At 72.4% G+C, this 94,223-nt stretch carries 94 protein-coding genes and 1 tRNA gene; 55 read left to right on the forward strand and 40 right to left on the reverse strand.

Translation table 11 applies throughout. From position 1 onward, the window contains the following. Nucleotides 1-126: 126 nt before the first annotated feature. The gene (locus tag ACFVYI_RS25735) at nt 127-687 is read right to left on the reverse strand and encodes a DoxX family protein (protein ID WP_387889574.1); all 561 of its coding nucleotides are present in this window, start codon (nt 685-687) and stop codon (nt 127-129) included. Nucleotides 688-875: 188 nt separating this feature from the next. On the opposite strand from ACFVYI_RS25735, the gene ACFVYI_RS25740 reads away from it, so the two are divergent. Next, nucleotides 876-1,511: a MarC family protein gene (locus ACFVYI_RS25740; RefSeq protein WP_387889575.1), complete on the forward strand. Its 636-nt coding sequence runs from the start codon at nt 876-878 to the stop codon at nt 1,509-1,511. A 129-nt stretch (nt 1,512-1,640) separates the two neighbouring features. On the opposite strand, the gene ACFVYI_RS25745 is transcribed toward ACFVYI_RS25740, so the two are convergent. Next, entirely contained in the window at nt 1,641-2,075 is a 435-nt protein-coding gene (locus ACFVYI_RS25745) for an Lrp/AsnC family transcriptional regulator (protein ID WP_360628690.1), read from the reverse strand. Nucleotides 2,076-2,310: 235 nt separating this feature from the next. On the opposite strand from ACFVYI_RS25745, the gene ACFVYI_RS25750 reads away from it, so the two are divergent. The 4 genes from ACFVYI_RS25750 (at nt 2,311) to ACFVYI_RS25765 (ending at nt 5,861) form a co-directional block, all read left to right on the forward strand. After that, nucleotides 2,311-3,141 (forward strand): tryptophan 2,3-dioxygenase, encoded by an 831-nt coding sequence (locus tag ACFVYI_RS25750; RefSeq protein ID WP_387889578.1) that lies wholly within the window; start codon nt 2,311-2,313, stop codon nt 3,139-3,141. A 26-nt stretch (nt 3,142-3,167) separates the two neighbouring features. Next, nucleotides 3,168-4,394, forward strand: coding sequence for a kynureninase (kynU, locus tag ACFVYI_RS25755; protein WP_387889581.1), 1,227 nt, complete (start codon nt 3,168-3,170; stop codon nt 4,392-4,394). A gap of 70 nt (nt 4,395-4,464) precedes the next feature. Beyond that, nucleotides 4,465-5,100: a TetR family transcriptional regulator gene (locus ACFVYI_RS25760; protein WP_387889583.1), complete on the forward strand. Its 636-nt coding sequence runs from the start codon at nt 4,465-4,467 to the stop codon at nt 5,098-5,100. Beyond that, nucleotides 5,097-5,861 (forward strand): glucose 1-dehydrogenase, encoded by a 765-nt coding sequence (locus ACFVYI_RS25765; RefSeq protein ID WP_387889586.1) that lies wholly within the window; start codon nt 5,097-5,099, stop codon nt 5,859-5,861. The genes ACFVYI_RS25760 and ACFVYI_RS25765 overlap by 4 nt, the downstream gene beginning before the upstream one ends. A 137-nt stretch (nt 5,862-5,998) precedes the next feature. On the opposite strand, the gene ACFVYI_RS25770 is transcribed toward ACFVYI_RS25765, so the two are convergent. Then, complete coding sequence (locus ACFVYI_RS25770) at nt 5,999-6,943, reverse strand: hypothetical protein (protein WP_387889589.1); 945 nt, start codon at nt 6,941-6,943, stop codon at nt 5,999-6,001. A gap of 63 nt (nt 6,944-7,006) precedes the next feature. Here ACFVYI_RS25770 and ACFVYI_RS25775 point away from each other — a divergent pair, with 63 nt between their 5' ends. Beyond that, nucleotides 7,007-7,645 carry a TetR family transcriptional regulator gene (locus ACFVYI_RS25775; RefSeq protein WP_387889592.1) on the forward strand — a complete coding sequence of 213 codons (639 nt, stop codon included), beginning with the start codon at nt 7,007-7,009 and terminating at the stop codon, nt 7,643-7,645. Between the two features lie 138 nt (nt 7,646-7,783). Here the strand turns inward: ACFVYI_RS25775 and ACFVYI_RS25780 are convergent, their stop codons facing one another. Further along, nucleotides 7,784-9,301 carry a choice-of-anchor A family protein gene (locus tag ACFVYI_RS25780; protein WP_387889595.1) on the reverse strand — a complete coding sequence of 506 codons (1,518 nt, stop codon included), beginning with the start codon at nt 9,299-9,301 and terminating at the stop codon, nt 7,784-7,786. A gap of 202 nt (nt 9,302-9,503) precedes the next feature. On the opposite strand from ACFVYI_RS25780, the gene ACFVYI_RS25785 reads away from it, so the two are divergent. From ACFVYI_RS25785 to ACFVYI_RS25795, 3 genes are all read left to right on the forward strand, one after another. Then, entirely contained in the window at nt 9,504-10,214 is a 711-nt protein-coding gene (locus ACFVYI_RS25785; protein WP_387889597.1) for a 4'-phosphopantetheinyl transferase family protein, read from the forward strand. Nucleotides 10,215-10,473: 259 nt separating this feature from the next. After that, nucleotides 10,474-10,956 carry a DUF2269 family protein gene (locus ACFVYI_RS25790; protein WP_387889599.1) on the forward strand — a complete coding sequence of 161 codons (483 nt, stop codon included), beginning with the start codon at nt 10,474-10,476 and terminating at the stop codon, nt 10,954-10,956. 31 nt (nt 10,957-10,987) lie between these two features. Further along, nucleotides 10,988-11,815, forward strand: coding sequence for a helix-turn-helix domain-containing protein (locus ACFVYI_RS25795; RefSeq protein WP_387889602.1), 828 nt, complete (start codon nt 10,988-10,990; stop codon nt 11,813-11,815). Nucleotides 11,816-11,889: 74 nt separating this feature from the next. Here ACFVYI_RS25795 and ACFVYI_RS25800 read toward each other — a convergent pair whose 3' ends face one another. Together ACFVYI_RS25800 and ACFVYI_RS25805 are read right to left on the reverse strand one after the other, a co-directional pair. Then, nucleotides 11,890-12,327 (reverse strand): hypothetical protein, encoded by a 438-nt coding sequence (locus tag ACFVYI_RS25800; protein ID WP_387889605.1) that lies wholly within the window; start codon nt 12,325-12,327, stop codon nt 11,890-11,892. A gap of 207 nt (nt 12,328-12,534) precedes the next feature. Next, nucleotides 12,535-13,593, reverse strand: coding sequence for an Lrp/AsnC family transcriptional regulator (locus tag ACFVYI_RS25805; protein WP_387889607.1), 1,059 nt, complete (start codon nt 13,591-13,593; stop codon nt 12,535-12,537). 117 nt (nt 13,594-13,710) lie between these two features. On the opposite strand from ACFVYI_RS25805, the gene ACFVYI_RS25810 reads away from it, so the two are divergent. Beyond that, entirely contained in the window at nt 13,711-14,520 is an 810-nt protein-coding gene (locus ACFVYI_RS25810; RefSeq protein ID WP_387889609.1) for an inositol monophosphatase family protein, read from the forward strand. On the opposite strand, the gene ACFVYI_RS25815 is transcribed toward ACFVYI_RS25810, so the two are convergent. The 6 genes from ACFVYI_RS25815 to ACFVYI_RS25840 form a co-directional block, all read right to left on the reverse strand. After that, a complete protein-coding gene (locus ACFVYI_RS25815) occupies nt 14,521-15,411 on the reverse strand; it encodes an amidohydrolase family protein (protein WP_387889611.1) in 891 nt (296 codons plus the stop codon). It lies immediately after the preceding gene. Continuing rightward, the gene (locus tag ACFVYI_RS25820; RefSeq protein ID WP_387889614.1) at nt 15,408-17,153 is read right to left on the reverse strand and encodes an acyl-CoA dehydrogenase family protein; all 1,746 of its coding nucleotides are present in this window, start codon (nt 17,151-17,153) and stop codon (nt 15,408-15,410) included. The genes ACFVYI_RS25815 and ACFVYI_RS25820 overlap by 4 nt, the downstream gene beginning before the upstream one ends. Beyond that, nucleotides 17,137-17,766, reverse strand: coding sequence for a TetR/AcrR family transcriptional regulator (locus tag ACFVYI_RS25825; RefSeq protein ID WP_387889616.1), 630 nt, complete (start codon nt 17,764-17,766; stop codon nt 17,137-17,139). The genes ACFVYI_RS25820 and ACFVYI_RS25825 overlap by 17 nt, the downstream gene beginning before the upstream one ends. A gap of 265 nt (nt 17,767-18,031) precedes the next feature. Continuing rightward, entirely contained in the window at nt 18,032-19,504 is a 1,473-nt protein-coding gene (locus tag ACFVYI_RS25830) for a S28 family serine protease (RefSeq protein WP_387889619.1), read from the reverse strand. 139 nt (nt 19,505-19,643) lie between these two features. Beyond that, the gene (locus tag ACFVYI_RS25835) at nt 19,644-20,540 is read right to left on the reverse strand and encodes a serine protease (protein WP_387889621.1); all 897 of its coding nucleotides are present in this window, start codon (nt 20,538-20,540) and stop codon (nt 19,644-19,646) included. A 304-nt stretch (nt 20,541-20,844) separates the two neighbouring features. Then, complete coding sequence (locus ACFVYI_RS25840) at nt 20,845-21,474, reverse strand: TetR family transcriptional regulator (RefSeq protein ID WP_387889624.1); 630 nt, start codon at nt 21,472-21,474, stop codon at nt 20,845-20,847. 112 nt (nt 21,475-21,586) lie between these two features. Between ACFVYI_RS25840 and ACFVYI_RS25845 the strand changes: the two genes are divergently transcribed. From ACFVYI_RS25845 to ACFVYI_RS25855, 3 genes are all read left to right on the forward strand, one after another. Then, nucleotides 21,587-21,742, forward strand: a complete 156-nt coding sequence (locus ACFVYI_RS25845) for a hypothetical protein (protein ID WP_387889627.1) — start codon at nt 21,587-21,589, stop codon at nt 21,740-21,742. A gap of 64 nt (nt 21,743-21,806) precedes the next feature. Beyond that, complete coding sequence (locus ACFVYI_RS25850) at nt 21,807-22,082, forward strand: DUF4190 domain-containing protein (protein WP_387889629.1); 276 nt, start codon at nt 21,807-21,809, stop codon at nt 22,080-22,082. A gap of 194 nt (nt 22,083-22,276) precedes the next feature. Then, entirely contained in the window at nt 22,277-23,164 is an 888-nt protein-coding gene (locus ACFVYI_RS25855) for a metallophosphoesterase family protein (RefSeq protein ID WP_387889631.1), read from the forward strand. 219 nt (nt 23,165-23,383) lie between these two features. Here ACFVYI_RS25855 and ACFVYI_RS25860 read toward each other — a convergent pair whose 3' ends face one another. The 8 genes from ACFVYI_RS25860 to ACFVYI_RS25895 form a co-directional block, all read right to left on the reverse strand. Next, complete coding sequence (locus tag ACFVYI_RS25860) at nt 23,384-25,963, reverse strand: ABC transporter permease (protein ID WP_387889633.1); 2,580 nt, start codon at nt 25,961-25,963, stop codon at nt 23,384-23,386. After that, nucleotides 25,960-26,715, reverse strand: a complete 756-nt coding sequence (locus tag ACFVYI_RS25865; protein ID WP_387889635.1) for an ABC transporter ATP-binding protein — start codon at nt 26,713-26,715, stop codon at nt 25,960-25,962. The genes ACFVYI_RS25860 and ACFVYI_RS25865 overlap by 4 nt, the downstream gene beginning before the upstream one ends. Continuing rightward, nucleotides 26,712-26,984, reverse strand: coding sequence for an SHOCT domain-containing protein (locus ACFVYI_RS25870; protein ID WP_387889638.1), 273 nt, complete (start codon nt 26,982-26,984; stop codon nt 26,712-26,714). The genes ACFVYI_RS25865 and ACFVYI_RS25870 overlap by 4 nt, the downstream gene beginning before the upstream one ends. A 267-nt stretch (nt 26,985-27,251) precedes the next feature. Then, the gene (locus ACFVYI_RS25875; protein WP_387889640.1) at nt 27,252-27,929 is read right to left on the reverse strand and encodes a response regulator; all 678 of its coding nucleotides are present in this window, start codon (nt 27,927-27,929) and stop codon (nt 27,252-27,254) included. Continuing rightward, complete coding sequence (locus ACFVYI_RS25880) at nt 27,926-29,224, reverse strand: sensor histidine kinase (RefSeq protein ID WP_387889643.1); 1,299 nt, start codon at nt 29,222-29,224, stop codon at nt 27,926-27,928. Before ACFVYI_RS25880 ends, ACFVYI_RS25875 begins: the two co-directional genes overlap by 4 nt. A 194-nt stretch (nt 29,225-29,418) precedes the next feature. Next, the gene (locus ACFVYI_RS25885) at nt 29,419-31,947 is read right to left on the reverse strand and encodes an ATP-dependent Clp protease ATP-binding subunit (RefSeq protein WP_387889764.1); all 2,529 of its coding nucleotides are present in this window, start codon (nt 31,945-31,947) and stop codon (nt 29,419-29,421) included. Between the two features lie 140 nt (nt 31,948-32,087). Continuing rightward, nucleotides 32,088-32,837, reverse strand: coding sequence for a VIT family protein (locus tag ACFVYI_RS25890; protein ID WP_387889646.1), 750 nt, complete (start codon nt 32,835-32,837; stop codon nt 32,088-32,090). An 89-nt stretch (nt 32,838-32,926) separates the two neighbouring features. Beyond that, nucleotides 32,927-33,451 carry a MarR family winged helix-turn-helix transcriptional regulator gene (locus ACFVYI_RS25895; protein WP_387889649.1) on the reverse strand — a complete coding sequence of 175 codons (525 nt, stop codon included), beginning with the start codon at nt 33,449-33,451 and terminating at the stop codon, nt 32,927-32,929. A gap of 49 nt (nt 33,452-33,500) precedes the next feature. On the opposite strand from ACFVYI_RS25895, the gene ACFVYI_RS25900 reads away from it, so the two are divergent. Together ACFVYI_RS25900 and ACFVYI_RS25905 are read left to right on the forward strand one after the other, a co-directional pair. Further along, nucleotides 33,501-34,217, forward strand: a complete 717-nt coding sequence (locus ACFVYI_RS25900; RefSeq protein ID WP_387889652.1) for an SDR family NAD(P)-dependent oxidoreductase — start codon at nt 33,501-33,503, stop codon at nt 34,215-34,217. A gap of 220 nt (nt 34,218-34,437) precedes the next feature. Then, nucleotides 34,438-35,382, forward strand: coding sequence for a nuclease-related domain-containing protein (locus ACFVYI_RS25905; protein WP_387889655.1), 945 nt, complete (start codon nt 34,438-34,440; stop codon nt 35,380-35,382). A gap of 295 nt (nt 35,383-35,677) precedes the next feature. On the opposite strand, the gene ACFVYI_RS25910 is transcribed toward ACFVYI_RS25905, so the two are convergent. Continuing rightward, nucleotides 35,678-36,562 carry a DUF5677 domain-containing protein gene (locus ACFVYI_RS25910; RefSeq protein WP_387889658.1) on the reverse strand — a complete coding sequence of 295 codons (885 nt, stop codon included), beginning with the start codon at nt 36,560-36,562 and terminating at the stop codon, nt 35,678-35,680. 525 nt (nt 36,563-37,087) lie between these two features. On the opposite strand from ACFVYI_RS25910, the gene ACFVYI_RS25915 reads away from it, so the two are divergent. Beyond that, nucleotides 37,088-37,660: a hypothetical protein gene (locus ACFVYI_RS25915; RefSeq protein ID WP_387889660.1), complete on the forward strand. Its 573-nt coding sequence runs from the start codon at nt 37,088-37,090 to the stop codon at nt 37,658-37,660. Nucleotides 37,661-37,719: 59 nt separating this feature from the next. Here ACFVYI_RS25915 and ACFVYI_RS25920 read toward each other — a convergent pair whose 3' ends face one another. Together ACFVYI_RS25920 and ACFVYI_RS25925 are read right to left on the reverse strand one after the other, a co-directional pair. Then, complete coding sequence (locus tag ACFVYI_RS25920; protein WP_387889663.1) at nt 37,720-38,478, reverse strand: glycosyltransferase; 759 nt, start codon at nt 38,476-38,478, stop codon at nt 37,720-37,722. 2 nt (nt 38,479-38,480) lie between these two features. Then, on the reverse strand, nt 38,481-39,269 hold the full coding sequence (locus ACFVYI_RS25925) for a GntR family transcriptional regulator (RefSeq protein WP_387889767.1): 789 nt from the start codon (nt 39,267-39,269) through the stop codon (nt 38,481-38,483). Nucleotides 39,270-39,488: 219 nt separating this feature from the next. On the opposite strand from ACFVYI_RS25925, the gene ACFVYI_RS25930 reads away from it, so the two are divergent. The 17 genes from ACFVYI_RS25930 (at nt 39,489) to ACFVYI_RS26010 (ending at nt 49,269) form a co-directional block, all read left to right on the forward strand. Next, nucleotides 39,489-39,845, forward strand: a complete 357-nt coding sequence (locus ACFVYI_RS25930; RefSeq protein ID WP_352289669.1) for a hypothetical protein — start codon at nt 39,489-39,491, stop codon at nt 39,843-39,845. 5 nt (nt 39,846-39,850) lie between these two features. Further along, nucleotides 39,851-41,257 carry an FtsK/SpoIIIE domain-containing protein gene (locus tag ACFVYI_RS25935; RefSeq protein WP_387889666.1) on the forward strand — a complete coding sequence of 469 codons (1,407 nt, stop codon included), beginning with the start codon at nt 39,851-39,853 and terminating at the stop codon, nt 41,255-41,257. Between the two features lie 78 nt (nt 41,258-41,335). Continuing rightward, the gene (locus ACFVYI_RS25940; RefSeq protein ID WP_387889668.1) at nt 41,336-41,545 is read left to right on the forward strand and encodes a hypothetical protein; all 210 of its coding nucleotides are present in this window, start codon (nt 41,336-41,338) and stop codon (nt 41,543-41,545) included. Between the two features lie 5 nt (nt 41,546-41,550). Further along, a complete protein-coding gene (locus ACFVYI_RS25945; protein WP_387889671.1) occupies nt 41,551-41,733 on the forward strand; it encodes a hypothetical protein in 183 nt (60 codons plus the stop codon). Beyond that, nucleotides 41,730-41,894 carry a hypothetical protein gene (locus tag ACFVYI_RS25950; RefSeq protein WP_387889674.1) on the forward strand — a complete coding sequence of 55 codons (165 nt, stop codon included), beginning with the start codon at nt 41,730-41,732 and terminating at the stop codon, nt 41,892-41,894. Before ACFVYI_RS25945 ends, ACFVYI_RS25950 begins: the two co-directional genes overlap by 4 nt. A 76-nt stretch (nt 41,895-41,970) precedes the next feature. After that, on the forward strand, nt 41,971-42,675 hold the full coding sequence (locus ACFVYI_RS25955) for a DUF2637 domain-containing protein (RefSeq protein ID WP_387889676.1): 705 nt from the start codon (nt 41,971-41,973) through the stop codon (nt 42,673-42,675). A gap of 12 nt (nt 42,676-42,687) precedes the next feature. Further along, nucleotides 42,688-42,885 (forward strand): hypothetical protein, encoded by a 198-nt coding sequence (locus tag ACFVYI_RS25960; RefSeq protein ID WP_375981432.1) that lies wholly within the window; start codon nt 42,688-42,690, stop codon nt 42,883-42,885. A 23-nt stretch (nt 42,886-42,908) separates the two neighbouring features. Beyond that, nucleotides 42,909-43,442, forward strand: coding sequence for a hypothetical protein (locus tag ACFVYI_RS25965; RefSeq protein ID WP_387889678.1), 534 nt, complete (start codon nt 42,909-42,911; stop codon nt 43,440-43,442). A gap of 85 nt (nt 43,443-43,527) precedes the next feature. Then, on the forward strand, nt 43,528-44,076 hold the full coding sequence (locus ACFVYI_RS25970; protein ID WP_387889679.1) for a GGDEF domain-containing protein: 549 nt from the start codon (nt 43,528-43,530) through the stop codon (nt 44,074-44,076). A gap of 101 nt (nt 44,077-44,177) precedes the next feature. Further along, entirely contained in the window at nt 44,178-44,363 is a 186-nt protein-coding gene (locus tag ACFVYI_RS25975; protein WP_387889681.1) for a hypothetical protein, read from the forward strand. A 1-nt stretch (nt 44,364) separates the two neighbouring features. Continuing rightward, nucleotides 44,365-44,532 (forward strand): hypothetical protein, encoded by a 168-nt coding sequence (locus ACFVYI_RS25980; protein WP_387889683.1) that lies wholly within the window; start codon nt 44,365-44,367, stop codon nt 44,530-44,532. Nucleotides 44,533-44,559: 27 nt separating this feature from the next. Next, nucleotides 44,560-44,838 (forward strand): hypothetical protein, encoded by a 279-nt coding sequence (locus tag ACFVYI_RS25985; RefSeq protein WP_387889686.1) that lies wholly within the window; start codon nt 44,560-44,562, stop codon nt 44,836-44,838. Nucleotides 44,839-44,927: 89 nt separating this feature from the next. Then, a complete protein-coding gene (locus ACFVYI_RS25990; RefSeq protein WP_387889688.1) occupies nt 44,928-46,268 on the forward strand; it encodes a replication initiator in 1,341 nt (446 codons plus the stop codon). Next, nucleotides 46,261-46,473 carry a helix-turn-helix domain-containing protein gene (locus ACFVYI_RS25995; RefSeq protein ID WP_387889691.1) on the forward strand — a complete coding sequence of 71 codons (213 nt, stop codon included), beginning with the start codon at nt 46,261-46,263 and terminating at the stop codon, nt 46,471-46,473. The genes ACFVYI_RS25990 and ACFVYI_RS25995 overlap by 8 nt, the downstream gene beginning before the upstream one ends. After that, a complete protein-coding gene (locus ACFVYI_RS26000; protein WP_387889693.1) occupies nt 46,473-47,639 on the forward strand; it encodes a tyrosine-type recombinase/integrase in 1,167 nt (388 codons plus the stop codon). The genes ACFVYI_RS25995 and ACFVYI_RS26000 overlap by 1 nt, the downstream gene beginning before the upstream one ends. 264 nt (nt 47,640-47,903) lie before the next feature. Next, the gene (locus tag ACFVYI_RS26005) at nt 47,904-48,710 is read left to right on the forward strand and encodes a glycosyltransferase (protein WP_387889696.1); all 807 of its coding nucleotides are present in this window, start codon (nt 47,904-47,906) and stop codon (nt 48,708-48,710) included. After that, complete coding sequence (locus ACFVYI_RS26010) at nt 48,694-49,269, forward strand: hypothetical protein (protein ID WP_387889697.1); 576 nt, start codon at nt 48,694-48,696, stop codon at nt 49,267-49,269. Before ACFVYI_RS26005 ends, ACFVYI_RS26010 begins: the two co-directional genes overlap by 17 nt. Before the next feature lie 198 nt (nt 49,270-49,467). Here ACFVYI_RS26010 and ACFVYI_RS26015 read toward each other — a convergent pair. Further along, nucleotides 49,468-49,542: transfer RNA gene (locus ACFVYI_RS26015), tRNA-Val, on the reverse strand. Nucleotides 49,543-49,754: 212 nt separating this feature from the next. On the opposite strand from ACFVYI_RS26015, the gene ACFVYI_RS26020 reads away from it, so the two are divergent. Beyond that, nucleotides 49,755-51,074, forward strand: a complete 1,320-nt coding sequence (locus ACFVYI_RS26020; protein ID WP_387889700.1) for a hypothetical protein — start codon at nt 49,755-49,757, stop codon at nt 51,072-51,074. A gap of 117 nt (nt 51,075-51,191) precedes the next feature. Continuing rightward, the gene (locus ACFVYI_RS26025; RefSeq protein ID WP_387889702.1) at nt 51,192-51,413 is read left to right on the forward strand and encodes a zinc ribbon domain-containing protein; all 222 of its coding nucleotides are present in this window, start codon (nt 51,192-51,194) and stop codon (nt 51,411-51,413) included. Nucleotides 51,414-51,443: 30 nt separating this feature from the next. On the opposite strand, the gene ACFVYI_RS26030 is transcribed toward ACFVYI_RS26025, so the two are convergent. The 3 genes from ACFVYI_RS26030 to ACFVYI_RS26040 form a co-directional block, all read right to left on the reverse strand. Next, nucleotides 51,444-52,313, reverse strand: a complete 870-nt coding sequence (locus ACFVYI_RS26030) for an HAD family hydrolase (protein WP_387889704.1) — start codon at nt 52,311-52,313, stop codon at nt 51,444-51,446. 5 nt (nt 52,314-52,318) lie between these two features. Then, entirely contained in the window at nt 52,319-54,874 is a 2,556-nt protein-coding gene (locus ACFVYI_RS26035; protein WP_387889707.1) for a phosphoribosyltransferase, read from the reverse strand. 143 nt (nt 54,875-55,017) lie between these two features. Next, nucleotides 55,018-56,355 (reverse strand): HpcH/HpaI aldolase/citrate lyase family protein, encoded by a 1,338-nt coding sequence (locus ACFVYI_RS26040; RefSeq protein ID WP_387889709.1) that lies wholly within the window; start codon nt 56,353-56,355, stop codon nt 55,018-55,020. 483 nt (nt 56,356-56,838) lie between these two features. Here ACFVYI_RS26040 and ACFVYI_RS26045 point away from each other — a divergent pair, with 483 nt between their 5' ends. Further along, nucleotides 56,839-57,990: a TerD family protein gene (locus ACFVYI_RS26045; RefSeq protein ID WP_387889710.1), complete on the forward strand. Its 1,152-nt coding sequence runs from the start codon at nt 56,839-56,841 to the stop codon at nt 57,988-57,990. Nucleotides 57,991-58,060: 70 nt separating this feature from the next. Here the strand turns inward: ACFVYI_RS26045 and ACFVYI_RS26050 are convergent, their stop codons facing one another. Continuing rightward, nucleotides 58,061-58,801, reverse strand: coding sequence for a Tellurium resistance (locus tag ACFVYI_RS26050; RefSeq protein WP_387889712.1), 741 nt, complete (start codon nt 58,799-58,801; stop codon nt 58,061-58,063). Between the two features lie 413 nt (nt 58,802-59,214). On the opposite strand from ACFVYI_RS26050, the gene ACFVYI_RS26055 reads away from it, so the two are divergent. Further along, nucleotides 59,215-60,360: a DUF2637 domain-containing protein gene (locus ACFVYI_RS26055; RefSeq protein WP_387889714.1), complete on the forward strand. Its 1,146-nt coding sequence runs from the start codon at nt 59,215-59,217 to the stop codon at nt 60,358-60,360. 203 nt (nt 60,361-60,563) lie between these two features. Here ACFVYI_RS26055 and ACFVYI_RS26060 read toward each other — a convergent pair whose 3' ends face one another. The 5 genes from ACFVYI_RS26060 to ACFVYI_RS26080 form a co-directional block, all read right to left on the reverse strand. Continuing rightward, nucleotides 60,564-61,667, reverse strand: a complete 1,104-nt coding sequence (locus tag ACFVYI_RS26060; RefSeq protein ID WP_387889716.1) for a DUF475 domain-containing protein — start codon at nt 61,665-61,667, stop codon at nt 60,564-60,566. Between the two features lie 69 nt (nt 61,668-61,736). Beyond that, nucleotides 61,737-62,312: a TerD family protein gene (locus tag ACFVYI_RS26065; RefSeq protein WP_380571056.1), complete on the reverse strand. Its 576-nt coding sequence runs from the start codon at nt 62,310-62,312 to the stop codon at nt 61,737-61,739. 213 nt (nt 62,313-62,525) lie between these two features. After that, the gene (locus tag ACFVYI_RS26070; protein WP_387889718.1) at nt 62,526-63,101 is read right to left on the reverse strand and encodes a TerD family protein; all 576 of its coding nucleotides are present in this window, start codon (nt 63,099-63,101) and stop codon (nt 62,526-62,528) included. Nucleotides 63,102-63,339: 238 nt separating this feature from the next. Then, nucleotides 63,340-63,798, reverse strand: coding sequence for a peroxiredoxin (locus ACFVYI_RS26075; RefSeq protein ID WP_360628806.1), 459 nt, complete (start codon nt 63,796-63,798; stop codon nt 63,340-63,342). A gap of 240 nt (nt 63,799-64,038) precedes the next feature. Next, nucleotides 64,039-64,473, reverse strand: a complete 435-nt coding sequence (locus ACFVYI_RS26080; protein ID WP_329487476.1) for a DUF3052 domain-containing protein — start codon at nt 64,471-64,473, stop codon at nt 64,039-64,041. Between the two features lie 515 nt (nt 64,474-64,988). Between ACFVYI_RS26080 and aceE the strand changes: the two genes are divergently transcribed. Together aceE and ACFVYI_RS26090 are read left to right on the forward strand one after the other, a co-directional pair. Then, entirely contained in the window at nt 64,989-67,739 is a 2,751-nt protein-coding gene (gene aceE, locus ACFVYI_RS26085) for a pyruvate dehydrogenase (acetyl-transferring), homodimeric type (RefSeq protein WP_360628809.1), read from the forward strand. A 198-nt stretch (nt 67,740-67,937) separates the two neighbouring features. Then, nucleotides 67,938-68,384, forward strand: coding sequence for a nitroreductase/quinone reductase family protein (locus ACFVYI_RS26090; RefSeq protein WP_387889721.1), 447 nt, complete (start codon nt 67,938-67,940; stop codon nt 68,382-68,384). A 78-nt stretch (nt 68,385-68,462) separates the two neighbouring features. Here ACFVYI_RS26090 and ACFVYI_RS26095 read toward each other — a convergent pair whose 3' ends face one another. After that, nucleotides 68,463-70,067 (reverse strand): MFS transporter, encoded by a 1,605-nt coding sequence (locus ACFVYI_RS26095; protein ID WP_387889724.1) that lies wholly within the window; start codon nt 70,065-70,067, stop codon nt 68,463-68,465. 221 nt (nt 70,068-70,288) lie between these two features. Between ACFVYI_RS26095 and ACFVYI_RS26100 the strand changes: the two genes are divergently transcribed. The 9 genes from ACFVYI_RS26100 to ACFVYI_RS26140 all read left to right on the forward strand — a co-directional run bounded on the left by ACFVYI_RS26100 (nt 70,289) and on the right by ACFVYI_RS26140 (nt 81,958). Then, nucleotides 70,289-70,975 (forward strand): TetR/AcrR family transcriptional regulator, encoded by a 687-nt coding sequence (locus tag ACFVYI_RS26100; protein WP_387889725.1) that lies wholly within the window; start codon nt 70,289-70,291, stop codon nt 70,973-70,975. A gap of 131 nt (nt 70,976-71,106) precedes the next feature. Continuing rightward, complete coding sequence (locus ACFVYI_RS26105; protein WP_387889727.1) at nt 71,107-72,408, forward strand: sensor histidine kinase; 1,302 nt, start codon at nt 71,107-71,109, stop codon at nt 72,406-72,408. Then, on the forward strand, nt 72,405-73,079 hold the full coding sequence (locus tag ACFVYI_RS26110) for a response regulator (RefSeq protein WP_387889728.1): 675 nt from the start codon (nt 72,405-72,407) through the stop codon (nt 73,077-73,079). Before ACFVYI_RS26105 ends, ACFVYI_RS26110 begins: the two co-directional genes overlap by 4 nt. A 157-nt stretch (nt 73,080-73,236) precedes the next feature. After that, the gene (locus ACFVYI_RS26115; RefSeq protein ID WP_387889729.1) at nt 73,237-74,379 is read left to right on the forward strand and encodes an alpha/beta hydrolase; all 1,143 of its coding nucleotides are present in this window, start codon (nt 73,237-73,239) and stop codon (nt 74,377-74,379) included. A 67-nt stretch (nt 74,380-74,446) separates the two neighbouring features. Next, entirely contained in the window at nt 74,447-75,673 is a 1,227-nt protein-coding gene (locus ACFVYI_RS26120) for an acyltransferase (protein ID WP_387889731.1), read from the forward strand. A gap of 220 nt (nt 75,674-75,893) precedes the next feature. Beyond that, on the forward strand, nt 75,894-77,837 hold the full coding sequence (locus ACFVYI_RS26125) for a galactose oxidase-like domain-containing protein (protein ID WP_387889734.1): 1,944 nt from the start codon (nt 75,894-75,896) through the stop codon (nt 77,835-77,837). Between the two features lie 36 nt (nt 77,838-77,873). Continuing rightward, a complete protein-coding gene (locus ACFVYI_RS26130) occupies nt 77,874-80,165 on the forward strand; it encodes a Dyp-type peroxidase (RefSeq protein ID WP_387889736.1) in 2,292 nt (763 codons plus the stop codon). Nucleotides 80,166-80,240: 75 nt separating this feature from the next. Further along, nucleotides 80,241-80,588, forward strand: coding sequence for an MmcQ/YjbR family DNA-binding protein (locus tag ACFVYI_RS26135; RefSeq protein ID WP_387889737.1), 348 nt, complete (start codon nt 80,241-80,243; stop codon nt 80,586-80,588). Between the two features lie 158 nt (nt 80,589-80,746). Beyond that, a complete protein-coding gene (locus ACFVYI_RS26140) occupies nt 80,747-81,958 on the forward strand; it encodes an alpha/beta hydrolase (RefSeq protein WP_387889739.1) in 1,212 nt (403 codons plus the stop codon). A gap of 19 nt (nt 81,959-81,977) precedes the next feature. On the opposite strand, the gene ACFVYI_RS26145 is transcribed toward ACFVYI_RS26140, so the two are convergent. After that, on the reverse strand, nt 81,978-82,958 hold the full coding sequence (locus ACFVYI_RS26145) for a helix-turn-helix transcriptional regulator (protein WP_387889741.1): 981 nt from the start codon (nt 82,956-82,958) through the stop codon (nt 81,978-81,980). A gap of 102 nt (nt 82,959-83,060) precedes the next feature. Here ACFVYI_RS26145 and ACFVYI_RS26150 point away from each other — a divergent pair, with 102 nt between their 5' ends. Then, on the forward strand, nt 83,061-83,639 hold the full coding sequence (locus ACFVYI_RS26150; RefSeq protein ID WP_387889743.1) for a TIGR03086 family metal-binding protein: 579 nt from the start codon (nt 83,061-83,063) through the stop codon (nt 83,637-83,639). Between the two features lie 70 nt (nt 83,640-83,709). On the opposite strand, the gene ACFVYI_RS26155 is transcribed toward ACFVYI_RS26150, so the two are convergent. Next, nucleotides 83,710-84,723, reverse strand: coding sequence for an aldo/keto reductase (locus ACFVYI_RS26155; RefSeq protein ID WP_387889745.1), 1,014 nt, complete (start codon nt 84,721-84,723; stop codon nt 83,710-83,712). Beyond that, complete coding sequence (locus ACFVYI_RS26160; RefSeq protein ID WP_387889746.1) at nt 84,720-85,229, reverse strand: MerR family transcriptional regulator; 510 nt, start codon at nt 85,227-85,229, stop codon at nt 84,720-84,722. The genes ACFVYI_RS26155 and ACFVYI_RS26160 overlap by 4 nt, the downstream gene beginning before the upstream one ends. Before the next feature lie 121 nt (nt 85,230-85,350). Here ACFVYI_RS26160 and ACFVYI_RS26165 point away from each other — a divergent pair, with 121 nt between their 5' ends. Continuing rightward, nucleotides 85,351-86,184, forward strand: coding sequence for a serine hydrolase domain-containing protein (locus ACFVYI_RS26165; protein ID WP_387889748.1), 834 nt, complete (start codon nt 85,351-85,353; stop codon nt 86,182-86,184). 34 nt (nt 86,185-86,218) lie between these two features. On the opposite strand, the gene ACFVYI_RS26170 is transcribed toward ACFVYI_RS26165, so the two are convergent. Further along, nucleotides 86,219-86,995, reverse strand: a complete 777-nt coding sequence (locus tag ACFVYI_RS26170) for a pirin family protein (protein ID WP_387889751.1) — start codon at nt 86,993-86,995, stop codon at nt 86,219-86,221. 298 nt (nt 86,996-87,293) lie between these two features. Here ACFVYI_RS26170 and ACFVYI_RS26175 point away from each other — a divergent pair, with 298 nt between their 5' ends. The 5 genes from ACFVYI_RS26175 (at nt 87,294) to fabF (ending at nt 92,289) form a co-directional block, all read left to right on the forward strand. Beyond that, a complete protein-coding gene (locus ACFVYI_RS26175; protein WP_387889769.1) occupies nt 87,294-88,490 on the forward strand; it encodes a PucR family transcriptional regulator in 1,197 nt (398 codons plus the stop codon). 90 nt (nt 88,491-88,580) lie between these two features. Further along, a complete protein-coding gene (locus tag ACFVYI_RS26180) occupies nt 88,581-89,531 on the forward strand; it encodes an ACP S-malonyltransferase (protein WP_387889754.1) in 951 nt (316 codons plus the stop codon). Beyond that, complete coding sequence (locus tag ACFVYI_RS26185; protein ID WP_387889757.1) at nt 89,528-90,559, forward strand: beta-ketoacyl-ACP synthase III; 1,032 nt, start codon at nt 89,528-89,530, stop codon at nt 90,557-90,559. Before ACFVYI_RS26180 ends, ACFVYI_RS26185 begins: the two co-directional genes overlap by 4 nt. A gap of 80 nt (nt 90,560-90,639) precedes the next feature. Further along, the gene (locus ACFVYI_RS26190; RefSeq protein ID WP_329487501.1) at nt 90,640-90,882 is read left to right on the forward strand and encodes an acyl carrier protein; all 243 of its coding nucleotides are present in this window, start codon (nt 90,640-90,642) and stop codon (nt 90,880-90,882) included. 141 nt (nt 90,883-91,023) lie between these two features. Next, nucleotides 91,024-92,289 (forward strand): beta-ketoacyl-ACP synthase II, encoded by a 1,266-nt coding sequence (gene fabF, locus ACFVYI_RS26195; RefSeq protein WP_387889759.1) that lies wholly within the window; start codon nt 91,024-91,026, stop codon nt 92,287-92,289. A gap of 144 nt (nt 92,290-92,433) precedes the next feature. Here the strand turns inward: fabF and ACFVYI_RS26200 are convergent, their stop codons facing one another. Then, on the reverse strand, nt 92,434-92,928 hold the full coding sequence (locus ACFVYI_RS26200; RefSeq protein ID WP_380571081.1) for a DUF3145 domain-containing protein: 495 nt from the start codon (nt 92,926-92,928) through the stop codon (nt 92,434-92,436). A 354-nt stretch (nt 92,929-93,282) separates the two neighbouring features. Continuing rightward, a partial coding sequence (locus tag ACFVYI_RS26205) for an NADP-dependent oxidoreductase (RefSeq protein ID WP_387889762.1) occupies nt 93,283-94,223 on the reverse strand: 941 nt, incomplete at its 5' end.

The raw sequence follows: 94,223 nt of genomic DNA on the forward strand, positions 1-94,223 counted from the left end.
CCGCGGGCGCGGGCTCTCCCCTCCGCTCTCGGGCGGGTGGTCGGGGGGGGGCGCGCGGCGGCGCCGGGCGCGGGGGGGCCGCCGCGCCCCCCCCCGCCCCCCCCCCCCACCCCCGCGGGGGCGGTTTCAGGACAACCCCGAACCCTCCTGCGTCTGCGCCTCCACGGCGGCCCGCTCCTCGCGCAACCGCACCACGTGCCGGCGGCGCGCCACCACGCCGTACGCCGAGGCCGCGCTGGCGGCGAACGCCACCAGGCCCACCCACGGCTGGTCGAAGGCGTGGCCGGTCAGGTGGTCGATCGAGTACCGCCCCGGGCCCGCCAGCCCCAGGGCGAGCCCGGTCGCCCCCAGGAACGCCGGGTACTCGTAGCCGCCCGAGGTGACGAAGAAGCCGGCCGGGGCGTGCACCGCGACCGCGCCCGCCATGGTGCCGGCCACCACCGCACCGGCCGCCGGGGTGGCCAGCCCGGCCACCAGCAGGGCACCGCCGCCCGCCTCGCCGAGGCCCGCCGCCAGGGCGCTCCGGCGGGCCGGGTGGAAGCCCATGTGCTCCATCGCCTTGGTGGTGCCCTCCAGGCCGCCGCCACCGAACCAGCCGAACAGCTTCTGGGTGCCGTGCGCGATCAGCACTCCGCCGACCGCGCCGCGCAGGGCCAGCAGGCCGAGATCCTTACGGTTCAGACACATGTCGAGTCCTCGTTCCAGCGGAGGTGATCCGGCTTCCATAGGAGCCGAAAGGACGACCCGCTTCGACCCGGGGCCGCCATCCGGGCGAATACCGGACCGCCGGGGAATAGCGGCCCGATGACCGCGACCCCGCCCGCCCAGCAGCGTGGCGGCCGAACCGCGCCGATCGCCCCGATCATGCTTGGCCCATGTTCGTCTTCAACCTGAGCAGCGCGTTCATCGCCTTCTTCGCCGTGGTCGGCCCGCCGAAGGTCCTGCTGTCCTTCGCCCGGCTGGCCGCCACCCGCAGCACCCACGAGCTGCGGCGGCTGGCGGCCTGGAGTTCGCTGATCACCGCCTTCATCGGCCTGGTGCTCGCCTACAGCGCGGACTTCGTGACCTCGCTGTTCCACATCAGCGACCAGTCACTGCAGCTGGCCGGCGGGACGATCTTCTTCGTCTACGCCGTCGCACTGGTCCTGGGCATCCACCTCGGCAGCGGCACCGGCGAGGACGACGACCACCTGCCGAACCCGATGGTGGACGGCATCCGCGAACTGCTGCTCCCGTACGTCGCGAGCCCGCTGGCGGTCACGGCGGTGCTGGTGGGCTCGCTCAGCAAGGACGACTGGGGCTGGCGGACCACCATCGTCGGGGCGTACGTCGCCGTGGTGATGATCAACTACGTCTGCGTGGCGGCGCTCGCCCCGCTGATGCGGCGCACCCACCGGACGTCACTGGAGGTGCTCTCCCGGCTGCTCGGACTGCTGCTGGCGGCGGTCGGCGTGGAGCTGTTCCTCAACGGCCTGGCGGGGCTGGGCCTGCACCTGCCCGAGGCGCACTGAGGCCGGGCCGGCGCACTGCCGGTGCGGCCGGTCGGCGCGGGCGGCCCAGGCGCCCCATGTGCCCCGTGCGCCCGGCGCGCCCGGCCCGGCGCCTCGGCGGGCAGCGGGGGGCGTTCGCGTGCGCCGGCGTCAGGGCGCGACCACCGGCCGCCAGGGCACCGGGCTGGAGAGGATCATCGAGCTGGCCGGCTGCCCGTACCCGCCGAGGCGGTCGATCAGCGCCTCGAAGGCGGCCATCGCGGGCACCGCGACCAGCAGCACGCAGCAGGCCCCGCCGGTCACCCGGTGCAGCTGGAGGACCTCCGGCCACCGGGCCACCTCCGGGTCGCGCAGCACGCAGCGCGGGCCGTAGCACTGGAGCTGGACCAGCGCGGTGATCGGCAGCCCGGCCCGGGCGGGGTCGACATGGGCGTGGTAGCCGCTGATCACCCCGTCGGCCTCCAGCCGCCGCACCCGTTCGGCGACGGCGGGTGCGGAGAGGCTCACCCGGCGGGAGAGTTCGTTGTACGAGAGCCGGGCGTCGGCCTGCAGCTCGGCCAGCAGGCGGCGGTCCACTGCGTCCATGACGGCTCCCGGTGGGGTTGATCGACTGGCTGGATCCCGCTCTTTTGCGATCGTAAAGAGATCGGCGGGAAGACCTCTCGATCGACAGGCGCGGATGCGGTTGCCGTGCCCGGTGCCCATTCAATCGGGGGCAGTGACCACCGCACAATGGGGCCCCGGCCGCAACGGACCAGCAGGCGACCGGGTCATCGGGCGGGCGGGACACCCGCCGTCCGGGTCATCAGGAGGAATCGGGATGGGGCACGACACGGTGGAGACACCCAACCTGTCGTTCGGTCGGGGTGGTGAGCCGGGTCGGGGCACCCCCTACGCCCGGTACGCGCGCCTGGAGGAGCTGCACAGCCTGCAGCAGCCGCTCAGCAAGGTGCCGGCCGAGCTGTCGTTCATCGTCACCACCCAGGTCATGGAGCTGCTCTTCGACCTGCTGCGGCAGGAGTGGACGCTGGCCCAGCAGGCGCTGCGCGAGGACGACCTACCGGGCGCGCTGGCCGCGCTGCGGCGCGGCACCCACGTGCAGAACGTCCTGGTGGAGTCCTGGGACCTGCTGGCGACCATGACGCCGCAGGAGTTCAACGCCTTCCGCTCGGTGTTCGGCGAGGCCTCCGGGTTCCAGTCCTCGGCCTTCCTGCACCTGGAGTTCCTGCTGGGCAACAAGAACGCCGCCCTGCTGCGGATGTACGACGAGGTGCCGCACACGCAGGCCGAGCTGAGCGCGGCCCTGCGCGCCCCCGGCCTGTACGACGACGCCCTGGCACTGCTCGCCCGCCGCGGGCTGGCGGTGCCGCACGAGCCCTCCGAGCAGCGGCACCAGGCCGACCCGGCGGTGGAGGCGGCCTGGCGGCAGGTCTACACCGACCCGGCGTACGCGGCGCTGCAGCCGCTCGCCGAGGCACTGCTGGACGTCGCCGAGCGGGTCACCCGCTGGCGCCAGCGGCACCTGACCTCGGTCAAGCGCGCGATGGGCGCCAAGCCCGGCTCGGGCGGCTCCAGCGGCCTCACCTGGCTGCGCAAGGCCGCCGAGCAGGACGTGTTCCCCGAGCTGTGGACCGTACGGGACGAACTGTGAGCGAGAAAGTGGGCAGGACGTTGGGCATGATCACGCGCGAGGAGTGCGCGGCGCTGGACGCCGTCGACCCGCTGGCGGGGTTCCGCGAGGAGTTCGCCCTGCCCGAGGGCGTCGTCTACCTGGACGGGAACTCGCTCGGCGCGCTGCCGGCCCGCACCCCGGAGCGGGTGCGGCAGGTGGTCGAGGAGGAGTGGGGCCGCGAGCTGATCCGCAGCTGGAACGAGGCCGGCTGGTTCGAGCAGCCGTACCGGCTGGGCCGGCGGATCGCGCCGCTGATCGGGGCCGGCCCGGACGAGGTCGTGGTCTGCGACACCACCTCGGTCAACCTGTTCAAGGTGCTGACGGCCGCGCTGCGGCTGCGCCCCGGGCGGCGCACGGTGCTCGGCGACGGCGCGGCCTTCCCGACCGACCTCTACATCGCCGAGGGCGTGACCGAGCTGTTCGAGGGCGCGCGCAGCGTGCTGGTCGCGCCCGAGGAGCTGGACCGGCACCTGGACGCCGACGTCGCCGCCGTCGTCCTCTCGCACGTGGACTACCGCACCGGCGAGCTGCTGGACATGCCCGGGATCACCGCCCGGGTGCAGGCCGCGGGCGCGCTGATGATCTGGGACGTCTGCCACTCGGTGGGTGCGCTGCCGGTCGAACTCGGCGCGAGCAACGCGGACTTCGCGGTCGGCTGCACCTACAAGTACCTGAACGGCGGCCCGGGCTCGCCCGCCTTCCTGTACGTGGCGCAGCGTCACCTCGCGGCCGGCCCGCGGCAGCCGCTGAGCGGCTGGTTCGGCCACGCCCGCCCGTTCGCCTTCGAGCCCGGGTACGACCCGAAGGGGGGCATCGGGCGGTTCCTGACCAGCTCGCCCTCGCTGCTCGGCCAGGCCGCGCTGGAGGCGAGCCTGGACGTCTGGGAGCGGGCCGACCTCGGCGCGGTACGGGCGAAGAGCCTGGCGCTGACCGACCTGTTCGTCTCGCTGGTGGAGGGGCTGGACGGGATCGAGGTGGCCACCCCGCGCGAGCACGCCCGGCGCGGCAGCCAGGTCGCCCTGCGGCACGCCGACGGCTACCCGGTGGTGCAGGCGCTGATCGAGCGCGGGGTGATCGGGGACTTCCGGGCGCCGGACCTCATGCGCTTCGGCTTCACCCCGCTGTACCTGTCGTACGTGGAGGTCTGGGACGCGGCGCGGCAGCTGGCCGAGGTGCTGGAGACCGGCGAGTGGCGGGCGGAGCGGTTCGGCCGGCGCGGCGAGGTCACCTGAGCTCCGCGCTCCGGGCGGCCGCCTCGCGCCCGGCTTGCCGTTAATAATGCCCAGCATTAAAGTCGTCCGCATGGCAAGGACGTCGGCGGGCCACGAGACCCGCGAGAAGCTGCTCCGGGCCGCGGAGGAACTCTTCGCCACCCGAGGCGTGGAAGCCGCCCTGACCAGGGACATCACCCGGCTCGCCGGGCAGAGCAACCCCTCCGCCGTGCAGTACCACTTCGGCTCCCGCGAGGGCCTGCTCGACGCGATCATGGCCGGCCGCCAGGAGCGCACCGAGCAGGCCCTCGCGCCGTTGCTGCCCGGGCTCGACCCGGCCGGCCCGGCCGAACTGCTCGGCGCACTGGTCGCCGCCGAGGCCACCGAGCTGCACACCGAACGGGGCCGGCACTGCCTGCGGATCTCCGCCCAGATCAGCCACAACAGCGGCGTCCGCACCCGGACCCCGCACCCGACGCTGGCCGGCGGCGGCTACTGGCGGCTGATCGAACTGATCGAGGACCGGATCGGGGCCGTGCCGGAACCGATCCGACTGGAGCGGATCGACCTGGTGCTCACCCTGATCGGAGCGGCCCTGGCCGACCGCGCCCGGCAGTACCTCGCCGGAACCACTCCCCTGACCGACGAGGAGACCTTCCTCGCCGACCTGGTGACGATGTCCGCCGCCATGCTCTGCGCACCGATCCCCCCGAGGAGCACGTCATGAACGACCTGACCGGCAAGACCGTCATCATCACGGGCGGCGCCCGCGGCCTGGGCGCCGAGACCGCCCGGCTCGCCGTCGCGGCCGGCGCCGCCGTGGTGATCACCGACGTGCTGGAGGCGGACGGCAAGGCCACCGCCGCCGCGCTCGGCGACCGGGCCAGGTTCGCCCGCCACGACGTGACCTCGGAGGAGGACTGGCAGCACGTGGTCGACTTCGCCGAGGCGGAGTTCGGCACGGTGCACGGCCTGGTCAACAACGCCGGGATCGCCACCGGTTCACTCCTGACGGACGAGAGCGTCGACCACTTCCGCAAGGTGGTGGACATCAACCTGACCGGCGTCTTCATCGGGATGAAGACGGTCGTCCCCGCCCTGCGCTCGGCCGGCGGTGGCTCGATCGTCAACATCTCCTCCGCGGCCGGTCTGATGGGCCTGGCCCTGACCGCCGGCTACGGCGCCTCCAAGTGGGGCGTCCGCGGCCTGTCCAAGATCGGCGCCGTCGAGCTGGGGGCCGAGCGGATCCGGGTCAACTCCGTGCACCCCGGCATGACCTACACCCCGATGACCGCCTCCGTCGGCATCCGCAGCGGCGAGGGCAACTACCCCAACACCCCGATGGCCCGGGTCGGCGAGGCCCCCGAGATCGCCACCGCCGTCGTCTACCTGCTCTCGGACGACGCCTCCTACGTCAACGGCGCCGAACTCGCCGTCGACGGCGGCTGGACCACCGGACCGACGGTCAAGTACGTCATGGGCCAGTAGCCCCGGCGACACGGCCCGCCGGGCGGTCCGCCACCCGACCGGCCGTCAGACCCCGCCGATGGACCCGTCGGACGGCTCCGCACCCGTCGACGGCCCCGCACCCGGCCGGCGGGCCCGGGGCCGCGCCGGCTCGGTGGTCACCGCACGGTCAGCTCCCGGACCAGCCGCCGGTACACCTCGAAGGCCGGCTTGCGGGTGTAGTCGTCCCGGAGCAGGCCGAACCCGTCGAAGGCGCCGGTGCCCGCGCTGTCCGCGTCGCGCAGGCTGAAGAAGGCGTAGCCCTCGACGGCCAGTTCGCCGGCGAGCCCGACGACCGTCCGGACCACCTCCTCGACCACCTCGGCCTGCCGCGACTCCGTCCGGTCCGGCCCGGTGGGCCAGCCGTGCTCGCAGATCCTGATCGGCACACCGGGCCCGATGCCCGCCTTCGCGACGCTGTCGCGCCGGAAGCCGGTGAGCACCGCGCCGACCACCTCGGCGAGCCGGTCCGGCGGGACGGGCCGGAACACGTCGGGGAAGAAGTCCAGGCCGACGTAGTCGAGCGCCCGGTGGAAGCGCTCGTCCGCGAGCGCACCGAGCTCGGCCCAGAAGGTGTCGGCGGGATCGAAGCTCAGCACCGCGTTGAACCCGACCGCGAGGTCCAGGCCGTGGGCGAGCGCCTCCTCCTTGGCCGCGACCACGCCGCGGACGAGCGCCCGGCGGACGTTCGGGGTGCTGCCGTCGAGCGCCGGGCGGTCGGCGTTGGGCTCCTCGCAGATCTGCAGCGTCGCCACCCGGTGGCCCTCCTCCCGCACCGTCCGCCGGACGAAGTCCAGCCAGCCGTCGAGGTCCCCGGTCGGATCGCGGAACTGGAGCACCAGGTCGAGCCGGCGGCCCTCGACGGCGTAGCGCTCCGGCTCGACCGGGGTGCCGGGCCCCTCGGGGTACGGACGGTAGGCCCGCACCAGCAGGGTGGGCGCCTCGCCCTGGAGTTCGCGCAGGGCCGCCTCGATCAGCGCCGGGTCGTCGGGGCTGACGGGTTCGATCACGTCGATGTCGTCACCGAGCAGACCGCCGGGATAGATGCCGAAGGTGAAAGTCATGCCGCCACCGTAGCCCATATTTTTGGTGTCACTGCAAATTTGGCGTGGCCCTATGATTTCCTCATGGGACTTCGCGAAGCCAAGAAGCAGCAGACCCGCGCCCTGCTGGCCGACACGGCGATGGGGCTGTTCGTCGAGCGCGGGTTCGAACAGGTCACCGTGGCCGAGGTGGCCGGGGCCGCCGGGGTCTCGACCAATACGGTGTTCAACTACTTCCCGACCAAGGAGGACCTCTTCTTCGACCGGCAGGACGCGGTGGTCGCCCACCTGGCCACGGTGGTGCGCGAACGGCCGGCCGGGACCTCGGCCGTCGAGGCGGTACGGGCCGACCTGCTGGCCGGCCTCGCGGCGGGCGAACCCACCTTCGGCCTGAGCGCCGAGGCGGCGGTCTTCTGGCACGTGGTCGCCCAGAGCCCCGCGCTCCGGGCCCGACTGCTGGAACTGGGCGAACGCTCGGAGGCGGCGCTCGCGGCGGCCCTGGCCGAGGAGTCGGGGGCCGACCCGGAGGACCCGCTGCCCCGGGTCCTGGCGGGCGCCGTCGCGGGGGCGCACCGGGCGGTCATCGCGGAGATCCGGCGGGGCATCGTGGCCGGTACGCCGGCCGAGACCGTCCGGGCCCGCGTCGAGGCGGCGGCAGAGGAGGCCTTCGGCCTGCTGCGGTCGGGGCTGGACCGCTTCCCGGCCGGGCCGGCGGCCCGCTGAGCACCCGGTGCGGGCGGCGGCCGGGGCGGAGCCGGGCGGGGCGGCGGGCGGGACGGTCGGGGCGGTCGGACGTGGGCAGGCCGCCCGGTCGGGTGACCGGGCGGCCTGCCGGCGGTTCAGTGCCGCGACGCGGCCGGGCTAGCTGTGGCGTCCGCGACGGCGGGCGGCCAGGACGGCGAGGCCGCCGAGACCGAGCAGGCCGACTCCGGCGAGGCCGAACACGACCGGTGCGTTACCCGCGCCGGTCGAGGGCAGCTCACCGCCACCACCGGTCGACGTGCCGGGGGCCGGCCGGTGACCGGTCGGCCGGTGACCGGTCGGGTGCGTGGTCGGGCCGGTCGGCGCGGGGCTCGACGAGCTGGGGGTCGGGGTGCCGGCCGTCGAGGTCGGCGCGGTCGGGGACGGCGAGGTCGGGGACGGCGTCGGCGAGGTCGGCGTCGGGCTCGGGGAAGTCGGCGTCGGGCTCGGCGACGTCGGCGACGGCGAGGTCGGGGACGGGCTCGGCGACGTCGGGGAGGGCGAGGTCGGCGTCGGGCTCGGCGTCACGGCACAGTCCGGCAGGTCCCCGTCGAACGGGTAACTGTGGATCTCGTAGCCGCCGTTGCCGGTCTGGATCAGGTTGCCCGCGAGGTACACCCGGCCGTTCATGCCGGGCTGGGCGATGGTCGTGGTGCCGCCCGCGTTGCCCGCCATGACCGAGCCCTGGAACTGCGCGCTGCCGAGGATCTGCGCGTTGGTGGACGTGGGGAAGTTCCACATCAGCCTGGAGCGCATCTCGGTGGTCTGGTCGCCGGGCAGACCGGTACCGGTGTAGGTGTTGATGATCGGGTCGGCCGCCAGCATGTTGACGACGACGGTGGCGCCGGCCGGGATGTTGGCGAAGACCAGTCCGATCTGCTGGGTGGCCGAGCCCAGGTTCCCGGTGACGTTGAAGACCTGCTTCATGCTGGTCCCGTCACCGGTGAAGGTCGCCTCGCTGCTGGTCACCGCGACCGTGCCGGTGGCGGTCGCCTTGGCGACACAGGCGGAGACCTCCTCGATCTGGGTCAGCACCGACTGGTAGGGCGCGGCGGCGTCCGGGTCCTTGATCGCCTGACCGGTGGGGTCGATGCTGACGGTGCCGGTGAGCGTGCCCGCGTAACGCAGGTTGCCGAAGGCCGGACCCTGGGAGTCGCTGCCGCCGATGAGGACCTGGTTGCCGGTCCTCACGTCCACATTGCCGCCGACGGTCACGAAGTCGCTCCCGTTGGGCGGCACCACCCGCGAACCGACCCCGACCACGCCCATGTTGAAGGCGCCGCCGCCCTGGCTCTTGTCGACGGTGAGGTCACCCAGGGTGACGACCTTGCCCTCGACCTCGGCGGCCCGGCCGTTCACGGTGTAGTCGCCGCCGGTGAAGACGTTGATCGTGGAGTCCCGGCCGGCGAAGTCTCCGTTGTGCGGCGGCGTCGGCCAGGTGGCCGGGCAGTCGGGGCCGGAGCACGCCCCCAGCGGCGGGGCCAACGGTGCGGCCGAACCCACCGTCAGCACCGCGGCCATCGGGAGCGCCGCGGCGGCGGCGGCCACTGCCAGCCGGACGGCCCGGCGCCTGCGGGCGGCCGGCGGCCTCTTCGTGGTGGTCGTTCTGAGACCCGGCGACCCCAAGCCCTGATCCATCGACACATTCCTCCGCACAGAGAGAAAGGCGGCAGGTCGCACAACCTGCCGCGTTTCAGTTGATCCCATCTGATATCCGATAATTACGGCACATTCAACACCAAATCGGACGATCCATACCCTACAGACCATCAGGACCGATCCCAAGCAGTCCGGGCGACCGAGCGACCGCACCTCCGCCGGCCCCCGCTAGGTTGAGTCCATGACTTCCGAGGACCAGGACCCGCACGCTCCGCTCGCCGCCGTCTCGGCCAGCGCCGATGTCCTGCGGCACCCCGAGGCCGGCGAACACCTGCTCACCACCGTCGAACGCGAGCGCGCCGCGCGATTCCGGCACGAGTCGGGGCGGGTCGACTTCACCGCCGCGCACGTCCTGGTCCGGCTCTGCGCCGCCCGCCTGCTCGGCGTACCGGCCACCGAGGTGACGCTGGCCCAGAACTGCCCCGACTGCGGCAAGGGCGACCACGGCCGGCCCTACCTGCCGGACCACCCGGACGTCCAGGTGAGCCTCTCGCACACCCGCGGGGTCGTCGCGGCCGCCGCCGGGTACCAGCCGGTCGGCGTCGACGTCGAGCTGACGGCCCGCAGCGGCTCGCTCCTCGACGTCGCCCAGCGGGTGCTCAGCCCGGCCGAGCTGCGGCAGGTCGAGGCGCACCCGGAGCCCGGGCGGGCGTTCCTGCGGCTGTGGGTGCGCAAGGAGTCGCTGATCAAGCTCGGGCGGGCCAGCCTGAACACCCTGGCCGGCGTCGACCTCTCCGCGCTGCCGCTCGACGTACCGGCGGGCGAGCCGCTGCGCAGCCGCTACCAGGACCTGTACCTGCTCGACTGGGCCGACGTCCGGCAGGGAGCGGCCGTCTCGGTGGCGAGCACCGCCGCACCGCGGGTCGCGGTGCTGACGCCGTCGGGCGCCTGAGCGCCCGGACGGATCGGGCGGCCGGACGGATCGGGCGGCCGGGGTCGCGGGCCCTGCTACTGGCGGGGCCCGGCCAGTAGCAGGGCGGAGCCGGGCGGAGCGGGCGACGTCGCGGCCCGCGTGCGGGCCCCACCCGCGCGGCAGGGGCCCGGATAAGCGGTGTTAGCGTGCCTGCTCGGGGCTCGGCAACCGTTCGCCCCGGCTGCCCGTGCCGCGTCCCCGGCGCGCAGCCCCCGTTGGATCAAAGGGTGTCCCCGCCATGGCCAAGTTCCTGCTGAGCCTGCACGTCCTCGCCTCGGTGCTGTTCGTGGGCCCGGTGGCGGTGGCCGTGAGCATGTTCCCGCGCCGGGCCAGGGCCGCACTGGCCGGCGGACCGGACCGCGCCGCCGAGGCCGGCACCCTGCGCCTGCTGCACCGGATCACCCAGGTCTACGCGCTGCTCGGGATGGCCGTCCCGGTGATGGGCATCGGCGTCGCCCAGGTGATGGACGTGCTGGGGCAGTCCTGGCTGATCGTCTCGATGGTGCTCACCGCGCTCGCGGCGCTCTCGCTGCTGCTGTTCGTCCTGCCCGGACAGCAGGCGGCGGTGGACGCGCTCGACCTCGACGCCGAGGCCCCGGAGCACGGCAAGGCCGTCCAGGGCCTGCGGCTGCTTCCGATGACGGCCGGGGTGTTCAACCTGCTCTGGGCCGTGGTCGTCGTCCTGATGATCATCCGACCCGGTTCGACCACCGGCGCCTGACCGGGCGACCCGCCGGGAGTACCGTCCTGTCATGACGACAGCGGGTATCGACACCGGTACGGGGACGGGCGTGGGGGCGCTGCTGCGCGGCTGGCGCGAGCGGCGACAGCTCAGCCAGCTGCAACTGGCACTGCGGGCCGACTCCTCGGCCCGGCACATCAGCTTCGTCGAGACCGGGCGCTCCCGGCCCAGCCAGGAGATGGTGCTGCGGCTCGCGGAGCAGCTGGACATCCCCGTCCGCGAGCGCAACTCCCTGCTGCTGGCCGCCGGTTACGCCCCGCACTACCCCGAGACGCCGCTGGACGACCCGGCGATGGAGGCGCTGCGGGCCGGCATGGAACGGCTGCTGGCCTCGCACGATCCGTACCCGGCCGTGGTGGTCGACGGCACCTTCCGGGTACTGGCGGCCAACCGCTCGCTCGGCCTGCTGCTCTCCGGCGTGGCCCCGCACCTGCTGGAACCGCCGCTCAACGCCATGCGGATCACCCTGCACCCCGAGGGGCTGGCACCCCGCATCGTCAACTTCCGGCAGTGGCGGCGGCACCTGCTGGAGCGGATGGACCATCAGATCTCACGGGTCCGCTCGGAGCCGCTGCGGGCGCTGTTCGACGAGGTCCGCGCCTACCCCGAGCCGGAGTCGGCCTTCGACGAGCCCGAGGAGGACATCACCGAACTGTTCCCGTTCGCCCTGCCCATGCGGGTGGCGGTCGACGGGCAGGTGCTGTCCTTCCTCTCCACCATCGCGACCTTCAACACACCCATGGACGTGACCGTCTCCGAGCTGGCCATGGAGACCTTCCTCCCGGCCGACGCGCAGACGGTCGCGTTCCTGCGGGCGGCGGTACCGGCCGATCGTTAGCGGGCCGCCCGGTCGAGGCCGCCGGGCACCGGGCACCCGGCCGGTCGTCCGCGGACGGGTCACGTCGCCGATCGTCAGCGGGCCGCCCGGTCGAGGCCGCGCAGGGCGGTGAACTGGAGGGCGGCGAACAGCAGCACGGTGCCGGCCTGCGCCGGGATCCAGACCAGCCCGGCGGTGCTCGGCTCCAGCCAGACCGCCATCGCCACCAGGCTGAGCGCCGCCCAGACCACGTTGATGTCGATCACCGCCTGCACGGCGAGGCGGGCCGGGCGACGGCGGGCGGCCAGGACGCCGACCGCGAGGCCGAACACCGCGAGGACGGCGCCCAGCTCGACCAGGGTGGAGCTGCCGACACCGAGCAGGTCGCCGAGCGGGCCGGCGAAGGCCAGGTAGGCGAGGCCGTTGCCACCGCTGACCAGGGCGTCGAGGGCGAGGAAGCGGCGAAGGTCCTGCCGGCCCTTCCGGTCGGCGGCGGAGGTGGGGCGGGCGGCGGCGAGGGTGTTCGCGGGCATGGCGGATCAGCCTCCGGAGAAGTGGTCGGATCCCGGTGCGGTCGGCGCGACCAGGTGCTCCACACTCTGCCCGGACGGGCCCGGGGCGTCGATTACCTCCGAGGTAATGGCCCAGGTCAGCGGCTGGATCGGCGTCGGACCGGGGGTGGGCCGGGGCCTGGTTCAGGGGTGAACCGGGGCTGATTCAAGGGGTGAGCCGGGCCTGGTTCAGGGCCGTGGCCGTGGACGCTGCAGCGGGACGCCCGCCCGTTTCACCGCGCGGGCGACGATCGCCGTCTCGGCACGGTCGACGCCGAGCGGGCCGAGCGTCCCGGTGAGGAAGCGGTAGAGGCCGCCGTGATCGGCGCAGAACAGGGTGGCCACCAGGTTGGTCGGACCGCTGGTGGCGAAGACCCCGTGCACCTGCGGGTGGCGGGCCAGCGCCGTACCCACCTCGGCGAGCCGGCTCGGGGGGACGTCCAACCAGAGGTTGGCGTCCACGGCCATGCCCAGCAGCCGCGGGTCGACGGTGGCGTGGGTGCGGAGCAGACCGGCGGCGGCGAGCCGGTGCAGCCGGCGGCGGACGGTCGACTCGGGTGCGCCGACGGCCGCCGCCAGGGTGGCGTGGGACTGCCGGGCGTCGACGGACAGGCGGGCGAGCAGGGCGCGGTCGAGCGCGTCGAGCGGGGGCTTCTCCCGGGGGTGGTCGGCGGCCGTCGAGGTCTGGGCCGTCGGGGTCTGGGCGGCCGGGGTCTGAACGGTCGGCGCGGGTGGGGCCGGGGCCGGGGTCAGTGCAGCCACCTCGGCCTCGTCCAGGTAACCCGCCTGCCACTGCCCCGCGTCGGAGAAGGCGTGCAGCACCGCGTGCGTGGTGGTCTCGGTGACCGCCGCGGTGGCGGGCAGCTGCCCGTACAGCAGGCGGTCCCGGGCGCCTGCGTCGCTCAGCATCACCGCGCCGACCTCCTGCCCGCCGAGCATGACGTCGACGAACGGGACGTCCGGGCGGTCGGCCAGGGCCTGCGCGATGGTGTCGACCTTGCCGCGCAGCACCCGGACCCGTAGCAGCAGCGCACCGACGGCGGCGTCCTCGACCTCGGGCATCCGGACCACGCGCAGCAGCCCGGCCTGCTGCATCCGGGCCAGCCGACGGGTGACGGTCCGGGCGGAGACGCCGAGCACCTCGGCGATCCGGCCGGTCTCGGCCCGGCCGTCGACCTGGAGGGCACAGACCAGGCGGCGGTCCAGCAGGTCGAGCACGGTGTCCGGATCCGCAGTCGAGATATCCATGGTGTCCGATCTCCGTCAGTACCAGCCGACATGGAGTCCTGTTCGGCAGCAACGACGGTACTCCTTGTCCTGGACGGCCGGGAGGCTCCCCGGCCCGCGACGGATCGGAGGACGGCCATGGACGAGGTACGGGAGCTCAGGGAACTGCTGCCCGGGGTCGAGGCGGCGGTGCGGGAGGTCGGCGCACGGCTGGCGGCGGTGCGCCCGGCCGGGCCCACCCCCGGACGGACGGTCGCGGAGGCGATGGCGCACTTCGCCGAGGTGGACGGCCCGGCCGCCACCCACCTGCGGGCCCGACTGGGTGAACTGCGCCCGCGGGCCGGCCGGCTGACGGACGAACTGGCGGGCGAGGTGCCGGCCGAGGGCGAGTGGTGGCTCTGCGACGCCGTCGACGGCGCCGTGCAGTACCTGCTCGGCCAGCAGCAGTGGGCGGTCACCGCCACCCTGGTGCGGGACGGCGTCGCGGCGCTGGCCGTGGTGCACACCCCGGAGCTCGGCGGGCGCACCTTCCGCGCGGTGCGGGGCGGCGGCGCCGAGCTGGACGGGCGGCCCGTCGCGCCGCCGGAGCGCGAGCTGTCGGCGGCCGTCGCCGGGACGGGCCAGCCGCCCCTGGTCGCCGCGGACCCGGTGGCGCTGCGCCGCGCCGGCGAGTCGCTGACGGCCGTGCTGGGCTCGGTCCTGGCGGTCCGCAGCCTCGGGCCGACCTCGCTGCAGGTCGCCCAGGTCGGCTCCGGACAGTTGGGGCTGTTCTGGGAGTACGGGGCGGACGCGGGCAACCTGCTGCCGGGCGCGCTGATCGCGGCCGAGGCGGGCGCGACGGTGACGGACGCCGCCGGGGCGGCCTGGACGGCCGGCTCCGACAGCTTCCTCGCCGCCGCGCCCGGGCTGCACGCGGACCTGCTGGAGGTGCTGCGGACGGTGCGGTGATCAGCCCGCCGGATCGAGCCCGAAGAGCGTGGCGGCGTTGTCGTGGCAGACCGCCCGCAACCACTCCTCCCCCAACCCCAGCGCGGCCAGCGCCTCCAGCTGGTGCACGTACCGGTACGGGATGTTGGGGAAGTCGCTGCCGAGCAGGACACGGTCCTGGAGAGCGCGCAGACGCGGCAGCTCGGTGCGCGGGAACGGGTCGTCGGCCTCGACGAAGTCGGTGAACGCCATGGTGGTGTCCAGCCGGACGGACGGGTGGCGCTCGGCGAGGTCGAGGAAGTCCCGGTACTCCGACATGCCCAGGTGGGCGACCACCAGGGGAAGCCCCGGGTGCCGGTCCAGCACCTCGCCGATCGGGCCGGGGCCGGTGAACTTGCCCGCCACCGGCCCGGATCCGCAGTGCACGACCACCGGGGTGCCGGTCTGCGCGAGCAGCCCCCAGACCTCGTCCAGCCGACGGTCCGTCGGGTCGTAGCCGCCGACCTGGAGGTGCGCCTTGAACACCCGGGCGCCGTCCTCGACCGCCCGCGCCACGTAGGCGGGCGCCTCGGGCTCGGCGAAGAAGGTCGCGGTGTGCAGGCAGTCCGGGGTGCGGGCGGCGAAGTCGGCGGCCCAGGCGTTCAGCCAGGACGCCATCCCGGGCTTGTGCGGGTACAGCATGGACGTGAACGCGCGGACGCCGAACTCCCGCAGCCGCTCCACGCGTTCGGCCTCGGCGACGCGGTAGGTGATCGGCCAGGAGCGGTTCACGAGCGGGCCGGCCGCGTCGAAGTACGCCCACACCTTGTCGAGGACGCTCTTCGGCATGAAGTGGGTGTGCACGTCGACCAGGCCGGGCAGGCCGAGGGCCTGCCAGAACCGGCGGACCTCCGCCACCTCGTCCCCGCTCACGCGGGCACCGGGCGGGCGCGGTCGATGATCGCGCCCGCGCCGAGGCCGGCGGGCAGGGTGCCGAAGGCCGCGCCGTGGTCGCCGCCGAGGCGGGAGGCGCAGAAGGCGTCGGCCACCGCCGGATCGCCGTGGCGGACCAGCAGCGAACCCTGGAAGGCCAGCGCCATCGCCTCGACCAGCCGGCGCGTCCGGTACTCCAGATCGCTCGTGTCGGTGAGCTGCTTGCGGAGTTCGGCGACGGCGGCGTCGAGCCGGCGGTCCGCGCCGGCGGCGGCGTCCAGCTCGCCGAGGAAGGCCTCGACGGTCTCGGGGTGCTTGGCCATCGCACGCAGCGCGTCCAGGGCGGCGACATTGCCGGAGCCCTCCCAGATCGAGACCAGCGGCGCCTCGCGGTAGAGCCTGGGCATGCCGGACTCCTCGACGTAACCGTTGCCGCCGAGGCACTCCAGCGCCTCGGCGGCGTGCGCCGGACCGCGCTTGCAGACCCAGTACTTGGCGACCGCCAGCCCCAGCCGGCGCACCAGCACCTCCGTCTCGTCCCCGGCGAGCGCCCGGTCGGTGGCCTCGGCGAGCCGCATCGCCACGGTGGTGGCCGCCTCGGACTCCACGACCAGGTCGGCGAGCACGTTGCGCATCAGCGGCTGGTCGACCAGCGCCTTGCCGAACGCCCGCCGGTGCAGCGCGTGCTGGACCGCGCGGGTGGCCCCGAGCCGCATGCCGGAGGCGGCGCCCAGGGTGCAGTCGAGGCGCGTCATGTTGACCATCTCGATGATGGTCCGGACCCCACGGCCCTCCTCGCCCACCAGCCAGCCGATCGCGCCGTCGTACTCGAGCTCGGCGGAGGCGTTGGACTTGTTGCCCAACTTGTCCTTGAGCCGCTGGAGGTGGAGGCGGTTGCGGGAGCCGTCCGGGAGGACGCGGGGCAGCATGAAGCAGCTGAGCCCGCCCGGCGCCTGGGCCAGCGTCAGGAAGAGGTCCGACATCGGCGCCGAGGTGAACCACTTGTGGCCGGTCAACCGGTAGGTGCCGTCCGCCTGCGGGGTGGCGGTGGTGGTGTTGGTGCGGACGTCCGAGCCGCCCTGCTTCTCGGTCATCGACATGCCGGCGATCAGCCCGCGCTTGCCGTGCGGCTCGCGCAGCCCGAAGTCGTACTCGGTGGCGGCCAGCAACGGCTCCAACTCGGCGGCCAGCGCCGGATTCGCGCGCAGGGCGGGGACGGAGGCGTAGGTCATCGAGATCGGGCAGGTGTGGCCGGCCTCGACCTGGCTCCAGACGAAGAACTTGGCGGCGCGGGCGGCGTGCGCGCCCGGCCGGTCGTCCCGCCAGGGCGTGGCGTGCAGGCCGTGGCCGACGGCGGTGCGCATCAGCTCGTGCCAGTACGGGTGGAACTCGACCTCGTCGATCCGGTGACCGAAGCGGTCGTGGGTGCGCAGCACGGGCGGGTACTCGTTGGCCAACCGCCCCCAGTCGGCGGCCTGTTCGGAGCCCGCGAGGCGGCCGAGCTCGTGCAGCTCGGCCTCGGCCCAGCCTGCGCCGGCCCGGTGCAGGGCCGCGAGCAGGGCCGGATCGGCGGCGGTGTCGTGCCCGTACGGCAGGGGCACCTGGTTGGTGACCTCGTGCGTCCTGGCGGCCGCGTACGCCGCTTCGGGGGCGGGGGCGGGGGTGGCGGGGGTGGCGGGTGCGGGGGTCGTGCTGTCGCGTGTGGTGGCGTCGGGCGTGGTGGTGTCAGGCGTCGCTGTCATCGCGTCCTCCCAGGGCACGCAGGGTGAAGGAGACCAGAGCGGGGACCACCTCGGGCGGGGCGTCCCCGGAAACGGGTGCATGGGCCGCGGCGAGCGGGCCGGCCAACGCCTCGCCGACCGCGCCGACCAGGGCGGCCGCGGTCAGCTCCGGGTCCTGCCGGGGCAACTGGCCGGCCGCCACGGCGGCGGCGATCTCGGTGGCGATCACATCGCGGAACGCCCGGCGGAACACCAGGCGTTCGGCGTCCACCACGGCGTCGGCCGGCTCGACCAGCAGCACATGGGCGAGCCTGGGCGCACGCAGGGCGCGGGCGGCGAAGGTCTCGACCACGGCGGCGATCCGCTGCAGCGGGGTCTCGCGCCGGGCCACGGCCTCGGTGACGGCGGCGATCTCCCGGGTGACCACCCGGCGGAACAGTTCGACGGACAGCTCGGCCTTGTTGGCGAAGTGCTGGTAGAGGCTGCCGGTGGCGATCCCGGCGCGGTCCGCCACCGCGGCCATCGAGCAGCCGCCGTAGCCGCGCTCGGCGAGCAACCCCACCGCGGCCTGCAGGACCGCCTCGCGCTGGGCGTCCAGGCGGGCTTGTACGGCGGGGGTGCGTCGGTAGGCCATGGAAGTATTGAAGCACTGATTCAATCCTTCGGGGAGAGGGCGCGCACCGTTTCGCCGCTGCCCGGTCCCTGATTTCCGGCCTCGTGCCTCCGGTCTCGGATTTCCGCCCACCGGCCTCTGGCCCCGCCCTCCCGGTCGCCGTCGAGCAGCCGGAGCGCGTGCACGCCGAAGGGCCACCCGTCGCTGGTGCGACGGGTGGCCCCGGGTGGTGCGTGCGACTCCGGCCCTGCCGGCCCGGCGGTGCGGCCCGGCCGGGCCCTGCGCACTACAGCCGGTGGTGCTCCAGCTTCAGGCCTTCCTCGTCCAGCGGCCCGAACGGCGGGATCTGGTGGGCCTGGGCGAGGGAACGGGCGGCGGCCGGGTCGGCCAGACCGGCCCACTCCAGCACCTTGGCGGTGGCCTCGGTCGACTCGTCGGCCTTCAGCTTGCCGATGTTGGAGCCGTGGTTGCCCCCGGCCACGGTGTAGACGTAGCTGTCCTCACTGCCCCAGCCCAGCTGGAACGGCTCGGCACCCCACGGGTCGTTCTGACCGTAGACGAAGATCATCCGCTCGGCGGAGTGCTTCACCCAGCGGTCGATGTCGCGCATCGCGGACGGGTCGAAGCGCATCGGGATGTTCTTCGGCACGTAGGTGCGCGGCGAGTACAGCTCCTTGTAGTCGTAGTGCTGCAGGCCCTTCAGGTGCGAGACGTCGAAGGAGGGCGCGCCCAGCTGGGTGCCCGCCTGGTAGTAGTACGCGGTGTACTGGGCGAGCGACTGGTCGCTGTTGCCGGTGATGCCGGACTGCGAGTCGAACCACGCGTACAGCTGGTCGTCGGTGGCGGTGGCCGCCACCGGGACCGAGGCGCAGTCCGCCTCGGTGCTGTACTGCCAGAACGCCCAGACGACGTCCAGCACGCCCGCCTCGTACGCCCGGTCGGCGCTGCCGGTGGTGGTGAAGGTGGAGCCGGCCGCCGCGTTGTCGGCCACGTAGCGGGCCTCCAGGCGGTCCCGGCGGACGAGCAGCTCGCGCTGCGCGGCCGCGAGCGTGGCGCGGCACTCCGGCGTGCCGACGGTCCGGAAGAACTCGGCGTAGGCGGAGTCCTCGCGGTTGTCGACGTCGTTCGGCGCGACGTAGGCGACGGTGCCGGCCACGTCGTCCGGGAAGAAGCGGCGGTGGTAGGTCGAGGACATGCCGCCCTTGCTGGCCCCGGTCGAGAGCCATGCGCGCTGGTAGATCCGCTTCAGCGCGGTGATGATCCGGTGCGAGTCGGTGGCGGCCTGCTGGATGCCGGCCTTGGTCCAGTCGGCGGGCTCCGGGCGGGACGGCGAGAAGTAGCGGTACTCGATCGAGACCTGGTTGCCGTCGGTCAGCCGGGTCGGCTCGGTGCGCGAGGGGTTGGTGCCGAGCGTGTAGCCGTTGGTGTAGAAGACGGTCGGGCGGTCGTAGCCCCGGTGCAGCACGCTCAGCCGCTGCTGGAAGGTGCCCAACCAGGGGCGGAAGTGGTCGATCGGCTGGGTGTAGGTGAGCAGGAAGTAGCGGTGGCCGGTGGTGGTGGGCTTCTCCTCGGTGACGGTCATCCCCGGGATCGCCGCCAGGCGGTCCTTGATGTCGGCCGCGGGGTCGTCGGCGACGGAGGATCCGGCCGCGGCCGCCCCCGGGTCCGCTCCGGCCGCCAGGGCCGGCGTCGCCAGGCCGAGGCCGAGCAGCGGTATCAGCAGAACGGCGACCAGCAGCCTTCTGAGCTTGGTGGACATCAACTCTCCATCGGGTCAACGGAACTGTTCGACACTCTCCGGCAATCGGCGCCCGACTGCCGGACAATCGGCCGTCCGGTAGACGGCCGAGTGGGCCACCCGCGGATCGCGGATGGCCCACCGGGGAAATATGTGCTGGTCAGGGGCGCGGCAAGGTGCAGCCGGACCGGGTGAGGTCGAGGCGGTTGCCGGCGGCGAAGCAGGCCGGGATGCCGTAGGTCTCCTGGGCGTAGTTGATGCCCTGGCGGACGGTCACCACACCGTTCTGGTCGACCTCGCACGGGTTGTTGTCCGTGCAGCGCTGCCCGTCCTCGTTGCCCGTGTTGTTCACGGCGACGACCTGGCCGGTACTGGCGTCGACCACCGGGGAGCCGGAGGTGCCGCCGATGGTGTTGCAGCTGGAGGTGTAGCGGACCGAGTCCTTCCAGGTCCAGGAGCCCTCCTTGAGCCGGTAGACGAAGCCGTCGACCGAGCAGGAGTAGATCTTCTTCCAGTACCCCGAGACGACCTTGATCGCGGTGCCCTGCACGGGGTGGCTCGCGGAGACGGTCAGCGGGGCGATCCCGTAGCTGGACTGGATCGCGGCGTAGGTGGTGTTCAGCTGGTAGATCGACACGTCGGTGTCGGTCATCGTCCCGTAGACCACCTTGGTCGCGCGCAGCGTGGCGACCTTGGAGCCGGCGCCGTTGAGCAGCGAGAACGTGCGGCTGGAGGACTGGTTGACGACCACCTCGCCGGGGCCGGGGAACCCGGTCTCCAGGCAGTGGCCGTTCGAGAGGACGAGCGCCGGGTCCGTCGCGGCGGAGCCCGGGAGCCGGACGAGCGAACCGGAACAGTTGCTGAGCGCCACCGTCCCGGCGAAGTTCACGGCGGCGACGGCCTGGGCCTGCTGGTCCTGGGAGGGGGCCTGGGCTTCGGCCACCGATCGGGCCTGCGCGCCCGCCGGCGACGAGGCGACCGCGGCGGGGGCACCGGCCAGGGCGGTGGCCCCGGCGAACAGGAACGCGGCGAACATGCCTATGAGCGGCTTCTTCATGAGAGACCTCTCGTTGTGGGGGTGCACCAAAACTGGCGCGGACATGACGAGATGTCAAGAGTCCGACCACGACGATGAGGTCAGGCACAGGAGGCGCCTCCCGGGGCCGGGGCCGAGCCCAGGCCCGAGCCCGAGTGGGGTGGGCAGCATGGAGTGCAGCAGCGTGGGGTGGGACAGAGCCAGGCGGGGCCGGAGTGGGCCGGAATGGGCCAGTCGGGGCGAGGCGGCCCGGACAGTGGCCGGGCGGGAGGCCAGGCGGGCGGGAGACCAGGCGGGCGGACCGGCCATCGAGCCCGGGGAACCGTCAACCACCCTGCCAGTGACGGCGGCCGAGGCTGATCAGGCGCAGCTGGAGCCTGGCAGTGGCGGCGATGTGCCGCCCACGGGCCGGATCGGCGTCGTGCGCCTCCAGGAAGGCGGCGGCCGTGGAGACCATGTGGTCGACGTACAGCTCGGCCAGCATCCGCAGGTCCTCATCGCTCCACCCGTGCGACACCGGCTGGAGCGCGAGTGCCGCGCCGACCTCCGCGGCGAAGCGCCCGAGCTCGATGTCGATCGCCTCCCGCACCTGCCGCACGCCCCCGTGCCGCTCGCGCGCCAGGAAACGTACGTGCGGCCGGTGTTCGCGCACATGCCGCTCGATGACATCCACCGTCCGGTCGATCAGCTCCTCGGACCCGCCCGCGCCGGCCAGCACGGAGCGGATCATCACATGGAGACTGGCGAGCGACTCCTCGACCAGCGCCACCCCGAGCGCGGCGAGGTCCGGGAAATGCCGGTAGAACGCGGCCGGGGACAGCCCGGCGGCCCGGGTGACCTCGCGGACGCCGAGGCTCGCGAGATTCTGATCGGCCAGCAGGCGCAGCCCCGCATCCAGCAATGCGCGCCGACTCTGCTGCTTCTGGGCCTGTCTGGCCCCAACGGTGTGACTCACGCCATTCAGTAAACAAGTGTTTGCCGAAAATGGCCAGCCCGGCGTAGAGTGACGGAGGATTCAGCGAACACTTGTAAACCCAAGGCGGTGTTAGCCGCCGGAAGGGCCCGCCATGATCCTGCTCACCGCCCTGGTCGCCATGGGTGTCCTCGTCGGCGCCGCCGCGCACACCTCACTCCCGGTCTTCCTCACCGCCTCCGCCGCCATCACCACCTGGCTGCTCGCGTTCGGCGCCCGCGAGGGCATCGCCCGCCTGCGGCAGCGCTGATCCCCTGACCCTGCCCCTGAGCCCTGACCGTCCCGCCCCGCCGTCCCGGAAGGACCCTGTCGTCATGAGCACCGCCACCGGCGCCACCGCTCGGCGCCACCGCACCGCCGAGGCCGACAACCTGGCCGTCGCCTCCTTCCTCCTCGGCCTCCCCGGCCTGCTGCTCTTCAACATCGTCCTCGGCCCCCTCGCCATCACCCTCGCCACGCTCTCCCTGGTCCGGGGCACCCGCCGTCGCGGGCGCGCCGTGCTCGGCCTCGCACTCGGCATCGCCGGACTGGTCGTCCTCGCCGTCACCACGGTCGCCGGCCATGGCGTGCTCTGGCAGATCGGCGACTGAGCCGACGTCGGACACTCCCGCCCTCGCGCCCCGGATGCCCTGGCGTCCCCCGGGCGTCCACCGGGCGGCGCCGGCGCACCGGTCCAACGGCGGAAGCGAGCCGCTCGAACGACTGATCCAGCCAACCTGAGGCGCGAAGCCCGTCCGCCCCCGTACTGTGGCGACATCGGCCGGGTGACGACATGGGGGCTGGAGTGACGACCGAGTACCAGAGTGACGCGCAGTCGGGGCGGACGGGAGGCCCCGGGCGGGCAGGCCGGCTGCTCGCCGTCAGCGACCTGCACGTCTCCTACCAGGAGAACCGCGACCTGGTGGAGAAGCTGCAACCCGACTCCCCCGACGACTGGCTGATCGTCGCCGGTGACATCGCCGAGATCACCACCACCATCGAGTGGTCCCTGGGCCTGCTCGCCGAGCGCTTCGCCAAGGTCATCTGGGCCCCCGGCAACCACGAGCTGTGGACGCACCCCGACGACCCGGTTCAGCTCCGCGGCGTCGCCCGCTACGAGTACCTGGTGGAACTCTGCCGCCGCCTCGGCGTCGTCACCCCCGAGGACCCGTACCCGGTCTGGGAGGGTGCCGGCGGACCGGTCGCCGTCGCACCGCTGTTCCTGCTGTACGACTACACCTTCCGGGCGCCGGGCACGACCACCAAGAAGGAGTCCCTGGAGGCCGCGTACAACAGTGGTGTGGTCTGCTCGGACGAGCGGCTGCTCCACCCGGACCCGTTCCCCGACCGCGACTCCTGGTGCCGCGAGCGCGTCCGACTCACCGAGAAGCGGCTGGCGGCCTGTGACCCGGAGCTGCCGCTGGTCCTGGTCAACCACTACCCGCTGGTCCGCCACCCCACCGAGATCCTCTGGTACCCGGAGTTCGCCCAGTGGTGCGGCACCGAGCTGACGGCCGACTGGCACCGACGCTTCAACACCGCCGCGATGATCTACGGCCATCTGCACATCCCCCGGGTGACCAGCTACGACGGCGTCCGCTTCGAAGAGGTCTCGCTGGGCTACCCACGCGAGTGGCGCCGCCGCGGCCTGCCGGACCCACTGCTGCGGCAGGTCTTCCCCCAGGACGGCTGAGCACCGACCCCGGCCGGGCACCGGACCCGGCCGGGGGACCGAGCACGGCCGGGGGACCGAGCACGGCCGGGCACTGCGGAGGCCGGGTACCGGAGGGCTTGCCCCCGAGGGCGACGGGGCCTGGGTCGAATCACGGCAGGCATGTGCCCCTCCGGTGCACCCACCCCACCCGATGCTCGCCCCGCGCTCGAACCGTCGCCCCGTCACGCACTCACCCCCTCACTCCGTCGCGATCGCCCGGAGCACGTCCAGCCGCGCCGCCCGGCCCGCGGGCCGCAGACCCGCGACCGCACCCGCCGCCAACCCGGCGACCAGCACGATCACGAGCTGTCCCGGCGGGATCGCGAACGAGCCCGTCCCCGCGCTGTCCGAGGCTCGCACCAACGCCCAGCCGAGGAACGCCCCCAGGCCGAGCCCGCCGACCGTCCCGAATGCGGCCACCAGGACCGATTCCCAGCGCACCATGCCCCGTAGCTGCGCCCTGGTCTGACCGACTGCCCGCAGCAGCCCCAGCTCCCTGGTCCGCTCGTGCACGGCCAGGGTCAGCGTGTTGGCGATACCGAGCAGCGCGATCAGCACGGCCAGCGCCAGCAGCGCATAGACCACCGAGAGCATCATGTCGACCCCGGCGGCCGCGCTCGCCGCGTACTGGTCCCGGTCCTGCACCTGCGGGTTCCCGAACGGCGCGGCGGCCTTCTCGACAGCGGCCCGACCCACGCCGAGCGGCACCGAAGCCTTGAGCCCGACCGCGACCATGGTGTCCGCGTCCTGTCCACGGTGCGGGGCCCAGGCCTGGCGGGTGATCAGGTAGTCCCCGGCCAACCCTCCGTCCTCGTAGAGGGCGCGGATCGTGAACGGACCGCCGGTGCCGTCCGCGAAGGCGACACTCACGCTCTGGCCGAGCCGCCAGCCCCGCTGCTGCGCCTCACTACGCGTGACGGCCAGGCCGTCGGTGCCGAGCGTGTCGAGGGCGCCGTCGACGCGGCCGAGGTCGACGATTCCGGCCAGTCGCGCCGGGTCGGTGACGTCCAGCACCCGCCCGTGGCCGTCGATCCGCGCGACACCCCGACCAAGGCCCACCGTCTGCTGCACCTCCGGCAGTTGGGCGAGCGCGTCCGCCAGCTTGGGGCTGACCCCGCTGCCGCCCGCACCGAACGAGGGCGCGGTGACGGCGAGATCCCCGGCGAAGGACGAACTCACCGTGGAATCCAGGGTGGCCTTGATGGAGGCGCCGAACACCGTGAACAGCGTGACCACGGCGACGCCGATCATCAGGGCGCTCGCCGTGGCCGCCGTGCGGCGCGGATTGCGGGCCGCGTTGCGGCGGGCCAGCGTGCCGGACACCCCGCGCAGCCGGGGCAGCGGCGCGCCCAGCGTCCGGACGGCGAGGGCGGCGGCGACGGGGCCGAGCACGACCACGCCGGCCAGGACAGCCAGCGCACCACCGGCGGTCAGCGCGACCGACGGCCCGTCCGTCGCACCGACGACGGTGACCGGAACACCCACCGCGACCAGCAGCCCGCCGAACACCACCCGGGCCCTGCCGGACCACCCTTCGGCGGCACGGTCCACCCCGGTCTCGCGCAGCGCCGCCAGCGGCGCGGTGCGCCCCGCCCGGACGGCCGGCAGCAACGCCGAGCCCACCGCGACCAGCGTGCCGACGAGCAGTGGCAGCACGACCGCGGCCGTACTGATCACCATGCCGCCCGTCGGCAGCGAGAAGCCGAGCGCCGAGAACAGCGTCTTGAGCCCGGCCGCCACGCCGATCCCGGCGAGCAGCCCGCCGAGCGAGGCCAGTGCGCCGACGGCCAGCGCCTCCGCCAGCGTCGCCCCGAGCACCTGGCCGCGCACCGCGCCGAGCGCCCTCAGCAGGGCGTTCTCCCTGGTCCGCTGGGCGACCACGATCGCGAAGGTGTTGTGGATGGTGAAGGTCGCGACCAGCAGCGCGATCCCGGCGAACACCAGTAGCAGCGTGGTGAACATGGTCAGGAACCGCCCCGACACCATCGCGGTGCTCTCCTGGGTGGCCGCCGTACCGGTGATCGCCTCCACCCCGCTCGGCAGCTCCGGTGCGATCCTCCTCACCAGCTCCTGCTGGGAGGTCCCGTCCACCGCCCGGAGCTGGATCGAGCCGGCCTGGCCCGTGCCCTTGGGCGTGAGATACCGCTCGGCGTCCCCGAGGGTCAGTGCGGTGAAGGTGCTCGGCCCCATCCCGTCCGCGCTGTCCCCGAAGGTGGCGATGCCGACGACGGTGACGGTCACCGGATCGGGGGTGCGCAGCACGGTGGTGGAACCGACGTGGAGCCCGCCGGCCTTCGCCGCACCGCGGTTGACCACCGCCTCGCCGGGCGCTTGCGGCACCCGGCCCTCGGCGAGCCGGTAGGGGTTGAGCCGGCCGTCGGTGATCCAGTTGCCGGCGAGGGTCGGCGGCCCCTGCCCGCCGACCGGCTTGCCGTCGCTGCCGACCAGTTGTCCGGCGCCCTGGACGGACGCCTCGGCGGCGGCCACCCCGGGGACGGCCCGCAGTCGCTCGGTGAGCGCCGTGTCGACGGGCGCCCGCACGCCGCCGGGCGTCCCCGGGGAGTCCAGGACGTCGGCGCTGCGGACCACCACGTCGGTGCCGGCGTTGGCGTCCGCGAACAGGGTGTCGAAGTTGGAGCGCAGGGTGTCGCCGAGCACCATCGTCCCGGCCAGGAAGGCGACCCCGAGCAGGATCGAGAGGAAGGTGCCGACCAGACGCCGTTTGTGCGCTCCCAGGGAGCGCAGGCTGAGCCGGGCGGCGGCCGTCGCGGAGCTCATGACCGCCCCCGTTCGAAGGCCTTCATCCGGTCCAGCACCCGGCCCGCGCTCGGCTGCTCCATCCGGTCGACCAGCCGGCCGTCGGCCAGGAACAGGGCCTGGTCGGCGTACCCGGCCGCCATCGGGTCATGGGTGACCATGACGACGGCCTGCCCCATCTCGTCGACGGCTCGGCGCAGCAGGCCGAGCACCTCGCCGCCGGTGCGGGAGTCGAGGTTGCCGGTGGGTTCGTCGGCGAAGACCACCTGCGGCCGTCCGGCGAGCGCCCGGGCCACGGCGACGCGCTGCTGCTGGCCGCCGGAGAGCTCGCTCGGGCGGTGGTGCAGCCGGTCGCCGAGGCCGACGACGTCGATCAGCGCGTCCAGCCAGCCCTGGTCGGGAGCGGCGCCGGCCAGGTCGAGCGGGAGGGTGATGTTCTCCCGGACGGTCAGCGTGGGCACCAGGTTGAACGCCTGGAACACGAAGCCGATCCGCTCCCGGCGCAGCAGGGTGAGGCGCCGGTCGCCGAGCGGGCCGAGTTCGGTGCCGCCGATGTAGGCCCGGCCCGCGGTGAGGGTGTCGAGACCCGCCGCGCAGTGCATCAGGGTGGACTTGCCCGAACCGGACGGGCCCATGATCGCGGTGAACCCCCCGGCCGGGAAGTCGACCGTGACGTGGTCCAGCGCCCGGACCACGGTGTCGCCGACGCCGTAGACCTTCACGGCGTCGACGACCCGGGCGGCGGTGTCGCGTACGACATCGAGCGTGCTCACTTTCCCGCGCCCCTTCGGTCCGGGCCGCGCCGCGTTTCGGTGAGGACGGCCCGCTTGGCGCGGTACTCCTCCGCGTCGATGTCGCCCTCGGCGTACCGGCGGCCCAGGACGGCCAGCGGGTGGTCCGCCCCGGCGCCGCAGCCACGGCGCCAGACCGTCCTGCGCAGGACGACGATCACAAGGAACACCACGGCGGCCCAGGCCAGCGGGATCAGCAGGATCCAGGGGCCGGGCCAGTGCCCGTCGTGGTCGGCCAGCAGCGTGTACATGGTGGTTCATCTCCTCGGCGGTGGGGCTTCAGCCGCTTCGGGGTGCGCCCCGAAACACCTTGAGCCTCCCGCCGGGGGGCCTGCTCCCGCGTCCTCCGGGCAGCGGCCGTTGGACTACTCCCGCGGGAGTACGGACGGACGCGGGGCTGCGCGCGCGAAGTACGCGCCGAGCACCGGCCAACCGGCCGGACCGCGTATGCCGGCCGCACCGCGCGTACCAGCCACACAAGCGCGCACCGAAACGAGGCCTACCGGAAGGGACGTGCCTCAGCCCAGCCAGCCGGGCCGCACCAGCCCCGACTCATAGGCAACCACGACGAGTTGGGCCCGGTCCCGCACGCCGAGCTTCACCATGGCCCGGCTGACGTGCGTCTTCGCGGTCAGCGGGCTGACCACCAGACGGCGGGCGATGTCCTCGTTGGACAGCCCCATGCCCACCAGCGCCAGCACCTCGCGCTCCCGCTCGGTGAGCGCCGAGATGTCCGAGAGCCCCGCCGGAATCTGCTCCGGCGCTTTGGAGCGGGCGGCGAACTCGCCGATCAGACGGCGCGTCACCCCCGGCGAGAGCAGCGCGTCCCCCGCGACCGCGACCCGGACGGCCCGCAGCAGCTCGGCCGGCTCGGTGTCCTTGACCAGGAAGCCGGCCGCCCCGGAGCGCAGCGCCTCGAAGACGTACTCGTCCAGTTCGAAGGTGGTCAGGACGACCACCCGCACCTCGGCCAGCGCCGGATCGGCGGCGATCCGGCGGGTCGCCTCCAGCCCGTCCGTCCGGGGCATCCGGATGTCCATCAGCACGACGTCCGGGCGCAGTTCGCGGGCGAGCCGGACGGCGGCCTCGCCGTCGTCCGCCTCGCCGACCACGGTGAGGTCGTCCTGCTGGTCGAGCAGCGCCCGGAAGCCCGCCCGCACCAGCACCTGGTCGTCCGCCAGCAGGACCCTGATCACGCGTCCTCCACCCCGGTCGTGGGCAGCGTCGCCCGTACCCTGAATCCGCCGCCCGCCAGCGGCCCCGCCGTGATGGTGCCACCGAACGCGGCGACCCGCTCCCGCATCCCGGTCAGCCCGCTGCCGCTGCCGCCCGCGTCGCCGGTGGCGGCCGGCCCCGGGTCGTCGACCGTGACGACCAGGGCGGCCGGGTCGGTCCAGTCCAGGCCGACGGTCGCCCGCCGGGCGACCGAGTGCCGGATCACGTTGGTCAACGCCTCCTGGACGATCCTGAAGGCCGTCAGGTCGACGCCGGCGGCCGGTGCGCGCCGCTCGCCCGTCTCGCGCACCTCCACCGCCAGCCCGACCCGCTCGGCCTGCTCGGTCAGCTCGTCGAGCCGGGCCAGCCCGGGCGCGGGGCCGCGCGGCGCCGCCGCTCCCGGGCCGCGCAGCGTCCCGAGCACCTGGCGGACCTCGCCGAGGGCCTCCTTGCTGGTCGCCTTGATCGTGGCCAGCGCCGTACGGGCCTGCTCCGGCCTGCTGTCGATCAGTTCGAGCGCGACCCCGGCCTGGACGCTGATCAACGACAGGCTGTGCGCCAGGATGTCGTGCAGCTCCCGTGCCATCCGCAGCCGCTCCTCGTCGGCCCGACGCTGCTCCTGTTGCTGCCGGAACTCCCGGTGGGCGGCCATCTGCTCCCGCCGGAAGCGAACGATCTCGGCGACCGACAGCACCAGCAGCAGCCAGGCCACCAGCCCCAGCTCCTGCCACCACGCGATCGACGGCGGGGCCGTGCTCAGCCAGTCGGCCGGCAACACGAAGGTGATCAGCACATGGGCGAGGTAGACCCCGCCGAGGCCGGCCCAGGCGGCCCGCCGGTGCCCGGAGGCGACCGCCACGCAGCAGGCGATCACCCAGCTGACGAAGACCGGCCCGTACGGATACCCGGCGACCAGGTACAGCGCCGTGACGGCCGAACTGCCCGCCACCGCCGCCACGGGCCACCGACGGCGCAGCACCAGCAGGGCCGGCCCGAGCAGCAGCAGCAGGTAGCCGAACGCGTCCAGCGGGACCCGCCCGCTCTGGTGCCGCCCGGCCACCGTGGACCCCACCACCTGCACCGCCGCGATGACGAGTGCGGCGGCCACCGGCCAGCCCGCCTTCGCGGCCCGCACCCACGGCGGGCGCCAGGGCTCGGCCTGCCCGTCCGCGGGTGCTCCGAGCCCGCGCGCGAACGCGGCACGCCCGCCGGGACCGGGGCGCTCCTCCGGCGCCGGCGGCTGCTCCGACGACGGCCCGGTAGGCCCATGCGACACGGGCGGCTCCTCCGACGACGGTTCGGGGCGCGCCCGCGGTGACTGGGGTGTACGCGGCGTCATGCCCGGAAGGCTAGACCCCGGGCGCGCCCCACCGCGTCACCCGGGAGTGGGCTTCGGGCGTACTCCCGCGGGAGTACGCCCGAAGCGCGTCGGCCGACCCGGTCCACCCCGGCGGGGCCGGCTCTCCGCCGCTACTGCGACTCGGCGGCCCTCGCCCCGGCCTCCTCCGCCGTCGCCGAGGGTTCCGGCCGGGCCAGCGCCACCACCAGTTCGCCGGCGTCCACCTCCGCGATCAACGTGTCCCCCTCCTGCACCGTGCCGTCCAGCAGCAGGTTGGAGATCCGGTTGTCCAGCTCCGACTGGATGGTGCGGCGCAGCGGCCGTGCCCCGAACTCCGGCTGGTAGCCCCGGTTCACCAGCCACTCCTCGGCCCCCTCGGTGACCTCCAGGCTCACGCCCTGCGCCTTCAGCCGGCGCCGGCTGCGCTCCAGCATCAGGTCGACCACCTTGAGGAGGTCCTTGCGGGAGAGCGCGTGGAAGACGATCACCTCGTCGATCCGGTTGAGGAACTCCGGCCGGAAGTGCGTCCGCAGGTCCCGCATCAGGTCGTCCCTGATCTCGTCCACATCACCCGCGTGGTCGAGGATCCGCTGCGACCCGATGTTGCTGGTCATGATGACCACGGTGTTGCGGAAATCGACCGTACGCCCCTGGGCGTCCGTCAGCCGCCCGTCGTCCAGCACCTGGAGCAGCAGGTTGAAGACGTCCGGGTGCGCCTTCTCCACCTCGTCGAACAGCAGCACGCTGTACGGCTTGCGGCGGACCGCCTCGGTGAGCTGCCCCGCCTCGTCGTAGCCGACGTACCCGGGCGGGGAGCCGACCAGCCGGGAGACGGTGTGCTTCTCCTGGAACTCGCTCATGTCGAAGCGGATCATCCGGTCCGGGTCGCCGAAGAGCAGCGCGGCCAGCGCCTTCGCGAGCTCGGTCTTGCCGACGCCCGTCGGCCCGAGGAACAGGAAGGACCCGGTCGGCCGCTCCGGATCGCCCATCCCGGCCCGGCCGCGCCGCACCGCCTGGGCGACCGCCGTGACCGCCTGGTCCTGTCCGATGACCTTCTGGTGCAGGTGCTCCTCCAGCTTGAGGAGCCGCTCGCGCTCGGTCGCGTTCAGCTCGGCGACCGGGATGCCGGTCCGACCCGAGAGCACCTGCGCGATGTCCTCCGCGGTGACCGCGACGACCTCCTCGCGCGACTCCGTGATCGCGGCCAGCTCGTCCTCGGTCTGCCTCAGCTCGGTCTTGAGGTTGGCGGCCCGCACGAACTCCTCGTCCGAGACGGCCTCCTCCAACTCCCGGCGCAGCTTGGTGATCCGGTCCTGCACCGGCATCGCCTCCGTGGAGCCGCTCAGGCTGCGCAGCCGCACCCGCGCGCCGGCCTGGTCGAGCAGGTCGATCGCCTTGTCGGGCAGGAAGCGGTCGCTGACGTAGCGGTCGGAGAGGCTCGCGGCGGCGTCCAGCGCCTCGTCGGTGAACCGCACCTGGTGGTGCGCCTCGTACGCGTCACGCAGCCCGTGCAGGATCTCGACCGTCTCCTCGACGCTCGGCTCGGGCACCAGCACCGGCTGGAAGCGGCGCTCCAGCGCGGCGTCCTTCTCCACGTGCTTGCGGTACTCGTCCAGGGTGGTGGCGCCCACCACGCTCAACTCACCCCGCGCCAGGGCCGGCTTGAGGATGTTGCCCGCGTCCATCGACCCCTCGCCCCCGCCGCCCGCACCGACCACGGTGTGCAGCTCGTCCAGGAAGAGGATCACGCTCTTCTCCGCCGCCGTGACCTCGTCGATCACGCTCTTCAGCCGTTCCTCGAACTCGCCCCGGTACTTGGAACCCGCCACCAGACCGGTGAGGTCGAGTGCCACCACCCGCTTGTCGCGCAGGCTCTGCGGCACGTCCCCGGAGACGATCCGCTGGGCCAGACCCTCCACGATGGCGGTCTTGCCGACGCCCGGCTCACCGATCAGCACCGGGTTGTTCTTGGTACGGCGGGAGAGGATCTCGACGGTCTGCTCGATCTCCTCGGCCCGCCCGACCACCGGATCCAGCCGACCCGCCCGCGCCTCGTCGGTCAGGTCGCGGCCGTACTCGTCCAGCGTGGGCGTCTGGCTCGGGTGCGCGCCGGTACTGCTGCGCTCACCACCCGTCCCGCGCCCCTCCATCACCGTGCGCAGCGCCTCCTGCGAGGGCGCCGCGTTGCGCAGGGCCGCACCCGCACCCGAGCGTTCCTCCTCCAGCAGCGCGCCGAGGATGTGCTCCGGCCCGATGTACGAGGCGCCGGTCTCCTGCGAACGGGCGTGCGCGGCGAGCAGCGCGCGCTTGGCGGACGGCGTGAGCGCAGGGCGGCCGTCCGGCGCCTGCACGCCGTCCCCGGACGGCAACTCCTTGCCCAGGTCCTCGGCGAGCTGGTCGGGGTCGATACCGGCCCGCTCCAGCATCCGCCGCGACGCGTCCACCCGGGTGGCGGCCCAGACCAGGTGCGCGGTGTCGAGGTCGCTGCTCCCGTCCTCGGTGGCGCGATGCGCGGCGAGCGACAGCAACTCCTGCGACGACTCGCTCAGCAGCCGTCCGATCGGCACCCGCTGCACGGCGGGCGGGGAGGCCATCGGGCTCATTCCGAAGAACCGGCTGAGCAGGTCGGAGAACGGGTCGCTCGATCCGAACGGGGGCATGGTCACGGTGGTTCGCCTCTCCCAAGCAGTCTGGGCCCACACAAACACAGCCCCCCGGCGCCCGCCTCCCGGGCGGACCCGGTCGGCTACCGCCTCAGATGCCGATCAGGTTCCCGCCACGTGCCCGTCAGGCGTGCCCGTCAGGCGCCCGTCACCTGGTCGAGCAGCACACCACCGCTGTAGGTGACGGCCATCGCCAACATGCCGCCCGCCACGTTCCGCAGCACCGCCCGCACCGGCCCGGCCCCGCCCAACCGGGCACTCACCCAGCCCGAGGCGGTGAGCGCCAGCAGCACGGCCAGGACCGTCACCCCCAGCCGCCAGGACTCCGGCGGCAGCAGGACGGCGAGCAGCGGCACCAACGCGCCCAGGGTGAAGGCCGTGGCACTGGCGAACGCCGCCTGCCAGGGATTGGTCAGCGCCTTCGGATCGATCCCCAGCTCGGTGTGCGCGTGCGCGGCCAGCGCGTCCCGCGCGGTGAGCTCCACGGCCACCTCACGGGCCAGGGCGTCGTCCAGCCCGGCGCCACGGAAGAAATCGGTCAGCTCGTCGAGCTCCCCCTCCGGATCCTCCGCCAGCTCACGCCGCTCCTTCGCCAACGCGGCCTGCTCGGTGTCCCGTTGGGTGCTGACCGAGACGTACTCCCCGGCCGCCATCGACATCGCCCCGGCCAGCAGACCCGCCACGCCCGCCACCACCAGCGCCGTCCGCGACCCGGACGCCCCGGCCACACCGGTCACGATGCCCGCCGTCGACACCACCCCGTCATTGGCCCCGAGCACGGCCGCCCGCAACCAGTTGAGCCGCGCCGACAGCTCGGCGCGGCTCTCACCCGGTTCGGGAGTCGTGGCCTCCCCGGCCGCCGGGGCCGGCGGAGTCCGTCCGTCCATCAGCGATCACCTCCGATCATGCCTCGGGGCTACCCGCTCCCCCGATGATCACTCGCTCCGCCCTCCCCCGCACCTCCACCGGGCGCCTCCTACCCCTCCGCCCCGGCCACCCGTCGGCGCACATCGGTGACGAGCCTGTCCAACAGACCGGCGAGCACCACCCGCTCCTGCTCGGACAGCCCGTCCACCAGCAGGGCCTCCCGGCCCAGCACCACGTCCACCGACTGCTCGACGAGCACGTGCCCGGCCGCCGTCAGCGAGACGAGGACCGCGCGGTGTCCGCTCTCCCCCGGCTCCCCCGGCGCCCTCTCCACCAGTTGCTGCCGCTCGGCACGTGCGACGCGCTGTGAGATCGCCCCCGCCGTCACCATGGTGCGGCGCGCGAGCTCACGGGTGCTCAGCGTGTACGGCGCACCCGCCCGACGGAGCATCGAGAGCAGGTCGAGCGTCGCGGCGTCGATCCCCGCCGCGCGCAGGGCCCGCGCGCGGTCGTCCGTGAACAGCTTCGCCAGCCACCAGATCGGCGTCACGATCTCGATCGACCCGGTCGGCGTCCCGGGCCGCTCCCGCTGCCAGGCCTCCGCGATCTCGGCGGCGGTCACCTCGGCTACCATCGTCACCCTCCAGCGCGTTTAGGCCTAAACATACTCTTGGGAGGGACCCGTGTCCCGCACCGTGCTCGTGACCGGCGGCACCAGCGGCATCGGCCGCGCCATCGCCGAACTCTTCGCCGCCGACGGCGACGAGGTCGTCCTCACCGGCCGCCGCCCCGACGCCGTCGAACGCACGGCCGCCGAACTCTCCGCCCGGGGCGTCGTCTGCGATGCCACCGACCCCGGACAGGTCGCCGAACTCGCCGACCTGCTCCCCGAGGTCCACGTCCTGGTCAACGCCGCCGGCGGCCTGCCCGCACCGGCCGGCGCCGACCTCCCGCGACTCCACGCCGTGTCCGCCGACTGGCAGGCCAACCTCGCCCAGAACCTCCTGAGCGCCGTCCTCACCACCACCGCCGTCCGGCCCGCACTCGCCCCCGGCGGCTCGGTGATCAGCATCGGCTCCCTCGGCGCAGAACGCCGCGGCGGCGCCTACGGTGCGTCAAAGGCCGCCCTCGCCGCCTGGAACGCCGCCCTCTCCGCCGAACTCGGCCCGCTCGGCATCACCAGCAACGTCATCGCGGCCGGCTACGTCGAGGGCACCGAGTTCTTCCGCGGCGCCCTCACCCCCGAACGCCGCGCGGCCCTCATCGCCGAGACCCACACCAACCGCCCCGGCACTCCCGCCGACATCGCCCGCACCGCCCACTTCCTCGCCTCCCTGGGCGCCCGCCACATCACCGGCCAAACCCTCCACGTCAACGGCGGTGCCCACACGACCCGCTGACGGGCGGCGGCGGTGCGGGGCCGACAGCCGGGGAAAGGGGTCCAGGTCCCCTGGCGCGGGCGGCGGAGCGCCGCCCGCCTCCAACTGCGGCCGGCAGTGGCCTGTACCCACGCCCTCCCGCCGGGCGCAGAACAGGAGCGGCGGCTCGGCAGCGTTCCTGCCGATCGGTGCGTGGGCATGCTGATTCCGTGTCAGGGAGGGCACGCGGAGGGGGCGGAGCATGACGGACCTGACGGTCAAGCTGTGGCGAGTGCCGGGCAAGGAGCGGCTCTACGTGAACAAGGCCGGCCCCCGCGGCGAATCGGTGGCCTGGCTGGACTGCAGGACGGGGGTGGTCACGATGGACGTCCCGGAGTTCGAGGCCGCCGCGCTGGTCAAGATAGAGGAGTGGTGCCGCTCCTCCGGCAGCCACGTGCCACGACGAACCGTCCGACGTCGCGCCACGAGCTGCCGGCCCGCGGAGCCAGCCGCGCCTCCCGTGCCACGGCCTCGGGCCGAGGTGCCGTTCCTCCCTCCCCTGCGACAGGAGGACGATCTCGCGCGGAACCTCCCCGGCGCCGGCCTGGAGAGCCTGGTCCGTGCGGGCGAGGAGAAGTACAACCTGCTCGTCCGCCTCGCCGCCAAGGTCTCCCGACAGCGCCTGGGCGACACGAGCACCCTCCGAGGCCTGGAGGGCGAGCAGATCGTGGGCACCCGCCTGGAGCCGCTGAAGGCCCTCGGCTGGAAGGTCCTGCACGGCGTGCCGCTGCCGTCCGGTTCCGACATCGATCACGTGGTGATCGGCCCGCCGGGCGTCTTCACGGTCAACTCGAAGCACCACCCCGGCGCCACGGTGTGGGTCGGCGACAGGATCGTGAAGGTCAACCGCAACGGCTTCCCGTACGTGGAGAACTCCGAGTACGAGGCGAGCCGCACCGCCACGCTGCTGAGCGAGTGGTGTGGCTTCGACGTCCCCGTCCACCCCGTCATCGCCTTCGTGGGTGCCCAGAAGATCACACTCGGAGCGGCACCGGAGGTAACCGTCATCGACGGCGAGCGGATCGCCTCGATCCTGCCCGCCCGACCGGCAGCCCTGACGCCCGACCGGGTGGACCAGATCTTCAGGGTGGCCCGCCACCGTCACGTCTGGAGTCACCTGGGCCGGCGCGCCAGGAAGCCCCGCTGACGTTCACACCCGCTCAAGGTGCGCCACCGATGTCGACCCGAGACGCCGGATGCCCCGGACCGCGAGCGGTCCGGGGCATCCGTACTGGTGGGCGCGGACGGTTTCGAACCGCCGACATCTGCTTTGTAAGAGCAGCGCCTGGCTGCTCGCCCTGACCTGCGGCCCGCCTGGCCTGCCAGTTCACCTGCCACCACACCACCGGCACCCGCAACTGACCGCCATGTACCGCCAGTTCTGGCACGCCTGTGGCATGCGACCGCTCGTCCTCCCCGAGACGGCGCAGCGCGGACAGAGGCTACGGCTCCAGCTTCCGGAAGTCCCACACGTTCAAATAGGGAACCTTCCCCGGATTGTAGAACAACTGCCCATCGCGCCTCGGGCGCTCCCTGACATTCAACTCCAATCCCCTAACCTCTTCGTGTGCATACATGACCAACTTGGAAATCATCGCCATTTGCCGATCAATTACGAAGCAGTTCTGCTCAAATGTCGATAGGCTCTGGTCAAATATCGTGACACCATTGTCTGACACAGAACCCCTGCGGAGCGATTCGGAGATGCTAAAGTGGACCGACCTTGACGAGGAATCATAAACATCCTGATACTCGGAGCTCAGCCCGACACTCCGAGCTAGGGTAGCAACAGACGGAGGAGTGAACTTTCCGTCACCGTCTTCCGCCCAGCCCAGGTTGACCGCCTCCTCGGCAAGCTCTTCACGAGACTCCTTCCCGCGCGCAGCCAGGGCATCAATGAATTTCGCCTCAAAGCCGATCTTCTTCATCTGCTTCCCTCCCAGCGACTGCAATTGCCCGCGCGCAAGGAACCCGAGCTCAAACGCCGCAAAGGCATGAACCACCTTGCGCCGCTGGTCGACAGGAAGTGTTCTCAGATACTTCAGCCAGACGAGCTCTTCGAACGACTTTCGGACGAAGGCTCCCAAAAGGTGCGCCTGGCCAGTCTGACTAAAGACTGCACTGGAGATTCGAAGGGATTCCGCTTGGCGCGAGACGGAAGCGCGAAGCAAAAAGAGCCAAGGGTCTCCGACTAGAAACTCCTGCACATCCGGTTGAGGCCAATGAGACAGAACCCCGTCCGCCCACCGAGCTACTCCTACCGCAAGGCGGCAGAGCCTCTCTTCCTCTTGCTCCATCAGGCTGCGGAGTTCCTCAAGTTCACCCATTCACCCATTATCGACCCACGACGAGGCCTCCCGCTTGTGATTTTCGGCGGACAGCTAGCCTCTCGGGCGGTGGAGCGGCTTTGGCCGGTGTCCTGTCTGGTCTGGGGTCGAACATGATCGGGGGGCCGTAAGCTGTTGCGACTCGGTCAGGGCTTTTGGGCCTGACCGCAATTTGGCCGAGTGGCCCCCCGGTCTTGCTCGACGAGGGTCCCGGTCCTGGCAGGTGGGTAAAACCGTGGAGCCGCCCGTCACCAGCCACGGCCGGTAGTGACCTGTACCCATGTCCTCCCGCCTGGCGCGGCCGGCCGCCGCCGTCGCGGGGCGCAGACAGGAGCGACGGCGAGCGGCAGGGCCGCGCGCTGGCGCGCCGGGCGCGCCCTTGAACCCGTAGAGAAGAGTTTTACGCATCCCTCCTCCCCTTCACCCCACCCCCTTACCTCCCCCTCCCCCTGCTCCTGGGCCCGCTGGCCGCCTATGATCGGCAAGCTCTGAACTGACGGTTCTTCACCATCCTGCGCGGGGGACATGGATACGATCACCCAGCTTGTGACCATCGCGGCCGTGGTTCTCGGTGGGCTCACGACGTACCTGACGAACAGCCTGATGGAGCGGAGCAGGCGCAAGGACGGGTTGCGGCTCCGGTGGGACGAGAAGAAGCTGGACGCCTACGCCGACTACGTCGGGCAGGTCCGGACTACGATCCACATCTCAGTCCTCCTGTACGAAGTCCGGGAAGAGATCCGGCAGATGCCTCGTACTGAACACGAGCTGTCGATGGAGCTGACCGAAGCTGGTGGGGATCAAGCCAAGGCCTTCGAGCGGGTCATGCTGCTCGCCGGCGACGAGGTGATCGAGGCAGCTCACGCGATCCAGGAGACCCTCGCAGCGATCGGCTGGCAGGCCCGCGGGATGGTCGACGGCACTCTTGCTGACTGGCGGGCCTTGCACACCGAAGCGTTCAAAGCGATCAACCGGTTCCACGAAGCCGCTCGCGCCGACCTTGGTGTCGGGGGCCGCTTTGAGGGTGATCGGCACACCGCTCGTGGACTGCTGCTACCTGGCGCCCGGGCCGCCGGCGAGCCAACCGACCGAGCCTGAAGCGGGGCAGCAAAACGGCCCCAGCGAACTGCCAGGGCCGGTCCTGCCGCATCACGCGTTCAACCGACGTCGATCCGCCAGCTCTCCAGCGCCAACAGCGCCTCCGCCCGAGCCTGGACGACCGCCATGCGGGCCGCTCGCTCGATCTCCTGGCTGTGCGCCGCCTGGTGGGTGCTCTGCCCGGGCCACTTCCGGTACAGCAGCCCGGTCTCCTCGATGAACCACCCGCGGCTGACGGCGTTGAGCGCCAGCAGTAGCCCAGTGTCCTCGGACGCCGGCAGTGCCATCCACCCCCCGAGCGCGAGCAGCAGGTCCCGTCGCACGCACAGCGTCGCCGGGTGCACCTGAGCACGGAAGTCGTGGGCCTTCCAGTGCTCCAGCACCTCGCCGCGCTCGACTGGTCCGGCCGGCGGGTCCTGGTCGAAGCCCACCGTGCTGCCGTCCGGCAACAGGTCGAGCACGCTGGATGTCGTCCACGCCACGTCCGGCCGGCTGGTGAGCACGGCAAGATCCCGGGCCAACGTCCCGGGCGGCAGCATGTCGTCGGCGTCGAGCACCTTCACGAACTGCCCGGTGGCCCGGGACAGCCCCATCGTGCGCGCCATGCCCGCCCGCCCGTGCCGGCCCTGGCCGAAGCTGATCCGGGCGTCGTCCGGGACATGCGGGGCGACGTCGTCCGTCTCGCTGTCTTCCTGGATCACCCACTGCCAATCCCAGCCGTCCGGCAAGTCCTGCTCCAGCAAGGACTTGTAGGCGTCCGCCAGATACTCGGCGCTCGGGCCGTGGACGGCCGTGATGACGGTAACGAGGTTGGTCATGCTCACCACCTGTTCAGCTTGGTTGTGTAGACCATCTCGGTACGGTCACCCGGGAGCACCACATCGGCGACCTCGACCACGCGGTCTGACGTATCGATGCAAGTCTTCCGGAGAACGATCACGGACACACCCATCGGCAGGCCGAGTTCTTCGGTCTCCTCCGGCGTTGGGGGCCGGGCGTGGAAGGTCTCGACGATGCGGTCCAGCTCGATGCCGACACTGAAGAGCTGGTTCTGGGTGCCGCCCGGCCACGGCTCCTGGTCCTCGCGAAGCAGGTCCGGGTTCCCCGCGATCATGTCGAGTACGAGGTAGGACCGGGCGACGTTGAACGGTGCGCGCTCCTCGCTGTAGCGGGTGCGGTAGGTGCGCTGGAGCAGGATCGTCCCCTCGGGGACGCCGAACGCGGCGGCGAGATCGGCATCCGCCGGCGTCTGCTCGTACTTGGCCGCGAACACCAAATCGTTCACGGTGAGCCCGGTGTCGTGCTCGGTGGCGCCGGTCTTCAACCGCTCCGCCTCCGACTCGCGGGCGCGGTCCTTCTCCCACTGATGCCGCAGATTGTCGCGCGTGACCGGGGTCGGCTGCCGGCGGACGAACGTGCCCCGACCGTGCTGCTTGTCTACCAGCCCTTGCGCCTGGAGCACTCCGACCGCCTGGCGCACGGTCGGGACGCTCACCTCGTAGATGTCGGCCAGCTCAGTCTCGGCGGGGAGCCGCTCGCCCGGAGGCAGGGTTCCGTCGTCGATCTGGGCCGTGAGCTTGGCCGCGATCTGCTCGTAGCGCTTCGCCATGGTGCTGGTCACCGTCCTGTCGGGGTCTCCCGCTCATCCTAAGTCCTAAAGAGGTGTTGACGACTAGCTGATGAGCCGTCATAGTCATGGGGACAGCAACTCTTAATGAGGACTTGAAGACAAGATCTCATGAGGTGCTGATGACACCCGGTATCTGCCGTGGTGAGGCTGCTCCGAGGGTCGATAGCTCCCCCCGGACCAGATGAAGGAGCCCAGCTCATGCGCTTCATCCCCGTCGACACGACCGCCGCGCTGGTGATGGTCGCCCAGGCGCCCCGCCCGAAGCTCAAGGACCGCCGCACCGGCGAGATGGCTATGGACACCGAGACCGGCGCGCCGCTGGTCACCCTGGACGTCACCTTCGTGGCCAACGGCGAGGCCGACATCCTGTCCCTGACCGTCCCGCAGCCGGGCATCCCGGACGGGCTGGCGCCCGGCATGCTGGTCAGTGTCACCCGGCTCATCGCGCGGCCGTGGGAGAACGAGTTCAACGGTCAGAAGCGCTCGGGCATCGCGTTCCGCGCCGACGCCGTGACCGTCACTTCCGCTCCGGCCTTCGCCGGCGCGAGCGCCTGATCGCCATGGACGCCTTGACGACGGCGCTCATTGAGCTGGGCGTCCCCGCTGCGGCCCTCGGTTCCGGCGCCCTCTACGCGAGGGCCAAGCTCCCGCGCACCTACTGGGCGACCGTCGGCCTGCCGCTGACCGTCCACCGCATCCGGCGCGACTACGAGAACGTGATGGAGGCGTGCGGCCTCACCGTCGAGCCCTCGTTCTGGCGGGCGATGGCCTCCTCGGCCACCAACCGACCGGCGCGCCCCGCGATGCCCAAGATCCGCAGCATCACCGCCAGCTCCACCGGTCTCCGGATACGGCTCCGGCTCGCCCGCGGCCAGGAGACGGCCGACATGCTGAACGCCACCGAGCGTCTGCGGCACGCCTGGGGTGTCCACGCGGTGTACGCCTCGGAGGTCAAGCCCGGCGTGGTGGACCTGCGGGTGGTCGGCTTCGACGTCCTGCGCAACGTCCGCATGCCGCGCCGGGTCACCGCCAAGTCCGCCGGCCTGCTGCGGGTACCGGTCGCAGTCCGGGCCGACGGCAGCGTCCACTACCGGGACTTCCGGCAGGTGCCCAACGGGCTCAATCTCGGCGCCAACCAGTCCGGCAAGTCGATGTTCACCCGGAACCTGGTCCATGGCCTGGCCGCTCAGCCGGTCGCCCTGGTGGGTATCGACTGCAAGCGCGGTGTGGAACAGCGCCCCTTCGCCCCGCGGCTGTCCGCCCTGGCCACTGATCCGGGCGAAGCGCTCGGACTGCTGCTGGCGCTGCTGGTCGAGATGGACGACCGGTACGACCTGATCCGCGCCCATCAGGGTGTCCCCGGCTCGGTAGCTGCTGAGGACGTGACCGCCGACATCTGGGGCCTGCCCGCCAAGGTCCGGCCGGTGCCGATCGTGGTCCTGGTGGACGAGATCGCGGAACTCTTCCTCGCCGCCGGTAAGGCCGATGAGGAACGCCGGAACCAGATCGTCATCGCGCTCATCCGGCTCGCCCAACTCGCCCGCGCCGCCGGTATCTTCCTGGAGATCTCGGGTCAGCGCTTCGGCTCGGAGTTGGGCAAGGGTGCGACGCTGCTCCGTTCCCAGCTCACCGGCCGCACTGTCCACCGGGTCAACGACCTGGAGACCGCGCGCATGGGCCTCGGCGACATCTCCGAGACGGCCATGCTCGCCGCTACCCGGATCAGCCCCGACATGCCCGGGGTTGCTGTCGCCGGCGACACCTCGGGCCGCTGGTCCGAGATCCGCACGCCGTATCGCTCGCTTTCCGAAGTCGCTGACCGCTGCGCGAACTTCCGTCACCTGGTGCCGACGCTCCCGCGCCTCGCGGCCTTCCGCCCGCAGGTCGCATCGGCTGCCACTGCGATGAGCGTCCCGCCGATGCCCTCGGCACCGCCGATCTTCGCCCCGGTTCCGGCCTCCGAGTAGAGCCCCCGCCCACCGTCGGCGCGACCGCCCGCGCCAAGTCCCTACCCCCGCCATGCCCCGAACCGAAGGAGAACGCCCGTGTCCCACAAGCCCTCCATCGCCGAGATCGGCGCCTTCATCGGCCGGCTCAAGGCCAACGCCGAGAGCGGCGCCAACCCCGGTCCGCTGCTGGCTGATAAGGCCGACCTGTTGGAGCGCATCGCCAAGGCCAACCCTGGCGACCGCGACGCCGCCGAGGTCGCCCGCGACGCCCGCGCCGCCGCCCGCGCCCAGCGCGTGAACCGGTGACCCCCGTGGCCGCCCGCAAGCGCCCGCCGGCGCCCAAGCCCGCGCCCTGCCAGCCCTGCGAGGGCACCGGCCAGATCACCGAGGTCGTCTACACCGGCCGCGGCCCGCACCGCCGCCGGCTCGCCGAGCAGGAAGCCACGTGCCTCGACTGCCTCGGCACCGGGGTCGCCATGGAGGTGCACCAGTGATCCGGATCCGCGTGACCTGCGACATCGACTCCGTGGCCGCTGTGGTCACCGACCTGTGCCGCCTCTGGACGGTGCACGACGTCAAGGAGTACCCCGCCCGGGACCCCGGCCAGCGCCGCGTCTACATCACTGCGTCCCGCCGCACGACCCGAACCAGGTAGCACCCACTCGCCGAGACCGGGCGGCCCACCGCCGGCTCGCCCGGTCTCCAACCCGCCGAACTGGAGGTGAACCGACATGCGCCGACTCCCCAAACTGGACGCCGTCCTGGCGCAAGCGGTGATCGCTGCCGCACTGTCCTTCGCCCACCTGCACGACCTCGCAGAGTCCGCCGGTCAGGCCGGCTGGAAGTCCTGGGCCTACCCGGTGTCCGTCGACCTGCTGCTCGTTGCCGCCTGGCGTCGGCTGCGGTCCGGGGCCTCGGTCCGGCTCGCCTGGTGCTGGTTCGTCATTGCCCTGGCCGCCTCACTCGGCGCCAACATCGGCACCGCCGGACTGCTCGACCTCGGCAACGCCCCGGCCTGGCTCCGCGTGCTCGTCGCCGGCTGGCCCGCGGCCGCATTCCTGGGCGGGACCCTGCTGGCCCACTCGACCGCCGTGCCCACGCCGGACGCCGCACCGGTTGAACCGGAGCAGGACGGCCCCGCGGCTGACGAACTGCCGCCGCTCTACTCCCCGGCCGCCGAGCCGGTGACCGAGCCGCCCCAAGTCCTCCCGCCGCCTCCCGTCCCGGAGCTCGCCCCAGTTCCTGCACCGGACCCGACTCCGGAACCAGCTCCCGCTGCGGCCCCGGCCGTCCCGTCCTTCCTCCTCGATCACGCCCGGAAGGTCGCCGACGACCACCGCATCCGTACCGGCAACCCGATCGACGCCGCGACGCTCCGTATCCGGCTCGGCATCAAAGATCCGCTCGCCTCGGCCCTCGTCGCCGAACTCGTCTGAAGGAACGGCCTGATGAACATCTCGCTGCCCCTCCTCCCGGTCCTCGCGCTCATCGCCTGGTTCATCGTTCGGAATCTCCGCCTGCGCTGGTGGGCCGTCGCCGCACTCGTCCTCCTCGGCTTCTACCTCGCGAGCTCCTCTGCCGGCCCGCTGATCGACAAGACCACCCGCGACGGTGTCGAGGTCATCAACAAGACCGGCACCAAGTAGCCGACCAGATCGGAGAGTTCCGCATGAACGTCACGCTTCTGAACCTGCCGCCGCTGGTCACGGTCGACGGCTCCGGACTGGCCGCCGAGATCGAGGCGTACTTGGCCACGCTGCCCGCCCCGGTCCGTGTCCCGGTGCCGTACATCTCGCCGCTCGGCTCCACGGTCCAGCCCTGGAACGCCGGGTACCCGCTTCCGCAGCTCACCCTGCTCGACCGGCTCACCCGTCGCCCTGCTCGTCCGGTTCCGGTGACTGCCAGCGACCACCTGCGGCTCGTCTCCCGGTACATCGCCGCCGTGGGCTGGGTGCAGGGCGCCATGTGGGACTCCACCGGCCGGGTCTGCCTCCTCGGCGCCCAGACCGCCGTCCTCGTCCACGGCTACGGCACCCCGACCACCGTCCAGACCGCCCGGGTTCAGCTCATGGAGACCCTGCACGCCACCGGTCGCCCCGTGCGCTCCCCGGACGAGTTCAACGACCGGCCCACCACCCGGCAGGCCGACATCCACCACCTGCTCGACCGCGCCGCCGCCCGCGCTCTGTCGCTCGGCCTCTGACCTCCCCGGGGACGGCCAACACGCCGCCAGCATCCCGCCGTCCCGGAGATCGCAACCCTCCACCGCCCATCACGAAGGACCGCTCATGGATCTGCCCACGATCTTTGCCGCCGGTGCACCGCTGATCGGATGGACCACCCACAGCGCCTGGCTGAACCGCCGCCTGGCCACCGCCCGCCGTGACCCGCTCACCGGGCTCCACACCCGCGACGGCTTCACCACGCGCGCCCACCGGCTGACGCAGCACCACCCCGACCGCGCATCGGTGTTGCTGATCGACCTGGACGACTTCAAGGCCACCAACGACACCCACGGCCACGCCGCCGGCGATGCGGTACTCGCCGCCACCGCCGAACGCCTCTCCACCTGGGTCGGCCGCTCCGGCGTTGCCGCCCGCCTCGGCGGGGACGAATTCGCTGCCGTCGTCCTGGACGGCCCCGGCCGCCTGCCTGACCTGCTCGCGGCCCTCCACCGACCGGTTGCCTATGCGGGCTTCCTGCTCCCGGCCGCCGCCTCGGTGGGCATCTGCCCCGTCGCGGAGCTGCCGGTCGTCTCGCTCACGGACGCGCTCGCCGCCGCCGACCGGGACATGTACGCGCACAAGCACGACGGCCGCGCCTCCCGCCGCCGCTGACCTCAAGACCAGCCCCGGGGCGGCAACACGCCGCCAAGCATCCCGCCGCCCCGAGGCCGCAACCCCTTCCCGAACCGAAGCCCACGAAGGAGAGCACCATCATGCCCCAGCACAGCCACGCCCCGACTCGGATCTGCCCGGACTGCTCGGGTCACGCCACGGCGCACATCGCCACGGGCGTGCGCCTCCGCGACGGCTCCCGCGCCACCATCCCGGTCACCTGCCCGACCTGCCACGGCGCCGGCACCGTCGCCCGCCCGCTGGCCCTGGTCGCCAAGGCCGTCTGACATGGCCCTCCTCGACTGGCGCGATTCCCGCCACTGGGCCCAGAAGCCCGCCCCCTGTGGCGTCTGCGACAAGCCGACCAACCTGCGCTCCGACCGCGGCAAGCCCGTCCACAAGGTGTGCGCGGAGCAGTGGACCGAGCAGCACCAGAAGCCCGCCCCCCAGCAGTAGAACCTCTTCAAGAAGGGACGACCCGTCATGGGACTGTTCAACCGCAAGTCGAGTGAGACCTCGGAGGAGCGTTACGTGCGCGACGCTACCGAGCTGCGCGCAACCCAGGCGTTCAAGGCCTGGAAGGGCGCGTCCAACGACAGGCGAGAGGCGTGGACGAACGCGGCCCAAGCCGCCAACCACGGCAGCGCCGAACAGGTCGCCGACGCCACGATCCGCTACCACCTCGCCGCCGACCGGGAGGACGGCCTCGCCGCCGAGTACGAGCGGTGGGGTTACAGCGAGCGACGCCGCAACGCCGGGTGACTCGAACTCAAGGCCCCCGAATCGTCTGATCACAGCCCCGGAGCCCACGTTGAGCTCCGGGGCCCCTCCCGACTTGGAGGTGAACCATCATGACCGCCGTTGCCCCCGTCCCGGTGGCCGATCTCGTCGGCCTCGCCAGCCTCGGCACCATGCCCGCCCTCATGCGGCAGCTTTCCGGCCTCGCCGGCTGCACCTCGCCCATCCGGCTCGCCGGCTGGCGCACCGAGATCAACGAATCGACCGGACAGCTCCTCCACCACCTGGACTCCGCCGATCTGCCCGCCGGGAACCTGCTCGTACGCTGCGGCAACCGCCGCGTCACCCGCTGCCCGTCCTGTGCCGAAACGTATCGCCGCGACACGTACCACCTGATCACCGCCGGACTCGTCGGCGGCAAGGGCACTCCCGAGACGGTCGCCACCCACCCGCGGGTCTTCGCCACCTTCACCGCCCCGTCGTTCGGGCCCGTCCACAACCGACCCTCCTCCGGTCGCTGCCGCTGCGGTACCGCCCACGCGGCCGACGATCCGACGCTGGGCTCTCCACTCAACCCGGAGACGTACGACTACGAGGGCGCTGTCCTGTGGAACGCCCATGCGGGCAAGCTCTGGGCTCGCTTCTCGATCCACCTCCGCCGGGAAGTCGCGAAGCGGGCCGGGCTGACGCAACGGGAGTTCCGCGACTTCGCCCGCATCTCCTTCGGCAAGGTCGCCGAGTACCAGAAGCGCGGCGCGATCCACTTCCACGCGGTCATCCGCCTCGACGGGCCCGAGGGCGGTAGCGACCGCCCGCCGGTTTGGGCCTCCGCCGAGTTGCTGACCGACGCCATCCGCGCCGCAGTCCACCGGACGAAGATCCCCGGTCCCCTGGTCGACGGCCGCGAGCACCGGTTCGCCTTCGGCAGGCAGCTCGACATCCGCACGATCCGCAACGCCGACTTCGCAGGGCCCGTCCCGATCACCGAACGGGCTGTCGCCGCCTACATCGCCAAGTACGCCACGAAGGGCGCGGAGACCGCTACCGGCACCCTGGACCGCCCGGTCCGCCTGCTCGCCGAGATCGCCCAGTACGACATCCCCGAACACGCTCGCCGGCTCATCCGAACCTGCTGGAACCTCGGCGCCCGCCCCGACCTGGCCGGTCTCCGGCTCCGCGCCTGGGCACACATGCTCGGCTTCCGTGGCCACTTCTCCACGAAGACCCGCAAGTACTCCACCACGCTCGGCGCGCTCCGCGGCGCCCGAACGGCCTGGCGCCGCGCTCAGACGCTCGAACGCCTCCATGGCCCCGATGCCCTCGCCGCTGAGGAGACCACGCTCGTCCTCGCCCACTGGGTCTTCGCCGGCCACGGCCTCACCCGCGGCGAACAGTGGCTCGCCGCTGCCATCCAACCCGCACCCGGCACGGAAGGAGAACCGACCCATGCCTGACCCACTGCTCGACGTCAACCAGGTCGCCGAACTCCTCGGCACCACGCCCCGGTTCACCCGCCGTCTCGTCGCCGAGCGGCGGATCGAGTTCATCAAGGTCGGCCGACACGTCCGCATCCGTCCCGCCGTCGTCGCCGACTACCTCGCCACCAACACCGTGCAGCCCATCAGCGCCCGCCGGTCCACGCTCAGGAAGGCGGCCTGATGGCCAACAGCAAAGGCAACCGCCGCCGCTTCGGGTCGATCCGCCAACTCCGCTCCGGTCGCTGGCAGATCCGGTACCCGGACCCGGTCACCGGGTTGACGCGCAAGGGCGAGGAGACCTACCCGACCAAGACGGACGCCGAGGTGGCGCTCACGCTCATTGAGGCCGACATCAAGCGCGACAAGTGGACCGACCCGGACGCCGGGAAGGTGAACCTCGGCGACTTCGCCTCGACCTGGCTCCGGGACCGGAAGCTGGAGGAGAGCACCCGGGAGCGGTACGCCATCACGCTCCGCCAGTACATCCAGCCCGGCCTGGGACACCGAACGCTCTCCGAGATCACTCCGGCGCGGGTCCGCTCCTGGCGGTCGGGGCTCTTGGGTGACGGGGCCGGCGAGCCCTCGGTGGTCAAGGCCTACCAACTGCTGCGGGCCATCATGAACACCGCCGTGGACGACGAACTGATCCAGCGCAACCCGTGCCGGATCAAGGGCGCCGACACGTACGACGTCCCGGAGCGGCCTGTCCTCTCCGTCACCGAGGTGTTCGCCGTGGCTGAGGCGATCGGCCCTCGCTGGCGGGCCCTGGTCCTGCTGACCGCGTTCACTACGCTGCGCTTCGGCGAGCTGGCCGCGCTCCGCCGTAGGCACGTTGATCTGGATGGCCGGTTCGTCCGGGTACAGCGCAACCAGGCAGAGCTGAACACCGGACGGTTGTACGACAAGGCACCGAAGAGCCGCGCCGGCTTCCGGCCGGTGGCCTTCCCCGCCGAGATCGTGGCCGACATGGCGAATCACCTCGACCACTTCGCCGGCGCCGGGCCGGATGGGCACCTCTTCATCGGCCCCCGCGGCGGCAGGCTCCGTCGGAGCAACTTCCGGGACGACTGGATCCGGGCCCGCACCGCGGCCGGGGTGAGTGAAGATGCCCACTTCCACGACCTCCGGCACACCGGGAACACCCTCGCCTCCCAGAACGGGGCCAGCACCCGGGAGCTCATGACCAGGATGGGTCACAGCAGCACCCGGGCCGCACTGATCTACCAGCACATGACCAGCGACCGGGACCGCGCCATAGCCGACCGCATGGGCGAGGCTGTCCGGAAGGCTCTGGACCGTCAAGAGTCGTCAGCGGCTTCTGACAAGCCTGTACCACCATCGGACTGACCGGTCAGGCAATCCCTACGCCGAGCGCCAGCTCGTGAGGATCACACCTCCGAGCTGGCCCTTCGCGTTTGTGGCGCAAGGTCACTAGGCGTGGGCGCGGACGTCGAGCAACCAGCACCTGCCCGCAAATTTCGCAAATCCATTAGATTGGATTCTAACTTACAGATGCCATGAATACTCTCACCCGATCGGATCCATCAACGGGAAGATCCTGCGGGTTAGATGTACCTTAGAGCTCAACCAACATCAAATAGGGCGCAAGAAATGCCATATGGCGAGACCCGGAAAGAATTAAGGGCAAGCATAGTTGTACCTACATGGAATGAGTCGCAGTGGCTCCCCGGCCTGCTAGGCAACCTTCAGAGCCTTGGATGGGCTTCGGAGATTATTGTCGCGGACAACAACTCTTCCGACGGAACACAACAAATAGCCCTGATGTACAGATGTCGCCTCATCGAGGGCGGATCGCCAGCCCAGGCGCGCAACAAAGGTGCGCGGCACGCAATGCACGAGCTAATAATATTCATGGACGCCGACGCCGCTGCCAGGCGATCCGTCTTCGATCGAGTATTTGAGGCATTCGCGAAGGACACCTCCATCGTAGCTGTACACTTTCCCCTTTTGCCGATTGGCGGGACGCTGTTCATTCGAGCCTGCTACCGCTTTATGAACGGCTATATAGGCACCCTTTCGCGCCTCGGAATAGCCCAAGGCGTGGGCACATTCATCGCCGTCAGGAGATCTGCCTTTGAAAGCATCGGCGGGTTTGACGAGCATCTAATGGCGGGCGAAGATGCAGATTTACTCCGAAGGCTACAAAAGACCGGACATGTTCGATATGAGAGATCAGAAAAGGTTGGCACATCGACACGGAGATTTCGCATTGAAAACCCTATAGCCTTCGCCATAAAAACAGCGACGTGGGGGATCCTTCGACTCCTAGGCTTACGCTTCTCGCCATGGGGCTACAGGTGGATGCCCTACCCTGTCGAGATAGGGGCGAGAGACAGGCGAATGTACTCCAGGTTCCTGATGAAGAACGAAGGCAGCGACGATGTTCAATGCGAGTAACTTTGAAGCCCAGAAATCAGAGGTCGCCTTCTTTACGGAGAAGGCTTTCCAGGTATCTTTCGTCTACTTCGCGGGGCTCGCTGCATTCTTTGCGCTTTCCAAGAGTGACGTCATGACCGCCGTCGTTCATGCAACAAACCTCCCCCTGGGGGGTCTGATTGCAGTCGTCGTCCTTCTGCTCAATCTGGTATACATTACACTCGCCTGCGCCTGCCTTTTTGCAATCCTTAAGCGAGGATTATTCATCCTTAAATACACCACCAGCTCGCCAGGCAGTCAACCGTCAGTCCATAGAGAGTGGGAGGTATTCGTAAGGGATGATGAATGCATGGGCGAGATCAAGATGCGCAGCATTGCATGGAATATAGATAACTACTACATGATCCCCCTATTCTTTGCAATAGTGGCAGTTTCTCTGGTTGCCGCAATAATGGCCGCAACTTGCAATTCGACAATCCTGCAGATAGCCGCCGCAGCCCTGGTCATCCTTCACGTCATACCCGGATTCATCCTGAGGCAGCTATCGGTCCTTGATCATCAGTGTCGCCAGTTGCTCTAGCTCCTCAAAGGCTAATGGAATAGCTTGAACCAATCGGCACCTTCGCCTACCGCACCAGCATTCCTGGATTCGCGTGATGGCTGAGGCCGCGCTTCCCTGCATCGGCTTCTGGCACGCCGGTGGCACAGCCCGACTGAGACCCGGAAACGACTCAGGGCCAGTTCGTGAGGATCGCTCCTCCGAACTGGCCCTTCATGCTGGTGGGCGCGGACGGTTTCGAACCGCCGACATCTGCTTTGTAAGAGCAGCGCTCTACCACTGAGCTACGCGCCCCCCATCGCGGCCCGGTGGGGGCACGACGACTGCCTAGGGTACCTGGTTCGCGGGGTGGTGTGGTGCAGGTGGTCGGGGAGTGGGACGGGTGGGGGTGCCGGTGTGGTGGGGCGATCGGGAACAATGGGCAGTGGATCAGCGGTCGGAACAGGGAGCGCGCAGTGAGGGTGGCCGACGGGAGCGGGTGGGGGCGGCGGCGGCCGGGGAGTGCGGTGGCCGAGGCACTGGTGTTGCCGCTGGTGGTGGCGGGTGCGCTGGGGGCTGCCGGGGCGGCGTCGTTCGGTGCGGGCGGGGGCTGGTGGGGCCGGCGGGGCGGCGAGGGGGTGCGGGCGGACGCGAAGGCGGCCCGGGACGCGGCGCAGCAGGCGTTCTACGAGCTGGACTCCGCCCAGCGCGAGGTGCGGCTGGCGGTGGAGACGGTGCGCGCGGCGGAGGACGGCGCGACGGCGCGACGGGCGGCGGCGGACTTCGAGGCGATCTCCGGCCGGGTCGACCAGGTCACCGTGAACTACCTGGCGGCGCTGGACGCGCACGACCTGGACGCCGAGGAGTTGGAGTCCGGTGCGGCGGCGCGGGCCCGGCACCAGTTGCAGGATGTGAAGGGGCAGCTGGGCGCGGCACAGGCGGAGCTGAACGACTTCCTGCAGCGGTTGCAGCCGGTGCTGCAGCGCGCCGAGTCGCAGCTGATGCGGGTGACCCCGGCGGTGGAGCAGGCGAAGCGGGCGCTGCTGACCGCGACCACCACGCTGGAGGAGGTGCGCGGCGCGGGGCTGCGGGCGGACGACCTGGCGGCCCGGCTGGCCGAGCTGAGCCCGGAGCTGGGCCGGCTGAACGAGGGCGCCGGCCGGCACGGGGTGGCCGCCACGCTGCAGCGTGCGGAGCGGGTGAAGGAGCGGGCCGACGCCATCGCGGCGGACGCGGAGCACCTGCCGGAGCGGGCGCGGGAGATCGACCGGCGGGTGGCCAGCCTGCGGACCCGGATCCAGGCGCTGGAGACCAAGGCCGCCACGGTGGAGCCGGCGCTGAGCGAGCTGCGGCGGCGGTTCGCCACGGCCTGCTGGCAGGACCTCCAGCGGGTGCCGGACCAGGTGGCGGAGACGGGGCACGCGGCGGAGCAGAAGCTCGCCGAGGCGGCGCGGGCGCGCGACGAGCAGCGCTGGGCGGATGCGACCGGCGCCATCGGCACGGTGCGCGCCCTGCTGGACACGGCGGACGGCTCGGTGGTCGCGGTGAACGAGCGGCTGCGGCAGCTGAACGAGGTGCAGCACGATCCGAACCGGGAGATCGAGCGGACCCGGTTCGCGCTCCGGGACGCCCAGCGGCTCGCGATGGCGGGGCGGCAGGCGCCGGATCCGCGGCACGCGGCTCCGCTGGACGCGGCGGTCGGTCGGCTGGACGGCGCGGTGGCGGCGCTGGAGGCCGCCGGCCGGCACCCCGACTACTGGCACTTCCTGACCGAGCTGGCGGCGGTGCGGGAGACGGCGGCGCAGGTGGTGGAGCTGATCCGGGAGGATCTGGGCGGACACCGGTGACGCGGGCCCCGGCGGGACGGATACACAGGACACCGGATCGACAGGGCCCCGAGCCGACAGGGCGCCGCTGACGCGGACACCCTGCGGCGCCGGCCCGCACCGGGCTACCCTGCGGGTATGCCACGCTACGACTTCCGCTGCCGCTCCTGCGGCGCCACCTTCGAACTCCGCCGCACGATGGCGCAGGCCAACGACCCCGCGGTCTGCCCGCAGGGGCACGAGGACACCGTGAAGCTGCTGTCCGCCGTCGCCGTCACCGGCGGCGCGTCCGCCGGCGCCGCGCAGCAGGCCCCGTCCGGTGGCGGGGGCGGCTGCTGCGGCGGCGGTTGCTGCGGCTGAGCGAGGCGTGGAACGGCCGGGGCCGAGGCCTCAGCCGTTGACGACGGCCTCGACCGGGCCGGTGTCCACCCCGCCCCGGACGCGGGCCAGGAACTGACGGATGATCTCCTCCCCGGCCGCCACGCCCACCTGGTCGAGGGCGGTGACGCCGGGGGCCGTCCAGCCGCTGTCGGCGAGTTCGCCGTGGCCGGGGCGCCAGGCGGCGTCGGCGGCGAGCAGCAGGTCCGCGTCGAGCAGCGAGTCGCCGGCGGCCAGCACCGTGGCGCCGCCGACCCGCCGCTCGACCTCGGCCAGCGCCGCGCTCTTGCTCAGCGGCGCCGGCACGGCGTACACCTTGCGGCCCTGCAGCGAGACGGTCCAGCCGCGTTCGGCGCACCAGCCGGTGAGCTCGTCGAGCCAGCCGGCCGGGAGCTCGGCGCGCTCCACGACCAGGTAGGCGAAGAGTTCGTCGGCGACGCGGCGCTTGTGCGTCCACTCCGGGTCCGCGCACAGCGCGAGGTGCTCGACCACCTCGGCCAGCGGCACCGAGGCGGTGGCCAGTCGGCCGGCCACCTCGGCCTGCCAGTCCTCGTCCGGGACGCCGTCGACGAGCAGCCGGCCGCCGTTGCTGCAGATCGCGTAGGCGGGGATCCAACCGGGCGTCGGGCCGGGCAGGTTGACCCGCTCGTACTGGGCCCTGGTCCGGGTGGTGGCGGGGACGAGGAGCGCTTCGCGGGCGAGTTCGACGAGCAGCTCGGCGGCCTGTTCGGTCATGAACGAGAGCGCCTTGCCGTCGTGCACCTCGACGGAGAGCAACCGCGGTGCGAGCCGGTCGGGCACGTCCAGGGCGAGGGCGCGGTTGCTGTAGATCAGGGTGCGATCGAGGTCGCTCGCGACCAGGAAACCACGGGGACTGCTCATCGGGCTCAGGACTCCTTCACCAGGACGGCCGTGCCGGAGGCGCCGGTCGCTCCGCGGCTGTAGCGGGGGTGGATCAGGCCGACGCAGGAGTACGGCAGGTCGTCCACCTCCTCGACGGGGATGCCGCGCTGGGCGGCGAGCAGACGGACGTGGTCGAGATCGGCGCCGGTGCCGCGCCGGGCCAGCACCCGCCAGGGCACGCGGCGCAGCATGACCCGGGTGGTCTCGCCGACGCCGGGCTTGACCAGGTTGACGTTGTCGATGCCGTACTCGGCACTGATCCGCTCGACGGCGGCCCAGCCCGCCCAGTCGGGGGTGCGGTCCTCGGCGGCGAGCCGCTCGGCTGCCGCCCGCACCTCGCCCCGGACCTCGGCGAAGTGGTCGGCGACGGTGTCCAGGAAGGCGCCGGAGACGTCCCCGCCAGCCAGCTCGGTGTAGTGCTTGGCGCCGTGGAAGTCGTCCGGTCCGATCAGGTCGGTGCGCAGCACGGTACGGGAGATCAGGCCGGAGACGGTCGAGTTGAGGCAGGCGGACGGGATGAGGAAGTCGTCCCGGGTGCCGTAGGTGCGCACGCAGCGGCCGGGGTCGGCGAGGACGGCCAGCTCGGGGTCGAACGCGGTGCCGGCCAGGGCCTCGGCGAGTTCGCGGGTGATCGCGCCCTTGCCGGTCCACCCGTCGACGAACACCACGTCGGGGGCGTTGTGGTGGGCGTCCAGGTAACGCACGGCGACCGGGTCCAGGCCCCGGCCGCGGATGATCGAGACCGCGTAGTGCGGGGTGTCCAGGCCGTGCGCGAAGGCCAGCCAGCGGCGGATCAGGACCCCCACCGGGGTGCCGGCCCGGGCCAGCGAGGCCAGTACGAGGCCGCGACCGCGCTCGCGCACCAGGGTCTCCGCGACGGTGCCGACGGCGAGCGCGATCCGGCGGGCGGAGATCCGCAGCGCCTGGTGGAACAGCTCCTGGTACTCGGGGCTGGGCTGGTACTCGACCGGCAGGGATTCGGCGTAGTGGGCACCGCCGTTCTGGACGGCCTCCTCGCGCTCCTCGGTGGGGGCCTCCAACGGGACGTCGGAGAGGTCCTTGAGCAGCCAGGACACCTCGTCGGCGCGGTAGGACGAGAACCCCGGGCCGTGGAGCGGCGTGGGCAGCGCGGAGGACGGAACAGCGGGCGGGGCGGCGGACGGGGCAGGGGACGGACCGGTGGGCGGCACGGAGGGCAGGCGGGAAGGCCGGTGCGACGGCAGCACGGCGAGGACCACCCGGTCGGTGACCTGCCGCAGCTGCGCGAGCAGGGACCGCTCGCCCTCGTGCAGTTCGGTGGTGTCGGCCACGTCGTCGATCACCAGCACGACCGCGTCGAAGCGGCGGGCCGGGTCGACGCCGGGGGCGACGTTGTAGACGAAGCGCTCGCGCGAGCCGCCGTCCTGCGGTTCGTCGTGGGCGGGGAAGGAGAGCCGGGTGCGGATCGCGTAGCCGGGGTCGTCCACCGCGAGGACCGGCGAGCGGGTGGTGGTGGAGTAGTGGACCCGTTCCTCGCCGTTCGCGAGGCGGTCCGCGAGGGCGCCGGCGAGGCGCAGCGGCGCGTACATCAGCTCCTCGCAGCCGAGGACCAGCACCCGCCCCGACCCGGCCGACCCGAGTACCGGGGCCGACCCGGCCGACCCGAGCGCTGGAGCCGACCCGGCCGGCTCCAGCGCGGCGGCCAGCTGGGAGGCCAACTGCGGGAGAGCGGCTTCGAGTTGCGACCGGTGCACGGCGCTGAAGCCGTGCCGCCCGCCGTCCGGCAGCCCCTCGGGCCAGTCGAGGGCGACCCGCACCAGCGGGGCGGGCTCCGCGGGAGGCGGCTCCGGGGCCGGGCCGGCCTCGGCGATCAGCCGCTCGGCGCGGGCGAGGATGTCTCCGGGCAGCTCGACGCCCCCGCCGGCGGTGGCGACCAGGTCGAGCCGGGTGCCGAGTTCGGCGGCGGTGTCGGCCAGCCGCCGGCGGTCGGCCTCGTCGCGCAGGTCGACCAGGGCGACCACCACGTAGTGGTCGCGCGGGTGGTGCGCGTGCAGCTCGCGGATGGTGTTGAGCACGGTGTTGCCGGTGGAGAACTCGTCGTCCACCAGGACCAGCGGGCCGTCCCCCGCCAGCAGCGCGGGGTCGGCGGGCAGCAGCAGGTGGGAGGTCGCGTGCGAGTGCTCCTCCTCGAAGCCGCCGACCGGGGTCACCCCCGCCACCGGGCGGCGGGTGGAGTGCAGGTAGGGGGCGTCCAGGCCGTCGGCGACGCTGTGGCCGAGGCCGGTGGCCGTCTCGGCGTAGCCGAGCACCACGGCGCGCGCGGCCGTCTCCTCGCCCAGCAGCTCGCGCACCCGGCGGCCGAGGTCGAGACCGGCGCCGTGCACCACGGAGGGGCGCTGCGGGACGTGCTTGCCGAGCACGGTGGAGACCAGCAGGTGGGCGCGCTTGGGGTTCTCGCGCAGGGCCAGGCCGACCAGTTCGGGGAGGCGGTCCGAGCCGGTCAGGGCGACGCCCGCCCGGTCGGCCACCCAGCGGCCGGTCCACTCTTGCTTCGCTGTCACTACTGGTCCTGCCTTCGATGGTGCGAGTCGTGCGATCGGTGCGATGCGTGCGATGCGTGCGATAGGTGCGAGGTCGTGCAGGTCGAGCAGGTCGTTCCGGCCATCGGGACCGCGCAGGCCGTACGGCCGCGCGGCCCGTGCGGTCAGCCGCAGAGGCAGGCCGAGAGCAGCTCGGCGAAGCTCACGTCCTCCCGCGCCACCCCGAACACCTCGGCACGCAGCATCACCCGCTCCGCCCAGGCCCGGTGCGGCTTGGCCTCGTTCATCTTGTTGGTGTACGCCGATCGGAGCACCCCACCGCCGCCGCGCTCCTGGTCCAGGATGTCCCGGGCGTCGCTGTACTCCTCGTGGGTGACCACGGAGAGTGCGTGCACGGCGGGGACGTGACTGGGGTGGATGCAGGTCTTGCCGAGCAGCCCGTTGGCCCGGTCGAGCTCGATCTCGCGGATCAGGCCGTCCAGGTCGTGCTCGATGATCCGCTGGCGCACCGCCTCCCCGGAGGGCTCGGCCTCGGCGAACGGGGTGCGGCGCAGCTGCGGCTTGAACATCCGCTCCTGCACGGGGAAGTACTCCCAGACCGGCCCGGTCACGGTGAATCCGGTCCCGTCGGCCCGCCCGAGCACGTTGACCACGTCCCCGATCACCGCCGCGACCAGGGCGACGTCGTACGCGGTGAGGTCGGCCGAGCGGCGCAGCCCGTACGCGGAGCAAAGGTCGGTGACACCGAGGCGGACGGCGAGGACGCGCCCGCGGTACTTGTCGAGGAGTCGGGCGATCCCGAAGAGCTGCTCGCGGCGGGTCTCCAGGTGGGCCAGCTCGGGGGACTCCAGCACGGGCATGGCGAACAGCCGCCGGCCGGTGGCCGCCTCGGCGTCGGCGAGCGCCTCCAGGAAATCGCCGCCGCTCTCGTCGGTGAACTTCGGCAGCACGAAACCGGTCAGCAGTCCGATCGCCGGGCCGAGCCGGTCGGCGAGGTCGGTGATCTGGGAGGCGGCGCGGACCCTGATGAAAAGGAGGGGCAGGTCTTGTGCGCAATCGGTGAAGGTTTCAACGGCTCGGGCCGGTTCGGAGGCCACTCCCCGAACCTCTCCCAGCCACCCGCCGGGCGCCTCGGCGCGCACCTCACCGCGGGCCCGCTGCTCGTCCCGCAGCTCGCCGCGGGCCGCGCCGGACGCGTCACCCCGGCACGCGCCGTGCAACTCGTCGAACAGCTCGCCGAGCTGGACCACCAGGTTGGCCTCGGCGGCGGTCACCTCGTGGTCGGCGATCGCGTCCTCCAGGCAGAGCACCATCGAGACGACGCCCCGACCGGCCTGCTTGCGGATGTCCGTGCCCAGCGTGGGCCTGGTGGCGGGGCTGTAGAGGGTCGCACCGAGCGCGGTGGCCAGGACGGCCGCGTCGCTCTCCGCGGAGAACGCCCGGGGCTGTTCGAGGAAGAGCCGGCCGCGTACGTCGTCGGCGAGGTGGCCGAAATGGCGCATGGTGCTCTCCTCAGGGTTGCGGCCGCCGGTCGGGCGGGGTTCGTGCTCAGGGACGTGCGGGGAGGTACTGGGGGCGTGCGCGGAGGTACTCAGGGAGGTACTGGGGGGTGTGCGGGGAGGTGCTCGAAGAGTGCGGGAGGATGCTCGGAGGGTGCCGCGATCCGGCGTGAGGTCGGGCTGCGGAAGGTCGGGGTGCGGGCCGTCGGGCACCGCTGCGGGCCGCGCGGGGCGTCACGATGGTTAACCGGTCCACCGGGCCCGGTGGTTCCCGGGCGCACGCTGCTGATCCCCCCTGCCGAACCCCCCGGGACCCTCTGGGAGCCCATCGTACGGACGACTTCCGGTCGAATGCGATTCCGAAACATCGAATTCTCGGAAGATTACCCTCCGCTTCACAAACCGCAAGCATTGGCAAAGTCCCACGGTTTCGCCACCTTCGGTCACGTTGTCCGAAGGGGTGGCGAACAGGCAGGATGGTCGGCTATGACGCACGTGATGGCCAAGGGCGCCAACATCGCACTGCCGGTGGCGGCGGTCCGCGCCGTGCTGCGCTGGAGCGCCACGCCCGGTGCGCCGGACGTGGACGCCTCCGCGCTGCTCCTCGGCGCCGACGGCAGGGTTCGTTCCGATGCCGACTTCGTCTTCTACAACCAGCCGAGACACCCCTCGGGGCAGGTGCGCCACCTGCCCAAGCAGCAGACCTCCGCCGGCGCCGAGATCGCCGACACCGTGGAGGCGGAGCTCGCCAAGCTGCCGCCCGAGGTGGACCGGGTGGTCCTGGCCGGCTCGTCCGAGGGCGGCTCGTTCCGCACGGTGACCGGGCTGCGCCTGCTGCTCTTCGACGCCGGCGCCGGGGAGGGCGCAGCCGCGCTCGCCGAGTTCGCGATGCCCGAGAACGACGACGTCACCGCGCTGGTCGCGGGCGAGCTCTACCGCCGGTCGGGGTCGTGGAAGTTCCGGGCCGTCGGCCAGGGCTACGCCACCGGGCTGATCGGCCTGGCCACCGACTTCGGGATCACCGTCGAGGACGGCGCGGGCGGGCCCCAGGACGCCGGGCCGGCCGACCAGCCGGGCCGGCCCGCTCCGGCGGCGGACCCGCGCGCCGCCCTGCCGGACCCCCGTCCGGCCCCGCGGCCCGAACCGGGCACGTACACCCTGGCCCCCGCCGTCCCCCTCGCCGCCCCGCAGTCACCCGTGTCGGCGCCGGCCGCGGCCGTACCCGCCAACACTCCCCCGCCGCCGCCCGCCCCGCCCGCGATGCCGACGAACGCGCCGACCGTCCCGCCGGCGCCCCCGGCCCGGCAGCCGGGGTACGGCTATCCGCCGCAGGCCCCGCAGCAGCAGGGCGGCTACGGCTACCCGCAGCAGGCCCCGCGCCCCGGTTACGGCTACCCCCAGCCGGCCCACCAGGCTCCGCAGCAGACCTACCCACCGCAGCAGTCGGCCCCCGGCTACGGCTACCCGCAGCAGCCCGCACCGCACCAGCAGGGCGGCTACGGCTACCCCCCGCCGAACACCGCCCCGCAGCCCCAGCAGCAGCCGGTGCAGCAGCCCGCACCGCAGGCCCCCCAGCCCCAGGCCGCCACCGAGGAGTTCGCGCTGCCGCCGCAGGGTCCGCAGTTCCAGCCCCGCTGACGGCCCGGCCGCGGCACCCGGAGCCGCGGCACCCCACCGCCGCCCCGCCCCCGGGGCCCGGCCCGCGCGGCTACTCCGGCCCCGAGGGGTTCTTGTAGCCGCGCTGCCACTGCATCCCGAAGCCGTACAGCCGGTCGATGTCGGCCTGGAAGCCGCTGACGTAGCGCACCTCGCGGCGCACCGTCAGCTGGTTGTCCCCGGCGTTCTCGATCAGCACCACCGCGCAGGAGCGCGCGGCCGCGGCACGCTCCTCCAGCTTGATCTCGATCCGCGGACCGGTCTGCGGCACGATCGTCACCACCGCGTTGGCCTGCTCGAACGCGGGTGTGCCGTCATAGATGTAGACGAAGATGAGCAGCCGCTTGAACTGGTCCTTCTTCTCCAGGTTCACGTACATCGTCTCGCCGGACGGCGCTCCGTACTGGTCGTCACCGCTGAGCTTGACGTAGGGCGCGCGCTGGAGGTCCCCGAAGTAGCCGCCGAGCGGCTGGACCACGCCCCGGCTGCCGTCGGAGAGTTCGTACATGCAGGCCAGGTCGAGGTCGACGTTGAACTGGGCGCTCTGCTGGGCGTCCGGCTCCATCGGGCTGAGGATGCGCGGGCTGAACCAGCGCTTGAGCGCGTCCCGGCCGGAGGCGCGCGGTGCTCCTATCCGGGTGGTCCAGTGCAGGTTGACGTAGAGGTAGCCGGTGGTGGCCGCGGCCCCGGTGATCGCGTGCTGCGGCGTCGACTTGGTGAGCGTGACCTTGTGCTGCCCGCCCGGGTCGAGGGTGTTCCGCTCCCCGCGCAGGTACTCCCAAATCGAGGCCATCCCAGTCCTCCCCCAGGGGCCGTCAGTCGGTCCGACGGTCCGCCGCTCAATGATCCGGCATCAGCCCGTCCGCCGGGTACCCGAACTCCCTACCCACCAGCGTGAACCGGACACCGCCCACGGCACCGACGGGCTCCTCCCGCCCCGAACCTCAGCCGGACCGCCGCCGGACACCAGCCGGTCGGCGGCCGACGGCGGGTCGGCTGGCGGGGCGAAGCTCCCCTCCCGTAACATGCCGCCCCTTCGGACGCGATATCGTCTAGCCGCACAGGTGTCCCGACCGCCCCTGCCCGGGCGCGGTGGGCGCGCCCGGCGGCAAGGACGTACCGTCAGGCCCTGTCCCGGCGACGGGATCTGACCGCCTGTGTCGCACTGTGACCTGTCCCCTGCGGAAACCCGAGGCCCGACCCGCAATGAACCTGACCTCCATACAGCTGGTCTGGACCGTCATCGGCGGCGCAGCCCTGCTGTTCACCGCCATCCTGGTGGCGACGCTGCGCTTCAAGAACACCACGAAGCCCGAGGAGTCGGGCGACTCCTGGGAGCGCACCGAGGAGCGCCGCCGCCGCAAGGAGATGATCTACGGGATCTCCTCCTACGTCCTGCTGTTCTGCTGCGCCGGCGTCGCGGCCGCGCTGTCGTTCCACGGCCTGGTGGGCTTCGGCAAGGAGAACCTGGGCCTGTCCAACGGCTGGGAGTACCTCGTCCCGTTCGGCCTGGACGGCGCCGCGATGTTCTGCTCGGTGCTCGCCGTGCGCGAGGCCAGCCACGGTGACGCGGCGCTCGGTTCGCGCCTGCTGGTCTGGGTGTTCGCGATCGCCTCGGCCTGGTTCAACTGGGTGCACGCCCCGCGCGGCATGTCGCACGACGGCGCCCCGGAGTTCTTCTCCGGCATGTCCATCTCGGCCGCGATCCTGTTCGACCGGGCGCTGAAGCAGACCCGCAAGGCCGCGCTGCGCGAGCAGGGCCTCGTCCCGCGCCCGCTGCCGCAGATCCGCATCGTGCGCTGGCTGCGCGCCCCCCGCGAGACCTACGCCGCCTGGTCGCTGATGCTGCTGGAGAACGTCCGCAGCCTGGACGAGGCGGTCGAGGAGGTGCGCGAGGAGCGCCAGGCGAAGGAGGCCGCCAAGCTGCGCGCCCGCAGTGCCGACCGCCGCGAGCGCGCCGAGCTCAAGGCCATCTCCCGTCAGGGCGGCATGCTCGCCCGGGCCCGCGGCGGCCGTCAGGTGCCCGCGCTCACCGCTGCCGGAGACGGCCCGAGCGCTTCGGAGCCTGCCCTAGCCGCTGACGCCGACGCCACCTCCCAGGCCGGCCGCTCCGCGCTGGAGCCCGCTTCTTCGCCGAGCGCCCTGGAGGCCGGCCGCCGGCCGCGTGCCGCCGTCGGCTCCTCCTCGACCGGCTCCCTCGGCGATTCGTCCTACCTCGGCAGCGGTTCCTCGTCGTCCTCCTCCTACCGCAGCTCGACCATCGACCTGACGGCCGACGACGACACCCTGTCGATGCCCAAGCTGGACTCGCTGGAGCGCAAGCTGCGCGCCATCGAGCAGCAGCTCGGCTGACCCGCAGCGGGGACAACGCACCACATCACGCACCTCGCACCGGAACACGCACCGCACCACGCACCCGGAGCACGCGAACGGCCGCCCCCTCGCAGGAAGGGGGCGGCCGTTCGCGTGTGCGTTCGCGGACCGAAGCCGCAGGACCACAGGCCCCGGGACCACGAGCCACGGGCCCCGGGACCACAGGCCCCGGGGCCGGAGCGCTACTTGTCGGCGCTCACCAGTTCGTGCTCGCCTCCGCCACCCTCGGCGGCCACCCGGCGGTTGCGCAGGACCGACGAGCCGAGGGCGAGGCCGATGAAGGCGACACCGATCAGGCCGGTGACCATCTCCGGGATGTGGTACTCGATGCCGACCAGCAGGATCACCGAGAGCGCGCCGATCGCGTAGTGCGCGCCGTGCTCCAGGTAGACGTAGTCGTCCAGGGTGCCCTGGCGGACCAGGAAGACGGTCAGCGAGCGGATGTACATCGCGCCGATGCCGAGGCCCAGGGTGATCTGGAAGATGTCGCTGGAGATGGCGAACGCGCCGACGACGCCGTCGAAGGAGAACGACGCGTCCAGGACCTCCAGGTACATGAAGAGGAAGAACGCGGCCTTTCCGCCCACCTGGACGATGGACTTCCCGGACTTCGTCGCCTTCTCCTCCGCCTCTTCGTCCTCCTCCAGGCCCGCCTCGAAGATCGAGGAGAGCCCGTTCACGGCGAGGTAGGTGACCAGGCCGAGCACACCGGCGAGCAGCACCGTCTCGGCGTGCTCCCCGGCGAAGAAGTTGGACGCCAGCAGCAGCGTGACCAGCGCGACGACCGTCGAGAAGGCCTCCAGCTTGCCGACCTTCTCCAGCGGACGCTCGATCCAGGCCAGCCAGTTGTAGTCCTTCTCCTCGAAGATGAAGTCGAGGAAGATCATCAACAGGAAGACGCCACCGAAGGCCGCGATGGCCGGGTTCGCGGCCTCCAGGTACTGGCCGTAGGTCAGACCCTCGTACGTCTTGTCGGAGTTGAGCGCGAGGTCGATGACCGTCGCCGGACTGAGGTGCGCGGTGAGGCCGACGACCAGCAGCGGGAAGATCAGCCGCATACCGAAGACGGCGATCAGCACGCCGACGGTGAGGAAGATCTTCTGCCAGTACGGGTTCATCCGCTTCAACACCGTGGCGTTGACCACCGCGTTGTCGAACGACAGGGAGATCTCCAGGATGGAGAGGATCAGCACGATGCCGAATCCTTCAGCTCCCCAGAGCAGGCCGGCTGCGATCAGCCCGATGACGGTGATCGCGAATGACCAGCCGAAGGTGCGGAGGAACACGGGACTTGGTTACCTTTCGAGTTCATGGCGCCGAGAACGTCGACCACGTCGACCACGGGCTTCGGGCCTTTACTGTACGTTTACGCCGAAATCGAGGGCAATGCCGCGCAGGCCCGAGGCGTACCCCTGGCCCACCGCGCGGAACTTCCACTCGCCCGCGTAGCGGTACAGCTCGCCGAAGATCATCGCGGTCTCGCTGGAGGCGTCCTCGGTCAGGTCGTACCGGGCGATCTCCTGCCCGTCCAGGGAGTTGACCACCCGGATGTAGGCGTTGCGCACCTGACCGAAGTTCTGCAGGCGCGACTCGGCGTCGTAGATCGACACCGGGAAGGCCACCTTGTCCACCTGCGGCGGGACGAGGTCCAGGTTGACCAGTACGACCTCGTCGTCGCCCTCGCCGTCACCGGTGAGGTTGTCGCCGGTGTGCTCGACCGAGCCCTCGGGGCTCTTGAGGTTGTTGTAGAAGACGAAGTACTCGTCACCGAGCACCCGGCCTCCCGAGCAGAGCAGCGCGCTCGCATCGAGGTCGAACGGCGCACCGGTGGTCGAGCGGGCGTCCCAGCCGAGGCCGATCTGCACCTGCGTCAGATTCGGCGCGGCCTTGGTGAGCGAGACGTTTCCACCCTTGGCGAGCGTGACACTCATGGCTGTCCTTCCTCCCTTTTCCTCCCGGGGCGCATCTCAAGGTCTATTCCCCCGTGGCCCCGCCCGGCCTCCTTCGGCCGGCTGAACTTCCTGAACTCCCATCCTTCCAGTGCGCCCGGGCAGCACGAAGCCGGGGCGGCCGCCGACGCCTCGCGTCCGCGGCCGCCCCGGCCCGGTGGTACCTCGTCAGGCCCGCTGGGCCCGCCGCCCGGCTCAGACGTTGACGCCGAAGTCCTGGGCGATGCCGCGCAGGCCGGAGGCGTACCCCTGGCCGATGGCGCGGAACTTCCACTCGGCGCCGTTGCGGTACAGCTCGCCGAAGACCATCGCGGTCTCGGTCGAGGCGTCCTCGGAGAGGTCGTAGCGCGCCAGCTCGTTGTTGTCGGCCTGGTTCACCACGCGGATGAAGGCGTTGCGGACCTGGCCGAAGTTCTGGGTCCGGTTCTCGGCGTCGTAGATCGACACCGGGAAGACGATCTTCTGCACGTCGGCCGGGACGGTCGCCAGGTTGACCTTGATGGCCTCGTCGTCGCCCTCACCCGCACCGGTCAGGTTGTCGCCGGTGTGCTCGACCGAGCCCTCGGGGCTCTTCAGGTTGTTGAAGAAGACGAAGTTGCCGTCCTTGTCGACCTTGCCCTGGTCGTTGCAGAGCAGGGCGCTGGCGTCCAGGTCGAAGTCCGTGCCGGTGGTGGTACGGACGTCCCAGCCAAGGCCGATGACCACGGCGGTCAGGCCGGGGGCTTCCTTGGTGAGCGAGACATTGCCGCCCTTGCTCAGGCTGACACCCACTGGTCCTCCAAGATTCGGGAGGCACTCCCTGGTGCCCCCGTGGTGCGGTCAGAGGTGTCAGCGGCGATTGCGCCGAGCCTCTGACCAGCCAACGGACCGATCGTAGTGCCGGGTTCCCGTCCTGGGCAGGGAACGGGCCCGGCGTGGCTGTTCGAATCTGCGCGGGCACCTTCCCCGCGGTCGGTCCGCAGCCCGCCGGGCCCGTACGACGCACCCGCGAAGGGGCGCGCAGGGGGCGTCAGAGCGCGCCGAGGACCTTCAGGTACTCCTGCTCGTCACGGGCGTCCGGCAGGTCGTTGACGACGCTCCAGCGCACGACGCCGGCCTTGTCGATCACGAAGGTGCCGCGCACCGCGCAGCCCTTCTCCTCGTTGAAGACGCCGTAGGCCCGGGAGACCTCGCCGTGCGGCCAGAAGTCGGAGAGAAGCGGGTAGTCCAGGCCCTCCTGCTCGGCGAAGACGCGCTGGGTGAACGGCGAGTCGTTGGAGATGCCGAGCACCTGCACCTCGTCGTTCTGGAGGCGCGGCAGCTCCTTCTGGATCGCGCAGACCTCGCCGGTGCAGACGCCGGTGAAGGCGAACGGGTAGAAGACCAGGACGACGTTCTTCTCGCCCCGGAAGTCGGAGAGCTTGACCAGCTCGCCGTGCTGGTTCTTCAGCTCGAAGTCCGGAGCCTCGGTGCCGACCTCGATGGCCATGGTGGGACCTTTCTGACGCGACAGGGCCGCGCGGCGGGCGCGGCGAGCGCCATCCTCGCATTCACCGGCACCGATTCGGCCGAACGGGTGAGGCGGCCGGCCGCCGGAGCGGCCGCTTTCGCCCACGGCGAACGCGGCTCCCGGCAGGGGATCCAGCCCGGAGCGCGAAACGGCCGGGCCCCGCTGGAGGAAGCTCCAACGGGGCCCGACTCAGGATCGCGGCTCAGGCTCGCGGGGCGCTCAGCGCTTGCCCGCCTTGGCTGCCTTGGTCGCCAGCCGGGTGGCGGCCCAGTCCTTGGCGATGGCGATCGAGCTGGTCTGCGAGAGGCCGGCGGTCCGGGCCGCGTCGGCGATGTCGGAGGCCTCGATGTGGCCGTCACGGCCGGTCTTGGGCGTCAGCAGCCAGATCAGGCCGCCCTCGGCCAGGTATTCCAGGGCGTCGACGAGGGAGTCGGTGAGATCTCCGTCGTCGTCGCGGTGCCACAGCAGGACGGCGTCGGCGACGTCGTCGTAGTCCTCGTCGACGAGATCCGTCCCGGTGATCTCCTCGATGCCCTCGCGGAGTTCCTGGTCACTGTCTTCGTCGTACCCCAGCTCCTGGATGATCTGGTCCTTCTCGAAACCGAGACGGTGGGCCGGGTTGGACTTGTCCGCGGGGTCCGCGGTCGCGCTCACGGGAATAACCTCCAGTATTCGGCTCGGCATCCTTGCCGAGGCTTGGCCGTAGTCCACACGGGCGCGGCGGTTCGCGCAAGTACCCGACCCCCGATCCCCTCCAAAGGTTGACGTGTCGCAGGGGGACACGCCGGTCGACGTGTCGCGAATCACACCGATTTGCCCTTCTCTGCACAAGACAAGGATGCTTCGGGTGACCCCGGTCCACAGGTCGTACGCGTGCCCGAGATGCGAACGGCATTCGGGTCCGCGCGTGCGCGGGCGTAGAGTCTCCTGTTGGCCCTCACCCCGACCGCCCGCCATCGGACGGTCGGGCAACCAGGTCGGACCACCTCTGTTCGTAACACCCGGTGGTGCGGGGCGCAGGCAAGAGCGCCTGCTCCGCGCGCCGCCAGACCGTACCGCCTACCGGGCGGAACGGTTACCGATCGGTAGAGATGACGGATCTCCGAGCGCGGTAGCACGATGGAGGCGGCGCGACACACCTCAGTTTCGACCGACAGTGAAGGAACAGCGTGGCTTCCGGATCCGATCGCAACCCGATCATCATTGGCGGCCTTCCGAGTCAGGTCCCGGACTTCGATCCCGAGGAGACCGCGGAATGGCTGGAGTCGCTTGACGCGGCCATCGACGAGCGGGGGCGCGAGCGTGCCCGCTACCTGATGCTCCGCTTGATCGAGCGCGCCCGCGAGAAGCGTGTCGCCGTGCCCGAGATGCGCAGCACGGACTACGTCAACACCATCGCCACCAAGGACGAGCCGTTCTTCCCCGGCAACGAGGAGATCGAGCGCAAGGTCCTCAACGCGACCCGCTGGAATGCGGCCGTCATGGTCTCCCGGGCCCAGCGTCCGGGCATCGGCGTGGGCGGCCACATCGCCACCTTCGCCTCCTCCGCGTCGCTCTACGACGTCGGCTTCAACTACTTCTTCCGCGGCAAGGACGCCGAGGGCGAGTCCGGCGACCAGATCTTCTTCCAGGGTCACGCCTCCCCCGGCATCTACGCCCGCGCCTTCCTCCTGGACCGACTGTCCGAGCAGCAGCTCGACGCCTTCCGCCAGGAGAAGTCGAAGGCGCCGTACGGCCTCTCCAGCTACCCGCACCCGCGGCTGATGCCGGACTTCTGGGAGTTCCCGACCGTCTCGATGGGCCTCGGCCCGCTCGGCGCGATCTACCAGGCCCGGATGAACCGCTACCTGGAGCACCGGGGCATCAAGGACACCTCCTCCTCGCACGTCTACGCCTTCCTCGGCGACGGCGAGATGGACGAGCCGGAGTCGCTGGGCCAGCTGTCGCTGGCCGCGCGCGAGGGCCTGGACAACCTGACCTTCGTGGTCAACTGCAACCTGCAGCGCCTGGACGGCCCGGTCCGCGGCAACGGCAAGATCATCCAGGAGCTGGAGTCCCAGTTCCGGGGCGCCGGCTGGAACGTCATCAAGCTGGTCTGGGACCGCAGCTGGGACCCGCTGCTCGCGCAGGACCGCGACGGCGTCCTGGTGAACAAGCTGAACACCACGGTCGACGGCCAGTTCCAGACGTACGCCACCGAGACCGGCGCGTACATCCGCGAGAACTTCTTCGGCGGCGACCTGCGGCTGCGCAAGATGGTCGAGAGCATGACCGACCAGCAGATCCAGCACCTGGGTCGCGGCGGCCACGACCACGCCAAGGTCTACGCGGCGTACAAGGCGGCCCGCGAGCACAAGGGCCAGCCGACGGTCATCCTCGCCCAGACGGTCAAGGGCTGGACGCTCGGCCCCAACTTCGAGGGCCGCAACGCGACGCACCAGATGAAGAAGCTGACGGTCGAGGACCTGAAGCGCTTCCGCGACCGGCTGCACCTGCCGATCACGGACAAGCAGTTGGACGAGGGCTACCCGCCCTACTACCACCCGGGCAAGGACTCGGAGGAGATCCAGTACATGCACGACCGCCGCAAGGAGCTGGGCGGCTACGTGCCGACCCGCAAGGTGCGGCCGCGGCAGCTGGAGCTCCCGGGCGACGACGCCTACAAGGCGGTCAAGAAGGGTTCGGGCAACCAGACCATCGCCACCACCATGGCGTTCGTCCGGGTGCTCAAGGACCTGATGCGGGACAAGGGCATCGGCAACCGCTTCGTGCCGATCGCGCCCGACGAGTACCGCACCTTCGGCATGGACTCGCTCTTCCCGTCGGCGAAGATCTACAACCCGCTCGGCCAGACCTACGAGTCGGTCGACCGCGAGCTGCTGCTGGCGTACAAGGAGTCCCCGACCGGCCAGATGCTGCACGACGGCATCTCCGAGGCGGGCTGCACCGCGTCGCTGATCGCGGCGGGCTCCTCCTACGCCACCCACGGCGAGCCGCTGATCCCGGTCTACGTCTTCTACTCGATGTTCGGGTTCCAGCGCACCGGTGACCAGTTCTGGCAGATGGCCGACCAGCTGGCCCGCGGCTTCGTGATCGGCGCCACCGCCGGCCGCACCACGCTGACCGGCGAGGGCCTGCAGCACGCGGACGGCCACTCGCACCTGCTGGCCTCGACCAACCCCGGCGTCGTCGCGTACGACCCGGCGTACGGCTTCGAGATCGCGCACATCGTCCAGGACGGCCTGCGGCGGATGTACGGCTCGTCGGCGGAGTTCCCGCACGGCGAGGACGTCTTCTACTACATGACCGTCTACAACGAGCCGATCAAGATGCCGGCCGAGCCGGAGAACGTCGACGTCGAGGGCATCCTCAAGGGTCTGCACCGGTACGCGCCGGCCGCCGCCGGCCAGATCCCGGCCCAGATCCTCGCCTCCGGCGTGGCGGTGCCGTGGGCCCTGGAGGCCCAGCGCATCCTCGCCGAGGAGTGGAACGTCAAGGCCGACGTCTGGTCCGCGACCTCCTGGAACGAGCTGCGCCGCGACGCGGTGGAGGCCGAGGAGTTCAACCTCCTGCACCCGGAGGAGCAGCAGCGCGTCCCGTACGTGACGCAGAAGCTGCAGGGCGCCGAGGGCCCGTTCGTCGCCGTCTCCGACTGGATGCGCGCGGTGCCGGACCAGATCTCGCGCTGGGTGCCGGGCCAGTACCAGTCGCTGGGCGCCGACGGCTTCGGCTTCGCCGACACCCGTGGCGCGGCCCGTCGCTTCTTCCACATCGACGCGCAGTCGGTCGTGCTGGGCGTGCTCACCGAGCTCGCCAAGCAGGGCAAGATCGACCGCAGCGCGCTGAAGGACGCGATCGACCGCTACCAGCTGCTGGACGTGGCGGCGGCCGACCCGGGTGCCGCCGGCGGCGACGCCTGACCGCTCGGTGAGCCGGTGAACAGCCGGTAGGCCGGCGGACCGGTCCAGGGGCCGGACCTCCCAGGTGGGGGTCCGGCCCTTCGCCGTCCCCGGCCACCGGGCGGCCGGGTGACCTCCGTCACACCCTCTTGAACCTCACACAGGTGTGAGCTCCTAGGGTCGTTCCCAGACGAACCGGACCACCCCAGGAGGTCTCCCATGAACGCCGTCCACCCCGAGCCCGCCGCCGGCGGCAACGCGTACAACCGCGGTGTGATCACCGAGTTCCGGGCCTCGGCCGGCGCGGTCGGCGGGTCCTTCGCGGGCACCCCGCTGCTGCTGCTCACCACCTGGGGCCGGCGCAGCGGAGAGCCGCGCACCACGCCGCTGGTGCACCTGACGGACGCCGGCCGCACCGTCGTCTTCGCCTCCAACGGCGGCGCCCCGGCGGACCCCGACTGGTACCGCAACCTGGCCGCCCGCCCCGAGGTCACCGTCGAACTCGGCGCCGAGCGCTTCCCGGCACTCGCCGTCCCGGTGGCCGACGAGGACCGGTACGAGGCCCTCTGGGCGGCCCAGATCGCCGCCCAGCCGTCGTTCGCCGCCTTCCGGGCCCGTGCCGGCCGCGTCGTCCCGCTGGTGGAGCTGCGCCGCGCGGCGGGCTGACGCGCGAACGCCGGCGGGCCCGGACTCGGTGGAGTCCGGGCCCGCCGGCGTTCGACGGCGCGGGTGGTCGGCGGGCCGTCAGATGTGGACGGCCGGGCCGGCCTCGGCGCTGCCGCGGCGGGCGAGCAGTCCGAGCAGGGCGGCGGCGAAGGCCACCACGGAGGCCACCGCGAAGGCGAGCGACATGCCGCTGAGGAAGGACTGGTGGACGGCGCCGGCCATCGCGTCGACCACCTCGGCCGGGGTGCCGGCCGGGGCGGGCGGGGCGAAGCCGAGCTGGGCCGCCTGCTTGAGGCCCTCGGCCTCGGCGCCCTGGACCGCCGGCAGGCCGGCCTCGGCCCACTTGCCGGGCAGCACGTCGCCGACCTTGGCGGCCATCAGCGCGCCCAGCGCGGCGGTGCCCAGGCTGCCGCCGACCTGCATCGCGGCCTGCTGCAGGCCGCCGGCCACGCCGGAGAGCTCCATCGGCGCGTTGCCGACGATCACCTCGGTGGCGCCGACCATGACCGGGCTCATGCCCAGGCCCATCAGGACGAACCAGAGCGACATCACACCGGCGCCGGAGCCCTCGTCCAGGGTGGACATCCCGAACATCGCCACGGTGGTGATCAGCATGCCGGCCACGATCGGGATCCGCGGGCCGAGCCGGCCGATGGCCAGACCCGCCACCGGCGAGCCGACGATCATCATGCCGGTCATCGGCAGCAGGTGGACGCCGGCCTCGACCGGCGACATCCCGTGGACGTTCTGCAGGTAGAAGGTCACGAAGAAGATCGCACCGAAGAACGAGAAGGCCATCAGCACCATCAGCAGGGTGGCGGCCGACAGCGGGACGGAGCGGAACAGGCTGAGCGGGATCAGCGGCTCGCGGGCGACCCGCTGCCAGAACGCGAAGGCCGTCATCAGGACCAGCGCACCGCCCAGGAAGAGCAGGGTGGAGACGTCGCCCCAGCCCCATTCGGGCGCCTTGATGATGCCGAAGACCAGCGCGAACATCGCCAGCGAGAGCAGCACGATGCCGGGGATGTCGAAGGACTTGGCCGCCTTCTCGGCCCGGACGTCCCGCAGGATCCAGATGCCGAGGGCCAGCGTCAGCAGGCCGACCGGGATGTTGATGAAGAACACCGACTGCCAGCTGACGTGCTCGACCAGCAGGCCGCCGACGATGGGACCGGCCGCCGAGGACGCGCCGATCACCCCGCCCCAGATGCCGATCGCCATGTTGAGCTTCTCGACCGGGAAGGCCCCGCGCAGCAGGCCGAGCGCGGCCGGCTGGAGCAGCGCGCCGAACAGGCCCTGCAGGACGCGGAAGGCGATCACCGTCTGGATGTTGCCCGCGAAGGCGATCGCGGCCGAGGTGGCGGCGAAGCCGGCCGCGCCGACCAGGAAGGTCCGCTTGTGGCCGAAGCGGTCGCCGATCTTGCCCGCGGTGATCAGGAAGACCGCGAGGGCGAGCAGGTAACCGCTGGTCACCCACTGGATCTCGGACGGCGCGGCCTTGAGGTCGGCCTGGATGACGGGGTTCGCGATCGCGACGATGGTGCCGTCCAGCGCGACCATCATGACGCCGACGGCGACGGTCAGCAGGGTCAGCCAGGGGTGCCCCTTCAGACCGCTCCCGGACGATGACTCGGGCTGCGGCGGATCGTCCGCCTTGGCGCTCTTGACGACGGACTGGCTCATCTGGGGCCCTCCGGGGGCATGGCAGCGAACAGACGTGGTCGTGGCGCCCCGGGCCCACCCGTCCCCACGAGTTACCCGGCCTGGGGGCGCCACGCTCCGCAGATTATGTCAGTCACTGACATTTGGCAAACTCTGCCGTGTTACTGAGGCTGACATATGTCAGCCAGCTAGAGTTGTGCACCAGCACCACCCGTCGCCTCGCCGTCCGGAAGGCCCCCGCCATGGCCGCTCAGCGCTCGCCCATCGCCACCGCCCCGGCCCGGCCGGCCGAGGGCGCGGGCCAAGGCCTGCGCGAGCGCAAGAAGCAACAGACCCGGGACGCCCTGATCGAGGCCGCCCACCGGCTCTTCTTCAGCCAGGGGTTCGCCGGGACGACGGTGGACGAGATCGCCGCCGCCGTCGACGTCTCGCAGCGCACGTTCTTCCGCTACTTCGCCAACAAGGACGAGGTCGCCCTCGCCGTCATGGCCGAGGCCGAGGACTACTTCATCGACCGGCTGCGGGCCAGACCCGCCGGGGAGAACCCGCTGGAGGCCCTGCGCGCCGCGATCGTCGAGTCCTGGCGCGAGCTCGCCTCCCGGCACCCGTCCGGACCGGGCTCGGTGACCAGCGCACTGGAACTGATGCGGATGATCGAGGACACCCCCACGCTGCTCGCCGCCCATCTGCGCCGGGTCACCGAGCAGGAGCGGGTGGTGGTGCAGGTGCTCGCGGCCCGCGAGGGCCTCGACCCGGCCGAGGACCTGCGCCCCGCCGTGATGGCCGCGGTCTTCGGCAGCGTGCTGCGCGCGGCCCACCTGTCCTGGAGCGCCGAGTGCGAGGAGTCCGGCCCGGAGGACATGATCGCGCTGATCACACGTCACTTCGACCAGCTCGGCCCCGCCCTGGCCGGCGACTGGCGGCACTAGGGCCTGTCTTCGAACTCCCGCCCGCGGTGCGGCGCCGGGGCCCCAGGCCTGCCGCGTCATACCGGAGTACTACGGCGAAGCCCGGTCCCCGGTCCGACGCCCGGCGGCACCGGCCGCCCTAGGCTGACGGGATGATCGATCCGCCCACCGGGCCGACCCGGGGCGGCCTGCTGCCCGGTCTGCTCGCCCCGCTCACCCGCCCGTCCACCGACCACACCCCGCTGCTGGCCCACGCCACCAGCCGCTGGGTCCGCTGGCTGCCGTACCTCCTCGCCCTGTCGGCGGTATCCTCCCTGCTGCCCAGCGGGATCAACGTCCTGGCGCACGACTACGGGCTCAACGTCGGCCTCGCCGCGGCCCTCGCCGTCGCCCAGACCGCGCCGCTGCTGCTCGCCGTGAGCCGCCCGCTGCCCGCCTGGTGGATGATCGGCGCCGCCGACCTGCTGACCTCCCTGCTGATCCTCACCACCGGCCGGGACACCTCCTCCGCCTGGCCGTGGCCGGCCACCGGCCTGGTCGGCTACCTGCTGCTGATGCTCCCGCTCGCGCTCCGCGAACGGCGGCGCACCCTGCTCTCGGTCTGGCTGGCCACCTGCGCCGCCGGCCTCGCACTGTCGCTGCTCGGCGTGGGCGGCGGCTTCGGCAGCGACAACAGCCTGCTGGCGGTGGCCCTGACCGGAGCCGTCCTGGTGCTCGGCGGCGCCCTGCGGGAACGGGCCGAGGCCCAGCGGCTGCTCGCCGAGCAGGAGCACATCAGCGAGGCCGAGCGCGAGCGCCGCACCCTGCTGGAGGAGCGCGCCCGGATCGCCCGCGAGCTGCACGACGTGGTCGCCCACCACATGTCCGTGATCGCCGTCCAGGCGGCCAGCGCCCCGTACCGGATCACCGGCGTACCGGCCGAGGCGGCCGAGGAGTTCACCGCCATCGCCGGCACCGCCCGCGACTCGCTGTCCGAGATGCGGCGGCTGCTGGGCGTGCTGCGCAGCGAGGACTCCGGCGCGGAGAAGGCACCGCAGCCCGGGATCGGACAGCTGACCCAGCTGGTCGAGACGGTCGGCCGGGCCGGGGTGCCGGCCGAGCTGGCCGTCCCGCCGGAGCTGGCCGCCGCCCTGCCGCAGGCCGTCGACCTCTCCGTCTACCGGATCGTCCAGGAGGCGCTGGCCAACGTGGTGCGGCACGCGCCCGGCGCCGAGGCCTGGGTGTCCCTGGCCGTCGACGGCCGGGCCCTGCTGGTCACGGTGGTGAACGGCGCCCCGCCCGCGCGCACCGAGTCGCTGGAGGCCGCCGCCGAGGGCACCGGCCACGGGCTGGTCGGGATGCGGGAACGCGTCCGGCTGCTGGATGGGAAGCTGGACACCGGCCCGCTGCCCGACGGCGGCTTCAAGGTGGCCGCCGTCCTGCCGATCGACACCCCCCGGGAGACCACCGCATGACCATCCGCGTGATCATCGTCGACGACCAGGCGATGGTGCGGGCGGGCTTCGCCGCCCTGCTGGGCGTCCAGAGCGACATCGACGTGGTGGGCGACGCGGCGGACGGCGCGCAGGCCCTGGAGGTCTGCGGCCGCACCCACCCGGACGTCGTCCTGATGGACGTCCGGATGCCCGGCATGGACGGCCTGGAGGCGGCCCGCCGGCTGCTCGACCCGGCCGTCCCCGGCGCCCACCGCCCCAAGGTGCTGATGCTGACCACCTTCGACGTGGACGACTACGTGTACGAGGCGCTGCGGGCCGGGGCCAGCGGCTTCCTGCTCAAGGACGCACCGCCGGCCGACCTGATCGCCGCCGTGCGGGTGGTCGCGGCCGGCGACGCGCTGCTCGCCCCCTCGGTGACCCGGCGGCTGATCGAGGACTTCGCCCGGGCCAGGCCGGCCCGGCGCCGCGACCCCAAGCTGCGGCTGAACGGCCTCACCCCGCGGGAGACCGAGGTGCTGGAGCTGATCGCCCGTGGCCTGTCCAACCAGGAGATCGCCGCCGGGCTGGTCCTCGCCGAACAGACCGTCAAGACCCACATCGGCCGGATCCTCGCCAAGCTCGACCTGCGCGACCGCGCCCAGGCGGTGGTGCTGGCCTACGAGTCCGGCCTGGTGACGCCCGGTCAATGACCGCCCCGGTGGCCGGTGTCGCACCGGACCGGCCGGAGCAACCCTCCTGGTACCCGGGTAGCACCCGGGAGTTGGCCCCGCGGTGTGACGTCCGCGGGGCCGCCGCATTTCTACCTTCCTCTCCGTCGACATCCGACGGACAAGGGAGAACACGGACATGCGGCAGCCTCGCTCCGACCACAGGCCCCGGCGCTTCGCCCGTGCGGTCGCCGGCGCCGCGGTGGCCCTGGCCGCCGTCCTGGGCGCCGGCGGATGGGCCGCCGACACCCAGCGCGCGATCACCGGCCCACCCCCCGGCACGGCCGCCTGGATCGCCGACACCACCCTCGGCCTCCGGCTGCCCGACCCGGCCACCGCCTCCCCCGCCGCGGTGGCCGCCTTCTTCGAGCAGGTGCCGGCCGCCGGTCAGGACGCGCTGGCCGTGCGCCACCCGCTGGTGGTCGGCAACCTCGACGGCGCCCCCGTCCGCCTCCGCTACCGGGCCAACGCGCTGGCCCTGGCCGAGGAGCGCGGACGCGAACTCGCCCGCGCCACCGACCCGGCACTCCCCCCGCGGGACCAGGCCACCGCCCACGGGCGCGCCGAGCGCTACCGCACCCTGCTCGACGGCGGACGACAGGTCCTCGCCTTCGACCCGCGCGGTCGCGGCCTGGTCGCCGAGGTCCACGGCGACCTGACCGCCACCGGCCGGACGGCCGTCGTCGTCCCCGGCTCGGACATCGACCTGCTGAGCTTCGACCGGCCCACCGACCCGTACGGCACCCCGACCGGGATGGCCCGCGCGCTGTACGACGCCACCGGCCGGCAGAGCGCCGTGATCGCCTGGGCCGGCTACACCACCCCGGTCGGCCTCGGTCCGGACGCCGCCACCGAGACCCTCGCGCGGGCCGGCGCGCAGCGCCTCACCCGACTCCTGGACGGACTCGCCGTCACCACCCGGCCGACGGCGCCCGCCACGGTGTTCTGCCACAGCTACGGCTCGGTGGTCTGCGGCCTGGCCCGCCCCGGCCCGGAGCAGGCCGCCGGCCTGGTGGTGCTCGGCTCCCCCGGCATGGGCGTCGACTCGGCCGCCGACCTCGACCCCCGGGTGCCGCTCTGGGCCACCGGGCGCAACGGCTCCGACTGGATCGGCAACGTGCCCAACGTCTCGCTCCTCGGCCTCGGTCACGGCGCCGACCCGACCGACCCCGGTTTCGGCGCCCGCCCGCTGCCCGCAACCGGCTCCCACGGCCACACCGGCTACTTCGCCCCCGGCACCGCCTCCCTGGCGGCCTTCGCCGCCCTCACCCTCGGCCGCTGAACCCCGACCCCGCACTCGGCCGCCGAACCCGGCCCCGCCCGCCCGCCACCTCCCGAGGAGCAACGCCATGGCCCACCCGCTGACCGCCCTGCGCCGCGCCGCGCACCAGGTCGACGCCCGCACCCCCGAGACCCGCGACCGCGCCCTGGACGGACTGCGCGCGCTCGCCCTGCTCGCCGTCCCCGTCGGCCACTGGCTGCTCGGCGGCTTCACCCTCTCCGCCGACGGCGCGCTGCACAACGCCAGCCCGCTCGGCTCGCTCGGCTTCTTCGCGCCGGTCAGCTGGGTGCTCCAGATGCTCGGGGTGTTCTTCCTGGTCGGCGGTCACTCCTCGGTCCGCTCACTGGAACGGGCCCGGGCCCGGGGAGCCGGCTACGCGGGCTGGCTGCGCGGCCGCTCGGTGCGGCTGCTGCGGCCGGTCCTCGGGGTGGCGGCCGTCTGGGCGCTGCTGATCCCGGTGCTGGGCCGGCTCGGTGTCCCGGGCGACACCGTTCGGACCGGCTCGGTGCTGGTGGTGCAGCCGCTCTGGTACATCGCCGTCTACCTGGGGCTGACCGCGCTGACCCCGCTCTGCGTGGCCGCCGCCCGGCGGCTGCGCGGCTGGTCGGCGGGCGTCCTGGCGGCCGTGGTCGCCGTGGTCGACCTGCTGCGCTACGGCCCGTGGGCGGAGGCGGTGCCGTCCTGGGTCGGGCTGCTGAACATCCTGCCGGGCTGGCTGTTCGGCTATCAGTTGGGCGTGCTCTGGGCCCACGGGCGGCTCGGCCGTCCGGCCGCGCGACTGCTGCTGTTCGGCGGCGGCGCGCTGTTCGCCGCGCTGCTGCTGGTCTTCCACTACCCGGCCAGCATGGTCGGCGTGCCCGGCGCCGAGCGGACCAACTCGCACCCGCCGTCCCTGCTGGTCCTGGCCCTGGCGGCGGTGCAGTGCGGCGCCGCGGTGCTGCTGCGCGAGCGGCTCGGCCGGCTGCTGCGGCGCCCGCTGCTCTGGCTGCCGGTGGTGGCGGTCAACCTCTCGGCGATGACGATCTTCTGCTGGCACCAGAGCGCGATGCTGGCCGTCGCGGTGCCCGGCGCGGCCGCCTTCGGCACCGTGCCCGGCCTGACCGGCGCACCGGACTCGCCGACCTGGGTGGCCGCCCGGGTGGCACTGCTTCCGCTGTTCGGCGCCGTCCTGGTCGCGATCGGGTGGTTCACCCGACGGTTCGACGGCCCCTGGACGGCGTTCTCCCGCACCTGGAAGGCGGTGGCCGGCGCCGCCGCGGCACTGTTCGCCGCGTACGCGCTGGGCGTGGTCTGAGCCGGGAGCGCTCAGGGGGACTGACGGGGCGTGAGCCGCTCGGGCGCACGCCCCGTCGGGCGGCGACACGCACCCGCCGAAGCGGTGCATCCGCATGCGAACCACCACGCACTGTGATGTCCTGTGACCGTCGGCGACTGTCGGTACGCCCGCGCCCGCCCACGGCCAGGCCGTCCGCGCGTCCGCCGCCCCCGCCCGTCATCCCCTTCCGAGGAGTCCCATGTCCCTGTCCCCACCGCGGCCGCGGCGCCGGCCGCGGGCCCGCCGCCGCCTGTCCGTCGTCGCCACCGCCGTCGTCTGCGCGCTCACCACCGGCACCGTCCTGACCGCCGCCACCCCGGCCGTCGCCCTGGTCCTCGCCCACGGCGGCGCCGACGACGAGCTGACCCCGCACGTCACCTCGCCCCGGGTGCTGGCCGAGATGCGGGACGACGAGGTCGCGGCACTCGGCCAGGAGCACGCCGAGGAGCACGCCCGCATGCGGGCGGCCGCCCGCGGCATCGGCGACTACCCGCAGACCACCCGGACCAACCGGCTCAAGGCGCTGACGGACTCCCAGACCAGCACCAACGCCGGCTTCGACCCGACCGTCTTCGGCGCGTTCAACCAGTACTTCCCCTCACCCGACTTCGGCGACCACATCGCACTGCTGCCGACCGGGAAGGTGCTGGTGTTCTCGTTCGAGCGGATCGAGACCAACCCGGAGAAGGAGCCCGCACCGACCCAGACCATCGGCAAGGAGAACGCCGGCCGGGCCTTCCTCTGGGACCCGGCGAAGGGCTACGGCAAGGACGCCTTCAAGCAGGTCACCCCGCCGATCGTCGACATGCCGGACGGGCTGCACGAGCCCCGGCCGGCCCCGTTCTTCTGCGCCGGCCACTCGTTCCTGCCCAACGGCATGCTCGGTGTCTTCGGCGGCAACCTGGGCGGCAACGGCGGCACCGGCGCCAAGCTCTCGCTGATCTTCGACCCGTGGACCGAGACCTGGACCAAGAACCCGGACATGTCGGTGGGCCGCTGGTACCCGTCCGTGGTGACCGGCGCCGACGGCCGGCAACTGATCATGTCCGGCCAGTCCGAGCTGGGCTGGGGCACCCCGACCCCGGTGGTCGAGCGCTTCCCCGCCAAGGGCTACCCGGTGCCCTCGCTCAAGACCGAGATCCCGAAGAACACCCCGGTGGACCGGTTCAAGGCGGACGCCCCGTTCAGCCTGGACTACCCGCACCTGTTCTCGCTCAACGACGGCAACGTCTACGGCTTCGGCCGCCAGGCCAACGAGCAGTGGAAGTTCGACCCGGTCGCGGAGTCCCGCAGCGACCTGGCGCCCCGCCCTGACGGCCGCAAGCGCAACTACGGCTCGGCCGTCATGCTGCCGAGCGGCCCGAACGGCCCGGACTCCGCGCTGGTCCTCGGCGGCGACCGGGACAACCCGAGCACCCTGCGCTTCTCCAACGGCAGTTGGACCGCGGAGAAGTCGCGCGCGTTCGGCCGCACCCAGGACGACACCGTCCTGCTGCCCGACGGCAAGCTGCTGACCGTCAACGGCGCGTACGACATCCGCGACTACGGCAACGGCCCCTACAACCCGAACGCCGACCTCAAGTACCGCCAGATCGAGCTGCGCGACGCCCAGGGCAACTGGAAGCTCGGCCCGGTCCAGCGGCTGCCGCGCGGCTACCACTCCAACGCCGTGGTCCTGCCGGACGGACGCGTCATGGTGACCGGTGACGAGCTCCAGCAGCTCGCCAACAATCCGGACATCGACGGCACGGTGACCGGCATCCCCGGCACGACGGGCCCCGTCACCATGAACGGCACCATCGAGATCTACGAGCCGAACTACCTGCACCAGAGCAACCGGCCCTCGCTCGACCGGGCCCCGACCACGCCGGTCGGCTACGACAAGAAGTTCCTGGTCACCACGTCGACCCCGGAGCGCGCGGCCAAGGCCGTCCTGCTGGCGCCGACCACCGCGACCCACTCGGTCAACACCAGCCAGCGCCACATCGAGCTGCGGCTCAGCAGCCGGGCCGGCAACCGGCTGGAGTTCCAGGCGCCGCCGGACGCCAAGGCGGCGCCCCCCGGCTGGTACATGCTCTACCTGCTCAACGACCAGGGCGTGCCCAGCGTCGCGCAGTGGGTGCAGCTCAGCTCCTCGGCCTGATCCCGGCCTCCCCCACCCACCACACGGAGGAATCCCATGGCAACGGATCTGAGACTGCGCCAGAGCGACGAGATCCAGGGCGACGTCGTCGCCGGTTTCAAGAAGGACAACGTCACCCTGCTGTTCCTGAAGTTCGAGGACGCCGCCAGGGCCCGCGACTGGCTGCGCGGGCTCGCCCCGCAGATCGCCACCACCCGCCAGGTCGCCGACTTCAACGCGGCGTTCAGCGAGGCCCGCAGGTCCTCGGGCGGCGACGACCCCAAGACCCTCAAGGCCACCTGGCTGGGCGTCAGCCTCACCTACGAGGGCATGCGCCAGCTCTCCGCCACCGACCCGTTCGAGCAGGCCCCGCCGGTCGGCAGCGGCCTGGAGGCGTTCCGGGAGGGTTCGGCCAAGCGGGCCGGCGCGCTCGGCGACACCGGCGACAACTCCCCGGAGAACTGGCTCTTCGGCAACGGCCGGAACCAGGCGGTGCACGCCGTGCTGACGATCGCCTCGGACACCGAGCAGGACCTCGCCGCCACCGTCACCGCCCAGCGCGAGGCGGCCGCCGAGGCCAGGATCGTCATCATCTTCCAGCAGAACGCGAAGACCCTGCTCGGCAGCCGCCGCGGCAAGGAGCACTTCGGCTTCAAGGACGGCATCAGCGAGCCCGGCGTCCGCTTCTTCGACCAGCCCAGCACGAACGACCAGGAGGAGGTCGAGGGCCACCCGGGCACCCGGATCATCCCGGCCGGCGAGTTCGTCGTCGGCGAGCAGCCCGCTCCCGGCAGCTTCACCGACTTCCCCGCGTGGGCCCGCAACGGCTCCTTCCAGGTCGTCCGCCGGCTCTCCCAGGACGTCCCGGGCTGGTGGTCGCAGGTCTCGGTCAAGCTGAAGGAGCTCAAGCAGGCCAAGGCCGTCCCGGACACCGCCACCGCCGAGTGGCTGGCCGCCCGGCTGGTCGGCCGCTGGCGCTCCGGCGCGCCGGTCTGCAAGCACCAGGACCGCGACGTCCCGAACGACCCGAACGCCTCGTCGGACAACGACTTCGACTTCCGGGACGACCTGGAGGGCCTGGTCACCCCGCTCTTCTCGCACCTGCGCAAGTCCAGCCCGCGGGCCGGGCTGCAGGCCCCCGACCCCAGCCGGCCGCCGTTCGACGCCAAGGAGCTCGACGGCCGGCGGATCATGCGGCGCGGCGCGCCCTACGGGCACCCGTTCGACCCGGCCTCCGAGGGCCCCGGCGGGCCCGACGACCCGCGCGGCCTGCTCTTCGTCTGCTACCAGGCCGACATCGCCCGGCAGTTCGAGTTCATCCAGGCCGACTGGATCGACCAGCCGGACTTCCCGCCCGGCCGCAACCCGGTGCCCGGCAAGGACCCGGTGATCACCGAGGCCGACGCCGTCGACTTCGAGAGCCGCGGCCCGGACGGCGCGATCAAGCACACCCCGCTGAACTTCCAGCAGTTCGTGCAGACCCAGGGCTCGGTCTACGCCTTCGCGCCGTCCATCAGCACCCTCAAGGCGCTCGCCGACGGGCGGCTCACCGGCCAGTCGCAGGGGCAGCAGGGCGGCCAGGTCTCCCCGCAGCCGGGCAAGGGCTACCCGTGCGACGACTTCGTCGCCGTCCCGGACCAGTGGCGCAAGGGCGGGCAGAGCCAGTACTGGGCGTTCCACGGCGAGCAGTGCCGCCGGATCTCGGTCGAGGACGGCGCCTCGCACACCGACCGCTCGGTCGAGCGCGACGCCGCGCTGACCGGCTGGCCCTGTCTGCAGGGCATCGCGCGGATCGACTGCGTGCTGCCGATGCCCGATCTGCAGAACCCGTCCGGCAAGAGCTGGTACTGGGTGTTCCACAGCACCGGCGGCCGCCAGCAGTACCGGGCCGTCTCGATCACCTGCGGCGGCGGGAGCCGCAGCAACGCCCTGGAGCGCCCGGACCGCGACCTCTCGGCCTGGGGCTCGCTCAGCGGCGTCGGCCGGATGGACTGCTTCCTCCCGGTGCCCGACCAGCAGCGGGTCGGCGGCAAGAGCTGGTACTGGGCCTTCCACAGCACCGGCGGCCGCCAGCAGTACCGGCTGATCTCGGTGGCGGACGGCGCCGCGCACACCGACGTCTGCGAGCGCACCGACCGCGAGCTCTCCCAGTGGGGTTCGCTGGGCGGCATCACCAAGGTGGACTGCTTCCTGCCGGTGCCCGACTGCCAGCGGGTCGGCGGCAAGAGCGAGTACTGGGTGTTCCACGGCGAGAACTACCGCCGGATCTCGGTGGCCGACGGCAGCGGCCACCCGGACCGCAAGCTCGCCGACGACCGCTCGTGCGGCGCCTGGAACTCACTGGCCTGAGCCGGGCACCCGTGCTCCCGGTCCGCGACGCGCGCCGGGAGCACGGGTGTCGGTCCCCTGCCCTACGCTGCCGCCATGGTGACGTTCGATGAGTTCCGCGCGATGGCGCTCGCCCTGCCCGAGGCCGTGCAGCAGCCCACCTGGGAGATCGAGACCCTGCGGGTCCGCACGAAGATCTTCGCGATGGGCTCGCCGGACGGCACGAGCGTCAGCGTCAAGGCCTCCCCCGAGGACCAGACCGAGCTGCTCGCCGCCGCGCCCGAGGTGTTCTCCTACCCCCAGTACGTCGGGCGGCACGGCTGGGTGGGCGTCCGGCTCGACCTCGTCGACCCGGAGGAGCTGCGGGAGTTGCTGACCGAGGCCTGGCGGCGCACCGCACCGAAACGCATGGTCAGGGAGTTCGACGCGACGCAGGCCCGGTGACGCCGGAAGGACACCGGAGGTTCATGTGATCCATCCCACAGTTTGAGCGGGCCCGACACCGCGCCACTCCCCCTACGCTTACCCAGGGAAGTTGGCAGTCGTACCACCCTCCGGGCCCCGCCCGCAGAACGGTCACGGGCCCCTAGGGAGTTGACGCGATGCGCCGTCGGCGGTGGAAGCGTGTACTGATCGGTGCCTTCGCCGGGTGCGCCGTGCTCGCCGATGCCGGCGCCGCCGCGGCCCAGGCCGCCGCGTCCACCGAGCAGCTGGCGATCTCCACGCCACCGGCCGGCAGCGCCGCCTGGGTCGAGGACCACTCCTTCGGCCGCTCCCTGCCCGACCCGGCCGTCACCTCGCCGGCCGCCGCCGCGGAGTTCTTCGCCTCGCTGGCGCCCACCGAGCTGGACCGGCTGATCCAGGACTACCCGCTGGTGGTCGGCAACTTCGACGGCGCCCCGGTCGAGCTGCGCTACCGCGCCAACCGGATCGCCCTCGCCGCCGAGCGGGACCGCGCCCGGGCCCGCGCCGCCGACCGCGGCCTCGACTCCGACCTGCGCGCACTCGCCGTCTCGCGCGCCAACGACGTCGAGCACCTGCTGGCTCCCGAGCGCCAGGTGCTGGCCTTCGACCCGCGCGGCCGCGGCCTGGTCAGCGAGGTCTGGGGCGACCTCACCGACGCCGACCGGATCTCCGTCGTGGTCCCCGGCTCCGACGCCGACCTCGGCCACTTCGACCAGGCCGCCGAACCGCTGCGCTCCCCCGCCGGGATGGCCCGCGCGCTGTACGCCGAGGAGCGGCGGCAGTCGCCCGGCACCCGTACCGCGGTGATCGCCTGGACCGGCTACGTCACGCCCTCCGGCCTCGGCCCCGACGCCGTCACCTCCCGGCTCGCCGACGTCGGCGCGCCCCGGCTGGAGCGGCTGCTCGCCGGCCTCAAGGAGACCACCCGGCCGGACGCGCCGCCGTCGCTGCTCTGCCACTCCTACGGCTCGGTGGTCTGCGGCAACGCCGCCCCCGAGATCCCCCGGGCGGCCGCCTCGCCGTCGGACACCTCCGGGGTCACCGACCTGATGGTGTTCGGCAGCCCGGGCATGGGCGTCCAGAGCACCGCCGAGCTCGGCACCGGCGTGCACGTCTGGGCCACCCGCAACGGCAGCGACTGGATCGGCAACGTGCCCTACCTGGAGGTCGGCGGGCTCGGCCACGGCGCCGACCCGACCACGGCCGAGTTCGGCGCCGAGCAGATCTCCTCGGCCCGTTCCTCCGGCCACAACGGCTACTTCACCGAGGGCACCGACAGCCTGCACAACTTCGCGGCCATCTCCCTCGGCCACTACGAGGACGTGGTCCGGCCCGTTCCCGAGGCCTGAGCCCGCCGCGGCCCGCGGGTCAGTGCGGCTGGTCCTGGTAGAGCCGGACGGCTTCCGCGGCGCACCGGGCCAGCTCCCGCCGGGCCGCCGACGGCGAGAGCACCTCGGCGTCCGGTCCGAAGGAGAGCAGCGCGCGGACGGCCGGCAGCGCCGGGAAGCCCATCGCGAGCTCGACCCACTCGTCCGGGGCCCCGGCGCCCGACTCGGGCGGCGGCGCCGTGAGCCGGCCGCCGTGGATCCGGACGAACAGGTCCAGCCGCCCGCGCCGCACCCGGACCTTCACCGGCACCTCCTTCGGCAGCCGCTCCACCTGCTCGCGCAGCACCGCCCAGACCTCACCCAGCCCCAGCCCCGGACGCCTGCGCACCGGCTCCTCGGTGGCCCCGGCCGCGAGCACCCGGTCGGCCCGGAACAGTCGGGGCTCACCTCGCAGATCGGCCACCAGGTACCAGACGGCGGCCTTGCTGACCAGGCCGTACGGGTCGACGACGTACTCGACCGGGGCCGGTGTGCCGCTGTGCCGGTAGCGCAGCCGCAGCCGGCGGTCGGCGAAGACGGCGTACTGCAGCTCGCCGAGGTCCGGCCCGGCGGGTGCGCCGGCCTGCAGCCAGCGGGCCGGGTCCACCAGGATCCGCTCGCTGATCCGCTCGGCGGCCGGGCGGTGCGGGGCGGGCAGCGCGGCCATCACCTTGCGCAGCGCCGAGCCGAGCGCGCCGTCCAGCCCGAGGTCGCTGTGCGCGCCCTGGGCGGAGAGCACGAACAGGGCCCGGGCCTCGTCGGCGGTCAGCCCGCTGACGTCGGTGCGGTAACCGGGCAGCAGGGCGATCCCGCCGTGCCGGCCGCGCTCGGTGTAGACCGGCACGCCGGCCGACGAGAGCGCCTCGACGTCGCGGTAGATGGTGCGGACCGACACCTCCAGGCGCTCGGCCAGTTCGGTGGCGGACACCTGGCCGCGGGTCTGGAGCAACAGCAGGATCGAGAGCAGGCGGTCGGCCTTCATGAAGGAGAGGATTCCAGAAAACCTGACGCCGGTTGTCAGGTTTTACCGGGAGATTGCCTCCAGAGAGCAGAACCCCCTTCGCATCGATGGAGCCGAATCCGCATGGACACCACCCAGGACCCCCGCCCGCTGTACCTGCTCGCGCTCGGCCAGTTGGAGAAGCTGATCGCCGAGGTGACCCCGCAGGCGCTGGGGCGCCCCACCCCGTGCACCGAGTACGACCTGCGACAGCTGCTCAGCCACGTGGTCGGCGGCGTGCACCGGCTCGCCTACATGGGCGAGGGCGGCCGGGCGGAGGACGTCGTGGCGGCCACCGACGAGCTGGCCGACGACGCCTGGCCGGCCGCCCTCGGCCGGGCCCGGGCCCGGGCCGTCGCCGCCTGGGCGGACGACGCGAAGCTGGACCGCCCCACCGTCGCCCCCTGGGGCGAGGTGCCCGGCCGGGCCGCGCTGGGCGGCTACGTGATGGAGGCGGTCACGCACTCCTGGGACATCGCGCGAGCGCTCGACAGCCGCCTCGCCCTGGACGAGCAGCTGGCGCTGACCGCGCTGGCGATCGCCGAGGCCGTGCTGCCGGCCGAGTACCGCGGCGGTCCCGTCCCGTTCGGCGCGGTGCAGCCCGCGCCGGCCGGTGCCGACGCCTACACCCGGCTGGCGGCCTGGTTGGGTCGCGCGGTCTGATCCCCGGCGCCGTGAGGGGCGGGTGCCCCTCACGGCGGGCCGCTCGCGGCTCCTCACGGGCGGTTCGCGGCTACTCGCGGCCGACCGAGGTGAAGGCCATGTCCGGGTAACGCTCGCCCGCCACCCGGCCGGCGACCGGCTCCAGCACGGCCAGCTCCTCGACGGTGAGCCGCAGCGTCACGGCGGCCGTGTTCTCGGCGAGCCGTTCGCGCCGGCGGGTCCCCGGGATCGGCACCACCGTCAGGCCGTGCACCTCGGCCCGCTGGTGCACCCAGGCCAGCGCCACCTGCGCGGCGGTGGCCCCGCGGGCCACCGCGATCTCCCGCAGCGGCTCGACCAGCGCACGGTTGGCGGCCGCGTTGGCGCCGCTGAACCGCGGTTGGGTCCGCCGGATGTCGTCCGCGGCCAGCTCCTCCGCCGCGGCGAACGAACCGGTCAGGAAGCCGCGCCCGAGCGGGGAGTACGGCACGAAGGCGACACCCAGCTCGGCCGCGGCCGCGACGGCCGAGCGTTCGACGTCCCGGGCGAAGACCGACCACTCGGACTGCAGGGCGGCGATCGGGTGCACCGCGTACGCCTCGCGCAGCTCGGCCCCGGTCACCTCGGAGAGTCCGAGGTGGCGCACCTTGCCGGCCGCCACCAGCTCGGCCATCGCGCCGACCGACTCGGCGATCGGCACCGCCGGGTCCCGCCGGTGCATGTAGTAGACGTCGATCACGTCCAGCCCGAGGCGGCGCAGCGAGGCGTCCACCGCGGCGCGGATGTACCCCGGGTCGTTGCGGACGCCCCGGTACGCCGGGTCGTCCGCCCGGCGCTCGACGCCGAACTTGGTGGCGAGCACCACCTCGTCCCGGTGGGCGCGGACGAAGGGGCCGATCAACTCCTCGTTGCGGCCGGCGCCGTACTGGTCGGCGGTGTCGAGGAAGGTGACGCCGGCCTCCAGGGCGGCGTCCAGGGTGGCGAGCGCCTCGGCGGTGTCGGTCGGGCCGTAGAACTCGCTCATGCCCATGCAGCCGAGGCCCTGGGCACCGACGACCGGGCCGTCCTGGCCGAGCCGGACGGTGGGGAGTGCGGGGAGAGTCATGCGCTCTGCTTCCTTCTCTGCGGGGCGTCCGCCGGGTCGTCACCGTCCGCCGGTTCGTTGCGGTCGGCGATCTTCCCGGCGTACAGGTCGATCTTGTAGTCGATGACGGCGAGGGTGGCGTGCAGGTCGGCGATCCGCTGCCGGACCTCCTCGCGGTGGGCGAGGAGCAGGTCACGCCGGTCCTCCATGGTCCGCTCGCCCCGGCGGGCCAGCTCCACGTACCGGAGCATGTCGGCGACCGTCATGCCGGTCAGCCGCAGCCGCCCGAGGAAGGCCAGCCGGTGCAGATCGGCGTCGCGGTAGCGGCGCTGGCCGGAGGCGGAGCGGTCGACCGGGTCGAGCAGGCCGATCCGCTCGTACCAGCGCAGTGTGTGGGCGGTCAGTCCGCTGGCCGCCGCCACCTCGCTGATGGTGTGCCGAGGGGTCCGGTCCGGCTCGCCGACCGGTGCGTTGAACACATCGGAGCAGCTCCGCAGGTCGACGTGGATCGGTGCGAGCGTGGCCATGATCGTTACCCCCGGTGGTGAGCGTTGTCGACGACGCTAGTGAGTTGGAGTGCACTCCAAGCAAGCCTGCCATCCGGGTGCTCCCGGCACCCGGCTCCGGCCGCCCGTTAGAGTCGGCGCCATGGAGAGCTTGCGGATGATCGAGACCTGGCCGGTGCCCAACGCCGCGGCGGTGGTGGTGCGGGGCGCGGACGGCGCGGTCCTGGGCGGGCACGGCCCGCAGCAGCACCTGTTCCCGCTGGCGTCGGTGACCAAGCTGCTCACCTCGTACGCGGCGCTGGTCGCGGTCGAGGAGGGCGTCTTCGAGCTGGACGACCCGGCCGGGCCGGCCGGTTCGACCGTGCGCCACCTGCTCGCCCACACCTCGGGCCTGGCCTTCGACGAGCACCGGGTGATGGCCGAGCCGGGCAACCGTCGGCTCTACTCCAACGCCGGCTTCGACGTGCTGGCGCGGACCCTCCAGCAGGCCTCGGGCATCGAGTTCGGCCGCTACGCCGCCGAGGCCGTGTTCGAGCCGCTCGGAATGCGCTCGACGCTGATCAACACCGCGCACAAGTCCCCCGCCGGCGCCGGCGGCCTCTCCACGGCGGCGGACCTCGCGCTGTTCGCGGCCGAGCTGCAGGCGCCCAAGCTGCTGGACCCGTCCACCCTGCGCGCGGCCACCCGCGAGGTCGCCTTCCCCGGGACGAGCGGTGTGCTGCCGGGCTTCGGCCACCGCCGGCCGAACGACTGGGGCCTCGGCTTCGAGATCCGGGACGGCAAGGCGCCGCACTGGACGGGCACCACCAACTCCCCGGCCACCTTCGGCCACTTCGGGCAGTCCGGCACCTTCCTCTGGGTGGACCCGGAGGCCGGCGTGGCCTGCGTCGCGCTCGCCGACCGGGACTTCGGGCCGTGGGCCGCCGAGGTCTGGCCGGTCCTCGGCGACGCCGTCCTGGCCGAACTGCGCGGCTGAGCCCGGCCGGCGGGCCTGCCGGGCGGGCCCGCCGTCAGCCGTACGAGACCGGCGAGTGCATCTCCCAGAGCAGCAGGCGGGCGCCGTCCGCGCCGGCCGTCGGGTCGGCGAAGGCCTCACCGGTGATCCGCACGCTGTCGCCGGGCGCCAGCGAGCGGCCGCCGCCCTGTGGCCCCGGCACCGTCCGGTACCCCAGCGAGCCGGCCGTCAGGTGCGCGTACCGCCAAGCGGCGAGCGGGAGTCGGGGCAGTGGCTGCCAGGGATCGGCGGTGACCAGCCAGAGCGCGGCGTCACTGCGGCGCAGCCGCAGGGCGTCCGTCCCGGAGTCCCGCTCCAGCCCGGAGGCGAGCAGCGTCAACCCGCCGTCCACCGGTTCCACCCGGCGCAGCCCGTACACCGGGGGTGCGTCGAACACGTCCGGCTGGAGCCACATCTGGACGAAGCGGACCGGCCCGTCGGCGCCGCCGACGTTGCGCTCGGTGTGGCTGACGCCGGAACCCGCGCCCAGGTACTGGAGCATGCCGGGGCGGACCACACCGCTGTGGCCGCGGGAGTCCCGGTGCGCGAGCGCGCCCTCCAGGACCCAGGTGAGGATCTCGGTGTCCCGGTGCTTGTGCTCGTCGAACCCCGCCCCGGGGGCGAGCAGTTCCTCGTTGCAGGCGAGCAGCGCGCCGAAGTGGGTGTTCTTCGGGTCGTAGTGACCGGCGAAGGAGAACGCGTGTCTGGTCTCGATGCCCTCGGCCGGGGTGGAGCGGTAGCGCTCGGCGGTACGGCGCAGGTCGGCGCGGGGGCGGGCGGGAGCGTCGGTCACGGGCCCCACGGTAGCGCGCTCCGAGGCCCGTTCCCGGGCCCGGCGGCGACGCGCTCCGCCGGCCCGGCGGCCGGGTGGCGCCCCCTCGCCGTCGCCGCCGGCGCGTGATTGTGACGGTTGCCACCGTGTCACTGCGCCGGGGGGTGTGCACGAGCAGTCACTCCGGTGAGGCAGTCTTGTCCTTGTGCCAGCCGCCTCCGCGAACTCCAAGAACGATCCGACCGCCAAGCCCGACAAGAACGGGAAGAGCCCGACGCCCGGCTCCGGCCGGGACCGGCCCGGCCGGGCGGCGCCACGCCTGACCGCGCAGGAGCGCAGACTCGCGGCCGAGCGGGCCGAACGGCGGGCCGCGACGCTCAAGCGGCTGGAGAAGTCCTCGGGCAAGCTGGCCACCGCCGCGATCGCGCGGATGGACGACCAGCTCGGCTGGTACCGGCGGATGCCGCCGGAGCACCGCTCCTGGATCGGCCTGGTCGCCCAGGCCGGCATCGCCGCCTTCACCGAGTGGTACCGCCACCCGGACGCCCCGCAGGCGATCTCCACCGACGTCTTCGGCACCGCGCCGCGCGAACTGACCCGGGCCATCACCCTGCGCCAGACCGTCGAACTCATCCGCACCACCATCGAGGTGATGGAGGAGGCCATCGAGGAGGTGGCCTCCCCCGGCGACGAGTCGGACATGCGCGAGTCCGTCCTGGTCTACGCCCGGGAGATCGCCTTCGCCACCGCCCAGGTGTACGCCCAGGCCGCCGAGGCCCGCGGGGCCTGGGACGCCCGGCTGGAGGCACTGGTCGTCAACTCGCTGCTCTCCGGCGACGCCGACGAGGGGGTGCTCTCGCGGGCCGCCGCGCTCGGCTGGGGCCAGCCGAGCCAGGTCCGGGTGGTGATGGGCAGCGCCCCGGACGGCGACAGCGAGCTGGTGGTGGAGGCGATCCGCCGGGCCGCCCGCTACGCCAAGCTGCACGTCCTGACCGGGGTACTGGGCAAGCGCCTGGTGGTGGTGGTCGGCGGCGAGAAGGAGCCGGTGCACGCGGCCCGGGCACTGATCGGCCAGTTCGCGCCGGGCCCGGTGGTGGTCGGCCCGACCGTACCCGACCTGCTGTCGGCGACCCGTTCGGCACACGCGGCCGCCGCCGGCCTGCGGGCCTGCGCCGCCTGGCCGGACGCCCCGCGCCCGGCCCTGGCCGACGACCTGCTGCCCGAGCGGGCGCTCGCCGGGGACCAGGCGGCCCGCCGTCAGCTGGTGGAGGAGATCTACACACCACTCGACGAGGCCGGTTCGGCACTGCTGGAGACCTTGAGTGTCTACCTGGAGCAGGCCTCCTCCCTGGAGGGAGCCGCCCGGATGCTCTTCGTTCACCCCAACACGGTGCGCTACCGGCTCCGACGTGTGACAGACGTCACGGGCTACGCTCCCTCCGACGTACGTTCGGCCTTCACGCTGCGTATCGCACTGGCGCTGGGCCGACTCGCTGCGGCCGGGGAGCAGAGTTGACCCCGATGTAGGGAACTGACAATCCCGGATGCTTTTCTTCGTTACCGTCGCCTACCCGCCCCCGGGCGCCTGGCGAGAGAGGGTTGAACCGTGCTCGTAATCGTCGCCCCTGGACAGGGTGCCCAGTCCCCCGGTTTCCTCAGCCCCTGGCTGGAGCTCGACGGTGTCACCGACCGCCTGCGCGGCTGGTCGGAGGTCGCCGGGCTCGACCTGGTGCACGCCGGTACAGAGGCGTCCGCCGAGGAGATCAAGGACACCGCCGTCGCCCAGCCGCTGCTGGTCGCGGCCGGCCTGGTGACCGCCCGTGCGCTGTTCCCGGACGAGGACCGCGCCCGTGCGCTGGTCGGCGCCGTGGCCGGCCACAGCGTCGGCGAGATCACCGCCGCCGCCGGCGCCGGGGTGCTCTCCGCCCATGACGCGCTGACCTTCGTCCGTGAGCGCAGCCTGGCGATGGCCGAGGCCGCCGCCGCCACCGAGACCGGCATGCTCGCCGTCCTCGGCGGCGACCCGGAGGTCGTGGCCGCCAAGCTGGCGGAGCACGGCCTGACCCCGGCCAACAACAACGGCGGCGGCCAGATCGTGGCGGCCGGCACGCTGGCCCAGCTGGAGGCCCTCAAGGCCGACCCGCCGCCCGTCTCCCGGCTGATCGGGCTGAAGGTCGCCGGCGCGTTCCACACCGAGCACATGGCGCCCGGTGTCGAGCGGCTGGCCAAGCTGGCCCCGACGCTGGCGGTCGCGGACCCGAAGGTCACCTACGTGTCCAACCGGGACGGCGAGGTCGTGACCGACGGCACCGAGGTGCTGAACCGCCTGGTCTCGCAGGTCTCCAACCCGGTCCGTTGGGACCTCTGCATGGAGACCCTGCAGCAGCTGGGCGCGACCGCCGTCATCGAGCTCGCCCCTGCGGGTACCCTCACCGGACTGGTCAAGCGCAACCTCAAGGGTGTGGCGACGCTTGCCCTCAAGACCCCCGCCGATCTGGACAAGGCCCGTGCGCTCGTCGCGGAGCACGGCGGTCAGGATCAGGAGAACAAGGCATGAGCCAGCCCCAGATCAAGCCCGTCACCGGCGCCCTGTACTCGCGCATCCACGGTGTCGGCGGCTACCGCCCGGTCCGGGTGATCCCGAACTCCGAGGTGCTGAACTGGATCGACTCCTCGGACGAGTGGATCCGCACCCGCAGCGGGATCGCCGAGCGCCGCTGGGCCGGCCCGGACGAGTCCGTCGCCGAGATGTCGGTGCAGGCCGCCGGCAAGGCCATCGCGCAGGCCGGGATCAGCCCCGACCAGATCGACGGCGTGATCGTCGCGACCGTCTCGCACCTCAAGCAGACCCCCGCGATCGCCACCGAGATCGCCGAGCGGCTGGGCTGCGGCACCGCCCCGGCCTTCGACATCTCGGCCGCCTGCGCCGGCTTCGGCTACGGCCTGGGCCTGGCCGACGGCATGATCCGCGGCGGCAGCGCCGGGTACGTGCTGGTGATCGGCGTGGAGCGGCTCAGCGACCTGACCGACCAGTCGGACCGCTCGACCGCCTTCATCTTCGGCGACGGCGCCGGCGCCGCGATCGTCGGCCCGTCCGACACGCCCGGCATCGGCAAGGTCGTCTGGGGCTCGGACGGCTCCCAGCGGGACGTCATCTCGCAGACCCAGGCCTGGGACACCGCCTTCGCCAAGGCGGACGCCGTCAACGGCGCGGGCGAGGAGATCAAGTGGCCGGCCCTGCGCATGGAGGGCCAGTCGGTCTTCCGCTGGGCGGTCTGGGAGATGGCCAAGGTGGCCCAGCAGGCGCTCGACGCCGCCGGGATCACCGCCGACCAGCTCGGCGCGTTCATCCCCCACCAGGCCAACATGCGCATCACTGATGCCATGATCAAGGCACTGAAGCTGCCCGAATCGGTGCCTGTCGCCCGCGACATCACCGAGACCGGCAACACCTCCGCGGCCTCCATCCCGCTGGCGATGGAACGCATGCTGGAGAGCGGCGAGGCCCGCAGTGGCGACCTCGCGCTGATCATCGGGTTCGGGGCGGGTCTGGTCTACGCGGCAGCAGTCGTTACGCTCCCCTAGGCAACTTTCGCCTCCCCCATCCGCAAGCCTGCGTCCGTCCGCCGGACGGCCGCATTCAACACCGAAGAGGAGCAGCCAGTATGGCTACCAAGGACGAGGTCCTGGAAGGTCTCGCTGAGATCGTCAACGAGATCGCCGGCATCCCGACCGAGGACGTCGAGGTCGACAAGTCCTTCACCGACGACCTGGACGTCGACTCGCTGTCCATGGTCGAGGTCGTCGTGGCCGCCGAGGAGCGCTTCGACGTGAAGATCCCGGACGACGAGGTCAAGAACCTGAAGACCGTCGGCGACGCGGTGGACTACATCCTCGCCAACGCCTGAGCGTTCGACTCGTTCGACGCCTGACGTCGGCCGGCTCCCGCAGCCGGCCGACACGCCGGCCGGGCCGCCCCACCGGGCGCCCGGCCGGGCCATCCACGGCCCGCCGCCGCACCCCGCACAAACGTGAGAGAAGAAGATCCAGTGACCGCTGAAAACCGTACCGTGGTCGTCACGGGTATCGGCGCCTTCACGCCGCTGGGCGGCGACGCCGCCACCACCTGGGAGAACCTGGTCGCCGGGCGCTCCGGAGTGGCTGCCCTGACCGAGGAGTGGGCCACCGAGCTGCCCGTCCGGATCGCCGCGCGCACCGCGGTCGAGCCGGGCGAGATCCTCCCCCGTCCGCTGGCCCGCCGGCTGGACCGCTCGGCGCAGTTCGCGCTGATCGCGGCCCGCGAGGCGTGGGCCGACGCCGGCTACGAGACCCCGGCCACCGACGACTCCTCCAAGCTCGCCCCCGAGCGCCTGGGCGCCGTGATCGCCTCCGGCATCGGCGGCGTCACCACCCTGCTCGACCAGTACGACGTACTGAAGGAGAAGGGCGTCCGCAAGGTCTCCCCGCACACCGTCCCGATGCTGATGCCCAACTCCCCGGCGGCCAACGTCGGCCTGGAGGTCGGCGCCCGCGCGGGTGTGCACACCCCCGTCTCCGCCTGCGCCTCCGGCGCCGAGGCGATCGGCTACGCGATCGAGATGATCCGCACCGGCCGCGCCGACGTCGTGGTGGCCGGCGGCACCGAGGCGGCGATCCACCCGCTGCCGATCGCCGCCTTCGCCAACATGATGGCGATGTCCAAGAACAACGACGACCCCGAGCGCGCCTCGCGCCCGTACGACAAGGGCCGCGACGGCTTCGTGCTCGGCGAGGGCGCCGGCGTGGTCGTGCTGGAGTCGGTCGAGCACGCCGAGGCGCGCGGTGCCCGGATCTACTGCGAGGCGGTGGGCCAGGGCCTCTCCTCGGACGCCCACCACATCGCCCAGCCCGAGCCGACCGGCGCCGGCGTGGCCCGTGCGCTGGCCGACCTGTTCGAGCGCAACGACCTGGACAAGGCCGAGATCGTGCACGTCAACGCGCACGCCACCTCGACCCCGCAGGGCGACACGGCCGAGCTGAAGGCGCTGCGCAAGGAGCTCGGTGAGCACCTGGACCACATCGCCATCTCGGCCACCAAGTCGATGACCGGCCACCTGCTGGGCGGCGCCGGCGGCATCGAGACCGTCGCCACCGTGCTGGCCCTGCACAACCGGATCGCCCCGCCGACCATCAACGTCGACGAGCTGGACGACGACGTGGACGCGGACATCGTCCGGGACGAGCCGCGCAAGCTGCCCGAGGGCCGGATCGCGGCGCTGAACAACTCGTTCGGCTTCGGCGGCCACAACGTGGTGCTGGCCTTCCGCACCGTCTGAGGTCCACCCCGGAGCCCATGACGAAGGGGCCGGCGCTCATCACGAGCGCCGGCCCCTTCGTGCCGCGCCGGACCGCCCGGCCCGGGCGACCCCGCCGACTCAGACCCCGCCGAACCGGACCCGGGCGACTCGGACCCCGGTGGCTCAGACCACCTGGTGCAGCCAGCGCACCGGGGCGCCCTCACCGGCGTAGCGGAAGGGCTCCAGCTCGTCGTCCCAGGGCTTGCCGAGCAGCCGGGAGATCTCGGCCTCCAGGTCGGCCCCCTCGCTGCGGGCCCGCAGCAGGACGGCGCGGAGCCGGTCCTCGGGGATCAGGATGTCGCCGTGGATACCCGTGACGGCGTGGAAGATGCCGAGCGCGGGCGTGCTGCTGTACCGCTCGCCCTCCGCCGTGGCGCAGGGCTCGCTGGTGACTTCGTACCGCATCAACTGCCAGCCGCGCAGCGCGGAGGCGAGCTTCGAGGCCGTACCGGGCTCCCCCTGCCAGGAGAGCTCGGCCCGCCAGTGTCCGGGCGCGGCCGGCTGGCGGATCCAGTCCAGACTCACCCGCACACCGAGCACCCCCGCGACGGCCCACTCGACGTGCGGGCACAGCGCGCGGGGCGCGGAGTGGACGTACAGGACTCCACGTGTCGTCACCGGGACCTCCAGGCTGTGGACGAGGGTCGCCTTCCCCAGCTGCCTCGCGTTCGCGCCTGTAGTTGATCCACAGTTACCCACGTTAGCCGACATTAAGCCACTAAATTGAGCAAAACGGACAGGCTTTCGCTCAATGCTAATCGAATCCCCAACGAGGTCCACCCCTCGGTGGGATCTCTCCCCCGAACGGCCCCATCGTGAGGCGGGACCACCGTACCGCGCCGCCCCGCACGATGGATGACGCACTTTCGGATCCGGCCGGAATGCGGTAGTGCGACCCTCTTCCCTGCGCCCGGTACGCAAACCGCCCCGCGCCCGGAGGGGCGGCGGGGCGGCTGGTCCACTGACCCGGCGTCAGCCGTCCAGACGGACCACCATCTTGCCGGTGTTGGCACCGCGCAGCAGGTCCAGGAAGGCCTCCGCGGTGTTCTCGAAGCCGTCCACCACGGTCTCCTCGTGGCGCAGCTTCCCCTCCCGCAGCCAGCCGCCGACCTCGGCGATGAACTGCGGCTGCAGGGCCGCGTGGTCGCGCACCAGCATGCCCTCCAGGCGCAGCCGCTTGCCGATCGCCTGCGCCAGGTTGCGCGGGCCCGCCGGGGCGGTGGTGTCGTTGTACTGCGCGATCGCGCCGCAGAGCACCGCACGGCCGTGCACGCCGAGCGCGCCGATCGCGGCCTCCAGGTGGTCACCGCCGACGTTGTCGAAGTAGAGGTCGATGCCGTCCGGGGCGGCCTTGGCGAGCTGCTCGTGGACCGGGGCGTCCTTGTAGTTGAACGCGGCGTCGAAGCCGTACTCGTCGACCAGCTTGGCGACCTTCTCCGCCGAGCCGGCCGAACCGACCACCAGCGAGGCGCCCTTGAGCCGGGCGATCTGGCCGACCATCGAGCCCACGGCGCCGGCCGCGCCGGAGACGAAGACCTTGTCGCCCTCCTTGAGGCCGCCGACCGCCAGCAGGCCCGCGTAGGCGGTCAGGCCGGTCATGCCGAGCACGCCGAGGTAGGCGGACAGCGGCGCGGCCGCCGGGTCGACCTTCACGGCGCGCTCGGCGGGCACGGTGGCGTACTCGCGCCAGCCCAGGCCGTGCAGCACGGCGTCGCCGGGGGCGAAGCCGTCGGCCGCCGAGGCGACCACGTAGCCGACCGCGCCGCCGTCCATCGCCTCGCCGAGCCGGAACGGCGGGGAGTAGGACTTGACGTCGTTCATCCGGCCTCGGATACCGGGCTTTGCACCCAACTCAACTTCCATGTCGAGCTGGGACATCCGACCCCTCATGTACGGGTCCACCGAGAGGTAGG

Source organism: Kitasatospora sp. NPDC058218 (assembly GCF_042882445.1).
Lineage (GTDB): Bacteria > Actinomycetota > Actinomycetes > Streptomycetales > Streptomycetaceae > Kitasatospora.

Bases quoted from the DNA above. Each gene is read 5' to 3' on its own strand.
- ACFVYI_RS25735 (WP_387889574.1), bottom strand. From the start codon at position 687: ATGTGTCTGAACCGTAAGGATCTCGGCCTGCTGGCCCTGCGCGGCGCG.
- ACFVYI_RS25740 (WP_387889575.1), top strand. From the start codon at position 876: ATGTTCGTCTTCAACCTGAGCAGCGCGTTCATCGCCTTCTTCGCCGTG.
- ACFVYI_RS25745 (WP_360628690.1), bottom strand. From the start codon at position 2,075: ATGGACGCAGTGGACCGCCGCCTGCTGGCCGAGCTGCAGGCCGACGCC.
- ACFVYI_RS25750 (WP_387889578.1), top strand. From the start codon at position 2,311: ATGGGGCACGACACGGTGGAGACACCCAACCTGTCGTTCGGTCGGGGT.
- kynU (WP_387889581.1), top strand. From the start codon at position 3,168: ATGATCACGCGCGAGGAGTGCGCGGCGCTGGACGCCGTCGACCCGCTG.
- ACFVYI_RS25760 (WP_387889583.1), top strand. From the start codon at position 4,465: ATGGCAAGGACGTCGGCGGGCCACGAGACCCGCGAGAAGCTGCTCCGG.
- ACFVYI_RS25765 (WP_387889586.1), top strand. From the start codon at position 5,097: ATGAACGACCTGACCGGCAAGACCGTCATCATCACGGGCGGCGCCCGC.
- ACFVYI_RS25770 (WP_387889589.1), bottom strand. From the start codon at position 6,943: ATGACTTTCACCTTCGGCATCTATCCCGGCGGTCTGCTCGGTGACGAC.
- ACFVYI_RS25775 (WP_387889592.1), top strand. From the start codon at position 7,007: ATGGGACTTCGCGAAGCCAAGAAGCAGCAGACCCGCGCCCTGCTGGCC.
- ACFVYI_RS25780 (WP_387889595.1), bottom strand. From the start codon at position 9,301: ATGGATCAGGGCTTGGGGTCGCCGGGTCTCAGAACGACCACCACGAAG.
- ACFVYI_RS25785 (WP_387889597.1), top strand. From the start codon at position 9,504: ATGACTTCCGAGGACCAGGACCCGCACGCTCCGCTCGCCGCCGTCTCG.
- ACFVYI_RS25790 (WP_387889599.1), top strand. From the start codon at position 10,474: ATGGCCAAGTTCCTGCTGAGCCTGCACGTCCTCGCCTCGGTGCTGTTC.
- ACFVYI_RS25795 (WP_387889602.1), top strand. From the start codon at position 10,988: ATGACGACAGCGGGTATCGACACCGGTACGGGGACGGGCGTGGGGGCG.
- ACFVYI_RS25800 (WP_387889605.1), bottom strand. From the start codon at position 12,327: ATGCCCGCGAACACCCTCGCCGCCGCCCGCCCCACCTCCGCCGCCGAC.
- ACFVYI_RS25805 (WP_387889607.1), bottom strand. From the start codon at position 13,593: ATGGATATCTCGACTGCGGATCCGGACACCGTGCTCGACCTGCTGGAC.
- ACFVYI_RS25810 (WP_387889609.1), top strand. From the start codon at position 13,711: ATGGACGAGGTACGGGAGCTCAGGGAACTGCTGCCCGGGGTCGAGGCG.
- ACFVYI_RS25820 (WP_387889614.1), bottom strand. From the start codon at position 17,153: ATGACAGCGACGCCTGACACCACCACGCCCGACGCCACCACACGCGAC.
- ACFVYI_RS25825 (WP_387889616.1), bottom strand. From the start codon at position 17,766: ATGGCCTACCGACGCACCCCCGCCGTACAAGCCCGCCTGGACGCCCAG.
- ACFVYI_RS25830 (WP_387889619.1), bottom strand. From the start codon at position 19,504: ATGTCCACCAAGCTCAGAAGGCTGCTGGTCGCCGTTCTGCTGATACCG.
- ACFVYI_RS25835 (WP_387889621.1), bottom strand. From the start codon at position 20,540: ATGAAGAAGCCGCTCATAGGCATGTTCGCCGCGTTCCTGTTCGCCGGG.
- ACFVYI_RS25845 (WP_387889627.1), top strand. From the start codon at position 21,587: ATGATCCTGCTCACCGCCCTGGTCGCCATGGGTGTCCTCGTCGGCGCC.
- ACFVYI_RS25850 (WP_387889629.1), top strand. From the start codon at position 21,807: ATGAGCACCGCCACCGGCGCCACCGCTCGGCGCCACCGCACCGCCGAG.
- ACFVYI_RS25860 (WP_387889633.1), bottom strand. From the start codon at position 25,963: ATGAGCTCCGCGACGGCCGCCGCCCGGCTCAGCCTGCGCTCCCTGGGA.
- ACFVYI_RS25870 (WP_387889638.1), bottom strand. From the start codon at position 26,984: ATGTACACGCTGCTGGCCGACCACGACGGGCACTGGCCCGGCCCCTGG.
- ACFVYI_RS25885 (WP_387889764.1), bottom strand. From the start codon at position 31,947: ATGCCCCCGTTCGGATCGAGCGACCCGTTCTCCGACCTGCTCAGCCGG.
- ACFVYI_RS25890 (WP_387889646.1), bottom strand. From the start codon at position 32,837: ATGGACGGACGGACTCCGCCGGCCCCGGCGGCCGGGGAGGCCACGACT.
- ACFVYI_RS25895 (WP_387889649.1), bottom strand. From the start codon at position 33,451: ATGGTAGCCGAGGTGACCGCCGCCGAGATCGCGGAGGCCTGGCAGCGG.
- ACFVYI_RS25905 (WP_387889655.1), top strand. From the start codon at position 34,438: ATGACGGACCTGACGGTCAAGCTGTGGCGAGTGCCGGGCAAGGAGCGG.
- ACFVYI_RS25910 (WP_387889658.1), bottom strand. From the start codon at position 36,562: ATGGGTGAACTTGAGGAACTCCGCAGCCTGATGGAGCAAGAGGAAGAG.
- ACFVYI_RS25915 (WP_387889660.1), top strand. From the start codon at position 37,088: ATGGATACGATCACCCAGCTTGTGACCATCGCGGCCGTGGTTCTCGGT.
- ACFVYI_RS25920 (WP_387889663.1), bottom strand. From the start codon at position 38,478: ATGACCAACCTCGTTACCGTCATCACGGCCGTCCACGGCCCGAGCGCC.
- ACFVYI_RS25925 (WP_387889767.1), bottom strand. From the start codon at position 39,269: ATGGCGAAGCGCTACGAGCAGATCGCGGCCAAGCTCACGGCCCAGATC.
- ACFVYI_RS25930 (WP_352289669.1), top strand. From the start codon at position 39,489: ATGCGCTTCATCCCCGTCGACACGACCGCCGCGCTGGTGATGGTCGCC.
- ACFVYI_RS25935 (WP_387889666.1), top strand. From the start codon at position 39,851: ATGGACGCCTTGACGACGGCGCTCATTGAGCTGGGCGTCCCCGCTGCG.
- ACFVYI_RS25955 (WP_387889676.1), top strand. From the start codon at position 41,971: ATGCGCCGACTCCCCAAACTGGACGCCGTCCTGGCGCAAGCGGTGATC.
- ACFVYI_RS25960 (WP_375981432.1), top strand. From the start codon at position 42,688: ATGAACATCTCGCTGCCCCTCCTCCCGGTCCTCGCGCTCATCGCCTGG.
- ACFVYI_RS25965 (WP_387889678.1), top strand. From the start codon at position 42,909: ATGAACGTCACGCTTCTGAACCTGCCGCCGCTGGTCACGGTCGACGGC.
- ACFVYI_RS25970 (WP_387889679.1), top strand. From the start codon at position 43,528: ATGGATCTGCCCACGATCTTTGCCGCCGGTGCACCGCTGATCGGATGG.
- ACFVYI_RS25975 (WP_387889681.1), top strand. From the start codon at position 44,178: ATGCCCCAGCACAGCCACGCCCCGACTCGGATCTGCCCGGACTGCTCG.
- ACFVYI_RS25980 (WP_387889683.1), top strand. From the start codon at position 44,365: ATGGCCCTCCTCGACTGGCGCGATTCCCGCCACTGGGCCCAGAAGCCC.
- ACFVYI_RS25985 (WP_387889686.1), top strand. From the start codon at position 44,560: ATGGGACTGTTCAACCGCAAGTCGAGTGAGACCTCGGAGGAGCGTTAC.
- ACFVYI_RS25990 (WP_387889688.1), top strand. From the start codon at position 44,928: ATGACCGCCGTTGCCCCCGTCCCGGTGGCCGATCTCGTCGGCCTCGCC.
- ACFVYI_RS25995 (WP_387889691.1), top strand. From the start codon at position 46,261: ATGCCTGACCCACTGCTCGACGTCAACCAGGTCGCCGAACTCCTCGGC.
- ACFVYI_RS26000 (WP_387889693.1), top strand. From the start codon at position 46,473: ATGGCCAACAGCAAAGGCAACCGCCGCCGCTTCGGGTCGATCCGCCAA.
- ACFVYI_RS26005 (WP_387889696.1), top strand. From the start codon at position 47,904: ATGCCATATGGCGAGACCCGGAAAGAATTAAGGGCAAGCATAGTTGTA.
- ACFVYI_RS26010 (WP_387889697.1), top strand. From the start codon at position 48,694: ATGTTCAATGCGAGTAACTTTGAAGCCCAGAAATCAGAGGTCGCCTTC.
- ACFVYI_RS26025 (WP_387889702.1), top strand. From the start codon at position 51,192: ATGCCACGCTACGACTTCCGCTGCCGCTCCTGCGGCGCCACCTTCGAA.
- ACFVYI_RS26030 (WP_387889704.1), bottom strand. From the start codon at position 52,313: ATGAGCAGTCCCCGTGGTTTCCTGGTCGCGAGCGACCTCGATCGCACC.
- ACFVYI_RS26040 (WP_387889709.1), bottom strand. From the start codon at position 56,355: ATGCGCCATTTCGGCCACCTCGCCGACGACGTACGCGGCCGGCTCTTC.
- ACFVYI_RS26045 (WP_387889710.1), top strand. From the start codon at position 56,839: ATGACGCACGTGATGGCCAAGGGCGCCAACATCGCACTGCCGGTGGCG.
- ACFVYI_RS26050 (WP_387889712.1), bottom strand. From the start codon at position 58,801: ATGGCCTCGATTTGGGAGTACCTGCGCGGGGAGCGGAACACCCTCGAC.
- ACFVYI_RS26055 (WP_387889714.1), top strand. From the start codon at position 59,215: ATGAACCTGACCTCCATACAGCTGGTCTGGACCGTCATCGGCGGCGCA.
- ACFVYI_RS26065 (WP_380571056.1), bottom strand. From the start codon at position 62,312: ATGAGTGTCACGCTCGCCAAGGGTGGAAACGTCTCGCTCACCAAGGCC.
- ACFVYI_RS26075 (WP_360628806.1), bottom strand. From the start codon at position 63,798: ATGGCCATCGAGGTCGGCACCGAGGCTCCGGACTTCGAGCTGAAGAAC.
- ACFVYI_RS26090 (WP_387889721.1), top strand. From the start codon at position 67,938: ATGAACGCCGTCCACCCCGAGCCCGCCGCCGGCGGCAACGCGTACAAC.
- ACFVYI_RS26095 (WP_387889724.1), bottom strand. From the start codon at position 70,067: ATGAGCCAGTCCGTCGTCAAGAGCGCCAAGGCGGACGATCCGCCGCAG.
- ACFVYI_RS26100 (WP_387889725.1), top strand. From the start codon at position 70,289: ATGGCCGCTCAGCGCTCGCCCATCGCCACCGCCCCGGCCCGGCCGGCC.
- ACFVYI_RS26105 (WP_387889727.1), top strand. From the start codon at position 71,107: ATGATCGATCCGCCCACCGGGCCGACCCGGGGCGGCCTGCTGCCCGGT.
- ACFVYI_RS26110 (WP_387889728.1), top strand. From the start codon at position 72,405: ATGACCATCCGCGTGATCATCGTCGACGACCAGGCGATGGTGCGGGCG.
- ACFVYI_RS26115 (WP_387889729.1), top strand. From the start codon at position 73,237: ATGCGGCAGCCTCGCTCCGACCACAGGCCCCGGCGCTTCGCCCGTGCG.
- ACFVYI_RS26120 (WP_387889731.1), top strand. From the start codon at position 74,447: ATGGCCCACCCGCTGACCGCCCTGCGCCGCGCCGCGCACCAGGTCGAC.
- ACFVYI_RS26125 (WP_387889734.1), top strand. From the start codon at position 75,894: ATGTCCCTGTCCCCACCGCGGCCGCGGCGCCGGCCGCGGGCCCGCCGC.
- ACFVYI_RS26130 (WP_387889736.1), top strand. From the start codon at position 77,874: ATGGCAACGGATCTGAGACTGCGCCAGAGCGACGAGATCCAGGGCGAC.
- ACFVYI_RS26135 (WP_387889737.1), top strand. From the start codon at position 80,241: ATGGTGACGTTCGATGAGTTCCGCGCGATGGCGCTCGCCCTGCCCGAG.
- ACFVYI_RS26140 (WP_387889739.1), top strand. From the start codon at position 80,747: ATGCGCCGTCGGCGGTGGAAGCGTGTACTGATCGGTGCCTTCGCCGGG.
- ACFVYI_RS26145 (WP_387889741.1), bottom strand. From the start codon at position 82,958: ATGAAGGCCGACCGCCTGCTCTCGATCCTGCTGTTGCTCCAGACCCGC.
- ACFVYI_RS26150 (WP_387889743.1), top strand. From the start codon at position 83,061: ATGGACACCACCCAGGACCCCCGCCCGCTGTACCTGCTCGCGCTCGGC.
- ACFVYI_RS26155 (WP_387889745.1), bottom strand. From the start codon at position 84,723: ATGACTCTCCCCGCACTCCCCACCGTCCGGCTCGGCCAGGACGGCCCG.
- ACFVYI_RS26160 (WP_387889746.1), bottom strand. From the start codon at position 85,229: ATGGCCACGCTCGCACCGATCCACGTCGACCTGCGGAGCTGCTCCGAT.
- ACFVYI_RS26165 (WP_387889748.1), top strand. From the start codon at position 85,351: ATGGAGAGCTTGCGGATGATCGAGACCTGGCCGGTGCCCAACGCCGCG.
- ACFVYI_RS26185 (WP_387889757.1), top strand. From the start codon at position 89,528: ATGAGCCAGCCCCAGATCAAGCCCGTCACCGGCGCCCTGTACTCGCGC.
- ACFVYI_RS26190 (WP_329487501.1), top strand. From the start codon at position 90,640: ATGGCTACCAAGGACGAGGTCCTGGAAGGTCTCGCTGAGATCGTCAAC.